Source organism: Corynebacterium sp. MSK074 (genome assembly GCF_030229735.1).
Taxonomy (GTDB): Bacteria; Actinomycetota; Actinomycetes; order Mycobacteriales; family Mycobacteriaceae; genus Corynebacterium.
Window position 1 is genome coordinate 57,672 of record NZ_JASPIX010000005.1, and the last position, 105,832, is coordinate 163,503.

Annotated in this window: 97 protein-coding genes (1 of these 97 running past the window's edge); 47 read left to right on the forward strand and 50 right to left on the reverse strand. The window is 62.2% G+C overall.

Annotated elements, in window-relative coordinates:
• From thrE to otsB, 5 genes are all read left to right on the forward strand, one after another.
• On the forward strand, window positions 1-1,317 hold the 3' portion of the coding sequence (thrE, locus tag QP965_RS06380) for a threonine/serine exporter ThrE (protein WP_284844423.1). 420 nt of this gene lie to the left of the window's left edge; 1,317 of the gene's 1,737 nt are visible here — the last part of the coding sequence; the start codon falls outside the window, past its left edge; the stop codon is at window positions 1,315-1,317.
• Between the two features lie 86 nt (window positions 1,318-1,403).
• A complete protein-coding gene (locus QP965_RS06385) occupies window positions 1,404-1,775 on the forward strand; it encodes a hypothetical protein (RefSeq protein ID WP_005325749.1) in 372 nt (123 codons plus the stop codon).
• A gap of 14 nt (window positions 1,776-1,789) precedes the next feature.
• Window positions 1,790-3,232 (forward strand): alpha,alpha-trehalose-phosphate synthase (UDP-forming), encoded by a 1,443-nt coding sequence (locus tag QP965_RS06390; RefSeq protein ID WP_284844424.1) that lies wholly within the window; start codon window positions 1,790-1,792, stop codon window positions 3,230-3,232.
• Window positions 3,232-3,750, forward strand: coding sequence for an META domain-containing protein (locus tag QP965_RS06395; RefSeq protein WP_284844425.1), 519 nt, complete (start codon window positions 3,232-3,234; stop codon window positions 3,748-3,750). The genes QP965_RS06390 and QP965_RS06395 overlap by 1 nt, the downstream gene beginning before the upstream one ends.
• Window positions 3,751-3,768: 18 nt before the next feature.
• On the forward strand, window positions 3,769-4,551 hold the full coding sequence (otsB, locus tag QP965_RS06400) for a trehalose-phosphatase (protein WP_284844426.1): 783 nt from the start codon (window positions 3,769-3,771) through the stop codon (window positions 4,549-4,551).
• An 11-nt stretch (window positions 4,552-4,562) separates the two neighbouring features.
• Here otsB and QP965_RS06405 read toward each other — a convergent pair whose 3' ends face one another.
• Window positions 4,563-5,660 (reverse strand): LacI family DNA-binding transcriptional regulator, encoded by a 1,098-nt coding sequence (locus QP965_RS06405; protein ID WP_284844427.1) that lies wholly within the window; start codon window positions 5,658-5,660, stop codon window positions 4,563-4,565.
• 50 nt (window positions 5,661-5,710) lie between these two features.
• Here QP965_RS06405 and QP965_RS06410 point away from each other — a divergent pair, with 50 nt between their 5' ends.
• The 5 genes from QP965_RS06410 to QP965_RS06430 all read left to right on the forward strand — a co-directional run bounded on the left by QP965_RS06410 (window position 5,711) and on the right by QP965_RS06430 (window position 10,221).
• Entirely contained in the window at window positions 5,711-6,706 is a 996-nt protein-coding gene (locus QP965_RS06410) for a metal ABC transporter solute-binding protein, Zn/Mn family (protein WP_502869249.1), read from the forward strand.
• Window positions 6,706-7,407 (forward strand): metal ABC transporter ATP-binding protein, encoded by a 702-nt coding sequence (locus QP965_RS06415; protein WP_284844429.1) that lies wholly within the window; start codon window positions 6,706-6,708, stop codon window positions 7,405-7,407. Before QP965_RS06410 ends, QP965_RS06415 begins: the two co-directional genes overlap by 1 nt.
• Window positions 7,385-8,299, forward strand: a complete 915-nt coding sequence (locus tag QP965_RS06420) for a metal ABC transporter permease (RefSeq protein WP_284844430.1) — start codon at window positions 7,385-7,387, stop codon at window positions 8,297-8,299. The genes QP965_RS06415 and QP965_RS06420 overlap by 23 nt, the downstream gene beginning before the upstream one ends.
• Before the next feature lie 11 nt (window positions 8,300-8,310).
• Entirely contained in the window at window positions 8,311-9,147 is an 837-nt protein-coding gene (locus QP965_RS06425) for a CE1 family esterase (RefSeq protein WP_284844431.1), read from the forward strand.
• A gap of 63 nt (window positions 9,148-9,210) precedes the next feature.
• Window positions 9,211-10,221 carry an HNH endonuclease signature motif containing protein gene (locus QP965_RS06430; RefSeq protein WP_284844432.1) on the forward strand — a complete coding sequence of 337 codons (1,011 nt, stop codon included), beginning with the start codon at window positions 9,211-9,213 and terminating at the stop codon, window positions 10,219-10,221.
• A 15-nt stretch (window positions 10,222-10,236) separates the two neighbouring features.
• Here QP965_RS06430 and rlmB read toward each other — a convergent pair whose 3' ends face one another.
• The 7 genes from rlmB to QP965_RS06465 are packed head-to-tail and all read right to left on the reverse strand — an operon-like array spanning window position 10,237 to window position 15,359.
• On the reverse strand, window positions 10,237-11,184 hold the full coding sequence (gene rlmB / locus QP965_RS06435) for a 23S rRNA (guanosine(2251)-2'-O)-methyltransferase RlmB (RefSeq protein WP_049377351.1): 948 nt from the start codon (window positions 11,182-11,184) through the stop codon (window positions 10,237-10,239).
• A 22-nt stretch (window positions 11,185-11,206) separates the two neighbouring features.
• Window positions 11,207-12,595: a cysteine--tRNA ligase gene (cysS, locus tag QP965_RS06440; RefSeq protein ID WP_284766998.1), complete on the reverse strand. Its 1,389-nt coding sequence runs from the start codon at window positions 12,593-12,595 to the stop codon at window positions 11,207-11,209.
• A 45-nt stretch (window positions 12,596-12,640) separates the two neighbouring features.
• Window positions 12,641-13,327, reverse strand: a complete 687-nt coding sequence (locus QP965_RS06445; RefSeq protein WP_284844433.1) for a hypothetical protein — start codon at window positions 13,325-13,327, stop codon at window positions 12,641-12,643.
• A 15-nt stretch (window positions 13,328-13,342) separates the two neighbouring features.
• The gene (locus QP965_RS06450) at window positions 13,343-13,543 is read right to left on the reverse strand and encodes a hypothetical protein (protein ID WP_284844434.1); all 201 of its coding nucleotides are present in this window, start codon (window positions 13,541-13,543) and stop codon (window positions 13,343-13,345) included.
• A 35-nt stretch (window positions 13,544-13,578) separates the two neighbouring features.
• On the reverse strand, window positions 13,579-14,061 hold the full coding sequence (gene ispF / locus QP965_RS06455; RefSeq protein ID WP_284844435.1) for a 2-C-methyl-D-erythritol 2,4-cyclodiphosphate synthase: 483 nt from the start codon (window positions 14,059-14,061) through the stop codon (window positions 13,579-13,581).
• Window positions 14,054-14,803, reverse strand: a complete 750-nt coding sequence (gene ispD / locus QP965_RS06460) for a 2-C-methyl-D-erythritol 4-phosphate cytidylyltransferase (RefSeq protein ID WP_284844436.1) — start codon at window positions 14,801-14,803, stop codon at window positions 14,054-14,056. Before ispD ends, ispF begins: the two co-directional genes overlap by 8 nt.
• A complete protein-coding gene (locus QP965_RS06465; protein ID WP_005325718.1) occupies window positions 14,775-15,359 on the reverse strand; it encodes a CarD family transcriptional regulator in 585 nt (194 codons plus the stop codon). Before QP965_RS06465 ends, ispD begins: the two co-directional genes overlap by 29 nt.
• Before the next feature lie 192 nt (window positions 15,360-15,551).
• Between QP965_RS06465 and QP965_RS06470 the strand changes: the two genes are divergently transcribed.
• Together QP965_RS06470 and radA are read left to right on the forward strand one after the other, a co-directional pair.
• Window positions 15,552-16,139 carry a hypothetical protein gene (locus tag QP965_RS06470; RefSeq protein ID WP_239278222.1) on the forward strand — a complete coding sequence of 196 codons (588 nt, stop codon included), beginning with the start codon at window positions 15,552-15,554 and terminating at the stop codon, window positions 16,137-16,139.
• Window positions 16,140-16,212: 73 nt separating this feature from the next.
• Window positions 16,213-17,583: a DNA repair protein RadA gene (gene radA / locus QP965_RS06475; protein ID WP_284787331.1), complete on the forward strand. Its 1,371-nt coding sequence runs from the start codon at window positions 16,213-16,215 to the stop codon at window positions 17,581-17,583.
• A 3-nt stretch (window positions 17,584-17,586) separates the two neighbouring features.
• Here the strand turns inward: radA and QP965_RS06480 are convergent, their stop codons facing one another.
• Together QP965_RS06480 and QP965_RS06485 are read right to left on the reverse strand one after the other, a co-directional pair.
• Window positions 17,587-18,291 (reverse strand): flagellar basal body-associated FliL family protein, encoded by a 705-nt coding sequence (locus QP965_RS06480; RefSeq protein WP_284844437.1) that lies wholly within the window; start codon window positions 18,289-18,291, stop codon window positions 17,587-17,589.
• Window positions 18,292-18,355: 64 nt separating this feature from the next.
• The gene (locus QP965_RS06485; RefSeq protein ID WP_284768851.1) at window positions 18,356-18,970 is read right to left on the reverse strand and encodes a carbonic anhydrase; all 615 of its coding nucleotides are present in this window, start codon (window positions 18,968-18,970) and stop codon (window positions 18,356-18,358) included.
• Window positions 18,971-19,005: 35 nt separating this feature from the next.
• On the opposite strand from QP965_RS06485, the gene QP965_RS06490 reads away from it, so the two are divergent.
• Window positions 19,006-19,866, forward strand: coding sequence for an iron-sulfur binding domain-containing protein (locus QP965_RS06490; protein ID WP_005325704.1), 861 nt, complete (start codon window positions 19,006-19,008; stop codon window positions 19,864-19,866).
• 56 nt (window positions 19,867-19,922) lie between these two features.
• Here the strand turns inward: QP965_RS06490 and QP965_RS06495 are convergent, their stop codons facing one another.
• Window positions 19,923-20,093, reverse strand: a complete 171-nt coding sequence (locus QP965_RS06495) for a DUF4236 domain-containing protein (protein ID WP_080970400.1) — start codon at window positions 20,091-20,093, stop codon at window positions 19,923-19,925.
• 73 nt (window positions 20,094-20,166) lie between these two features.
• On the opposite strand from QP965_RS06495, the gene QP965_RS06500 reads away from it, so the two are divergent.
• Entirely contained in the window at window positions 20,167-21,363 is a 1,197-nt protein-coding gene (locus QP965_RS06500) for a lipase family protein (RefSeq protein ID WP_284844438.1), read from the forward strand.
• Between the two features lie 89 nt (window positions 21,364-21,452).
• Here QP965_RS06500 and QP965_RS06505 read toward each other — a convergent pair whose 3' ends face one another.
• A complete protein-coding gene (locus tag QP965_RS06505; RefSeq protein WP_284844439.1) occupies window positions 21,453-24,221 on the reverse strand; it encodes an ATP-dependent Clp protease ATP-binding subunit in 2,769 nt (922 codons plus the stop codon).
• Window positions 24,222-24,438: 217 nt separating this feature from the next.
• Between QP965_RS06505 and QP965_RS06510 the strand changes: the two genes are divergently transcribed.
• On the forward strand, window positions 24,439-25,638 hold the full coding sequence (locus QP965_RS06510) for a serine/threonine protein kinase (RefSeq protein ID WP_284844440.1): 1,200 nt from the start codon (window positions 24,439-24,441) through the stop codon (window positions 25,636-25,638).
• A gap of 13 nt (window positions 25,639-25,651) precedes the next feature.
• On the opposite strand, the gene QP965_RS06515 is transcribed toward QP965_RS06510, so the two are convergent.
• The gene (locus tag QP965_RS06515; protein WP_284844441.1) at window positions 25,652-27,073 is read right to left on the reverse strand and encodes an MDR family MFS transporter; all 1,422 of its coding nucleotides are present in this window, start codon (window positions 27,071-27,073) and stop codon (window positions 25,652-25,654) included.
• Window positions 27,074-27,185: 112 nt separating this feature from the next.
• Here QP965_RS06515 and QP965_RS06520 point away from each other — a divergent pair, with 112 nt between their 5' ends.
• The 3 genes from QP965_RS06520 (at window position 27,186) to crtI (ending at window position 31,784) form a co-directional block, all read left to right on the forward strand.
• Window positions 27,186-28,622, forward strand: a complete 1,437-nt coding sequence (locus QP965_RS06520) for a GuaB1 family IMP dehydrogenase-related protein (protein WP_284844442.1) — start codon at window positions 27,186-27,188, stop codon at window positions 28,620-28,622.
• Between the two features lie 746 nt (window positions 28,623-29,368).
• A complete protein-coding gene (locus tag QP965_RS06525) occupies window positions 29,369-30,244 on the forward strand; it encodes a phytoene/squalene synthase family protein (protein WP_284844443.1) in 876 nt (291 codons plus the stop codon).
• A gap of 10 nt (window positions 30,245-30,254) precedes the next feature.
• Entirely contained in the window at window positions 30,255-31,784 is a 1,530-nt protein-coding gene (gene crtI, locus QP965_RS06530) for a phytoene desaturase family protein (protein ID WP_284844444.1), read from the forward strand.
• A 62-nt stretch (window positions 31,785-31,846) separates the two neighbouring features.
• On the opposite strand, the gene lysS is transcribed toward crtI, so the two are convergent.
• Window positions 31,847-33,424, reverse strand: a complete 1,578-nt coding sequence (lysS, locus tag QP965_RS06535; protein ID WP_284844445.1) for a lysine--tRNA ligase — start codon at window positions 33,422-33,424, stop codon at window positions 31,847-31,849.
• A 190-nt stretch (window positions 33,425-33,614) separates the two neighbouring features.
• Here lysS and QP965_RS06540 point away from each other — a divergent pair, with 190 nt between their 5' ends.
• From QP965_RS06540 to QP965_RS06565, 6 genes are all read left to right on the forward strand, one after another.
• Window positions 33,615-35,717, forward strand: a complete 2,103-nt coding sequence (locus QP965_RS06540) for a PhoX family protein (protein WP_284844446.1) — start codon at window positions 33,615-33,617, stop codon at window positions 35,715-35,717.
• A 226-nt stretch (window positions 35,718-35,943) separates the two neighbouring features.
• On the forward strand, window positions 35,944-37,656 hold the full coding sequence (locus QP965_RS06545) for a carbon starvation CstA family protein (protein WP_284844447.1): 1,713 nt from the start codon (window positions 35,944-35,946) through the stop codon (window positions 37,654-37,656).
• Complete coding sequence (locus QP965_RS06550) at window positions 37,640-37,897, forward strand: cory-CC-star protein (protein ID WP_198492073.1); 258 nt, start codon at window positions 37,640-37,642, stop codon at window positions 37,895-37,897. The genes QP965_RS06545 and QP965_RS06550 overlap by 17 nt, the downstream gene beginning before the upstream one ends.
• Complete coding sequence (locus tag QP965_RS06555; protein WP_225746409.1) at window positions 37,888-38,829, forward strand: ArsA family ATPase; 942 nt, start codon at window positions 37,888-37,890, stop codon at window positions 38,827-38,829. Before QP965_RS06550 ends, QP965_RS06555 begins: the two co-directional genes overlap by 10 nt.
• 49 nt (window positions 38,830-38,878) lie before the next feature.
• The gene (locus QP965_RS06560; RefSeq protein WP_284844448.1) at window positions 38,879-40,177 is read left to right on the forward strand and encodes a C1 family peptidase; all 1,299 of its coding nucleotides are present in this window, start codon (window positions 38,879-38,881) and stop codon (window positions 40,175-40,177) included.
• Window positions 40,178-40,190: 13 nt separating this feature from the next.
• The gene (locus QP965_RS06565; protein ID WP_284844449.1) at window positions 40,191-41,492 is read left to right on the forward strand and encodes a C1 family peptidase; all 1,302 of its coding nucleotides are present in this window, start codon (window positions 40,191-40,193) and stop codon (window positions 41,490-41,492) included.
• Here the strand turns inward: QP965_RS06565 and QP965_RS06570 are convergent.
• From QP965_RS06570 to dacB, 13 genes are read right to left on the reverse strand one after another with little or no spacing between them, the layout of a single operon-like run.
• Window positions 41,489-42,109: a GNAT family N-acetyltransferase gene (locus tag QP965_RS06570; protein WP_284844450.1), complete on the reverse strand. Its 621-nt coding sequence runs from the start codon at window positions 42,107-42,109 to the stop codon at window positions 41,489-41,491. The genes QP965_RS06565 and QP965_RS06570 overlap by 4 nt on opposite strands.
• Window positions 42,109-42,999 carry a pantoate--beta-alanine ligase gene (locus QP965_RS06575; RefSeq protein WP_284844451.1) on the reverse strand — a complete coding sequence of 297 codons (891 nt, stop codon included), beginning with the start codon at window positions 42,997-42,999 and terminating at the stop codon, window positions 42,109-42,111. Before QP965_RS06575 ends, QP965_RS06570 begins: the two co-directional genes overlap by 1 nt.
• The gene (locus QP965_RS06580) at window positions 42,996-43,670 is read right to left on the reverse strand and encodes a 6PGD fold domain-containing protein (RefSeq protein ID WP_284844452.1); all 675 of its coding nucleotides are present in this window, start codon (window positions 43,668-43,670) and stop codon (window positions 42,996-42,998) included. The genes QP965_RS06575 and QP965_RS06580 overlap by 4 nt, the downstream gene beginning before the upstream one ends.
• Window positions 43,671-44,711 (reverse strand): DUF6779 domain-containing protein, encoded by a 1,041-nt coding sequence (locus QP965_RS06585; protein WP_284844453.1) that lies wholly within the window; start codon window positions 44,709-44,711, stop codon window positions 43,671-43,673.
• A gap of 5 nt (window positions 44,712-44,716) precedes the next feature.
• On the reverse strand, window positions 44,717-45,190 hold the full coding sequence (locus QP965_RS06590) for a DUF3180 domain-containing protein (RefSeq protein ID WP_284844454.1): 474 nt from the start codon (window positions 45,188-45,190) through the stop codon (window positions 44,717-44,719).
• Window positions 45,187-45,672 carry a 2-amino-4-hydroxy-6-hydroxymethyldihydropteridine diphosphokinase gene (gene folK / locus QP965_RS06595; RefSeq protein ID WP_284844455.1) on the reverse strand — a complete coding sequence of 162 codons (486 nt, stop codon included), beginning with the start codon at window positions 45,670-45,672 and terminating at the stop codon, window positions 45,187-45,189. The genes QP965_RS06590 and folK overlap by 4 nt, the downstream gene beginning before the upstream one ends.
• Window positions 45,672-46,052 carry a dihydroneopterin aldolase gene (gene folB / locus QP965_RS06600; RefSeq protein ID WP_284844456.1) on the reverse strand — a complete coding sequence of 127 codons (381 nt, stop codon included), beginning with the start codon at window positions 46,050-46,052 and terminating at the stop codon, window positions 45,672-45,674. Before folB ends, folK begins: the two co-directional genes overlap by 1 nt.
• A gap of 3 nt (window positions 46,053-46,055) precedes the next feature.
• Window positions 46,056-47,018, reverse strand: a complete 963-nt coding sequence (folP, locus tag QP965_RS06605) for a dihydropteroate synthase (RefSeq protein WP_284844457.1) — start codon at window positions 47,016-47,018, stop codon at window positions 46,056-46,058.
• 37 nt (window positions 47,019-47,055) lie between these two features.
• On the reverse strand, window positions 47,056-47,649 hold the full coding sequence (gene folE / locus QP965_RS06610) for a GTP cyclohydrolase I FolE (protein WP_284844458.1): 594 nt from the start codon (window positions 47,647-47,649) through the stop codon (window positions 47,056-47,058).
• Window positions 47,649-50,006, reverse strand: coding sequence for an ATP-dependent zinc metalloprotease FtsH (ftsH, locus tag QP965_RS06615; protein WP_284844459.1), 2,358 nt, complete (start codon window positions 50,004-50,006; stop codon window positions 47,649-47,651). The genes folE and ftsH overlap by 1 nt, the downstream gene beginning before the upstream one ends.
• Window positions 50,007-50,018: 12 nt before the next feature.
• Window positions 50,019-50,606, reverse strand: coding sequence for a hypoxanthine phosphoribosyltransferase (gene hpt / locus QP965_RS06620; protein ID WP_284768827.1), 588 nt, complete (start codon window positions 50,604-50,606; stop codon window positions 50,019-50,021).
• A gap of 12 nt (window positions 50,607-50,618) precedes the next feature.
• Window positions 50,619-51,569, reverse strand: a complete 951-nt coding sequence (tilS, locus tag QP965_RS06625) for a tRNA lysidine(34) synthetase TilS (protein WP_284844460.1) — start codon at window positions 51,567-51,569, stop codon at window positions 50,619-50,621.
• Complete coding sequence (gene dacB, locus QP965_RS06630; protein ID WP_284844461.1) at window positions 51,559-52,845, reverse strand: D-alanyl-D-alanine carboxypeptidase/D-alanyl-D-alanine endopeptidase; 1,287 nt, start codon at window positions 52,843-52,845, stop codon at window positions 51,559-51,561. The genes tilS and dacB overlap by 11 nt, the downstream gene beginning before the upstream one ends.
• Window positions 52,846-52,912: 67 nt before the next feature.
• Here dacB and QP965_RS06635 point away from each other — a divergent pair, with 67 nt between their 5' ends.
• Window positions 52,913-53,401, forward strand: a complete 489-nt coding sequence (locus tag QP965_RS06635) for an inorganic diphosphatase (RefSeq protein ID WP_234447349.1) — start codon at window positions 52,913-52,915, stop codon at window positions 53,399-53,401.
• A gap of 209 nt (window positions 53,402-53,610) precedes the next feature.
• Here the strand turns inward: QP965_RS06635 and QP965_RS06640 are convergent, their stop codons facing one another.
• From QP965_RS06640 to QP965_RS06650, 3 genes are read right to left on the reverse strand one after another with little or no spacing between them, the layout of a single operon-like run.
• Complete coding sequence (locus QP965_RS06640) at window positions 53,611-54,186, reverse strand: hypothetical protein (RefSeq protein ID WP_284767027.1); 576 nt, start codon at window positions 54,184-54,186, stop codon at window positions 53,611-53,613.
• Window positions 54,128-55,528 (reverse strand): FtsX-like permease family protein, encoded by a 1,401-nt coding sequence (locus QP965_RS06645; RefSeq protein ID WP_005325648.1) that lies wholly within the window; start codon window positions 55,526-55,528, stop codon window positions 54,128-54,130. The genes QP965_RS06640 and QP965_RS06645 overlap by 59 nt, the downstream gene beginning before the upstream one ends.
• Window positions 55,525-56,211 carry an ABC transporter ATP-binding protein gene (locus tag QP965_RS06650; protein ID WP_284844462.1) on the reverse strand — a complete coding sequence of 229 codons (687 nt, stop codon included), beginning with the start codon at window positions 56,209-56,211 and terminating at the stop codon, window positions 55,525-55,527. The genes QP965_RS06645 and QP965_RS06650 overlap by 4 nt, the downstream gene beginning before the upstream one ends.
• A gap of 110 nt (window positions 56,212-56,321) precedes the next feature.
• On the opposite strand from QP965_RS06650, the gene QP965_RS06655 reads away from it, so the two are divergent.
• Both QP965_RS06655 and QP965_RS06660 read left to right on the forward strand, forming a co-directional pair.
• Entirely contained in the window at window positions 56,322-57,014 is a 693-nt protein-coding gene (locus QP965_RS06655) for a sensor histidine kinase (RefSeq protein WP_005325646.1), read from the forward strand.
• Window positions 57,015-57,017: 3 nt separating this feature from the next.
• Complete coding sequence (locus QP965_RS06660; protein WP_284844463.1) at window positions 57,018-57,674, forward strand: LuxR C-terminal-related transcriptional regulator; 657 nt, start codon at window positions 57,018-57,020, stop codon at window positions 57,672-57,674.
• Window positions 57,675-57,960: 286 nt separating this feature from the next.
• Here QP965_RS06660 and QP965_RS06665 read toward each other — a convergent pair whose 3' ends face one another.
• Window positions 57,961-58,788 (reverse strand): hypothetical protein, encoded by an 828-nt coding sequence (locus tag QP965_RS06665; RefSeq protein WP_284844464.1) that lies wholly within the window; start codon window positions 58,786-58,788, stop codon window positions 57,961-57,963.
• A gap of 429 nt (window positions 58,789-59,217) precedes the next feature.
• Here QP965_RS06665 and QP965_RS06670 point away from each other — a divergent pair, with 429 nt between their 5' ends.
• Genes QP965_RS06670 through QP965_RS06680 form a run of 3 tightly spaced genes read left to right on the forward strand, consistent with a single transcriptional unit; the run spans window position 59,218 to window position 63,934 of the window.
• On the forward strand, window positions 59,218-59,514 hold the full coding sequence (locus QP965_RS06670) for a rhodanese-like domain-containing protein (protein WP_005325643.1): 297 nt from the start codon (window positions 59,218-59,220) through the stop codon (window positions 59,512-59,514).
• A gap of 37 nt (window positions 59,515-59,551) precedes the next feature.
• Window positions 59,552-60,010, forward strand: coding sequence for a MarR family winged helix-turn-helix transcriptional regulator (locus QP965_RS06675; RefSeq protein WP_284767032.1), 459 nt, complete (start codon window positions 59,552-59,554; stop codon window positions 60,008-60,010).
• Entirely contained in the window at window positions 60,011-63,934 is a 3,924-nt protein-coding gene (locus tag QP965_RS06680; protein WP_284844465.1) for a Pls/PosA family non-ribosomal peptide synthetase, read from the forward strand.
• A gap of 22 nt (window positions 63,935-63,956) precedes the next feature.
• Here the strand turns inward: QP965_RS06680 and QP965_RS06685 are convergent, their stop codons facing one another.
• From QP965_RS06685 to QP965_RS06715, 7 genes are all read right to left on the reverse strand, one after another.
• Window positions 63,957-65,603 (reverse strand): metallophosphoesterase family protein, encoded by a 1,647-nt coding sequence (locus tag QP965_RS06685; RefSeq protein ID WP_284844466.1) that lies wholly within the window; start codon window positions 65,601-65,603, stop codon window positions 63,957-63,959.
• Window positions 65,604-65,708: 105 nt separating this feature from the next.
• Window positions 65,709-66,857 carry an alpha/beta hydrolase gene (locus QP965_RS06690; RefSeq protein WP_284844467.1) on the reverse strand — a complete coding sequence of 383 codons (1,149 nt, stop codon included), beginning with the start codon at window positions 66,855-66,857 and terminating at the stop codon, window positions 65,709-65,711.
• A gap of 276 nt (window positions 66,858-67,133) precedes the next feature.
• Window positions 67,134-68,033: a polyphosphate kinase 2 gene (gene ppk2 / locus QP965_RS06695; protein ID WP_023019951.1), complete on the reverse strand. Its 900-nt coding sequence runs from the start codon at window positions 68,031-68,033 to the stop codon at window positions 67,134-67,136.
• A 154-nt stretch (window positions 68,034-68,187) separates the two neighbouring features.
• Window positions 68,188-68,322: a hypothetical protein gene (locus QP965_RS06700; protein WP_284844468.1), complete on the reverse strand. Its 135-nt coding sequence runs from the start codon at window positions 68,320-68,322 to the stop codon at window positions 68,188-68,190.
• 34 nt (window positions 68,323-68,356) lie between these two features.
• Complete coding sequence (locus QP965_RS06705; protein WP_239278257.1) at window positions 68,357-68,530, reverse strand: hypothetical protein; 174 nt, start codon at window positions 68,528-68,530, stop codon at window positions 68,357-68,359.
• Window positions 68,531-69,215: 685 nt separating this feature from the next.
• Window positions 69,216-70,862, reverse strand: a complete 1,647-nt coding sequence (gene groL, locus QP965_RS06710; protein WP_023019954.1) for a chaperonin GroEL — start codon at window positions 70,860-70,862, stop codon at window positions 69,216-69,218.
• A 231-nt stretch (window positions 70,863-71,093) separates the two neighbouring features.
• Entirely contained in the window at window positions 71,094-73,064 is a 1,971-nt protein-coding gene (locus QP965_RS06715) for an OPT family oligopeptide transporter (protein WP_284844469.1), read from the reverse strand.
• 228 nt (window positions 73,065-73,292) lie between these two features.
• Between QP965_RS06715 and QP965_RS06720 the strand changes: the two genes are divergently transcribed.
• From QP965_RS06720 to QP965_RS06755, 8 genes are all read left to right on the forward strand, one after another.
• On the forward strand, window positions 73,293-74,660 hold the full coding sequence (locus QP965_RS06720) for a M20/M25/M40 family metallo-hydrolase (protein ID WP_284844470.1): 1,368 nt from the start codon (window positions 73,293-73,295) through the stop codon (window positions 74,658-74,660).
• A gap of 331 nt (window positions 74,661-74,991) precedes the next feature.
• On the forward strand, window positions 74,992-77,973 hold the full coding sequence (locus tag QP965_RS06725; RefSeq protein WP_284844471.1) for a Na+/H+ antiporter subunit A: 2,982 nt from the start codon (window positions 74,992-74,994) through the stop codon (window positions 77,971-77,973).
• Entirely contained in the window at window positions 77,974-78,474 is a 501-nt protein-coding gene (locus QP965_RS06730) for a Na(+)/H(+) antiporter subunit C (RefSeq protein ID WP_284767042.1), read from the forward strand.
• Window positions 78,467-80,293, forward strand: a complete 1,827-nt coding sequence (locus tag QP965_RS06735) for a Na+/H+ antiporter subunit D (RefSeq protein ID WP_284844472.1) — start codon at window positions 78,467-78,469, stop codon at window positions 80,291-80,293. Before QP965_RS06730 ends, QP965_RS06735 begins: the two co-directional genes overlap by 8 nt.
• Complete coding sequence (locus QP965_RS06740) at window positions 80,286-80,813, forward strand: Na+/H+ antiporter subunit E (protein WP_284844473.1); 528 nt, start codon at window positions 80,286-80,288, stop codon at window positions 80,811-80,813. The genes QP965_RS06735 and QP965_RS06740 overlap by 8 nt, the downstream gene beginning before the upstream one ends.
• Window positions 80,813-81,088 (forward strand): monovalent cation/H+ antiporter complex subunit F, encoded by a 276-nt coding sequence (locus tag QP965_RS06745; RefSeq protein WP_005325614.1) that lies wholly within the window; start codon window positions 80,813-80,815, stop codon window positions 81,086-81,088. The genes QP965_RS06740 and QP965_RS06745 overlap by 1 nt, the downstream gene beginning before the upstream one ends.
• A complete protein-coding gene (locus tag QP965_RS06750) occupies window positions 81,085-81,465 on the forward strand; it encodes a monovalent cation/H(+) antiporter subunit G (RefSeq protein WP_284844474.1) in 381 nt (126 codons plus the stop codon). The genes QP965_RS06745 and QP965_RS06750 overlap by 4 nt, the downstream gene beginning before the upstream one ends.
• A gap of 15 nt (window positions 81,466-81,480) precedes the next feature.
• The gene (locus QP965_RS06755) at window positions 81,481-82,965 is read left to right on the forward strand and encodes a glycosyltransferase 87 family protein (protein ID WP_284844475.1); all 1,485 of its coding nucleotides are present in this window, start codon (window positions 81,481-81,483) and stop codon (window positions 82,963-82,965) included.
• Between the two features lie 24 nt (window positions 82,966-82,989).
• On the opposite strand, the gene QP965_RS06760 is transcribed toward QP965_RS06755, so the two are convergent.
• The 3 genes from QP965_RS06760 to QP965_RS06770 all read right to left on the reverse strand — a co-directional run bounded on the left by QP965_RS06760 (window position 82,990) and on the right by QP965_RS06770 (window position 85,393).
• Complete coding sequence (locus tag QP965_RS06760) at window positions 82,990-84,126, reverse strand: glutamate--cysteine ligase (protein ID WP_284844476.1); 1,137 nt, start codon at window positions 84,124-84,126, stop codon at window positions 82,990-82,992.
• Window positions 84,127-84,305: 179 nt separating this feature from the next.
• Window positions 84,306-85,094 (reverse strand): LytR C-terminal domain-containing protein, encoded by a 789-nt coding sequence (locus QP965_RS06765; RefSeq protein WP_284844477.1) that lies wholly within the window; start codon window positions 85,092-85,094, stop codon window positions 84,306-84,308.
• A 23-nt stretch (window positions 85,095-85,117) separates the two neighbouring features.
• Window positions 85,118-85,393, reverse strand: coding sequence for a DUF3263 domain-containing protein (locus tag QP965_RS06770; protein ID WP_284844478.1), 276 nt, complete (start codon window positions 85,391-85,393; stop codon window positions 85,118-85,120).
• On the opposite strand from QP965_RS06770, the gene QP965_RS06775 reads away from it, so the two are divergent.
• From QP965_RS06775 to cls, 4 genes are all read left to right on the forward strand, one after another.
• Window positions 85,392-86,015 (forward strand): peptide deformylase, encoded by a 624-nt coding sequence (locus tag QP965_RS06775; protein ID WP_284844479.1) that lies wholly within the window; start codon window positions 85,392-85,394, stop codon window positions 86,013-86,015. The genes QP965_RS06770 and QP965_RS06775 overlap by 2 nt on opposite strands.
• Window positions 86,015-87,004 carry an N-acetylglutamate synthase, CG3035 family gene (locus QP965_RS06780; protein WP_284844480.1) on the forward strand — a complete coding sequence of 330 codons (990 nt, stop codon included), beginning with the start codon at window positions 86,015-86,017 and terminating at the stop codon, window positions 87,002-87,004. Before QP965_RS06775 ends, QP965_RS06780 begins: the two co-directional genes overlap by 1 nt.
• Window positions 87,005-87,093: 89 nt before the next feature.
• The gene (locus QP965_RS06785) at window positions 87,094-87,903 is read left to right on the forward strand and encodes an exodeoxyribonuclease III (protein WP_284844481.1); all 810 of its coding nucleotides are present in this window, start codon (window positions 87,094-87,096) and stop codon (window positions 87,901-87,903) included.
• Window positions 87,904-89,367 (forward strand): cardiolipin synthase, encoded by a 1,464-nt coding sequence (cls, locus tag QP965_RS06790; RefSeq protein ID WP_284768806.1) that lies wholly within the window; start codon window positions 87,904-87,906, stop codon window positions 89,365-89,367.
• A gap of 111 nt (window positions 89,368-89,478) precedes the next feature.
• Here the strand turns inward: cls and QP965_RS06795 are convergent, their stop codons facing one another.
• The 3 genes from QP965_RS06795 to QP965_RS06805 are packed head-to-tail and all read right to left on the reverse strand — an operon-like array spanning window position 89,479 to window position 91,775.
• Window positions 89,479-90,258: an ABC-2 transporter permease family protein gene (locus QP965_RS06795; protein ID WP_284844482.1), complete on the reverse strand. Its 780-nt coding sequence runs from the start codon at window positions 90,256-90,258 to the stop codon at window positions 89,479-89,481.
• 6 nt (window positions 90,259-90,264) lie between these two features.
• Window positions 90,265-91,251 carry an ABC transporter ATP-binding protein gene (locus QP965_RS06800; protein ID WP_284844483.1) on the reverse strand — a complete coding sequence of 329 codons (987 nt, stop codon included), beginning with the start codon at window positions 91,249-91,251 and terminating at the stop codon, window positions 90,265-90,267.
• Window positions 91,252-91,280: 29 nt separating this feature from the next.
• The gene (locus tag QP965_RS06805) at window positions 91,281-91,775 is read right to left on the reverse strand and encodes an NUDIX domain-containing protein (RefSeq protein WP_005329848.1); all 495 of its coding nucleotides are present in this window, start codon (window positions 91,773-91,775) and stop codon (window positions 91,281-91,283) included.
• A gap of 70 nt (window positions 91,776-91,845) precedes the next feature.
• Between QP965_RS06805 and QP965_RS06810 the strand changes: the two genes are divergently transcribed.
• From QP965_RS06810 to QP965_RS06820, 3 genes are read left to right on the forward strand one after another with little or no spacing between them, the layout of a single operon-like run.
• Complete coding sequence (locus QP965_RS06810) at window positions 91,846-93,291, forward strand: GlnX family signal transduction membrane protein (RefSeq protein WP_284844484.1); 1,446 nt, start codon at window positions 91,846-91,848, stop codon at window positions 93,289-93,291.
• A complete protein-coding gene (locus tag QP965_RS06815; protein WP_284768802.1) occupies window positions 93,291-94,304 on the forward strand; it encodes a glutamate ABC transporter substrate-binding protein in 1,014 nt (337 codons plus the stop codon). The genes QP965_RS06810 and QP965_RS06815 overlap by 1 nt, the downstream gene beginning before the upstream one ends.
• Window positions 94,301-96,856: a serine/threonine protein kinase gene (locus tag QP965_RS06820; RefSeq protein WP_284844485.1), complete on the forward strand. Its 2,556-nt coding sequence runs from the start codon at window positions 94,301-94,303 to the stop codon at window positions 96,854-96,856. Before QP965_RS06815 ends, QP965_RS06820 begins: the two co-directional genes overlap by 4 nt.
• A 29-nt stretch (window positions 96,857-96,885) precedes the next feature.
• Here the strand turns inward: QP965_RS06820 and QP965_RS06825 are convergent, their stop codons facing one another.
• The 3 genes from QP965_RS06825 to pta all read right to left on the reverse strand — a co-directional run bounded on the left by QP965_RS06825 (window position 96,886) and on the right by pta (window position 100,055).
• Window positions 96,886-97,332 (reverse strand): helix-turn-helix domain-containing protein, encoded by a 447-nt coding sequence (locus tag QP965_RS06825; protein ID WP_284844486.1) that lies wholly within the window; start codon window positions 97,330-97,332, stop codon window positions 96,886-96,888.
• Window positions 97,333-97,469: 137 nt separating this feature from the next.
• Complete coding sequence (locus QP965_RS06830) at window positions 97,470-98,693, reverse strand: acetate kinase (protein WP_238801400.1); 1,224 nt, start codon at window positions 98,691-98,693, stop codon at window positions 97,470-97,472.
• Window positions 98,694-100,055 carry a phosphate acetyltransferase gene (gene pta, locus QP965_RS06835; RefSeq protein ID WP_284844487.1) on the reverse strand — a complete coding sequence of 454 codons (1,362 nt, stop codon included), beginning with the start codon at window positions 100,053-100,055 and terminating at the stop codon, window positions 98,694-98,696.
• A 228-nt stretch (window positions 100,056-100,283) separates the two neighbouring features.
• Here pta and QP965_RS06840 point away from each other — a divergent pair, with 228 nt between their 5' ends.
• Complete coding sequence (locus QP965_RS06840; protein ID WP_284844488.1) at window positions 100,284-101,645, forward strand: FAD-dependent oxidoreductase; 1,362 nt, start codon at window positions 100,284-100,286, stop codon at window positions 101,643-101,645.
• A gap of 3 nt (window positions 101,646-101,648) precedes the next feature.
• On the forward strand, window positions 101,649-102,131 hold the full coding sequence (locus QP965_RS06845; RefSeq protein WP_284844489.1) for a GNAT family N-acetyltransferase: 483 nt from the start codon (window positions 101,649-101,651) through the stop codon (window positions 102,129-102,131).
• Here QP965_RS06845 and purT read toward each other — a convergent pair.
• The 3 genes from purT to QP965_RS06860 all read right to left on the reverse strand — a co-directional run.
• Window positions 102,128-103,480, reverse strand: coding sequence for a formate-dependent phosphoribosylglycinamide formyltransferase (gene purT, locus QP965_RS06850; RefSeq protein WP_284844490.1), 1,353 nt, complete (start codon window positions 103,478-103,480; stop codon window positions 102,128-102,130). The genes QP965_RS06845 and purT overlap by 4 nt on opposite strands.
• Window positions 103,481-103,631: 151 nt before the next feature.
• On the reverse strand, window positions 103,632-104,489 hold the full coding sequence (locus QP965_RS06855; protein WP_284844491.1) for a class F sortase: 858 nt from the start codon (window positions 104,487-104,489) through the stop codon (window positions 103,632-103,634).
• Between the two features lie 155 nt (window positions 104,490-104,644).
• Window positions 104,645-105,832 (reverse strand): VaFE repeat-containing surface-anchored protein (locus tag QP965_RS06860; RefSeq protein WP_284852685.1); only part of this gene is annotated, 1,188 nt, incomplete at its 5' end.

Genomic DNA, 105,832 nt, shown 5'->3' on the forward strand with positions numbered 1-105,832 from the left:
CCGGCCATGGCGGAGCAACGCCTCGACGAGATTGACCGCATGCCCGCGCCCTATAGACCGTCCACGGTCATGCTCGGCTGGGGCGCGATGGGTGGCCTGATTTCCATGATGCTTGGCGGTGACCTGCTCGTCGGCGTAGTGGCTTTTGTGGTCTCCGCGTTCATCATGGGCTTGAACGCCTGGTTGGCCAATTACCGCCTGCCGCCCTTTTATCAGAATGTGGTCGGCGGCTTTTTCGCCGTCTTCCCGGCCGCCATTTTGTACAATGTCGCGGCCTCCTTCGGCATTAATTTCTCGCCCGCGCAGATCATTGCCTCCGGCATCATCGTGCTGGTGGCGGGGCTGACGTTGGTGCAATCGCTTGTCGACGGCATCACGCGCGCCCCCGTCACCTCCTCCGCCAGATTCTTCGAGGCCCTGCTGTCCACCGGCGCCATCATCGCTGGCGTGGGCGTGGGCATCCAGCTGGCCGATTCGCTGGGCTTTAACCTGCCGCCGCTGGCCACGCTGGCCCCGCCGGTTTACCACGAAATTCCGCTGCTAGTACTACTTGGCGGTACCGGTTCTGCCGCCTTTGCGCTGGCCTGCGGCGCGGCCTGGATTGAGGTCACCATGTCTGGTCTTACGGCCGCGGCCGGCATGATTTTCTATTACTTCGTGGTGGTGCCCTTCGGCGTCGGCCCGGTGATTGCCTCTGGTCTTTCCGCAGTGGTCGTCGGCCTGGCCGGCGGTTTGATGTCGCGCCGCTGGGGAATCCCGCCGCTTATCACCATGATCGTGGGCTATACGCCGATGCTGCCCGGCCTCATGCTCTACCGCGGCATGTACGCCTCGCTCAATGAGCAGATGATTACCGGCTTTACCAATATGGCAACGGCGCTGGCTATTTCCGGCGCGCTGGCCGCCGGCGTGGTGCTGGGCGAGCGCGTGGCCCGCCGCCTGCGTCGCCCGCAGTATTTCCGCCCTTACTCCGCCTTTAAGCGCATCGGCCGCTTCTCCTTCCATAAGGCCACGCACTTGGCCCGCAAGGCCCCGCGCATCCCGCGCGTGCCGATGTCCCCGTTTGCCCCGCGCGTCAATCGCCCGGAGCTACCACCGAAGCTCGGGCCGAAACCACCGCAGCAGCACCCGCGCCACGAGGCCCAAAGCCATGCGCCACACGCCCGCTCGGCCGCGGACCTGTGGCCGGAGGATTCCCAGTGGCCGGCGCAGCCGCAGCAGCGCGAGAAGACCACCTATACCGTGCCCGGAACCGAAACGTTTCAATCCCAGAAACCGGAGCAGCCAGGCACCGAATCCGGACCCGAGAGGCCCTAAACACCGCCGGTAGCGTACAATATTTGCTCTGATAGCTTTTCTTGCAAGCGCTTAAGTAGTTTCCACAACGTTCAGGAGGACACGTCGTGCCACCCAAGGTCCAAGACACCCACCCACAGGCTGACCAGAATCACGCCCTTGAGGAGGAGACCTCCCGCGCAGCCCGCCGCATCGTGGCCACCTATGCGCAGGACTTTCTCGACGGCGTGACCCTGATGTCCATGCTGGGCGTGGAGCCAAAGGGCCTGGTGCACAAGAAGGTGCTGGCGGAGCAGGCCGATGCCGCTCCAAAGAAGTCGACCAAGAAATCCAGCAAGAAGTCCACGAAGAAGTCGACTAAGAAGTCCACCAAGAAATCGACGAAGAAGTCGACCAAGAAGGCTACAAAGAAGGCCACCAAAAAGGCGACGAAGAAGGCCTCCAAGAAGGCAACGAAGAAGTCCACGAAGAAGTCTTAAGTTATTCTTGCACCATGAGTGAGCATGGCAATGACTTCGTGGTGGTGGCCAACCGCCTGCCGGTAGATCTGGAAACCCAGCCTGATGGCAGCCATGCCTGGACACCCTCGCCGGGCGGTCTGGTCACCGCTTTGTCTCCAGTCCTCGAATCGCACCAAGGATGCTGGGTGGGCTGGCCCGGTGTGGCCGATGCCGCACCAGAGCCCTTCCGCACCGATACCGGCGTGCTGCTGCACCCAGTCAAGCTCACCGAGTCCGATTTCGAGGGCTTTTACGAAGGTTTTTCTAATGCCACCCTGTGGCCGCTCTACCACGATCTCATCGTCACCCCTACCTATGACCGCGATTGGTGGCACGCCTATCGCGAGGTCAACCTGCGTTTTGCAGACGAGGTAGACGAGGTCGCCGCCGAGGGCGCCACCGTATGGGTACAGGACTACCAGCTGCAGCTTTTGCCTGGCATCCTGCGCCAGAAGCGCCCGGATCTCACCATCGGATTCTTCCTGCACATCCCTTTCCCTTCTGCCGATCTCTTCCGCCAGCTGCCCTGGCGCGAGGAGCTCGTGCGCGGGCTACTTGGCGCGGATCTCATCGGCTTCCACTTGGAGGCCAATGCCCGCAACTTCTTGGAGCTTGCCCGCCGCCAGGGCCTCGACGTACAAGGCGAGGCCAGCACCCGCGAGGTCACCGCACATATTCGCCTGCCACAGGGGCGCACCATTGGCGTGGGCGCCTTCCCCATTTCCATCGCCGCGAAGGACTTTGCCGCATTCACTGGGGAGGAGAAGGGGGACGTCGCCAAGCTGCGCGAAGAGCTGGGCTCACCCCAGCGCATTATTTTGGGCGTGGACCGGCTCGATTACACCAAAGGCATCCTGCAACGGCTGACCGCCTTCGAGGAGCTGCTGGACACCGGCGTACTCGATCCGGAAGAGGTAACGCTGGTGCAGCTAGCCACGCCGTCGCGCGAGCGTCTTGACCATTACAAGGCCACCCGCTCCAAGGTAGAAGAAGCCGTCGGCCGCATTAACGGCCGCTTTGCCCGTGTGGGCCACCCGGTGGTGCACTACCAGCACCGGGGCGTGGCCAAGAGCCTCCTGCGCTGCTACTACCGCATGGCCGATGTCATGCTGGTGACCCCCTTCAAGGACGGCATGAACCTGGTGGCCAAGGAATACGTGGCCTGCCACGACGATGGCTCGGGCGCGCTGGTGCTTTCCGAGTTCGCCGGCGCGGCCGATGAGCTCAGCCAGGCCTACCTGTGCAATCCTTTCGATATCGAGTCTGTCAAGGCCGCCTTGCTCAATGCGCTCAAGGCGCTTGACGACGCCCCCTCGGCAATGACCCAGCGCATGCTCACCATGCACCAGCAGGTCACCGAGCATGACGTGCAGCTATGGTCCCAGTCCTTCCTGGGCTGCCTGCGCCAGGTCGAAGAACAGGAGGCGGACGCATAATGTCTCGCTTTACCCGCCTGGCCGCAGCGCCCATTGCCGCGACCTGTGCCGCCGCATTACTGGCCGGCTGTGGTTCCGGCGACGAGGAGCCCCAAGCCCCCGGCGATGAGCAGATCCTGGATAAGCAGTGGCAGGTAGTCTCCATCAACACCACCCCGGACGCCGCCTCCACCATCCCGGAATCCATCCCGCAAGCGCCCACGTTGAGCTTTGGCCAGTCCACAATGGTGGGCACCACCGGGTGCGCCCAAATGGTGGGCAAGGTGACCTATTCCGCCGATGATGAGCGCCAAAACATCCGCGAAGGCAACCGTCTCCACTTTGATGAGGTGGATTATGACGAGACCGCCGAGGATTGCCACGGCGCATCCGTGTGGGCCGATAACCTGCTGCGCAACCTGATTTCCGCGGACCACGATTTCCACTACACCGTCAATTCCAATAACCAACTGGTCTTGGAAATGGTCACCGATGAGGTGGACTCGCCCTCTATCAAGTTGGTTTCCCTCGGCGGTTAGTTGCGTAGGCTATAAGCTATGACGCTTTCAACTGCCATCAAAGCCCTTGCCGCCGCCGAGCACCTCGCGGTGGTGTCGGATTTCGACGGCACGCTCTCCCCCTTCGCCACGGCTATCTATGAGGTCGAGATGAACCAGGAATCACTGCGTGCCCTGGATAAACTGGCCCACCTGCCGCACACCACCGCGGCCGTGCTCTCCGGCCGCCACCTGGAAGGCCTGCAGCGCGTGTGCCCGCTGCGAGAGCCCGTCCTCTTCGGCGGCTCCCACGGCGCCGAATCCTCGTGGGAGGACACGGAACTGACCCCCGCGATGCGCGAGCACCTCGCCACCAAGGAAGCCGAGATCCGCGCGATCATGGAGCGCTTCCCCGGCGCGGACATCGAGGTCAAGCCCTTCCAGCGCGTGTTGCACCTGCGCGCGCTCGAGGATTCCGATCCAGAAGCTGCCGCCCAAGCCTACGAAGCCGCCCTCGCACTCGATCCGGGCGACTTTCCGCGCACGGCCGGCAAGTCCGTGGTGGAGTTCTCCGCCACCCAGGCCACGAAGGGCACGTGGATTGAAAACCTGCGCGAGCGCACCGGAGCCACCGCCGTGGTCTTCTTGGGCGATGACGTCACCGATGAGGACGGTTTCCGCGCCCTGCACCAGCCGCCAGACGTTGGCGTCAAGGTCGGCGAGGGTGAGACCGCGGCCGTAGTGCAGCTTGCCGACGTCGACGCCGTCGCCCACTTCCTCACCGAACTCGCCGCCGCCCGCGCGGACCATGTCGGCCGCCCCGACAACGGCGGCGCTGCCTAACACGCCCCTGCCTAGCGCGGCGGCGCCACCGTCCGCCCGGCCGCGAAGCTGGTCTGCAGCACGCGCCGTAGCACCGCAGGTTCGCCCGCGCCCGAATCCTCTGTGCCCGCGATGAGTTTGGCAAGCATGTGGCCGGCGGCCGCGCCCTTGGCCTTATTGGGTTGGACGATCGTCGTCAAGCCAAGGCGCTGCGCCGCATCAATGCCGTCGAAGCCGGTAACGGATAACTCACCGGGGACGTCGATGCCCCGCTCGCGCGCATAGGTCATCACGCCCAGCGCCATGGAGTCGGTGGTGCACAGGACGGCGGTGAGGTCAGGGTGGGCGTCGAGAAGCAACTGCGCAGCCGCTCGCGTGGTGTGCGCATCGTTGATGTGTTGAGTAACCACGGGCACGGTCTCGGGCGCGATGCCCGCCTGCGCAAAGACGTCCATGGCACCCATGACCCGGGCGCGCTGCACGTGCATATCGGCGCCCTGCAGCTCACCCCACGAAATGGGGCCATCGTGGCGCTCGCGTTTGAGACGAATCGCCAGCACTCCAATCTTGCGGTGGCCGGCCTCCACCAGCGCGCGGGCGGCCGGGGCAATCGCCGCGCGATCATCGATGCCCACGAACGGCAGGCCCGAATCCGTCGGCTGATCGCAGACCACCACCGGCAGCCCGCGGCCGCGCGCCGCCTCGAGGTAGGCATCCCCGGCCGCCACGGAGTAGACCACAAAGCCATCCACCGCGGCCGCGCCCACCAAGCTGGCGGCCTCCGCCTCGCCCTCCGGGCCGGCCGGGATGAGGGTGAGCGTAGTCTGCGCGCCGGCCGAGGCTTCTGCCATGCCGGCCAGAAAATCCACCGAGGCCATGTCCTCGAAGGCATAGGACAGGTGCTCGGTCAGCAGCACGCCCACCGAGCCCGCGCGGCGAGTGCGCAGGCTGCGGGCCGTAGGGTCCGGCCCGGGATACCCCCGCGCCTTCGCCGCCGCCAGGATGCGCTCGCGCGTTGCGGCCGAAAGCTGGTCCGGCCGACTATAAGCATTGGATACCGTCGTGCGCGAAACACCCAGTTCGGCGGCCAGCGAGGCTAGCGTCTTGCGGGTGGGGCTGCGTTTCACCATGGCCGCAAGCATACCCCGCGGCCGTGTTTTCAATACATATTCAATTGACAATGGTTCCCATCAAACGCACACTGGAAGCTATGCATACCTCACTTCGCGCATCCGCAGCCCTCCTCGCGGCCGGTGGCCTCCTGCTGACCGCCACCGCCTGCTCCTCCGACACCGAGGACTCGGCCGCCGAGCCGGGCGCCCAGAAGCAGATTTCCATCGTCGCGTCCACCTCCATCTGGGCCGACGTCGCCCAAGCCGTGGCCGATACCGCCTCCGGCGTGGACATCGAGGTCAAGCCCATCGTCGAGGGCAACGGCGTTGACCCGCACCACTTCGAGCCTTCCGCGGCCGATATCGCCAAGGCCGAGGACGCGGACCTGCTCGTGGTCAACGGCGGCGGCTACGATTCCTGGATTTACCAGGCCGTCTCCGACCAGGACAACATCATCTCCGCCCTGCCGCTCACCGATCACGGCAAGCTGGCCGATGACCCCAATGTCATGACCATCGACGCCGCTAAGGCCACCGCCAAGAAGGACCCGAAGAAGGTCACCAATATCGAGGGCAACGAGCACATCTGGTACGACCCGGCCGCGCTTGACGAGGTCGCAGGAAATATCGCTGACCAGATCAACGAGCTCAATACCGATGCCAACGCCAGCACCGAACGCGTGGATTCCCACGTTGACCGCTTGCGCGACAAGCTCAAGGAACTGCCGGGCGACCTCTCCTACGCACAGACCGAGCCGATTGCGGACTACATCATGAAGTACACCTCCGGCAAGGATGTCACCCCAGAGGGCTACCGCAAGGCCACTATTTCTGAGGGCGAGCCCACCGCGGCCGACCTCGCCGCCTTCACCAAGGCGATTAAAGAGGACAAGGTAGACCTGCTCATCTTCAACCCACAGACCGAAACCGATACCGCCGGCCGCATCAAGTCCGCCGCGGAGGATGCGGACGTCTCTATCGTCGAAATCGGCGAGACCCCACCGGATGGCAAAGAATTCTGGACCTACTATGACGAGGTCACCGATTCCCTGGGGAAGCTCTAGTGCTCATCCAGTTTCATGACGCAGCGGTTGCCCCGCTGTGGTCCAGCCTTAACCTCGCCGTTGACCGCGGCGAGTTTATCGCCGTTTTGGGCCCCAATGGCGTGGGCAAATCCACCCTGCTCGGCACCATCTTGGGAACCCGCAAGCTCACGGCCGGCAGCGTCGACGTTAACTGCCGCGTCGGCTTTATCCCGCAGCAACGCATGTTCCCGGCCGATCTGCCCCTGCGCGCCCGCGACTTAGTCTCGCTCTCCCTGGCACACGGCGCTTTCCGACGCCGCCGCCCACCCCGCCATCGCGTCGACGAGCTGCTCGCCGAGGTCGGTGCCACCGGCCTGCGCGACCGCCGCGTCGGCCAGCTTTCCGGCGGCCAGCAGCAGCTCATCCGCCAAGCCCAAGCGCTGGCCAACGACCCCGAGCTCATCCTCGCCGACGAGCCACTGCTCTCACTCGACCCGGCGCGCCAGCAGGCCACCGTGGACAAGCTGGATGCGCTGCGCCGCGAGCGCGGCACCTCCATCATGTTTGTCACCCACGGAATCAACCCGGTGCTCAGCGTAACCGATAAGGTGCTCTACCTCGCCCCCGGCGGCCATACCTTCGGCACCGTGGATGAGGTCATGCGCTCCGATGTCCTTTCCGAGCTCTACGGTTCCAAGGTCAACGTCTTAAACGTCGATGGGAGGCTTATCGTTGTCTAGCTTTGTAGAAGACACCCAGTACCTGCTCAGCGTGGACTTTGTGCAGTCCTCGCTCATCGCCTCCGCGCTGCTGGGCATCCTGTCCGGCGTGATGACCTCGCTCATCGTGCTGCGCCAGATGTCCTTTTCCGTCCACGCCACCTCCGAGCTCGCGCTCATGGGCGCCTCGGCCGCGCTGCTCTTCGGCCTCAACCTCGGCTTCGGCGCGGTGGCCGGCGCCATCGTGGCCGCCATCATCCTCGCCGTACTGGGCTTTAAGGGCCAGCAAGACAGCGCCATCGGCGTGGTCATGAGCTTTGGCTTGGGCCTCTCGGTGCTGTTTTTGCACCTCTACCCCGGCAACGCGAATACCGCGATGACGCTGCTGACCGGCCAGATCGTCGGCGTCTCTTCGGCCTCGGTATGGCTTTTGGCCGCGACCACCGTGATCATCCTCGCCGCCGTGGCCATCCTATGGCGGCCCATGCTCTTCGCCTCGGCCGACCCGGTCATGGCCCAGGCGGCCGGCGTACCCACCCGCTTCATTTCCGTCGCCTTCGCCGTACTCGTAGGCTTGGCGGCCGCGCAGTCGGTGCAAATCGTCGGCTCGCTGCTCGTCATGGCGCTGCTCATCACCCCCGGCGCGGCGGCCGTGCAGATTACCTCCTCGCCTCTGCGCGCGGTCATGTGGGCCACCATTTTCGCCGAGGTCTCGGCCGTGGGCGGCTTTGTCTTGTCGCTCGCGCCCGGCCTTCCGGTCTCGGTTTTTGTTACCACCATTTCTTTTGTCATTTACTTGGTGTGCCGCCTCATTGGCTGGCAGCGCAATAAAAAGGCGGTGCGTGACGAGGTCGCCGCGCAGCGCTTCCACGCCGACTGCCACAGCACCGCCGAAGAGCACCACGCCGACTAGACTGGGCGGCTATGCACGTACACCGCCGCACCGCGGATGTGGATGGCCGCACCCGCCGTTTCCTCGTCATCGCGCCGGATAACCCCGGCCCGCGCCCGGACCTCTTGCTCTTCTTCCACGGCTCGCTGCAGTCCGGCAGCGTGATGCGCCGCTTTACCAACGGCACCTTCGACGAGCTTGCCGACGCCACCAATACCGTCCTCGTCTACCCCGACGGCGTCGACCGCCATTTCAACGATTGCCGCAGCATCCTGCCCGTCACCGCCCGCGCGGAGAACGTGGACGACGTCGCCTTCGCCGCCTTCCTTGTCGAAGAGATGCGGCGCGAATTCGGCACCGACCGCACCTTTGCCTGCGGCTATTCCAATGGCGGGCAGATGGTGCTCCGCCTGCTTTTCGACGCCCCCTTTAGCCTCACCCGCGCCTGCATCTTCGCCTCCACCCTGGGCGAGGGCGACAACCACGCGCCCAGTAATCCGGACGGCTACCGGCCCACGCCACTGCTATTTTTCCACGGCACCGCCGATCCATACGCACCGTATGAGGGCGGGGTCGCCGGGCTGGATGCCGAGCGCACCCGCGGCCGTGTGCTTTCCGCCCCGGCCACCGCCGAGCACTTCGCGCTGGCCAATGGCTGCCAGCCACCCCGCGACTACCACCCCACCGCGGATGTCACCGCCACCGCATACGACGGCGATTTCCCCGTCGAGCTGTGGACCATGGAGGGCCTCGGCCACGTGATTCCCTCTAGCATGAAAACCGACCCACGCATAGGCCCAAATACGGATTCCTTCCGCGCTGTGGATAAGGCCCGCGAGTTCTTCGGCCTCGACGACGCCCAGGCCTAGTTATCCACACCCGCACCCAACGCACCTCGCGCCGGCGTGCACCCGCACTTAACGTGTGGAGCCGTGAACGCGCTACAAACATTCTTGACAGGCTTGGCCGCCGGCATGGACATTATCGCCGACTGCCACGGCCTTACTAAGCGCGCGCTTATCGACGCCGGCTGTCCCGACACCACCGCCGCCCGCCTTCTCACCCTCGCCGATACCTACTTCGGCCCCACCGCCTTTCGCCGGCTCCAGCGCGAATCCATCGCAGCGGCCCGCACCAACGAGCACAGCCTCACCGCGCTGTTGGCCATCGAGCGCCACGCCACCAAGCTGAAGAATAAGCGCCAGGCTTGGGCGCTGCGGCGGGAGCTATGTGGGATGAAGGGGGACGTGTCGGACGTCGATAAGCAGGGGCGCAAACGCGTGCGCGAGATTAAAGGCCCGCCGCAGCGCAAGCCTGGAGTCAAGCTCTACCGCCGCGCCGAAGGGCCGTGGACCATGACGATTACCGGCAAGTCTGCGGACATCGCGGATATGCACGCCGCGCTTGATAAGGACGCCCCGCTCGATTCGGTGCGCAAGATTTTCCAAGGCACCGCCGCGACTTCCCCCACGTCCGTGACCACCAATGTGGTGCTGCGCCTGGACGAACTCGACCGCGTCGTCGACACCGCGGGCGATGACATCACCCTGCAACTGACCAATGGCGCCCGGATGACCGGCGCGGATCTAGTGCGCCGCGCCTTTACCGCGCACGGCTATGTCACCCTTATCCACCCCGTTAAAGGCCCGGTTAACCTGTACCGCACCGAGCGGCTCGCCTCCCCCAAGCAGCGGACCATGGCCGCTGCGGAAAACCCCACCTGCCCGTGGCCCCAGTGCAATTACCCCGCCGATGAATGCCAAGTCCACCACCTCACCGCGTGGCGCCACGGCGGCGAAACTAACCCCGAAAATCTCACCATCGCCTGCCCGTATCACAACGGCGTCAACGACGATGACCCCAACGCCCCGCCGCTGCGCGGCCGCCTGGCCAGGGTGAATGGAACCATTAAGTGGCTGCCACCCTGGGCGGAAAGCGGCTAGAAACCTCGTTGGAGGTTACTGGGCCGCGCGGCGCTGGCGTGCGAATTCGGAGAGCACGGAACCGGCCGCGACGGAAGCGTTGAGGGACTCGACCCAGTCCGTCATCGGGATGGACATGATGACGTCGCAGTTTTCGCGCACCAAGCGGGAAATACCCTTGCCCTCGGAGCCGATGACGATGACCACGGGATCCGTCGCCCCGTTATAGGTATCCAGCGTGTGCTCGCCGCCGGCGTCCAGGCCGACGACCTGGTAACCGCTCTTTTGGAATTGCTGCACGGTGCGGGTGATATTCGTCGCGCGGGCAACCGGCAGGCGCGCCGCCGTGCCGGCCGAGGTACGCCACGCCACGGCGGTTACGGACGCAGAACGGCGCTCAGGGATGATGACGCCGTCGCCGCCGAAGGCCGCCACGGAGCGGATGACCGCGCCGAGGTTGCGCGGGTCGGTGATGTTATCCAAGATGACGAACATGCCTGGGCGTGCGTTCTCGGCCGCACGGGCGATGAGCTCGTCGACGTCGGCGTACTTATATGGCGGGATCTGCAGCCCGATGCCTTGGTGCATGCCGTTACCGGTCATGCGGTCCATCTCGTGGCGTTGCACCTCGATGATGGGGATATTGCGGGTATTGCACATGGCCACGGCCTCGGACAGTCGCTTGTCGTTGCGGGTACCGGCCACGATGTAGAGCGTGGTGGCCGGCACCTTGGCGTGCAGGCACTCGATGACCGGGTTGCGGCCCACGACCATCTCGGCGGTCTCCTTCTGGTGGCGGCCAGAGTTGCGGCGCTCGCGTTCCAGCTTGGCCTTGTGCTTGGCGTGGTAGATGCGGTCCTCTGCCTTGGGCGTCGGGCCCTTGCCGGCTAGGCCCTTGCGGCGCTGGCCGCCGGAGCCTTTGGTTGCGCCCTTCTTATTGGTCTTGCGGATTCCCGCGCCACCTCGGCCGTGGGTACGTGCCATAATTTATGTCCTTTCGGAGTGCTTAACGCTGCGCCAGCGACCAGGTCGGGCCGTCTGGGGTATCGGTGATGGTGATGCCGGCGGCCGCAAGGCGGTCACGGACGGCGTCGGCAGTAGCGAAGTCCTTGTCCGCACGCGCCTGGGTGCGCCGCTCCAGCTCAGCTTGTACCAGCGCATCCAGCGCGGCATCCGCCCCGCTAGCTTGCGCTCCATCTTCCCACTCCAGTGGGTCAAAACCAAGTACGTGCGCCATCGCACGGACCTGGCTGGCCAGCGTGCGCGCCTCGGCCTCATCGCCGGCCGCGAGCGCCTTATTGCCAGCGCGGACGGTGGTGTGGATTTCCGCCAAAGCCTTGGGCACCGCGATGTCATCATTCATCGCGTCTTCAAAGCCCTGCGTCCACTCGCCAAGCTCCAGATCGTCGAAGTGGCCGAGGAAGTCCTCGATGCGGCGGTAGCCGGCGGCGGCCTCGGTCAGCGCGGCTTCAGAATACTCCAGCACGGAGCGGTAGTGTGCCGAGCCCAGGTAGTAGCGCAGCTCCACCGGGCGCACCAGCTCCAGCATATTCGGAATGGACAGCACGTTACCCAGGGACTTCGACATCTTCTCGCCCGACATCGTCACCCAGTGGTTGTGCATCCAGTAGTTGGCGAACTTATCGCCGGCCGCGTGGGACTGCGCGATTTCGTTCTCGTGGTGCGGGAACTGCAGGTCTAGACCGCCGCAGTGGATATCGAAATTAGAGCCCAGGTAATAGGTGGACATGGCCGAGCACTCCAGGTGCCAGCCAGGGCGGCCGTCGCCCCACGGGGTTGGCCAGCTGGGCTCGCCCGGCTTCGCGGCCTTCCACAGCGCAAAGTCCTGGGCGCCACGCTTGGCGGAATCCTCGCCTTCGCCCTGCTCCATTTCCTCTACCTTGTTGCCGGACAGCGAACCGTAATCGGAGCCTTCGGCCTTGGTCCAGGCGGCGACGTCGAAGTAGACTGAGCCGTCGGCGGGGTAGGCAAAGCCGGCGTCGATAAGCCGCTGCATATAGTCGACCATCTGGGTGACAAAGCCGGTCGCGCGCGGCTCTACCGAAGGCGGGATGACGCCCAAGGTGTTATAGGCCTTAGTGAACTCGCGCTCATAGGTGGACACCCACTCCCACCAGGGGCGATTATTCTCGGCCGCCTTGGTGAGGATCTTGTCATCAATATCGGTGACGTTGCGCACCAGGGCTACGTCATAGCCCTGGGCGAGCAGCCAGCGGCGCAGGATGTCGAAGGCGACGCCGGAGCGCAAGTGCCCAATGTGCGGCTGCGCCTGCGGAGTGGCGCCGCACAGATAAATCGAGGCGTGGCCGGGGCGAATCGGCTCGAAATCGCGTTGGCTGCGGGTGGCTGTGTCATAAATGCGCAAAGTACTCACGCCACCCAGTCTAATTGACGCGTGCACTGGAGTTGCTGACTAGCCCTAGCTGGGATCAGCAACCACAAAACCTAGGCGTCGCAGAGTCGCAGCCGCTACGTAGGGGTTATCAGCAATTGCGGCAGCAAGCTGTATCTCCAGCCACTCCTGACGACTTGCGCGTAGCGCTCCCTCCCAACCAGGACGAGCATGAAATCCGCACTCTTTAAAAAGGAATGAAAAATATTCCTCTACCGAGACTCTAAACCGGCTGCCGCCGACAGGAAAATGGATGTCTTCGATCCGACCTTTCTTTCGGGAATTTTTCATACCAAAGAAATTCTTCATCAGTGCGGGACTCAATAGCCCTGCGACGCCAGAATGATGAATGTGAGCTGTAGGCGCACCCATATTGTCGCGCTCGTATTCAAACCTCACTCCAGGCGCGGTGCCTACACGAAGTTCGAATTTGCTGGACTTGATACTCAAATCCCGTCCGTTTCGTGACGGTGTCGTGTGAAATCGGACGACAGATTCAAACAGGTCACTAAATTCCACCGGGCGTGAAAGCTCCATGGCCCCAGCGCCATAGACTAATGGGACGTGCAGCTCTAATATTCCGGTGTTGTTATCAGCATTGAGATCCAACTCAACGTCAATGTCAGATTCACTGTTGAGGGGAAATGCGTGCAGGTGCAATTTGTAGACGTGGTCAAAGAATTTCTCAGTTTCCCGTTGAACCTGACTCGTCATGGGAAGCTGCCCTCTCTAGTTATCAAGAAGCAGTTCGACGCGACGCAGTTCGTCATAGAGACCGCGCTCTTCTGGGGAAAGACGACCAGCGGCAGCTAGATCGCTAAGTTCCTCTGTGGTCAACGGGCCACCGGCGGCATCACAAAAAACATGTAATAGTTCTTCGCGCCGCCTCCGCAAAGACCGCGAATCAGTAACACGCATTTTCAAAGTCATGCCATCCTCCTGCCACGACCTTACTTCAGCTGAGGCTAGGCGCGCCAGACGACGGCCGTGGCAACCGCCGCGCGGCCCTCCTTACGGCCGGTAAACCCCATATGATCCGTCGTCGTGGCAGAGACGGACACGGGGGCACCAAGGATTTCGCTCAGTACCGCTTCGGCCTCTTCGCGGCGCGGGCCCATCTTGGGGGTCTGGCCGATGAGCTGGGCCGCGGCGTTGCCGATGATAAAGCCTTCGGATTCGAGCAGTTCGCGGCATTCGCGCAGCAGTTTCGCTCCAGATACGCCGTCGTACTCGGGCCTGCCGACGCCCACGAAGGAGCCGAGGTCGCCGAGGTGGGAGGCGGATAAGAGGGCGTCGACAAGCGCGTGCGCTACCACGTCCCCGTCGGAGTGGCCCTCGCAGCCATCCACGTTCTCGAAGAGCAGGCCGGCGATCCAGCAGTCCTTGCCGGCCTCGATCTGGTGGGCGTCGGTGGCGATGCCAACGCGCGGGATAATCGGGTTAGTCATGGGTCTCCTCGGTCAGGGCGTGGGCCAGGGTGAGATCGATGGGCGTGGTGATTTTGAACGCCAGGGTATCGCCTGGCACGGTTGCCACGCGCTCGCCGTGCCATTCCATGAGGCTGGCGTCATCCGTGGCGGTAAACTCCGGCCGCTGGGCCCAATAATCCAGGTTGGCTTGGCGCAGCGCAGAAAGGCGAAATGCCTGCGGGGTTTGCACGGCGCGCAGGCGGGAGCGGTCGGGCGTGCTCACCACGGCGTCGGCCGCGACTTCCTTGATGGTATCGGCCACGGGAACAACCGGCACGGCCGCGGGGGCGCCTTCGAGCACACGCTTGGCGACGCCCCGCACCATCGCCGGCGGAGTCAGCGCCCGGGCCGCATCGTGGATGAGCACCACGGCGTCGTCGTCGGGAATTGCTTGCAGGCCGGCCCACACGGAATCGGCACGCTCGCTGCCGCCATGCACGAGGCGGATGGGCGCGGCGTTGGTGGTGTCTTGAGCGCCTGCGGGGTCGATGCGGCCGATAATGCGGGCGGCCTCAGGCTCCATGTCTGGGCTGACCAGCACAATAACCTCATCGACCACGCCGGAGGCCAGCAGCGCGCGCACGGAGCGCTCCAGGAGGGTGCGTCCGCGCAGCTCGACATACGCCTTCGGCACCTCAGCCCCGAGGCGGGTGCCCTGGCCGGCGGCCGCGATGAGCGCGATGACGCGCGGTTTAGTCTTCGTCGTCGAAGGAGAGGTCATCGAGATCGATGTCGTTGTCGATATCGGTGGTGATGGACTTATCGTCTACCAATCCGGCCGCGCGGTGGCGCTCGATGGTGGCATCGATCTCTTCCATCATGGTGTCGGCCTTCTTCTCATCAACCGGCTTGGCCAGCGCGAGCTCGCCCACCAGGATGGTGCGGGCCTTGCCCAGCATGCGCTTCTCGCCGGCCGAAAGGCCACGGTCCTGGTCGCGACGCCACAGGTCGCGAACGACCTCGGCGACCTTATTGATATCGCCGGAGGCCAAGCGCTCCTGGTTAGCCTTATAACGGCGGGACCAGTTGCCGGCCTCTTCAACGTCCTCGTCACGCAGCACGGAAAAGACCTTTTCCAGGCCTTCCTTGCCCACAACGTCGCGCACGCCGACGTTATCGGCATTCTTGATGGGCACGCGGACAACTAGGTCGGACTGGTTGATGTGCAGCACCAGGTATTCCAGCGTCTCGCCGCCCATCTCGCGGGTCTCGATATCCTCGATGACGGCCGCACCGTGGTGCGGGTAGACGACGACCTCGCCGACCTTATACTCCATTGCCACTCCTTGTGTTCCCGATTTATCCCGGTTGACTAAGGCCGTCATTTTATCACGCACGGCCGCCCCGCCTGCGGATACCCCCGTATACCCCCACGGTCTACCCGCCCGGTTTGGGACAAACTGTGTACTTTAATGCGAAAGGGACTAGGCTAAAGCGTTGATAAGCCCTGTGATCGCAATTGATGGAGGATGCTCAACGTGCAGTCCCTGAAGTCCGCCGCCCGCCGCGGTGCCATTATTTCCGTTACCGCCGTCTCCGCTCTGGCGCTGGCTTCTTGCTCGGCGGGCCAGGTCACCCAGACCGCCGACAAGGTGGCTGCGGTCGATGGCGCTTCTGCAAGCACGGAAGACAACAAGGTTGCGGTTCGCGATGTCACCATCTTGGTAGAACCGGACGGCACCGCTGCTCTGAAGTTCACTGCCGTAAACCAGGGCTACGATACCGATGTCATCTCCCTGGAGTCCGTCAAGGTCGATGGCCAGCGCGTAGAGATGGATAAGGCTCAGCCGCTGCACCGCGACCAGTCCATCATCGCGGATTCCCAGAAGAACCTGGACGCCACCACCCAGCAGGATTCCGAGACCGTCCAGTACATCGCCACTACGCTGAAGAACGATGACTTCGGCTACGCCGGCAGCCGCCCAGTCACCTTCGAGTTCTCCAACGGTTCCATCGACGTGGATGCCACTATCGCCGCCACCCAGATGCAGTCCGGCGAGTTCGACCGCGACGTCGAGTCGTCCGAGGGCTACTCCTCCGAGGCTCCAAAGAACTAAGCCCCACCGCCCAAAAGTCTCGCCTCCAGCCCGTTTCGGGCCGGGGGCGTTTATGTGTTTTAGGCTAGAAGCCATGGCCAAGAAATCTCGCCCTATCCACACATGTTCCGAATGCGGCTACGTCTCGCCGAAGTGGCTCGGGCGCTGCCCCGACTGCGGGTCCTGGGGCACATTGGAGGAACGGGCGCCGGTGGTGGCCGGGCCGGGGGCTGCGGGGGCGTCGGCAAGCAAGGGCGTAGCGCCGTCCAGCCCGGCGCAGCCGATTACCAAGATTGGGGCGCAGGCGACAAAGACGGTGCGCACCGGCATCGGTGAGCTCGACCGCGTGCTTGGAACCGGCATCGTGCCGGGTTCGGTGGTGCTTATGGCCGGCGAGCCCGGCGTGGGCAAATCCACGCTGCTGCTGGAAGTAGCCTCGCGGTGGGCCCAGCTCGGCCGCACCGTGCTCTACGCGACGGCCGAGGAATCCGCCGGCCAGGTCCGCTCCCGCGCCGAACGCACCGGGGCGCTGCAGGAATCGCTGTACTTGGCGGCCGAGTCCAACCTGGATGCGGTCTTTGGGCACGTGGATAAGCTTAAGCCGAGCCTCATTATCGTCGATTCGGTGCAGACCATGCACGCTGTGGGCGTGGAGGGCGTATCGGGCGGCGTGGCGCAATCGCGCGCGGTGACGGCCGCGCTGACCTCACTGGCGAAGTCCACCGGCATTCCGGTGCTCCTGGTGGGCCATGTGACCAAGGACGGCAACGTGGCGGGCCCGCGCGTGCTGGAGCATCTTGTCGATGTCGTCTTGAACTTCGAGGGCGACCGCCAATCCAGCCTGCGTATGCTGCGCGGCATCAAGAATCGCTTTGGCGCCACCGACGAAGTGGGCTGCTTCGAGCAGACGGCCGGCGGCATTCGGGAAGTCGCGGACCCCTCAGGGCTCTTTCTCTCGCACCGCGGCACGACGCCGGATGGCTCGGCCGTGACGGTCGCGATGGACGGCGTGCGGCCGATACTCGCGGAGGTGCAGGCGCTGACGGTGGACCCGGTAGCAAAGAACCCGCGGCGCGTGGTGACCGGACTGGACTCCAACCGCGTACCGATGGTGCTCGCGGTACTACAGGCGCGCGCCGGCCAACGCACCAACGATAAGGATGCTTATGTCGCCACGGTGGGTGGCATGCGGATTACGGAAACCGCCACGGATCTGGCGGTGGCGCTGGCAACGTGGTCCTCGCTGCACGAGCAGCCGCTGCCGGCCAAGACGGTGGTCATCGGCGAGGTGGGCCTGGCCGGCGAGTTGCGGCCGGTGCCCAATGTGGAGCGGCGCTTGATGGAGGCCGCGCGGCTGGGCTACAAGCACGCGATTGTCCCACGCGGGGATATCGAGCCGGTAGAGGGCATGCGCGTGCACCAGGCTGGGACGCTGGGGCAGGCCATCGCCGCAGTGTCGGGATAGCGCCTAGCGCAGCGTGAAGTCCTGCGGCGGGGAGGAGTTATCGCCGATGACGGTGTGGGCGAAGTAGGCCCCAGGTTCGGCCGCGGGACGATCGGTACACTCGCCCGGCTTGGAGGCCTGGCGGGACCATTCGGCCTCGAATTTCACGTCCTTGCCGGCCGGGAAGGTTTGCGAGCCGGTCTGCACGGAGGCGTAGCAATCCGTATCGGACCACACGCGCTGGTTATCGGCCATCTTGTAGACCTCGAAGCGCAGCAGGTTCTTGTCCAGGTCAATCTTGCAGTCCGCGGCCGTGGGATTGGTGACCGTCATGAAGAACTTCGGCAGCTCGCCTTCCGGAACGGAGTAGTTCAGCATGGAGGTGCGCACGTCGAGGTCCGCGAGGTCGCAGGTCTTCTTTGCTGCTTCGGAGCTTGCAGGCGCAGCGCTCGACGGTTCGCTTTCGGCCGCCTTGCTTTCCGACGCCCCCTCGGCCGACGCCTCCGCAGCCGTCTCCGAGGTAGCCTCAGAGGTCTCCGGGGCGGCAGAAGACGAGGCCTGCTCCGGCGTGGGCGCAGGGGCGGCGGTATCGGCCGGCTCATCGCTGCTACCCCCGAAGGCGGCCACGGCCGCCCAGATCAGCACCACGGCCAGAACGAGCACGATGATGAGCGCCGCCACGCGGCGGCGCTTGTAGATCTCTTCAGGTAGGGGCTTTTTCTGCGTCACGCTGTCAATTTTAAGCGGTGGGTGCGGGCCGGTGCGCTAAGCCCGCGCCGCGTGTCAGGCTGGGTTATTCCACCCCGAAGGTCTGCAGGGTTTCCACGCTAGAGTCTTCCAGCAGGTAGCGCGCGCCAATAACGCCCAGGACGCGCTCGTCTAATAGGCGGCGCACGTTGGGCACGCTGGCCACCAGCTGGGCGACGGTCTGGCGGGTGTGTTCCCGCTCGACGTCGTCAGTCGTGGCATTCGGGCCCGCCACCAGCGCGGAGGCGGCGACCTTCTCGATAATGGGTCGCTGCAGGCCGGTGGGCAGTTCGCCGCCGGCCACGAAACCGGTAGCCGCGCCGACCGCGCCACAAGATTGATGGCCGAGGACCACCAAAAGGTTGGGCTTGAGGGCGGCGAGGGCGTAGTCGAGGGAGGCCAGGACGGCGTCGTCAAGAATGTGGCCCGCGGTGCGGATGACAAAGGCATCGCCGAAGCCGATGTTGAAAACGTGCTCGATAGGGGCGCGGGAATCGGAACAGGAAATGACCACCACGCGGGGATCCTGGCCGTGAGTTAGGCCCTCGCGGTTATAAATCTCGCGCACGTCGACGGTCTCGCCGTCCAGCACGCGCTGATTTCCCGCCTGGAGGGCCTCCCATACGGCCTGCGGTTCGTGGGCAACATTACGTAAAGGCATAGGCCACATTCTAATGCCCTAGACTATCTCCCACGATGGATTCGCAAGCTCTTCTTTCCTGGTTCGATGCCAATGAACGCGACCTGCCGTGGCGCCGGCCTGGCACGAGCGCGTGGGGTGTGCTGCTCAGCGAGGTCATGAGCCAGCAGACGCCGGTCGCGCGCGTGGCTCCGGTGTGGGAGGAATGGATGCGGCGCTGGCCCACCCCGGCGGACTTTGCCCAGGCCACCCGGGCAGAAGTACTGCGCGCCTGGGGCAAGCTGGGCTATCCGCGGCGCGCGCTGCGCCTGTGGGAGTGCGCGGCGGCCATTGGCGAGGGCGAGGTACCGGCGGACGTCGATAAGCTGCTGCGCCTGCCGGGCATCGGTGACTACACCGCGCGCGCCGTGGCCTGCTTCCACTATGGGGTCAACGTACCGGTGGTCGATACCAATGTGCGCCGAGTGTATGCGCGCGCGGAGGACGGTAGGTTCTTGGCACCGCAACCGTCGAAGCGGGAGTTGGCGGCCGTAGCGGAGCTGTTGCCGGCCGAGAACGGGCCGCGTTTTTCGGCCGCGCTCATGGAATTGGGAGCGCTGGTGTGCACGGCGAAGAATCCTTCCTGCGAGCAGTGTCCGCTGCGCGCGAGCTGTGCGTGGCAGCTCGCTGGTCGGCCGCAGCCCAGTGCAGAGGAGCAGGCACGGGCGAAAAAGCGCGTGCAGAAGTTCGTGGGCACGGACCGGCAGGTGCGCGGCAAGATTCTGGACGTTCTGCGCGCGGCGGAGCGACCGGTGCCGCAGTCCGAGATTGACGTGGTCTGGCCCGATGCGGCACAGCGCTCCCGGGCGTTGGCTTCGCTGCTTGCCGACGGCCTCGCCGAGCAAAACGACGCCGGCCTGTTCCACCTCCCTATTTAGGAGGTTAATAATGGCCGGCTATAATCGCAGGTCGCGATCCGGAGGGTGTAATCTGGTTAACGCCAGCGGCCGCGGAAATTGAATCCGCCCGGCAGGTTCACCCACATGCCGCCGCGGGAATTGAAGGTGACCGGTCCTACCTTGGTAGACATCGACGCGCCGGATCCGGAGACGTTGATCCAGCTATTCTTGCCGGTCTTTTTTCTTGAACGATACTGAAGTCCCATGAGCATTTATTTTAGCAATTCCACTTCCACCGTTCCTACTGCGCAGTAGGTTTTGGGCATGGAAAAGATTTGTATGAGACTCCTCACAGTTTGTTCACTAATCCTCGGCTCCCTCCTGCTGCCGCCGGCCGCAAATGCGGCGGTAACCTCGACTCGGCCTTCGCCGCACGTACTCGATGGCATCGGCCGCGGCCAGGCGTTCACCTACGACACCACCACGGATGGCGGCAAGCCAGTCCAGGCCTCAGCCACCTTGTACGAGCCAAATGCGCCGTGGCGCGGCAAGGGGGAGCGGCCCACCATCATCTTTGCGCCCGGCACTCGCGGCGCAGGAGACCAGTGTGCACCATCGCGCGCCGGCATGGGCCTGGGCTCAGTGGGACTAAGCAAGGTCGGCTCCCCTACTATCAATGCGAACTACGAATACGGCTTCTATATGGGCGCACTCCAGCATGGCGCTCGCGTCATCGTCGCGGACCTTATCGGACTCGGTATGCCTGGGCACCACACCTACGTTAATCACATTGAAGAAGCACACGCCATGCTTGATGCCGCCCGCTCCGGCCTGGAACTGGCGCACGCTCCGCAGGACTCCCCTATTGGGTTTGCGGGCTACTCGCAGGGCGGCGGCGCTTCACTGGCCGCTGCGGAATTCGCCGACTCTTATGCCCCCGAATTGAACGTGGCCGGAACCTACTCCGGTGCCCCGCCGGCTGACCTGCCCAAGGTCATGAAGGCCATCGACGGCTCTTCCATCGTCCACGTGCTGGGCTACGCCATCAATGGCTTTGCTGAGCGTGACCCCAAATTCCGCGATGCGGTCCTTGAAGAATTAAACCCCCGCGGCATCGACTTTCTGCGCTCCGCGGCTACCACCTGTACCGGCGATTCCATCCTCACGTGGGGCTTTACCAACACTCGCCAACTCACCCGCACCGGGGAATCGCTATCCGAACTCGTAGAGCGCAAGCCCGTCATCAAGGAAACCTTGCTGCGGCAGAATCAGGGCAAGCACCCGCTCAAGGGCCCGGCGATGATCGCCAGCTCGCCGCACGATGACCTCATCCCGCACGAGCAGGTCCGCGCCGTCGCAGGAGCCTACTGCCAGATGGGCGGAACCGTAGACTTCATGGCCGCACCAGGCACCGCGACCATCCCGGGCGCTGGCGCCGACCACGCGCTGCCGCTTTACGTCAATATCCCGGTGGGCTTGAAGTACCTCTTTGACCGCTTCAACGGAAAACCGGCGCCATCTAATTGTGCTGGCTAAATGGGGTCCGAGCCCGCGGAACTGCACACAAAAAGCCACCCAGCCTCGCAGGAAGCGAAGTGCTGGGTGGCTTTAATCGTTGCCCAGAGTTACATCGGCTGGCCGGCGCCTGCTGGCGGCGGGTTGTGGCCGTCGTCATCGGAGTCGGAACCAGAGCCGGACTCTAGGTCGGTTCCGGCGGCGGTGGAGCCGCCATCGCCCGGAACGTCCGGAGTGATGGTGTCGGGCTCGCCGGCATCGGTGGAATCGGCGTCATTCTCGCGCACCTCGGCGTCGTCAAGCTGCGGCTCCTCGGTATCCTCCGGCAGAGGCTTCGGGCGCGGGCTGAAGGTGAACTTCGCACCCGTGTTGTCCTTGGACTCGCCGTCCCAACCTTCGACGTCGACGGTGATGATCTCGCCGGCGCCGATTTCGCCGAAGAGGATCTTCTCAGAGAGCTGATCCTCGATCTCGCGCTGGATGGTGCGGCGCAGCGGACGAGCACCCAATACCGGGTCGAAGCCGCGCTTAGCCAGCAGGTCCTTGGCCTTCTGCGTGAGCTCGATGCCCATATCGCGCTCATCCAGCTGCTTAGCCACGCGGCCGATGAGCAGCTCGACCATCTCCACAATCTGCTCCTGGGTGAGCTGGTGGAAGACGACGATGTCATCGATACGGTTCAAGAACTCTGGGCGGAAGTGCTTCTTCAGCTCGTCGTTGACCTTCTGCTTCATCCGATCGTACTGGGCATCCGCATCGTTTTCGGAGGAACCAGTAAAGCCCAAGCCCACTGGCTTCGAGATGTCCTGGGTGCCCAGGTTCGAGGTGAAGATGAGAACAGTGTTCTTGAAGTCGACGACGCGACCCTGGCCGTCAGTAAGTCGGCCATCTTCCAGCACCTGCAGGAGGGTGTTGTAAATCTCCTTGTGGGCCTTCTCGATCTCATCGAAAAGCACAACAGAGAACGGCTTACGGCGAACTTTCTCGGTCAGCTGGCCACCCTCTTCGTAGCCGACATATCCCGGAGGCGCACCGAAGAGGCGGGAGGCGGTGAAGCGATCGTGGAACTCACCCATATCGATCTGGATGAGGTCATCATCCGAACCGAAGAGGAAGTTAGCCAGGGACTTCGACAGCTCAGTCTTACCCACACCGGACGGGCCGGCGAAGATGAAGGAACCGGACGGACGGCGCGGATCCTTGAGGCCTGCACGGGTGCGGCGGATGGCGCGGGAGACGGACTTGACCGCCTCGTCCTGGCCAATAATGCGCTTGTGCAGCTCCTCTTCCATGTTGAGCAGGCGGTTGGATTCCTTCTCCGTCAGCTTCAGTACAGGGATGCCGGTCCAGTGCGCCAGAACCTCGGCGATCTGGTCCTCGCCTACCTCGGCGATTTCCTCAAGGTCGCCAGAGCGCCACTGCTTTTCCTTCTCCGCGCGCTCCTCGCCCAGCTTGCGCTCCTTATCGCGCAGGCCGGCTGCCTTCTCAAAGTCCTGGGCGTCAATGGCCGCTTCCTTTTCCTTGCGGACCTCAGCGATGCGGTCATCGACCTCGCGCAGGCCCTTCGGCGCGGTCATGCGCTTGATACGCATGCGGGCGCCAGCCTCATCGAGGAGGTCAACGGCCTTATCCGGCAAGAAACGGTCATTGATATAGCGATCCGAGAGGGAAGCTGCAGCATGCAGCGCCTCATCGGTGTAAGACACGCGGTGGTGCGCCTCGTACTTATCGCGCAGGCCCTTCAGGATCAAGAAGGTGTCATCCAGGGAAGGCTCCTCCACCTTGACCGGCTGGAAGCGGCGCTCCAGCGCGGCATCCTTTTCGATGTGCTTGCGGTATTCCTCAAGGGTCGTAGCACCAATGGTCTGCAGCTCGCCACGAGCCAGCTTCGGCTTGAGCAGCGAGGCTGCATCGATGGCGCCTTCAGCAGCACCAGCACCAACCAGGGTGTGGATCTCATCGATGAACAAGATGATGTCGCCGCGCTGGTTAATCTCCTTGAGCACCTTCTTCAGGCGTTCCTCAAAGTCACCGCGGTAACGGGAGCCGGCAACCAGGGAGCCCAAGTCCAGCGAGTAAAGCTGCTTATCCTTGAGGGTCTCCGGAACCTTGCCGTTGACGATGTCGAGCGCCAAGCCCTCGACGACGGCGGTCTTACCAACGCCCGGCTCACCGATGAGCACCGGGTTATTCTTCGTACGGCGAGACAGCACCTGCATGATGCGCTCTACCTCGGACTCACGGCCAACGACCGGATCGAGCTTGCCGTCCTTCGCGGCCTGGGTGAGGTTGCGGCCGAACTGGTCGAGCACCAGGGAATTGGAACGCTCGCCGGAGCCGCCGGAGCCACCACGGCCGCCCGCGCCGGCACCTGCACCAGCACCCGCGCCGATCGGACCGGAGCCCTGGCCGTTGGAGGAACCGCCCTCCTGCTGGCCGCCCTCATAACCGGACAGCAGCTGGATAACCTGCTGGCGCACGCGCGGCAGGTCGGCGCCGAGCTTGGTCAGCACCTGGGCGGCGACGCCGTCGCCCTCGCGGATGAGACCCAATAGCAAGAACTCAGTACCGATGTACTTGTGTCCCATCTGCAGACCTTCGCGCAGGGAAAGCTCCAAGACCTTCTTGGCGCGTGGGGTAAAGGGGATGTGGCCGGTGTGCGGCTGGCTGCCCTGGCCGATGATTTCCTCGACCTCGCGGCGGACATCCTCCAGGGAGATACCCATGGATTCCAGCGCCTTGGCGGCTACGCCTTCGCCCTCATGGATAAGGCCGAGCAGGATGTGCTCGGTGCCGATGTAATTGTGGTTAAGCATGCGTGCTTCTTCCTGCGCCAAAACGATGACGCGGCGAGCACGATCGGTAAACCTCTCGAACATGATTCCCCTATACTTTCGCTTCTAATGTGATACCCACTCTAACGCGGCAGTCCGCCGATAATTTCCGGTTTTGTTCCCAGATGCCCACAATACCGCCAGAATCCGACATATTCGCAGCTCACACGGGTGTACGCCGGTAGCGAACAGGGGCATGGGCATGTAATCTAGAATCGTTTTTGTTCCCTGCCCCTCCCCACTATTTAAGGACGTCGCGACCGTGCCCCAGCTTCCTGAGTTCTTTGCCACCCAGCACAACCTGCACGAATTGGCCGTGTTGGATGAGGCGCCATCGTCTACCCTCTTTGTGGTCGAAGATGGAAGCACGCACCAGCAGCTGAGCGTGGAAATCTTCGCGCCGGAAATTTCCGGAGTGGTGGACAAGTCCACGGCACTGCATGGGTTGCACCACCCAGCCATCGCGCCGCTGGTGGGCACGGGCACCACCGCGGACGGGCAGGAATTCATCGTGCGCGAAGGGACTTCCGGAACCCAACTTTCTGAGCTGCCCAATAATCTCAGCCACGAGGAGGCCGCCGACGTCTTTGGTCCACTGGCGGGTGCAGTGGACTTCCTAATTTCCCGCGGCCGGGCAGACTTTGCGGTGCATGGGCTAAGGGAGGCCCGGGTGGGCGTCGATAAGCAACGCCAGGTTTCGGTGCTGGCTGCGGCCGGTCCGTCCGGCGAAGAGCACGGCGATGCGGTGGCGGCGTTTGAAGAGCTCGTCGCCCAGAAGTGCCCGGAGTATAAGCCCACTGGCACGGCAGAGAGCGCCAAGGATGTGGTGGAGCACCTGCGCCCGCAGCGCGAGTTTGATACCGCGCAGATTCCCCGTGTGCAGGAGCCGGAGCCACGCCCTCAGCAGCAGTTTGCTCCGCCGCAACAGCCGCCACCGATGGCCCAGCCCATGGCGCAGCCGCAGCAACCGCTGGCACCCGCGCCGAAGAAGAAGGGCAAGGGCGGGCTCATTGCGCTCATCACGGTGCTGGCGGTGGCCGCGATTGCTGCTGCGGCCGCGCTGTGGTTCTTCCTGTACTACCCCAGCTGGAATGATAAGGAGCAAAACCTCGCGGATGCGTATCCGGACTTGGTGGGCTCCCGCAGCGGCCAGGACGGCTTCGATGGGGCTAAGTGCTCCTCGCGCGAGCCGGAGCCTGGCCAGGAGGCCAAGATTTCCTGCGTGGGCGATGGGTTCAACTACATCGTGACCTACTACCCCAGCGTGGAGGAGCGCGATGCCATGCTTCCCGACGCCGAACCGGTCGAGCTTTCCAATGACCAATGCACCATCCAAAGCTTTGAGACCACCGCGGATGTTCCGACCTACGTGATGGCCGTGGAAGGCACCCAGTCCGCATTCCTGGTGTGGGGCGATAAGGCTGAAGAGGAGCGGCTGAACCTGCCGCTGTGCGCCTCTTAATTTGTCCTCGTGCTTATTCCGCGGAGGGTACGCGCTTGAGGAACGGGGCCAGCACAACGACCACCAGCGAAAGCACGCCGGCAAAAAGGAAGGCCCAGTGCGCGCCGTGAGCCGTCGCGGCTGCCTCGTTCATGCCTTGGGCCGCACCGGACTTGGTGCCACGGGTCAGGAAGGTCATCAGGAAGGCAGTGCCTGCCGCACCCGCCAGCTGCTGCAGGGTATTGAGGATGGCGGAGCCGTGCGAGTAGAGCTCGTCTGGCAGGGAGGCCAGGGACGTCGTCATCAGCGGCGTCATCATGAGCGCAATGCCCAGGGCAAAAAGGATATGCATGCCAATGACCATCCATACCGCACTGTCCTCGTTGAGCAGGGTCATCAGCCACGTGCCCGCGGCTAGGAGCAGGGCGCCGGGGATCATGAGTGGGCGGGGCCCGTGGATGTCATAGAGGCGGCCGACCATCGGCGAGATGCCGCCTTGGAGCAAGCCGCCAGGCATGACAACGAGCCCGGTGAACAGCGAGCTTACCGCCAGAGAGGTCTGCAGGTAGATGGGCAGGATATTGACCACGCCGAGCAATAGCCCAAACATGAGCAGCATGCCTAGTACCGCCACGGTGAAGTTGGGAACCGTAAACGGGCGCATGTCCAAAAGAGCGCGATTGTCCTTGGCCAGGCGCAGCTGACGGCGGGTGAAAAGCGCCAAGGCCACGAGGCCGACGATGAGAACGACGATGTCTACGAGGCCATCGCCCTCCAGCATGTTTTCCAGGGACGATACGGCGTAGACCAATCCGCCAAAGGCGATGACGGACAGGACGACGGACGGGAAGTCCAGCGGGGTATCGCGCTTATCTCCCACGTTGACCAGGCGGAAATAGCCGGCGGCGCAGATGAGGCCAAGCAGCGGCACCATGGTCCAGAAAATGACGTGCCAGCTAGACATGCTCAACACGAAGCCACCTACGGTGGGGCCGAGCGCCGGGGCGACGGAAATGACCACGGAGATAATGCCCATGACGCTGCCGCGGCGCTGCGGCGGGACGAGGGTCATCGCCACCGTCATCAGGGTGGGGATCATCAAGGCGGTGCCGGCCGCCTGGAATACGCGGCCCACCAGCAGCACGCCGAAGGCCGGGGCGAGCGCCGCCAACACCGTACCGGCAAGAAAAACGCCCGACGAGGCCAAGAAGATCTGCCGGGTGGTGAACTTATCCATAAGAAAGCCGGTGGTTGGGATAACCACGCCCATGGTGAGGAGGAAACCGGTAAGCAGCCACTGGGCGGAGGTCGCGGGGATGCCGAAGTCCGCCATGATGGTGGGCAGCGCCACCGACAGGGCGGTCTCGTTCAGGATCATCACCATCGCGCCGAGGACGAGGATGGTGAGGTTGATTTTTACCTCTGCGGAAATGTGGGGATCTGGTTTCTGAGACACCCAGACAGGATACTGAGGCCGCGGGTGCGGGGAAAGTCGAGGAGTATAGTTTTAATGTCTTCATCTGCGCGGTGAGACCGCGTCACCCGAACCTAAAGCGAGGTACACCCCAGTGCGTTTTCTCAACGATTCCCATCCGCCGTACGAATTGACCTACTCGGACGTATTTATGGTCCCGAGCCACTCCGAGGTAGGCTCGCGCCAATCGGTAGACCTCACCACTGAGGACGGCACCGGAAATACCATCCCGCTCATCGTGGCCAATATGACCGCCGTGGCCGGACGCCGCATGGCCGAGACCATCGCCCGGCGCGGCGGCCTGACCATCCTGCCACAGGACCTCTCTTTAGAAGCGGCCGCAGAAACCATCGCCTCTGTGAAGGCGGCGGACTTGGTCTATGACACCCCAATTACCGTCAAGCCGCACCACACCGTGGGCTATACCAGCAACCTTTTGCACAAGCGCGCCCATGGTGCCGCCATCGTGGTCGAGGGGGACATGCCCATCGGCATCATCACGCCGAAGGACCTGCGCGGGCAGGATAACTTCACCGCCGTTGGCCAGCTGATGACCACCGACTTGGTAACGTTGCCGGTGGGCATTGACCCACAGGAGGCCTTTACCAAGCTGCGCAAGACCTCCCGCAAGCTAGCCCCGGTGGTCAACCCGGATGGCACCTTGGCTGGAATCCTCACGAGGAAGGGTGCGGTAAGGGCAAAGATGTATAGGCCGGGCGTCGACAAGCAAGGCCGCTTACACATCGGTGCTGCGGTGGGCATCAACGGTGACGTGGAAGGTCGCGCCCGTGCTCTAGCGGAGGCCGGTGCTGACGTCCTCGTCATCGATACTGCACACGGACATCAGGAAAGCATGCTCACCGCGCTGCGCAAGGTTAAGGCGCTGGATCTGGGACTTCCCATTGCCGCCGGCAATATTGTCACGGCCGAGGGTGTGCGCGAGCTGGCCGCGGCCGGCGCGGACATTATCAAGGTCGGTGTGGGCCCGGGCGCGATGTGCACCACCCGCATGCAGACTGGCGTGGGCCGCCCGCAGTTCTCGGCCGTCCTAGAGTGTGCTGCAGCCGCCCGCGAGGTTGGCGCCCATGTTTGGGCCGACGGCGGCGTGCGCGACCCGCGCGATGTCGCCCTCGCACTTGCCGCGGGTGCCTCCAATGTCATGATCGGCTCCTGGTTCGCCGGCACCTTTGAATCCCCAGGTGACCTGCACAAGGATGCCGACGGCGCCTTTTATAAAGAGTCCTTCGGTATGGCTTCACGCCGGGCGGTGCGCGGCCGCAATTCCGATACCGAGGCCTTTGAACGCGCCCGCCGCGAGATGTTCGAAGAGGGCATTTCTACCTCTCGCATCTACCTCGACCCCGAGCACGGCGGTGTGGAGCACCTGGTGGACCGGATTGTCTCTGGCGTGCGTTCCTCGTGCACCTACGCCGGCGCCGATTCCTTGGTCGCCTTCCGCGAGCACGCCACCGTAGGCGTGCAGTCCGCCGCCGGCTTTGCCGAGGGGCAGCCACGCGCCACGAACCGCTAAAACAATAACCCCAGTGATGTGCAGATGGCCTGCAGGGATCGCTCTGGGGCTTTCAAATGCAACACTACCATGGGAGCCATGACGCCTCAATCAGCTACCCAACGCCAGCTAATTGAATGGTTTTCAGCTCCCAGAATGAAAAGGTTTCTCGATCATCCTGACCCGGCGGCTCTTTATCTATGGAACACTCGCGTCTCGAAAGCATTCCTAGAAGATATTCAGCACGCTGAGGTACTTCTGAGGAACCACATAGACACAGCACTCTCGGCCAAGTACGGCCCCGAGTGGTTTGACTCCCCAAAAATTCCTTTCACTTCCCAATCCAAGAAAGCAATAACAAAAGCCCAGAGACGCACCAATTTCAATAAGAATCGGAACACAGGAAAGGTAATCGCAGAATTGAATTTTGATTTCTGGCGATACCTGTTGACCACGACTTATCAGACGACGATATGGCCATGCCTTCACTCCACCTTTTCCTCACGGGTTTCCCGAAAGGATTTCGAGGCTCAAGTACAAACCATTTACACCTTTCGAAACAGAGCAGCCCACCATGAACCCATCATTAGGGACTGCCGCGACATGGAAGAGAAGGAATTGGACAACATATCAGCAGCACTTCACAAAGTTTGTTCCTGGATCTCCCCGGAAGCGGCCTCCTGGATACTCGAACAGTCAAGAGTTCGAGTGCTAAGAAGCCAGCGTCCCTAGAAGCCCTCCGCTCAGCACGTGCTACGTTGACAGATATGTTGACTCGCTATGACCAAGCGGCCTCCCGCGCGGCCGCGCAGGTTATGGGGCAGTACTCCACCAGTTTCTCCCTGGCCACGCGGCTTTTGCGCGGGCGGGTGCGCGCCGATATCCGCCACCTGTACGCGGTGGTGCGCATTGCAGATGAGCTTGTCGACGGCGCCGCAGCCCAAGCCCACACCGAACCCGCCGCCGCGCTGGATGCCTACGAGCAGACCATCTTGGCCGCGCCGCAGCAGCGACTGCACACCGACCCGGTTGTGCACGCTTATGCCATTACCGCTCGCCGCTGCGGCTTCCACGAGGAACATCTTGCGGCCTTCTTTAGCTCCATGCGCACGGACCTGACCCAGCGCGAATATTCCCCGTCGGAGCTACAGGACTATATCTACGGCTCAGCGGAAGTCATTGGGCTATTGTGCCTGCAAATTTTCTTGGCCGAGGAGGACGTCTCCCCCACCGACCGCGCCGCCATGGAGCGCGGCGCCCGCGCGCTAGGGTCAGCCTTTCAGAAGATTAATTTCCTTCGTGACCTGCGCGAGGATAGTTCCACTTTGGGCCGCACCTATTTTCAGCAGGCCCCATCGGGACGAATTGATGAGGCCACCAAGTCCGCGCTCATCGCAGAGATCCGCCGAGAGCTCGCCGCCGCCGCGCTCACCATCGACTTGCTGCCGGCCTCTGCACGGGTGGGGGTGAGCGCGGCGGCGGATATCTTTGCTGAGCTCACCAATCGCCTTGCCGCCACTCCAGCTACGGCGCTTGCCACTACGCGGGTATCCGTTCCGAACCACACCAAGGCTTGGCTCGCGGCCCGCGCGGTGCACCGTCGCGGCCACAGCAGCCAGACATCGCCCACGGCCGAAAACTAAGGAGAACGTCATGCACGCCGTCGTCATTGGAGCCGGCATCGCCGGACTCGCCACCGCCGCTTTGCTCGGCCGCGAGGGCTACGAGGTCACCGTTGTGGACTCGCTGGATGAGGTAGGCGGGCGCGCCGGCAGCTTTGCGGAGGCTGGCTTCCGCTGGGATACCGGCCCGTCGTGGTACCTCATGCCCGAGGCATTCGATCACTTCTTTGCGCTGTGCGGCACCTCCACCGAGGCGGAGCTGGACTTGGTCGACCTCTCCCCCGCCTACCGCGTCTTTCATGGCGATACGCCGGTGGATGTACGCTCCGGCATCGAGGAAGTCACCGCGCTTTTCGAGTCACTCGAGCCCGGCGCGGGGGAGAAAGTTCGCGAGTACTTAGCGCAGGCCAGCGATACCTACGAGATGGCGCTTAAGCACTTCCTTTACACCACCTTCTCCGCGCCGCTGAACCTGGTGCACCGCGATATCCGCAGCCGGCTTTCCCAGTTGGTGGCGTTGCTTACGGCGAACCTAAAGCAACATGTGGGCCGGACGTTTTCTGATGCCCGCCTGCGCCAAATCTTGAGTTACCCGGCGGTCTTTTTGTCCTCCGAGCCGGCCGCTGCACCGGCACTGTATTCTTTGATGAGCCACACCGACCTGGTGGAGGGCGTTCGCTACCCGCAGGGTGGGTTCGCGGCCGTGGTCCAGGCCATCTACCGGCAGGCACAGAAATTCGGCGCCACCTTCCGCTTGGGCGAGGAGGTTACTTCCATCAAGGTCGCCAATCGTCAGGTCACGGGCGTGCGCACGAATAAGGGCGCTATCCACGCCGATATTGTGGTGTCGGCGGCGGACGTGCACCACACCGAGACCCAATTATTGCCACCACAGTTGCGCACCTACCCGGAGCGCTACTGGGGCCGGCGCAATCCAGGTCTGGGCACCGTGCTCGTTTTGGCCGGGGTAAAGGGCGAGCTGCCAGAACTAGCGCACCATACGCTGCTTTTTAGCCAGGATTGGGATCCGGATTTCCGCGCCGTCTATTCCGGTCCGGAGCCTTCCCGGCCGTTGGGTGCCTCGCAGTCCATCTACGTGTCCAAGACCTCGGCCACCGACCCGAACGTAGCGCCCGCGGGCTACGAAAACCTCTTCATTCTGGTGCCAGTGCCGGCCGCGGAGGCGCCCGGGTTCGGCAATGCCTACCACGCAGAGGAATCCGAGCGCGTTGCCGCGATTGCCGACGCCGCCCTCGACCACATCGCAGCCACGGCCGGGGTGCCGGATTTGGTAGACAGGGTCGTCGTCAAGCGCACGCTCGGCCCGGCCGATTTTGCCGAGCGCTACCATGCTTGGTCGGCCGGTTCTATCGGGCCCGCGCACACGCTGCGACAATCGGCGTTCTTGCGCGGGCGCAACGCCTCGCGCAAGGTCGGCGGCCTCTACTACGCGGGTGCCACCACCGTGCCGGGCGTGGGCGTGCCGATGTGTCTGATTTCGGCCGAGAACATTATTAAGCGCCTGCGTGGTGATAAATCCGCCGGGCCGCTTTCGCACTAGCCCAGGCACGGCAAAAGCCGCCAGCCTCAGGGGCTGACGGCTAGCGATTGGCCGCTGAGTGGCTACTTCTGCTCTGGTTTAACCAGTGGGAAGAGCACGGTTTCACGGATGCCCAGGCCGGTCAGGGCCATCAGCAGGCGGTCCATGCCCATGCCGGTGCCGGCCGTAGGCGGCATGCCCTGCTCCATTGCAGCAAGGAAGTCCTCGTCCAGCACCATTGCCTCGTCATCGCCACCGGCGGCCAGGCGGGCCTGATCCTCAAAGCGCTCGCGCTGGATAACCGGGTCCACCAGCTCGGAGTAGCCGGTTGCCAGCTCAAAGCCGCGGACGTAGAGATCCCACTTCTCGGTCACGCCCGGCTTGGAACGGTGCTGACGGGTCAGTGGGGAGGTCTCAACCGGGAAGTTCTTGACAAAGATGGGGCCTTCCAGCTGGTCCTCGCACAGGATCTCCCAGATTTCCTCCACTAGCTTGCCGTGGCCCCAGCCGCCATCCTTGGGGACGTCAAGGCCGATGACGTCTGCAATGCCCTTGAGCGTCTCGACGTCGGTATCGATGGTGACCTCCGGCTGGCCCGGGAACTTGCGCTGCAGGGCCTCATTGAGGGAAGGGTACATCTCGATTTCGGGCCACTCTTCGCCGCCGAAGTCGAACTCGGTGCCATCCGCCAGCGTGACGGTGGTAGAGCCAAAGACGTCGCGGGCTACGGCCTGGATGGACTCGCGCGTCATGCGGGCGCAATCGTCGTAGTCTCCCCATGCAGCGTAGGTCTCGAGCATGGCGAACTCCGGCGAGTGAGAACGGTCCACGCCCTCGTTGCGGAAGTTTCGGTTGATTTCGAAGACGCGGTCAATGCCGCCGACGACGGCACGCTTCAAGTACAGCTCCGGCGCAATGCGCAGATAGAGGTCAATATCCAGCGCATTGGAGTGGGTGATAAACGGGCGAGCGGCCGCGCCACCGTGCAGGGTCTGCAGCATCGGGGTCTCGATTTCAACGAAGTCCTGGCTTTCCAGGTAGTTGCGCAGCGCGCGCATGACCTTCACGCGGATCATGGCGTTCTTGCGGGCCTCTTCGCGGATAATGAGGTCGTTATAGCGCTGGCGCACACGGGTATCTTCTGCCATATCGGCGAAGGACACCGGCAGCGGGCGCAGGGACTTAGCGGCCATGGTCCACTCGGAGACCATGATGGACAGCTCGCCGCGGCGGGAGGAAATTACGCGGCCGCGCACGGAGATGAAATCGCCCAAGTCAACATCGGACTTCCAAGCGTCGAGGCGCTCCTTGCCTACCTCAGCCAAAGAAAGCATGGCCTGCACCTGGGTGCCGTCGCCATCTTGCAGGGTGGCAAAGCACAACTTGCCGGTATTGCGCATAAAGATAAGGCGGCCGGCAATGGCGTGGGTTACCTCGGTTTCCTCGCCTGGGGCCAGGTAGGTCACGCCTTCTTCGGCGCCCGGCTCTTCGCCCTCGGCCACTACACGAAAATCGTGGCGCAAATCCTTCAAAGAGATGGTGCGCTCAACGGTGACCGGGTAGGCCTCTACGCCGGATTCCAGCAGGCGATCGCGCTTCTCGCGGCGGATGCGCAGCTGCTCAGGGACATCGTTTACTTCATTATTCTTCTGCTCGCTCACGTTAGCCTAGGGTAGTCGATCCCCACCGCAGCACGCGATTTAGCCCACGCCACCTTCACCCCAGAAAAGATTTACGCAGAATTCACTTCACCGTCACCTCAGCGCCAACGCACAGTTACTGAGATCCCCTTATATAAATGGCTGTCCCCGTGTCTAAACAATATTTTCAACCCTTTTTGGAGCAGTAATAATGGCGCTTAAAGGCCGCAACCTTCTCTCTAGCCTCTTTGCATCCTCTCGTTCCAGCCTGACCTGCACCTACAAGTGCGGTAATGCCTGCTTTGGCGAGTGCGAGAACAAGTCCAATAACCCGTACTTTGCTGACCAGTTCTCCCGCCGTACCGCGCTGCGTGCGGGCAGCCTGTCTGTCGTAACCGTTGGCGGCGGCGCTGCTCTGGCGGCCTGCTCCAACCCGGATGATGCGTCCAACGAGGCTTCTTCCTCCGAAGGAAAGGGTGGCAAGACCTCTGAGGCGAACGTTGAGCTCACCTCCGCAGAGGGCATGAAGTTCGACCCAGTACAGCCGAACGAGAAGGACGAAGTGGTCATCCCGGATGGCTACGAGCAGTCCGTCCTCATTGCCTGGGGCGATCCACTGTTTGAGGACGCGCCGGAATTCGATGACAAGAACCAGACCGCCGAGGCAGCCGAGAAGCAATTCGGCTTCAACAATGACTTCGCTGGCCTTATCGAGCACCCGGACGATGACAACCGCCTTATCTACGTCTGCTCCCACGAGTACACCACCGAGCCGCAGATGTTCCCCAACTACGATGCGGATAACCCCACCGAGGAGCAGGCCAAGATCGGCTGGGCTGGCCACGGCCACTCCATCGTGGAGGTGTCCAAGGTAGGCGATACCGGTGAACTCAAGCGCGAGTTCGGCCCGCTCAACCGCCGCATTACCGCCACGACCGAGTTCACCCTGGTTGGCCCAGCGGCCGGCTCCGATTACGTCAAGACCTCCGCAGATAAGACCGGCAAGAAGGTCAAGGGCACCCTGAATAACTGCTCCGGCGGCATCACCCCGTGGAACACCATGCTCTCCGGCGAGGAGAATTTTGACCAGTACTTCGCTCACGCCAACCTGGATGACAAGAAGGCGCAGGAATCCCTCGAGCGCTTCGGCATGGAAGATGGCGAATCCCAGCGCAAGTGGGAGCGCTTTGATAAGCGCTTCGACGTCTCCAAGGAGCCGAATGAGCCCAACCGCTTCGGCTGGATCGTAGAAATCAACCCACTGGACCCGAAGTCCACCCCGATCAAGCACACCGCGCTGGGACGCTTCAAGCATGAGGCAGGCAACATCCACATCGCATCCGATGGCACCGTCGTGTGCTACTCCGGCGATGACTCCCGCTTCGAGTACATCTACAAGTTCATCTCTACCAAGAAGCACAAAGAAGGCGACATCGAGCACAACCTCACCATCTTGGACCACGGCACCCTGTACGTGGCCAAGGTAGAGGGCAACTCCCCAGAGGACGAGATTGACGGCTCCGGCGTGCTGCCAGAGGATGGCGCCTTTGACGGCAAGGGCGAATGGATCAAGCTGCTGACCTCCGATACGGAGAACAACAAGTTCGAGTCCCACGTTGATGGCATGTCTGCCGAAGAGGTTGCCGTCTACACCCGTGAGGCCGCCGATAAGGTGGGCGCCACCAAGATGGACCGCCCGGAGGACATGCAGGTTCACCCAGACTCCGAGAAGGTCTACGTGGCCCTGACCAATAACTCCTACCGCGGCGCTACCGGCGAGAATGCCAAGAAGAACAAGGAAGAGCCGATGGAGTGGGCTCCTATCAAGGAGAACAAGAACGGCCTGGTCATGGAGATTGAAGATGACCACGCTGGCGAGAAGTTCACCTGGAACCTCTTCCTGGTCTGTGGTGATCCGAAGGAAGCAAATACCTACTTTGGTGGCTTTGACAAGGAGAAGGTCTCCCCGATTTCCTGCCCGGATAACCTGGCCTTCGACAGCCACGGCAACCTGTGGATCTCCACCGACGGCAACGCCCTTGAGTCCAACGATGGCCTCTACGCCGTGACCACTGAGGGCGATACCCGCGGTGAGCTCAAGTGCTTCCTGACGGTCCCGGCAGGCGCCGAGACCTGTGGCCCCATCGTCACCGATGAGCGCGTGATGGTCAACGTTCAGCACCCAGGCGAGACCGATGACGCCACCTTTGAAAAGCAGACCTCCCACTGGCCAGAGGGTGGCAAGTCTACTCCTCGCCCGGCAGTGGTTGTGGTGTGGAAGAAGGACGGCAACATCGGCGTCGATAAGAAGTAACCACCACCTGGTTTAAGCACCCACCGCGCGGCCCACGTTCCTCCACTGGAACTGGGGCCGCGCTGTTGTTTTCCCTGCCGGCCACATGGAGCACTGCGCCCCAAACGCCTTCAAAATATAAATCCACCCACCGGTCTCCCCCACGGGCTACTACCTATGTGAGTTGTGGCATACTAACCGCACGTGTGAGACACGCCACCTGACCGCCCATGAGGAGACGCACACCATGAACTCTCTTGTCCTCGCCATCATCGGCATCGCGATGATGGGCGCCGGCTATCTGCTCTATTCCAAGCTCCTAGGAAAGAGTATTTTCCGGCTATCCCCGAACTACTCCACCCCGGCCCACACCATGGAAGACGGCGTGGACTACGTGCCCACCAATAAATACGTTCTGTGGGGCCACCACTTCACTTCCGTGGCGGGCGCCGCGCCCATCATTGGTCCGGCCGTAGCCGTCATCTGGGGCTGGGTCCCGGCGTTTCTCTGGGTCACCCTCGGCACCATCTTCTTTGCCGGCATGCACGATTTAGGTGCGCTGTGGGCGTCGCAGCGCCACAAGGGGCAGTCCATCGGCACTTTGTCTGGGCGCTACATTGGCAAGCGCGGGCGCAATCTCTTCCTCATCGTCATCTTCCTGCTGCTGTTGATGGTGAATGCGGCCTTCGCCGTGGTCATTTCGAACCTGCTGGTCTCCACCCCTACGGCCGTAATCCCCACGTGGGGCGCCATCGTCGTCGCGCTGCTTATCGGCCAGGCCATCTACCGCCTGAATTGGAACCTGCCGCTGGTCTCCATCGTGGGCGTTGTCGCGCTCTACGCGTTGATGATCATCGGTGACCGCGTGCCTGTGGTCCTGCCAGATACGGTCCTGGGCATCCCCGCCAACGGCGTGTGGATCATCTTGTTATTTATCTACGCCTTCATCGCTTCGATGCTGCCGGTATGGGTGTTGCTGCAGCCGCGCGACTACATCAACGGCCTCCAGCTCTTTGTGGGCCTGGCCATCTTGTACGGCTCCTTCCTCATAACCCGCCCTTCGCTGGCCGCACCGGCGCTGCGCGACAACGTGCCAGACGGCACCCCGGGCATCTTCCCGCTACTCTTTGTCACCATCGCCTGCGGCGCTATTTCCGGCTTCCACGGCGTGGTGGCCTCCGGCACCTCGTCCAAGCAGATGGATAAGGAAACTGACGTGCGCTTTGTGGGGTACTTCGGCGCCGTAGGCGAGGGCTTGCTCGCGCTGGGCACCATCATCGCCACCACCGCAGGCTTTAAGTCCGTGCAGCAGTGGGAAGAAATCTACTCCGAGTGGAATGCCGGCGGCGTGGAGGCCTTCGTGCAAGGCGGCGGCGCACTCATGAATGAGGGCATGGGGATTCCCACGTCCCTCTCCGGCACCATCTTGGCCACCATGGCCGTCCTCTTCGCCGCCACCACCATGGACTCGGGCGTGCGCCTGCAGCGCCTAGTGGTGCAAGAAATTGGCGAGATCATGGGTGTGCGCATCAAGGCATTGGCCGCCACCGTGATCGCGGTGGGCTTGGCCTTCGGCCTGACCTTCTCCGCCGGCGCAGATGGATCCGGCGGCATGACCATCTGGCCGCTATTCGGCACCACCAACCAGCTCATGGCGGGCCTTTCCTTGGCCATCGTGGTGGTCATCCTGACCCACCTGCGCCGGCCGACGTGGCCGGTGGTCATACCGCTCATCTTCGTTACCGCCATGTCACTGTGGGCCGCACTGCTCCAGCTGAAGTCCCTCTTTACCAGCCAGAACTGGCTGCTATTCTGCATGGACGTCATCATCGTGGTCGCCGCCATCTGGGTCATTGTGGAAGCCGTCGGCGCCATCTCCCGCGCCCGCAAGGAGACCCCGCTGGAGTGGACCGATGATGACCTTGACGCCCCACTGCCCGAGCATGCTCGACAAGCTTAAGGCACTTGCGGCCGGGCTCAATGAGTACTACCAGGCCCCGTATCGTGCCAGCTTTGCCAAGGCCCAGCAGCAAGAAGATGATCTCTTCCTGATGCTGGTCGCCTCGGAGGCGCTCGGCATCCCCAACCCCGCCAGCTACTACACCCTGGAGCTTTTGCCGTTGGTCTATGAGGATTTCCACGCCTGGCATACCCGCATGGGAATGGATAAATCCCCGCTGGAGAATATTCAATGTTGTTAGAGACCGCACCCATCATGTTCTTTGGAGGCAAGGGCGGGGTGGGTAAAACCACCCTGGCCACCGCCACCGCGCTGCGCCTGTCCCGCAATCACCGCGTCTGCCTGGTGTCCACGGACCCGGCGCATAACCTGGGGCATATTTTTGGCGCCTCGCTTGGCGACGCCCCCGTAGACCTCACCCCTACCCTGTCTGCCATCGAGATCGACCCTGCGCGCGCGACCGAGCAACACCTAGCGCAAGTAGGGAACTCGATGCGCCGCTTTATGCCCGAACACCTCCATGGCGAGGTGAAAAAGCACCTCGACCTAGCCCGGCAATCGCCCGGCACACAGGAGGCGGCGCTATTGGAGCGCATAGCGGCGCTGGTCGTGGAGGAGTCGGACTTCGACTACCTCATCTTCGATACCGCACCCTCAGGGCATACCTCGCGGCTGATGGCCTTGCCGGAGATCATGGCCGCCTATACCGATGGATTGCTCTCCCGGCGCGAGAAATCCGATAAATTCGGCTCGCTGGTGCGCGGGATGTCTAACGTCAGCGGCGCGGATAATGACCCGGTGGACCGGCGCAATCAGGAGATTCGCGCCACGCTTTTCCAGCGCCGCGAGCGCTTTGCCCAGCTGCGCACCGCTCTTACCTCCCCACGCACCGTGTTCCACATCGTGCTCACCGCCGAGCGCCTGCCCGTGCTGGAATCTGCCGAGTTTCATGCGGACCTCACGAGCAACGGTGTGCGGGTGGGATCCATGCTGGTTAACCGGCGCACCCCGGCCGACCAAGGCGAGTTCTTAGCCGCCCGGCGCGCCGCCGAGGATGAGGCACTCGCACTCCTACGCGCCCAGCTGCCCGATACCCCGGTGCGCGAGGTTCCGTGGTTGCCGGAGGAAGTGGGGACTCCGGGGGCCGTCGGCAAGCTGGCGGCCCATCTCTAGCTCCACCCGCCCGCGCCGCTGTGGGCTCGGGTCTGCTAAAACCGAAACTATGACTTTGCTCACCAACGAATATCTATCCCACTTGCGCGAGGAGGCCGCGGCCGATTCCCGGCTGCGCATCGCGCGCAACGCCATTACCAACGTCGGGGCAGCCAAGGCGGCCCTAGACCGCGACCGTATTACGGCGCTCTACCCCACCACCGAGGTCAAGCTGGATAGCTTGGGCGTATCGGACCAAAAGCGCTCGGGCCGCTGCTGGATGTTCGCGGCGTTGAACGTCTTCCGTCACCGCGCAGCCAAGGAACTCAACGTAGATAACTTCGAGTTTTCCTTCACCTACCTGCAGTATTTTGACAAGCTGGAGCGCGCCAATCTGGTTCTCAACCAGCTGCTGGACAAGAAGGACGCCGGCTGGGACGAGCGCACCGTCGCCGCGGTGCTGGACCACGCGGGGGCCGATGGCGGCTGGTGGTGCTTCTTTAGCAACCTGGTAGCCAAGTACGGCGCCGTTCCTGCCGAGGCCATGCCGGAGGTGCGCTCGTCTGGAAATACCGCCGAAATGAACCGCGACCTGGCCACCGTGGTGCGCCGCGCCGCCGCACAGGACGGCCCGCGCGAAGACATCCTCGCCCAGGCGCGCAAGGATATCCACCGCATCCTGGCCATCCACCTGGGCACCCCGCCGCAGGAATTTACCTGGGCGTATCGCACCAAGGACGAGCAATTCGTGCGCCTGCACTCCACCCCGCGCGAGTTTGCGGATAAGTACCTGCCGCACCTGGACGAGTACGTGGTGCTGGCCGATGACCCCCGCTCCACCAACCCCAAGCATCGCGTGTTCAGCAGCGCCGAGGAGACCAATGTGTTGGGCGGCGCACCGCAGGAGTACCTCAACGTCAGCGCGGACGAGCTGAAGGAAACTGCCAAGCGCAGCCTGGCTGCCGGCGAGCCGGTGTGGTTTAGCTGCGATGTCAACCGCCAGTTCTCCTTCCTCAACGGCGTATGGGACGAGGGATTGGTGAATACCGATGGCCTCTACGGCATCGATTCCTCCATGAGCAAGGAGGAGCGTTTTACCTCCGGCGAGACCGCGCCCACTCACGCGATGGTGCTCACCGGCGTCGATGGTGACCGCGCCTGGCGCGTGGAGAACTCCTGGGGCTCTAAGCCGCCGCGCAAGGATGATGGCGAGGATGTGCCCGGTAAGGGCTTTGCCACAATGGCCGATGCCTGGTTTGACCAAAACGTCTTCCACATCGCCGTCCGCAAGGAGCACCTGAGCGACGAACTGGCCCAGGCTCTTGCCACCGAACCAATTGAGCTTCCCCTCTGGGACCGGATGAACTAAGGAGAATCGAAAAATGACAGAGATTAACCCGAACGAGGTTCATGCCGCCAATACCGAGCTCACCAGCGATGCCACGCTGCGCCTGGTACGCAATGGGGTGTCCCAGGAGGGCGTCGACAAGCTCAGCCTCGACCACGAGCAATTACGCAGCCTCACACCGGTAACCAGCCATAAGCTAGATTCCTGGGGCGTGGCCGACCAGAAGGCCTCTGGCCGCTGTTGGATTTTTGCCGGCCTCAATTCCCTGCGCGGCGGCCTGATGGACAAGGCCAACCTCAAAGATTTTGAGCTCTCCCAGACCTATATTTATTTCTTTGACAAGCTGGAAAAGGCCAATTGGTTCCTTACCGCCATGGCTGAGCTCAAGGACCGCGAGATTACGGACCGCACCGTTGCCAAGCTCATGGATGATCCCATCGATGACGGCGGCCAATGGTCCATGTTCGTCGCCCTAGTGGAAAAGTACGGCGTGGTGCCGCAATACGCCATGCCGGAGACCGCCTCCTCGGAAGCCACGGCAATGCTTAACCGCAATCTGCAAACCGTGCTGCGCCGCGCCGCCCACCGCATCCGCAGCGGCGAAGAGGGCGCGCATGAACAGGCGCTTGCCGACGTCTACCGTATCCTCACCGCCAACCTTGGCCTGCCACCCGAGGACTTTGTGTGGCAGTACCGCGATAAGGACAATGAGTTCCACCGCGCTGGCACCTATACCCCACAGGAGTTTGCCCGGGAATACCTGCCGGCGGACCTAGGCGAGTACGTGTGCGTGGTCAACGACCCGCGCAATGCCTACGGCGAGCTCTACACCGTGGAGTACCTGGGCAACGTGGCCGGAAAGCGCGTGACCTATTTGAACGCGCCTGTGGACGTGCTGCGCGATGCCGCGCGTGCCTCCATCGAGGACGGTCAGCCCGTCTGGTTCGGCTGCGATACCGACCAGCAATCCGATGATGAGCACGGCGTGTGGGCCAAGCACCTGCACGATTATGAGGCCTTTTACGGCGTGGAGATGGATCTGGACAAGGCGCAGCGTTTGCGCCTGCACGAGTCCCTCATGACCCACGCGATGGTCTTTACCGGCGCCGATATCGCAGACGACGGCACCGTCAATCGCTGGCGCGTGGAGAATTCCTGGGGCCCGAAGAAGGCCGATAAGGGCTTTTGGACCATGGCCGATGACTGGTTCGACGAGTTCGTCTTCGAAATCGCCGTGCACCCCTCCCGCCTGCCGGAACAATACCAAGCGGCGTTGCAGTCCGAGTCCGTGACTACCCTGCCGGCCTGGGATCCGATGGGAGCGTTGGCGCGTTAAGCCTGCGGCGTGCCAAGGCGGCGCACATAGAGCATGCACTCCAAGTCGCGGTCTTCATTGACCGCGATAGTGCGCTCGCCCACCTGAGTAAAACCGCGGCTGTCATAGAACTGATAAGTACAGCCATCATCGGTAAACAAGTAGACATTCTTTCCCTCGTGACGGGCTTCGAAGGCCTCGAGCAGCGCCGTACCCACGCCGCTCACGCCGGAATTGGGGTCTGCGACGAGGAAGCCGATTTCGCCATCAATAGGGTGCTTACCCAAGTACTTGAGCAGCATGTCCTGATTGGCGGCATCGTAATCATCGCGGTGCCCGCCCGGGCGCAGGTTATTAAAGATTTCCACCGCGCGGACATAGGCCTTGCGCCACCACGGATACGGCAACGCGGGCTTACCTTTCATGGAAGCTAAAAGCACGCCGAGGAAGCGATCGCCATCGTAGGCGGCCAGGATATCGGTGGCCTTGGCGCGCTCTAAATCCCAAAAGTAGCGGCCATAGGCGCGCTCAAAGCGCGGGTTCTTCACAAACCAGTGCAGGTGCATGCCCTCGATGGCAAAAGAAATAGCCTTGGGCTCATCGCGCGGGTCGAGGTCGCGGATCTGAATATCGGTCATTAGTCCTCCGAAGGATGCTGGGAAGCGGTACCCTGTGCGCGTTGTTGCTCGCGCTCGAGCTCGGCCTTGGCTTCGTGCTCTTCAATATTATTAAAACCGATTCCCAGCGGCAGGCCCACATTATCGATGAGGCGGACGCCGCCGATTGTCGCGGCGACGAGCAAGCGGGCATCACCCTCCTCGGGAGGCGTGCCGAGGTCGCGGCCGCGCACCTCGAGGTAATCGGGTTCAACGCCTGCTGCGCGTAGGACTTCCGCGGCAACCTCGCGGACCTTCTCCGCACCGGCTTCGGCGGCATGCGCGCCGGCGGTCAGCGCGGCGGAAAGGGCCGCAGCTTGGTCACGGGATCCGGCCGGGACATTAGTATTGCGCAGGCTCATCACCACACCATCGGGCATGCGTACGGCGGGCACGCCCTGCACGCGGACACCCAGGTGGAAGTCCTGAACCGCGTGGTGGATGGCGAGGAGGAGCTCGTAGTCCTTTTCGCCGAGGAGGACGTCGGTAGGCGAAAGCGTCAGAATGAGCGCAAGGTACAGCGAGAGATCCTCGCTGAGGTCCGGCTCGAGGGCGGTCGCGGCGTCGGCCGGAGCCACGGCGATACGGCGGCCGTGCGGCCACAAAGTTTCTGGCGAGTAATCCCAGACGATGTCCACGCCCTCGGCGCGCAGGAGCTCAAGATCCTCCTCGTGCGGGGACTGCAGGGCCACGACGGTAACCGCGCCGCGAATGTGCTTGGCCGCGCGGACCAACGCGATATGGCCGGCGTGCACGCCGTTGGTCAGCGGTACGAAGGCCACCGGACGGCCAGTCTTATGAAAGGCGCTGCCAACCATGCGGATGCGCTCAATCTCACTGATGACGGTGGCGTTTCCCAGCTCTAGGCTCATCGGCTCTCCTCTTGTAGGGCCCACATTTCCAGTTCCTCGCGGCCGTATACCTCACCTAGGCGACGGGCAACCTCCACATAGCTGCGGCGCAGGCCGGGGTCGGTAACACCGCGATAAGCGGCGATGATTTCTTCGGTGTCCATGTCCTCACCTACCATGGGCTTTTCCTCTGCAGAGGGGAAGAAACGAGCATCGACCGCCGCAGAGATGTGCAAGCGACGCAGCATCTCGGCGTAGTAGGCGCGGGCGGCAAAGGGAAGACGTTCGGCATCGGAAAGCGCGACGGCTTCGCCGCGGAACTCGGTGATATTGAGCTCCACTACGGTCTCGCCCAACTCGTCCAGGGTGGTCACGGCCCAGCGCATGAGTGCAAATGGGGCGAGTGCCGCAACGACACACCCGCGCGTTTCTAGCGGATCTAGCACTTGGACACCGCGCGAGAGGCAGGTGTGGAACACGATAAGCCCGTGGTGGACGTGGGGTTCAAGAAGTTCCACGGTAGCTTCTAAGCGGGCATCGCCCACGGCGATGATGAGGGCCTCAAAAGAGGCAAGTTCGGCCGGGTCCGAGAGCATCTGCACCTCATGGCCGGCGCGTTCCATGGCATTGGCCAAGGTAAAACCGGCCAGGCTCCGGCCAAAAAGGGCTACCCGCATGCGTGGCGGGCGCATTTATTTATCCTTCTTCTTCGCCTGGGCCAGCAGCTCGGCCACGGATACCGCGCCTTCGCGCCTATCGTCGCTGCGACGGCGTCCGCGTGTCTGCTCCTCTGGCTGAGGTTCAGCCGCACGGTGATGCGGGCGGGCTGCCTTCTGGCGTACTGGTTCGGCCGATTCCGGAGCCACATGTTGACCCGAGCCTGGATACTCCGCGCGCTCGTCGCGCTGCGGAGCCGCCTGCTGCGGAATGTCCTGGGTCTCATCATTGGCCTTGGTGGCGGCCTCTGGCTTGCGGTGGCTGCCGTGGTGCTCGCTGGCCGCGGACGTGCGGGCATTCTTCAGGGAATCATCGCCGCCGGTATCCCAGCGCACGGCTTGGAAGCCACCAGTATTGAAGGTGGAGGCACCAGAAGTCTTACCGGAGGTGCGCTGCGCACGGGTCTTTTCGCTGATGATGTCATTGAGCGGGTTGGCCTCGGTGTGCGCCGCGGACGGCTGATTGCCCAATCGGCCGGCGATGGCATCGGCGGACGGGGCGCCGGAAGAGGACTGGGTGAAGTCCACATTGCCTTCCTCAGAGCCAGGGCGAGCAGCAGCCGCGGTCTGGGCCTCGAGCTGCATGATGCGGCGCGCCTCGGCGTGCAGGGCGGCCGGTTCATAGGTAAAGTCCTGGCCGGAAAGATCCTCAATCTGCTTGCGGATGGCAGCCAGCTCGGTGCGGATCTCATCCAGCAGCTCCTGGTCTGGCAGCGGCTGGCCATCGGCTGCGCGGACCTGCTTAAGCTCGGCGCGGTGAGCGCGCTCCTGCAGCTCCAGCTTGGTCACGGACTCCTCGGCCTGGCGGCGGTAGCGCATGACCAGGAAGAAGCCAAGCACGGCAGCCCACAGTGCTGCAATGAGGGCGATCTTGAGCGCGGCGGCAGAGCCGGAAATCAGCATGACGATGCTGGCCACCACGGCCAGCACCACGAGGACGATAAGGCCGATCTGGCCCAAGTCCGGCTTGGTCGTCTTGGCGGAAGTATTGCTAGAAGAAGAGCGCGGCTCAGTCATGCTCACTAATGTACCGTTTGAACCCCATCTGGTGGGGGCGGGGTCTCGCAGTGTCGTTCTAGCCGCAGGCCAGCGGCGGCCATCGCGAGGCCACCAAGCGCGGAGGCAATGACACCCACGAGGTCATCGGACGCTGCCGCGAGCGTACCGGCGTTGGGGATGACGTAGACGGCAATGCCGGCATAAATGCCACCCACGATGGAACCCGTCCATGCCGAGGCCTTTCCTACCAGCATGAATTGCGTGATGGTCATGGGGTTAAGCTGCGAATTATCTAGGCCAATGCCATGCTCGTCCTCGGTGGCTTGGTCCACCTTCCAGGTCAGCGCCACACAGACAACGGCCATAAGCCACAGCGTGGCCGAGACCGTTACCGGGATTTGCAGCATGGAGCCATAAAAGCGCGTGGTGAGGATGGCCGCCGCGGCGGCGAAAAAGACCCCGGTGCCGATGAGGGCACCCAGCGAGGTCCGTGTCATAGCTCCTCCATCATGCCCAGCCGGCGAATCTCGGCGCGCTCTTTCGGGTCGAGTGATGCTACCCGCTTGGCGACGCCCTCCCCACTCAACCTAGCACCAGCATCGGCCGCCAACCACGGAATCAGCACGAAGGCACGCTCGTGGGCATAAGGATGCGGGACAATAAGCTCTGGGTCATCGGAGGTATAGCCCTCGATATCAATGATGTCTACATCCAGCGTGCGCGGTCCCCAGTGACGCACGCGGACGCGCTCGGCGGCCTCTTCAAGCTTCTGCCCGCGGCGCAGGAGTTCCTTCGGAGTCTCGTCGACGTCCACGATGAGCACCGCGTTGAGGAATTCGTCTTGGTCCGTCACGCCCCACGGAGGGGTGGCATAGACGGGCGAGGCGGCGACGATCTCGCCGGCGAACTCGTCGAATACCGTGCGCAAAAGCTCCACGCGGTCATCCATATTGGAGCCGATAGACAGCACCGCACGCATTAGAGGGTCCTCGCGTGCTTGCGGGAGCGGCGGGCGACCACGGCGACGTCGGCAAAAGTGCGCGGAATCGGCGCCTGCGGTTTGTGCAGGGTGACCTCCACGGCATGCAGGCCTTCGAAGTTCTCCATGATGGTATCGGCCACCTCGCTGGCGACGGTCTCGATGAGGTCGCGGGCGGGGCCTTCGATGATTTTGGCGGCGACGTCGGCAAGCTCGGCGTAATTGATGGTCTTGGTCAGATCATCGGTGGCGGCGGCCTCGGCAAACTCGGACCAGCAGGTGATATCCACGATGAAGGGCTGGCCGGTGCGCTTTTCTTCCTCAAAGACACCGTGGTAGCCAAAGCATTCTAGGCCGGTGAGCTCGATGCGGTCTGCCATGTTTTACTCCTTAGGGTTGCGCGGAAGAGCGGTAGACTTCATGGTGCCGTTGCTATCAGCGCCATTGCTATAGCTGCCGGTTGCCCTAGCGCCGCCCGCGTAGCCGGTACCGGCATTCCACGCAGCCGCAACATCGACGGCATCGCGGGAGACGGCGACCTCGTGCACGCGCACACCCCACGCGCCCATCTGGGCGGAAATGGCGGTCACGGCCGCAGTCGCGGGATCGGCCAGCAGCGGGCTGGACTCCACGCCGCGGTCCTCCCGGATGGCGGCGAGGAAGCGCTTGCGGGAGGCTCCCACCAGCACCGGGAATTCGGCGTCGAGGAACTCCGGCAGAGCCTTGAGCAGCGCCCAATTATCCTGCGGGGTTTTGGCGAAGCCTAAGCCCGGATCGAGCACGATATTATCGCGGCGCACGCCGGCCTCCAGCGCGTTATTCGCCAGGCGCTCGAGGGTCTCATGCACATCGCGCACCACATCGCCGCCGTGGTCGGCACTACCAGCCGCGGATCCAAAGGCACCTTCCTGCAGCGTGCGCCAGTGCATCAGACACACGGGCACGCCGGCCTCGGCCATCGCGCGATACATCTCCGGATCAGCCAGGCCACCGGAGACGTCATTAATCATGTCCACACCGGCCGCTGCCGCCGCGCGGGCCACCGAGGCGCGCATCGTATCCACGGAAGTGCGGATGCCCAGCTCGCTCAGCGCCTTAATGACGGGAACCACGCGGCGCTTTTCGACGTCCGCTTCTACCCGCACCGCACCCGGCCGGGTGGATTCACCACCGACGTCAATCATGTCCGCGCCCTGCGCCACGAGTTCGCGGGCGTGGTTAATGGCGGCATCGACGTCCAACCACTTACCGCCATCGGAGAAGGAATCCTCCGTGGCGTTGACAATGCCCATCACCAGCGTGCGTTGGGCAATGGTCAGATCCGATACCGAGGTTGCCTGCTGCATGGCGTGCTCCTTCTCGCTTTCGTGGTAACCGGGGGACTTAGCTGCGAATCAGGCTGAGCACCTCGGCGCGGGAGGCGGCATTATTTTTGAAGCCGCCGCGCACCGCGGAGGTGGTCGTCGTCGCCCCCGGCTTGCGGATGCCGCGCATGGCCATGCACAAGTGCTCGCACTCAATGACCACGATGACGGACTGCGCACCGAGGACCTCCACCAAGGCGTCCGCTACCTGCTGGGTGAGGCGCTCTTGGACCTGGGGGCGCTTAGCGTACATATCTGTCAGGCGGGCGAGCTTGCTCAAACCGGTGACGTGGCCGTCTTTGCCCGGGATGTAGCCAATATGCGCCACGCCGTAAAACGGCACCAAGTGGTGCTCGCAGGTGGAATAAATGGGGATATCGCGCACCAGAACCAGTTCTTGGTGGTCCTCGGCGAAGGTCTTGTGCAGGACCTCGGTCGGGTCCTCGTGCAGTCCGGCGAAGACCTCGCGGTAGGCACGGGCCACGCGGGCAGGGGTTTCGCGCAAGCCCTCGCGGTCAGGGTCCTCCCCTACCGCGAGGAGCAGCTCACGCACCGCTGCCTCCGCCCGGTCTTGGTCAAAGGCGGCGCGAGCGGGAATGTGATTATCAGGCATTAGTTATCTTCTTGCTTGTCGTCCTCGCGCGCATAGGGGTTCTTGCGGCGATCCTTTTCGTCCCAACCGGGGGTAAACCACTGGCTGGTCTCGGCATCGGCATTCGCGCCGGCATCCGGCTTGTGGTGCTTTCCACCACCGGTAGCGGGGCGTGCGGCCGGACGGGCCGCAGGCTCGGAAGACTCAGCAGACTGGCCGTCGCGGGACTGCTGGGTCGGCTGGACCGACTGGGCCGGCGTAGAGTCCGCGGATTCCTTAGCGGGTCCGCTGCCCAACTCGCGGGCGGTGTCCGGGTCGACGTAATCGCCGGCGTGCTGACCAAAGTTGAAGCCCACCTCACCCTTCGGCTCTTCGCCGGCGAGGCGGCGCTCACGGGCGGCCCGGGAGGCGTCGAGAAGCGTCATGCGCTTAGGCAGCTCCTCGCCGCGCTCCTTCGCCAGCTCGACCGGGGTCTTCACTGGGGCGTAGCCAATCTGGCGCGGGAAGCGGTCGTCTTCACCTGGGAAGACGTCGAAGGCCTCGCGCGGCTCGATACCGTCGAAGATGCGCTCCAGGTCAGGGCGGCGCAGGGTTTCCTTCTCCAGCAGGGCCTCGGCCAGCTTGTCCAGGTAGTAGCGGTTATTGCGCAGAATGTCATAGGCCTGCTCATGCGCGCGCTCGAGCAGGTAGCGCATCTGCTCATCAATCTTGGAGGCAACCTCATCGGAGTAATCGATGGAGCCGCCGCCACCCATCTGGCTGAAGGGATCGCCCTGCTCCTTGCCGTACTTTACGGTGCCCAGTTCCGGCGAGAAGCCGTACTCGGTGAGCATGGAACGAGCAATCTTGGTGGCGTTTTCAATATCGGAAGACGCACCGGTGGTCGGTGCACCGAAGACCAGCTCCTCGGCTGCGCGGCCACCCATGGCAAAGACCAAACGGGAGAAGAGCTCGTCGCGGGTGTACATGCCCTTGTCGTCTTCCTGGGAGGTCATGGCGTGGCCACCGGTACGGCCGCGAGCCAGGATGGTGACCTTGTACACGCGCTCAATATCCTTGAGTGCCCACGCAGAAAGCGTGTGTCCGCCCTCGTGGTAAGCGGTGACCTTCTTCTCGTGCTCGGAGATGATCTTGCCCTGGCGGCGCGGGCCGCCCACGACGCGGTCGGTAGCCTCTTCCAAGGCGTCATAAGTAATGACGTTGCCGCCAATGCGGGCGGTAAGCAATGCGGCCTCGTTGAGCACGTTGGCCAGATCCGCACCGGACATGCCGGCGGTGCGCTTAGCCAGCTGCGCTACGTCAACCTCTTCTGCCAGCGGCTTATTCTTCGCATGCACGCGCAGGATCTGCTCGCGGCCGGCAAGATCCGGGTTGGTGACCGGAATCTGGCGGTCGAAGCGGCCCGGGCGCAGCAGCGCCGGATCCAGGATGTCCGGGCGGTTGGTGGCGGCGATGAGGATTACGCCTTCGCGGTCACCAAAGCCGTCCATTTCTACTAGGAGCTGGTTCAGGGTCTGCTCACGCTCATCGTGGCCGCCGCCGGTGCCGGAGCCGCGCTGGCGGCCCACGGCGTCGATCTCGTCCACGAAGATAATGCAGGGGCTATTTTCCTTCGCCTGCTTGAACAGGTCGCGCACGCGGGAGGCACCCACGCCGACGAACATCTCCACAAAGTCAGAACCGGAGATGGAATAGAACGGCACGCCGGCCTCGCCAGCCACGGCGCGGGCAAGCAAGGTCTTACCGGTACCCGGAGGTCCGTAGAGCAGCACGCCGCGCGGGATCTTGGCACCCAGGTCGTGGTAGCGGGTGGGGTCTTCCAGGAAGTCTTTGATCTCCTGTAGCTCGTCCACGGCCTCATCCGCGCCGGCTACGTCCTCGAAGGTATTGGTCGGCATATCCTTGGTCAGTTCCTTGGCCTTGGAACCACCGATGCCAAACATGCCACCAGCGCCCTGCTGCATGCGGGACATGAGCCAGAAGAGCACGCCGAAGAGGATGATCATCGGCAGCAGCATGCTGAGCATGGAGCCCAAGAAGGATTCCTGCGTGACATTGGTCTGGTACTTCTCGGCACCGGAATCCTTGACGGCGTTAAAGACCTGCTCTGAGGCGCGGGCCGGGTACTTGGCCACGATCTCCTGCACGCCGTCGCGCTCGTCTACCGTGATTTCGTCCTTGAGCTTGATGCGCAGGCGCTGCTCGCGGTCATCGATTTCCACCTCATCGACGTTTTTGTCTTTGAGCTGGGTCAGCGCAACGGAGGTATCCGCTTGCACGTAGCCGCGGGCATCGTTGCTAAAGAAGGTAAAGGCGTACAGCGCGATAAGGATAAGCGCCGCTATCCCGCCGTAGCGAAGAATCTTGTTGTTTTTCATTACTGCGCGATTTTAGTTGGTGGTATAGACATCGGGGTGGAGGGTGCCCACGTAGGGGAGATCGCGGTAGCGTTCCGCATAGTCCAAGCCGTAGCCGATGACGAACTCATTCGGGATATCAAATCCCACGTCCAGCAGGTCAATATCGGCCTTGACTACCTCCGGCTTGCGCAGCAGGGTGACCACATTCAGCGAGGCAGGGTTGCGGCCTTCCAGGTTGCGGATGAGCCACGACAGGGTGAGGCCGGAATCGATGATGTCTTCCACGATGAGCACGTTGCGCCCGGCAATATCGCGGTCCAAATCCTTCAAAATGCGCACCACGCCGGAAGAGGAGGTGGAGGCGCCGTAGGAGGATACGGCCATAAACTCCAGCTCGGAGGGGATGGATAGCTTGCGCGCAAAGTCCGTGAGGAAGAATGCGGCGCCCTTGAGCACGCAGACCAACAGCAGGTCTTGCTCAGAGTCGGCATACTTTTGCGAGACCATATCCGCGAGTTCTTGGACGCGGCTTTGCAGTTCCTCTTCTCCAATGAGGATTGCTTCTACATCGTCACCGTAGCGGTTTGCGGGAACGGCGAAGTCTTTCTTGTCGTGCACGTGTGCGCTCCTTTAATGACCAGACAATAGTGCCAGTTTGCCACCTATACGGGCTACTTCCAACCTCTGCCCCACCTGCCGCGCCGATCGCACGGCCACCGGGCCTTGCCCGTGCCAGTGGGTGCACAGCTTGCCGACGTCCCCCACTCCCCTCCTTGTTACCTCTACCCCTTCGCTGACCAGCCACGCCGCGATTGCCCGCCGGCGCCGCGGTTCCGCCATCGCCGCCAGATCGGCGCAGTCCGTAGTGGGTGGGGTGCGCAGGGTGGCGTCGTCAAGCGCCGCATCGCCCGCTGCTTGCGCCAGCGCCGGCACTGCATCCCCACCGATGATGCGGCTCAACTGCGGAATGACCTCGCGGCGCAGCGCCACGCGGCGGAAATTCGTGTCCGCATTCTGCGGGTCCTGCCACGCAGAAAGACCCAACTCCGCGCAGGCGCCCTCGGTATCGGCGCGGCGCACGTTCAGCAGCGGCCGCACCACTCGGGCGCCTTCCACCTCGCTGCGCTCGCCCATGCCGGTCACCCGCCCACGCAGCGCGCCGAGCAGCAGTGTTTCCGCCTGGTCATCGGCCGTATGCGCCACGGCTACCTCTATGTCTTCGCCCGCGCACGCGGCGGCCAGTGCCCGATACCGCGCCGCCCGCGCGGCCGCTTCCATCGACTCCGCCCCCGCCGCAGCGCCCGCCTCAACGCAAAGCACCTGCGCCCGCGCGCCTAGCGTTCGCGCCTGTTCGGCCGCGCGCTCGGCCTGCGCCTTCGAGCCATCTTGCAACCCGTGGTCCACGCACAGCGCGAGCACCTCGTGCCCTTCCGCCACGAGCGCCGCCATGAGAGCCAGCGAATCCGCGCCCCCGGACAGCCCCACCGCCACTGCATGGTCAAGGCCAGCGGCGCGCACGCCGCGCCGACACGCTAGAAAGTGCGGCGAAACCCGCGGCCAGAAGGGCTTTTTAGAACTCATGCAGTGCAGAAGCCAATGCGTCTTGAGCCTTGCGGGCGGACAAAATATCGCCGTCATTAACAATGAACGCAAAGGCATACACGCGCCCGGAATTGCCCTGCGCGGTGCCGGCTAGGGCCGAGACCCCAGTCAGCGTGCCCGTCTTGGCGCGCACGTAGCCCTTGGCCGCGGAATCGCCGTAGCGCTCGTACAGCGTGCCATCGCCGCCGGCCACCGGCAGGTAGGACACCAGCGGGCGCAGGCGCGGATCCTTGACCGCGCCATTAATGAGCTGCGTCAACAGCTCGGCGGTGAGCCGATTGTCCACCGAGAGCCCGGAATTGTCCTTAATATCCACGCCCTCGACGTCGAATCCCTGCTCCCGCAGTACCTCGAGCGTGGCCTGCGTATCGCCTTCAAAGCTGGCTTCCTTACCACGGGACATCGCCAGCTCACGCGCAATGGCCTCGGCCATGACATTATCGGAATGGCGCACCATTTCTCGGGCGCGGTCCGCTAGCGGCGGCGAATCCACGCTCGCAACCTCCTGCGCATTCTCTGCCACAGAGCCCATGCCTACCTTGCCCGCGCCGAGGCGATCGCCTAGCTGCTTAGCGACGTCCAAAGCTGGCTCATGACTCCTCGGCACATCCCCCGTCGTCGCGCCCAAGCGACCGCCGTAGAGCATGGCCGGTTCCATTGGCGCGACGAAGCCGCCGTCCACGTTCTCCGGATCCCACCCCGGGGCCTGCGCCTCGCCGGACCACACGGAGGTATCGATGTAGACGCCATCGACCTGCTCGACGTTCTTCGAAATCTGCTCGGCCAATTCATCGAGCTGTTCGTGCGTCATCCACACATCGCCCGCGGCTTTAATGACCACGTTCTTTTCGTTCGACCCACGGTAGACCTTGGTGGTGATTTTCTCATTCTCATCCAGCGCCAACGTCGCCGCCGCGGTGGTGAGGACCTTCGTGGACGAGGCCGGGGTAAGCCGCTTATCCGCGTCGCGCTGCCACACCACGTCACCGGTTTCGGTATCGATCACCTCGCCGCCGAAAGTGGCAAGGTCCTTATTCTTCGCGAGCTCATCCAGCTTCGCGCTCAGCGCATCCAGGTCTGCCTCGCCCGGCTGTGCTGCGCTCAACGGCTCCTCAGGAGCCTCGACCGCCTGTGCCTCCCCGTGGGAGAGATCGCCATATTCGCGCTGGAGGGTAACGCCCAGCGCAGCCGTACCTCCGACCGCTGCTGCTACCACGAGCGCGGTCGCTGACCACCAAACATGCTTTGCTTTCATTGCCTTTAACCCTAGCGCGAATCCGCAACGCGCTAGACTATGGGCAGTAATTGATACCCAATCCCCCATGGAGGACATCGCTGTGAGCGTTGAAGTAACCATTGAAATCCCGAAGGGCTCCCGCAACAAGTACGAGGTTGACCACGAGTCCGGCAAGGTCTACCTCGACCGTTACCTGTTCACCCCGATGGCTTACCCGGCTGACTACGGCTTCATCGACCACACCCTGGGCGAGGACGGCGACCCGCTCGACGCCCTGGTCATCCTGCCGGAGCCGGTCTTCCCGGGCGTAGTCGTTGAGGCCCGCATCGTCGGCGTCTTCAAGATGACCGACGAGGCCGGCGGCGACGACAAGCTGCTCGCCGTCATCGATGACCCGCGCTGGGAGCGCTACCAGGACATCAACGATGTGGAGCAGCACATCAAGGACGAAATCGAGCACTTCTTCGTCCACTACAAGGACCTGGAGCCGAACAAGGAAGTCACCGGCTCCGGCTGGGGCGACAAGGCCGAGGCAGAGAAGATCCTCGAAGAGGCTAAGGCTCGCTTCAAGTAAGCGCTTCTGCCGCACGCTAACGGCGGCACTGTGAAGGTACGTTTCCGCAGACGGTAGGGACCGAAGAGGTTTCCCACCGCGCGCCGAAGCGTACCTTTCGCGTTTTCCGACTAATCACTGTCGTGAACGGTAAATAGTGGCGAAAATAGCGTGTTTCGGGGCGTTATTTGCCGTGAACGCCAAAGGCACCCGTGGACGAAAACCGCGCCTTAGGAGCCACAATGGGAGGCAAGCGAGCCGTCGAGCTCAGACTCCGGGGCATCAGGAGCGATGGGGTCCTCGGCGAACTCCTCGCCCGTGCGCGCCTTGTCCTTGGCAGTAGTGAGCATGAGCGAGCGGCTGTCCGGGTAATCCAGCACCACGTTGGCGGAGGCGTAGCCGGCGATCGGCTCGCCGAAGGTGCGCACGTTGTCCAGGCCGCGGAAGGTCAGGAGGATGGCTTCGGCGGAGGAGGCGGCGTCGATGGCGGCAACGAGGAGCTCCGCGTTGGTCGGGTCCTCTTTAAAAGCCTCGCGGGCGCGCTGAAATTCTTCGCTCTCGCCATAGATTCCGGTATACGCTGCGGCATCCACCACCGCGGTGTTTATACGTTTTTCGCTGGTGTTGAAAGGAATATAGGGCTTGCCCAGCAGCGCCCCGCCATAGGAGGGGCCGAGGAAGTACACGGCGGCGAGCACCGCGATAAAGGCAACGCCGAAAAGTCCGCCAAAATTTTCAGCACAGTTTTCATTCTTTTCGACCTCCTGTGCGCAGCACGTAGCCGCGCAACGGTTCAACAAGGACAATGGCAAGAAGCGTGACCACCCAGCCCACCGCCAGGAAGCCGAAGGCCATAAGCAGGCGAGCGCTCACGTCGACGTCGCTTGAATCGAGGCCGGAGAAGAACATCAGCGAGGCGATGCCACCGCCGAAGAGGAAGCCGAAGGAGCTCAAGGCCACGACCGGCCCCATGACGGTCAGCGCCCCGGAGCGGAACTGGAAGCCGCGCGGCACGCCCATGAGATCCAGGGAGCGGATGAGCTCCTTGTCTTCGAAGATGCCGGAGACCTGGCCCAGGATGATGGACATGGTGGTCAGCGTGAAGCCGAAGATGAGGGTTAACAAGACACCGGTGGAGATGTCCTTGAACACCACGTTCGTCCCCGGGTCTTCCTTCAGAGATAGGGCCAAAGCGTCTGCGCCCAGGGGCGCGGCAACGAGGAATCCCGCCAAGTAACCGAAGAAGCCGATGGCAGCACTCCGCCGCCAGGCGGGGCGCGCATTGCCCGCCACGCGCTGGCAGGCCACGAAGTGCGCGGTGCCTGGGAAGAGGGACAAGATGTGCGCGCCGAGCTGCAGGATGAAGGGAGCGATGAGGTTGATGCTCATCAGCATGCCGAACATGACCACGATGACCATGGCGGTCGGCGGGCCCGCCTTGCCGAAGAGGAAAACCCCACCGGCCGCCACGATGATGAGGAAGACGATGGCGCGCCACCAGCGGTAAGCCGCGGGCATCTGACGCTTGGCCACGCCCAGCGGGCTCACGCGCACGCGCTGCATGCCGACGAATGCGGCGCCGATGGCCAGCAGGAAAAGCACACCCGCCACGGCGAGGTAGCCCCACCACGGGAGGAGAAGCTCGGACAGAGCGATGGGGCGCATCTGGAAATCCAGCTGGGTGAAGACCGGCGCGACGAGCAGGCTGATCAGCCCACCGAGCACGATGCCGATCACCGCCTGGAGGCCGGTCTCCACAATGGCCATGCGCTCCACCTGCCGGGAGCTCAGCCCCAACAGGCGCAGGGTGGCCAGGCGCTGCTCCCTGCCGGACGCACCGAGGACGGCTGCTTGGGCTGTGAGGTTAAACAGCGCCGGAAGAATGAACGCGCAGGCAAAAAGGGCTAGGGCGAACCAGATATAAAAACAGGCCGTAATATCGTTGCCGAAGGCCTCCTTGAGTGCCGGGGCGGCATCCTCGACGTGCTGGGCGCGCTGCCAGAACATCCAGGTACCACCCGCAACGAGGAAGGCGATGGCGGAGCCAATGGTCAAGCTCACAATCGCCAGCATCGAGACGATTCCCGTGCCTGAGCGCGCGCGAATAGATTCGCGCTGCAGGTCCATAACTAGGGTCGCGGTGTTCATCGAATCACCCCAAGGCGGCGGTCGTCGTGAATGATGCCATCGCGAATCTCCACGCGGCGCTGCATCCAATCGGCCACCTTCGGGTCATGCGTGACCATGACCAGGCTGGCACCCGACTGGCGCACGATGGTCGTGAGCATCTGCATCACCTCGTGGCCGGTGGACTGGTCCAGCGCACCGGTGGGCTCGTCGGCGAAGACGATGCCCGGATTTGCCACCAGTGCACGCGCGATGGTCACGCGCTGCGCCTGGCCACCGGAGACCTGCGCCGGGCGACGATCCGCCAAACCGCCAAGGCCAAGCTGATCAAGAAGCTCCATCGCGCGCTTGCGGGCAGCCCCACGCGATACTCCGTTGAGCATGGCGGGCAGCGCCACGTTGTCCACGTTGCTCAGCTCCGGCAGCAGCTGGCCGTCTTGGAAGACGAAGCCGAAGTTGCGCAGGCGGGTGCGGGAGCGGGGGCCGTCGCCAAGCGCGGAGAGCTCCTCGTCGCCGTAGCGCACGCTGCCGTGCGTAGGCGTCAGCACGCCGGACATGCAGTGCAGCAGCGTGGATTTGCCGGAGCCGGACGGCCCCATGACGGCCACGAGCTCGCCCGGTTCAATGTCGAGGGAAATTCCGGCGAGCACCGGGCCGCCGCCGAAGTCCTTGGTGATGTCTGTCAGGGAAAGTGTCTGTGCCATGTCTCTCATTCCACCGTGCCGGGCCCGCGGAAAGAACAGCCCTAGCGTTGCTCTTTAAGGTAGTGCCAGCACTACCCCTGTAGTTCGGGGCGCCCGATATGCTGTGAACCGTGTTCCGTAAAAAGCCCCAACCCACCACGCACGAGCAGCAGCAGGCGCAGCAGATTGCGCAGCTCACGGCCTCGCGGCGCGCCATCGCGGACGCCTACGAGGTGGAGCGCGCCCGCATCGAGCGCGACCTGCACGACGGCGCGCAGCAATACCTCGTGGCCGCGAGCATGAAGTTGGGCGAGGCTCTTCTCGACGCCCCCGCTGACCTCACCGAGCTCCTCACCGCTGCAAAGCAGGACGTGGACCGCGGCCTGAATTCCCTGCGCGCCACGGTGCACGGTATTCACCCACAGGTGCTGCAGGATCACGGCCTGGTCGCCGCGCTTGCCGACGCCGCCTCCTCCCACGGCCCCCACGTCAGCGTCTTCGCCCCGCATCCTCTGCCTGAGCTCTCCGCCTCCGTGCTGGCCTGCGGCTATTTCTTCGGCACGGAAGCTTTGACGAATGCGGCCAAGCATGCGCCGGGCGCGCCGGTTTCGGTGCTGGTGACCTCGGACGATTCGCTGCGCATCACCGTGGTGGATGAGGGCCACGGCGGCGCACAGGTCGTCCCCGGGCACGGCCTGGCGGGGATGGCCGAGCGTCTTGCTGCCTTCGGTGGAGAAATGTCTTTGTCCTCACCGCCTGGCGGCCCGACCCGGGTGGCCGGGTCCATTCCCCTTCTTCTCGATCGCGGACAGCCAGGAGTGTAAAAGATGAGCTTAAGGATTGTGGTAGCGGATGACTCCGCCATTCTGCGCGAGGGCCTGGCCGGCCTGTTGGAGCGCCGCGGGCACTCTGTAGTGGGCCAGGCTTCCTCTGCTGCTTCGCTCGAGGCTGTGGTGGATAAACTGCGCGACGACCTGCCGGACATCGTCATCACGGACGTGCGCATGCCGCCGGGCATGGGCGACGATGGTTTGAAAGCCGCCGTGAATTTGAGAAACGCCTACCCGGGCCTGCCCGTCATGGTGCTCTCCCAGTACGTAGCCCCTGCATATGCGGTGGAGCTCTTCGACTCCCCCGAGGCCGGCACCGGCTACCTTTTGAAGGACCGTGTCTCCGAGGTGCGCGACTTCCTGGCCAGCCTGGACGTGGTGGCCCAGGGCGGCACCGTCATCGACCCCACCGTGGCTCAAGCTCTCATGAGCTCCGGACGCAGCGGCTTGGGCGAGCTCAGCCCGCGCGAGCGCGAGGTTCTCGAATTAATGTCCCGCGGCAAGTCCAACAAGGACATCGCCGCCGAGCTCGTTTTATCCGCCGCCGCGGTGGCCAAGCATGTCTCCAACATCTTCACCAAGCTTCGCTTAGACCCCAGCGAGGACAACCGCCGCGTCAAGGCGATTCTGGAGTACCTCTCCGCGCACCGTTAAAACGCGCACGCAGGCCTGCGCGGGGCCAGCGCCGTGTACGTCACTTTGACCCCATGCGCCACCGAGTATCGTCGCGGTCCGCCCGCACGACGCTCACGGTAAATAGCGCGCGACCCCCATTTTCCGGCGCTATTTACCGTGAACGACATCGACTCCTCACACGAACCGACGATTTAAGTGCCACAGCCAGATCCGCGGCTTGCACCTGCGTGCTCTCTGCCAAAATTCGTTCTTCAACACGACGAATCACGCGGTCCCTCGCATCCAAATTCTGAGCAGTCGTGGCCTAACTTTCTGGCCGGATTGTGTTCTGATTCAGCAGGGTGCGAGTGCGTACTTTCACAAGGTTGAGATTCCATAGTCGGGCCTCATCGACCATAGCGAATTCGGTGGTGTCCTCATCCGAGATGTCGACTTCGATGGTGACGGCATTGTCTGCGGAAGAAATGATGGTGTAGTTAAGCCCGTCAAGCCTGTCAATTAAGGTAGTGACCGCTTCGCTTGTCGGGGAGATCGTGCCCGAAAGCGCAGTAGCAAAATCAACGAGCTTCTTTTCATCGGGCGCTTCATCGCCACTGTCGATGAAGCAATATTGTTGAATTGGAGATCCATCCTCTGCAGGGGCAAAGGAATGATTTTCCGCTGAACCAACTTTCGCAACCGTAAGCGTCCCCGTGACGTCCTCAAACGCTAGCTGCTCCCGTGGACTGCGGTTATTGCAGGCAAAGTGAATGGTGTCGCCTTCCCTCTTGGTGATAACAATCCCTGAATCGCCAGTCATGCATTCATAGCCAGGTTCGACACCTTCCCAATAACTATGCAGGTACTCGTTGAAAACACTGAGCCAGTCTGACTGTTGTCCGGTTCGCAGACGAAAGCTTGCGCTATTACTAACGCCATCGGTAAGTCGAATGCTGTTTTCTGTCTCATTATCAATGAGTAGGAACTCAGCGCTATAGGTTCTAAGCCTCATTGCAGTGGGAGCCGTTCCTGGACGAACTGCAAATTCAAGGTTCAGGTTATATTCGGTGTGAGGCTCGAGGTCCACGCCGATACGGCTTTCTATGGTAATGCCTTCGATTTCAAGCTCGCCTTGTCGAAGCTCTGTCCGCATCCCTGTAAGACTTTGCAAAAATTTCCCTTTCAATTCAGATGAATGCTGAAAACGTGGTGGAAAAGAGCCACTCTCGCCATAAACAGAAAGCCGTACCGTAGGCTGTACGCCACTCTAATCACGACCAAGACAGGTTCGCCTGAATTCATCTCAGTTGCCGCTGGAAATTGATGCCCTGCGCACATCCGCCGCGGATGCCAAGGACTTGATCCAAGGCATACTTTAAGCCTCGCTTACAAGGGGTTAAGCGCTGAAGCAGATAACCATTTGGACTACAAGTCTGGCGGGACAAGAGCTAAAGCTGCTGGAACAGGCAATTGACTCAACGGGCCGGGCACACAGTTTTCGCCGCGCCTGGTTGCTCACGGCTCTTCTCGGACGCGGCACGCGGAGCAGCATAAGGACCTATGCGTGACTAGGGTATGAGGCATGAAAAACGTTCAACCAACTGAAGTACCCGAAGGCGCTCAGCTCATTGATGTCCGCGAGAATGATGAGTGGGCGGTAGAGCGCGCGAAGGGCGCGACCCATATCCCGATGAGTGAGATTACGGGTCGCATCCAGGAAATCGACCCGGACAAGGACATTTACGTCATCTGCCACGCGGGCGGCCGCAGCATGCAGGTCTGCCAGTATCTGGAGCATGCGCTGGGCTGGGACACCATCAACGTCGATGGCGGCACGGATAAGTGGAAGGCTGCCGGACTTCCCATCGAAACGGATTAATTGGCCTTAACCAATCTTTTGGGATTATTATGATGGTATGGCTTCCACGAATAATTCTGTAATCCCAACTGCCCTACTCGAATCCCCGTCATTCCAGCTGGAGCGCCTCCGCCGCCGCACCCGCGATGGCGTCGAGGCCGCCCTGCAGACCAAGCAGACGACGCTGCGCGAGTACTGGGTCCTTACCTGCCTGGTAGACGCGGATGCCGCGTCGCAGTCCTACCTCTCCGAGACCCTGGCCATTGACGCTTCTGACATGGTGCGTCTTATCGACGCCCTCGAGGACCGCGGCTGGGCCAAGCGCGAGCGCGATCCGAAGGATCGTCGCCGCCAGATCGTCGCGTCCACCAAGAAGGGCGCGAAGGCCCACAAGGACTTGGCGGAGCTTGTTTCCGCCGCCGAGGACGAGGCTTTGGATGAGTCCACCAATAAGCAGCTCAAGCACCTGCGTAAGTTGGCCAAGTCCATCATCGCCGCGGACGAAGAAGAGGCGTAAATGGCAGGACCCGAATCACGTGTCCCGCAGCAGTACCTTCTAGGTAGCGCGGCACCGCGGCCGCGCACGCTGTGGGACATCATCACCACCACCGCGGAGATGCACCCAGACGCCGCCGCGCTGGACGACGGCGAAATCATCACCTACTCCGAGCTCATCCACGAAGTCGAGCTGTGGGCCACCGAGCTGCACGCCAATGGCGTGCGCCGGGGCGATCGCATCGGCATTCGGATGACCTCCGGCAAGCGCGAGCTCTACCTCGCCATTTTGGCGACCCTGGCGGCAGGCGCGGCCTACGTGCCTGTCGACGCCGATGACCCAGACGAGCGCGCCGAGATGGTCTTCGGCGAGGCCGATATCGATGGCGTCTTTACTGATGAAGGCTTCCGCTTCCTGCGCGATTCTGCGCGCCCGGACGCCCCCGACAGGTCCGCCGAGGAGCCGGCTGAGAACCCCAATACCCCGCGCCCAGAAGACACCGCGTGGATCATCTTCACCTCCGGTTCTACCGGCAAGCCGAAGGGCGTGGCTGTAAGCCACCGTTCCGCGGCCGCCTTCGTGGACGCCGAGGCCAGCCTCTTTTTGGTCAATCACCCGCACGGGCCACTCGGCCCGGAGGATCGTGTGCTCGCCGGGCTATCCGTCGCCTTCGATGCCTCCTGCGAGGAAATGTGGCTGGCCTGGGGCCACGGCGGCTGCTTAGTCCCGGCGCCGCGATCCCTGGTGCGCTCCGGCATGGACTTGGGCCCGTGGCTCATCCGCCGCGATATCACCGTCGTGTCCACCGTGCCTACCTTGGCGGGCCTGTGGCCGGCCGAGGCGCTGGATAATATCCGCCTGCTCATTGTCGGCGGCGAAGCCTGCTCGCAGGAGTTGGTGGACCGCCTGGCCACCGAGGACCGCGAGATGTGGAATACCTACGGCCCTACCGAGGCCACCGTCGTCGCCTGTGCGCAGCAAATGCTGCCCGGACGGCCGGTGTCCATTGGCTTGCCGTTGAATGGGTGGGACCTGGTGGTCGTCGACAAGCAGGGCATGCCTGTGGAAATGGGCGGCGTCGGCGAGCTGGTGATCGGCGGCGTGGGACTGGCGTCCTACCTGGATCCGGCCAAGGACGCGGAGAAGTACGCTCCGCTGGAGTCAATGGGCTGGCAGCGTGCGTATCGCACCGGTGACCACGTGCGCCTGGAAGAAGACGGGCTGTACTTCGTCGGCCGCGTGGATGACCAGGTGAAAATTGGCGGGCGCCGCATCGAGCTCGGCGAGGTCGAAGCCAATGTCGCGGCCCTGGATAATGTCTATAACTCGGCCGTGGCCGTGCAAAAGACCCCGGGCGGCGAGTCCGTCCTGGTGGGCTATGTTTCCCTCGAGGATGAGGCCAAGGGCTTCGATCACGAGGCGGCGCACGCCCGCCTGGCCGAAACCATGCCGGCCGCACTCGTCCCGCGCATCTGCGTAATGGAAGAACTGCCGGTGCGCACCTCCGGCAAGGTGGATAAGAAGGCCCTGCCGTGGCCGCTGCCTGGAGTGGGCGTGGAATCGACCACGCTGACCGAGACCGAGAAGTGGCTCGCGGAGCTGTGGGTCGAAACCCTCGGCGTGTCCGTGGAAGACGAGAACGCCGACTTTTTCTCGCTCGGCGGCACCTCGTTGGCGGCCGCGACCCTCGTGGGCCATATCAGGGAGCGCTACCCCACCGTGGCCGTGCGCGACCTCTACGACCACCCGCGCTTGGGCTCACTGGCCGAGCTCATTGCCGGCGCCGAACCGCGCCCCGCGGCTGCTGACGTCCCCATGCGCGAGGTCACCAAGGTCGGCTTCGGCACCCGCCTCGCCCAAACCCTGATTCAGATCCCCATCATGACGCTGGCAGCATCCAGCTGGCTGGCCTGGCTCATGCTGGGTTCCACCGTGGCGGCATCGCTGGGCTTCGAGTGGGCCGCGGCCTATCCGTGGTGGCTGGTCATCGCCATGCTCATCGTCTTTGTGACCCCAGTCGGCCGCATCCCCATTGGCGGCTACGGTGCGCGTCTTATTACGGCCGGCATTAAGCCGGGCGATTACCCGCGCGGCGGTTCGACGCACCTGCGCATCTGGGCGGCCGAGCGCTGGGCTAATGCCTCCGGCGCGAGCTCCCTGGCCGGCGCCACGCGCGTGAATAACTACGCCCGTGCTCTTGGCGTCAAGGTCAAGCGCGGCGTGGACCTGCACTCTCTGCCGCCGGTGACCGGCCTGCTCACCTTGGGTAAGCACGCCGCCATCGAGCCCGAAGTGGACCTCTCCGGTTATTGGCTGGACGGCGATATCCTGCATGTGGGCGCCATCGACGTCAAGGAAGGCGCTCGCGTGGGCGCGCGCTCCACGCTGCTATCTGGCACCGTGGTGGGCAAGTATGCCCACGTGGAGGCCGGTTCCACCGTCACCGGCCGCAAGAAAATCAAGGACGGACAGCGTTGGTCCGGCTCACCTGCCAAGAAGGTGGGCCGCTCCAAGCACCGCTTCCCGTCCCATCCCCCGAAGCGCCGGCCGTGGTGGGTGGCCATTTATGACGCCACCTCCGTCCTGCTGGCCATCCAGCCGGTTGTTGCGCTGGCGGTAGGCGCGGCCGTCGTCTTAGCCCTCGTGCATTCCACGGGTGGCGATAGCTTCGTCGGCGCGGTCTTCTTCGCTCCCGTCGGCGCGCTGGCGGCCTTTGCCACCTATATGCTGCAGACCTGGCTGGGCGTGCGCATCCTCTCGCTGGGCATTAGCCCAGGCGTAGCACCCGTACGCTCGGCCAAGGGCTGGCGTCTGTGGGCCATCGAGCGCCTCATGGACGAGGCCCGCACCAAGCTCTTCCCGCTCTATGCCTCCCAGTTGACCCCAGCGTGGCTGCGCTCGCTCGGCGCGGAGATTAGCGCCAACGTGGAAATCTCCACCGCGGTCATGATCCCCAAGCTCACCGAGGTCAAAGAAGGTGCCTTCCTGGCCGATGACACCATGATCGGCGGCTACGAGCTCGGCGGCGGCTGGATGCGCACCGGCGAGACCAAGGTGGGCAAGCGCTCCTTCGTGGGCAACTCCGGCATCACCGCTCCCGGCCGCAAGCTATCCAAGAACTCGCTGGTTGCCGTGCTTTCTTCTACCCCGAAGAAGACAAAGGCCGGTGCCAACTGGTGGGGTGCACCGCCAGAGCGCATGCGCCGCGTGACCGTAGAGGTGGACTCCCCCGCCAACTCGGGTGAGGCGCTGACCTATAACCCGGGCTTTGCCGTTAAGGCCGCCCGCGGTGTGGTGGAAACCATGCGCCTTTTGGCACCGATGTTTTCTGCCATGCTGCTCGCGGCAACCCTCAGTGTCTATGACTCGCTTCTCGACGCCCTCGGCTTCCCCCTCACCTGGCTCCTCTCCGGCCTCGTGCTCATGGGCATGGGTGCGGTGGCCATGGCCGTCACCGTCGCGGTGAAGTGGATCTGCGTGGGCAAGCACCGCGCGGCCGACCACCCGCTGTGGTCCGCTTTTGTCTGGCTCAATGAGCTGCAGGATACCTTCGTGGAGGTCGTCGCCGCGCCGTGGTTCTTCCAGCACACCTACGGCTCCGGCGAGATCAACCTGGGGCTGCGCGCCCTCGGCGTGGAAATCGGCCGTGGTGCGTGGATCGATTCCTACTGGTTCCCGGAAACGGACCTCATCCGCATCGGTGAGGCCGCCACCGTGGGCCCTGGCACTGTGGTGCAAACCCACCTTTTCCAGGACCGCGTGATGAGCCTAGATACCGTCACCATCCAGGACGGCTCCACGCTGGCCGCCCACTCGGTGGCACTGCCGGCCTCACTCATCGGCACGGCTTCTACCGTAGGCCCCGGTTCGCTGGTCATGCGCGGTGACCGCGTGCCCACCAACGCTGTATGGCAAGGCAACCCCATCGAGCCGTGGAAGCGCTAGGCCGACGGCAGTAACCTGCGACCTACCTCGCGAAGTCCTGGTATTTAATCATTTCGCCGGACTTGAAGTCCCAGGCCTCCACCCGGACGCGGTCAGCAAAGACCTTGACCCGCAGTCCGGTGGAGGCCTCTTCCTTTTCCTTGACGATTGTCTCGTCATTATCGCCATCCGGCAGGTACTCATTGAGGATGGCACCGGTATTGACTACCGGGAAGCCGGTGCGGCCGGCCTCGCCGGTGCCGTCGTAGCGGCGAGTTCCCCACCAGTTATTTTGGTGCAGCGAGGAGTGGCTGTGGCTGCTAAACCACACGATGTTGTTGTACTTATTGACCACATCGGAAAGCGCCTCGAGGTCCTCAAAGTCATTCTGGTACCACGCCGAATGAGACATCGATACCGTCTGCGGCAGCAGCGGATGGCTAAAGACCAGCGCCGGAGTGCCCTTAGCATCCCAATAAGCCAGGCGCTCATCTAGCCAATCGAGCTGCTCCTTGCTGATGCGCTGGAAGGGCTCCTTGCCGTGGCGCAGGATATCGGAATAGAACTCGGTATTCACAGAAATCAGTGGCACCCCATCAACTACCTCTTCCTTCCACGGCTTATCCTGGCCGGAGTATTTGAGGAAGCGCTCCAGGTAGGTCTCAGATCCTTCCTTGCCATACATTTCGTGGTTGCCAATGGTCCACAATTCCTTGCCCGAATCGTGCGGCACCTCGCTATGCGCGGCCAGGAAATCGTCCCACTGCTGCTGCGAGCCATCGTCCACCAGGTCGCCGTTGAGCACCAGCGCCCCGGCCTTATCCTCCATGCCGTTCAACTGGCGGACCGCGTCTTTGTAGTCTTGGGGGTCGCCTTGGACGTCGGAAAGCACGTCCACGGTAGCCTGCGGCGAGCCTTGAAGCTCACCGAGCGGCTTGACGACGCCCACGTTGTCCACCGCCCACCACCAGTCATCATTGCCGTTGTTGTAGCTGAAGCTAACCTGCATATTCTTCGCGCCGGCCGGCACGTCCACGCCAATGGACTCGTGCTTAGAGAATACGTCTTTGTCGAAGGCGGCGATTTCCTGGGTTTCCCCACCATCGAAGGAGACCGTTACCGTGGCATTCTGCCCATCCTTACCCTGGCGGTAATGGTGGTCGAATTCCACATTCACCCGCTCCTGCCCCGCCACCGGGATGGCCGGGCTCTTTAGGCCTGCGGTCATGGAATCACCCTCGGCCAAGCGCTGCTGCTTGTTGTCAATGATGGCGAAAGTGTCATGCGCCTGCGTGAAATAGTGGCGCATGTCGGTACCGGCCGCCCAGGTCCAGTGGCGCATATCGCCAAAGGTCCAGCCCTTCCAGCGAGCCTCGCCTGAGTCCACACCCTGCACGTCGGTCTTCCACCCCTCCGGCGCGCGGTGGGTAAACCACGCCGGGGTATCCACCTCATCGAAGCTTTCCTGCCACAGCACCCGCGATTCAGTGCCTTCCCCCGGCTGCACATCGTCTCCCGCCGAGGACCCCTCGGACGAGCCCTGGGAGGACCCCCAGGAAGAGCCTAACGATGACCCCAAAGAAGAACCAAAGGAGGAACCCGGAAGCGAGGACTGGGCCGCCGCGACGGGCGCGCCCACCATTCCGGTGAGCGCCAGGACAGAAGAGAAAGCACAGAGTTTATTTTTCATAATTCAATTTCTATCCGGCCTGGGCAACGAGGCGGTTACATATACGTAAACTCTTGGCAAGCACTGTATGCCTGCCAAGAGTTCGCGCTTTGAGCTCCACGTATTTTAGGCGTGGCGGTCGAGCCAGTCCACGACGGTATCGAGAGCTTGATCGGCAGCCGGCTCATTGAAGACCTCATGCTTCTGGCCTTCCCAAGTCACATACTCCACGTCTTCAGAAGAGACGGAGTTGTACCAATCCTGGGAGAAGTACGGCGGCACGATGCCGTCCTTGGTGCCGTGCATGATGAGCGTCGGTGCGGTGAAGAGATCCGCATTGACGGCGTCATAGTTCGCGATTGCTGCCAACTGCAGGGCGGTACCGGCGCTGGTCTTCTGCGCGATAAGCGGGCTCGAAGCATACTCGTCCTTGACCGCCTGGCTGGTGGAGACCCCATCCGTGAATGGGTTAGACAGCTTGATGTTCTTGCTCCACTCCGGCGATTGTGCGCCGATTTCGGTGCGGTGCGGAATGAGGTTCTGCGCATAGTGCGCATTAAAGCTGGTGAGTTGGGCCAGCGGCAAGCGCTCAAAGATGGTGGGATCCAGCTTCTTCTGGGTCTCCGAAATATCATCCGGAGTGATATTCTTTCCCGCCACATTCTTGCCCGACAGGTTAAGCGGCGCGCCACCACCGTTGGTGATGATGCCATCGACCTTGCCCGGCTCGCGGATGCCATAGGCCTCCACAGTCAGCGAGCCCATCGAATGGCCCAGCAGGAAGGTCTTTACTCCCTGGTTTTCCTCCTTGGCCATGTCCACCACATGGTCAAAGTCATCCAGGATGTACTGGAAGTTATCGATGTGCCCCAGTGGCACGCTGCCGCCAGCGGACTTGCCGTGCCCGCGGTGGTCTACACGGTAGACGTTGTAGCCCGCATCCAGCAGGCGCTTGGCGACGTAATCGTATCGCCCCGAGTGTTCAGAGACCCCGTGCGCAAGAACCACCGCACCGCGTGGGTTGGCCACCTTCTGCTTGCGGTAGTAGATCTTGACGCCCTCGCCGTGAGCGCTGTAGAAGTAGCCGTCCTCATCGGATACCTGCTTTTCCGAGACAGTTGGGCGCCCCAATACGTCTGGTTTCTGGTCTGCCACGGGCGCAGGCGCCGGGGCTTCCTGGGCGATTGCCCCTGCCGTGAGCGTGCCAGATACCGCAACTGGTGCCGCCAGTACTGCTGCCGCCGTCAGGCAGGCGGTTACGTGCTTCTTCATCATCACTGTCTCCTCATGGTGCTGTAGGTCATATCCTTGCGTTAGATGAGATTGAGATAACAGTGATGCTAAATATTCTAAGACGGAGACCACAAATAGTTTTCGACAATGTTACCTACGGTTCCGTAACATAACCGCCCGGAAATAACCCTTTAAAATCCACAATTTCCCGCGAAACTATTCCTCCCCATTTACCCCCTTTTGGTACCCCGAAAACAAAAAGCGGGAAACCCGGAATTACCGAGTTTCCCGCCCATTGTGCGGCTAATTTAGCTCAACCTAGTCACCAATCTGGTCGCGACCACGCTTGACGATGTTCTCATCGACCTCGCCCACCAGCTCATGGTCCTTGTTCGTGTACTCGAACTTGGACAGCACATAGCGCATGGCGTTAATACGGGCGCGCTTTTTGTCGTTGGACTTAATGGTGATCCACGGCGACTCTTCCGTATCCGTGTAGCGGAACTGCTCTTCCTTCGCGCGGGTGTAGTCATCCCACTTATCCAACGAAGCCAGGTCCATCGGGGATAGCTTCCACTGGCGCACTGGGTCAATCTGGCGGATAGCGAAGCGGGTGCGCTGTTCCTTACGGGTAACAGAGAACCACAGCTTGGTTAGGGAGATACCCGAGCCAAGAATCATGTTCTCCAGCATCGGGACCTCACGGAGGAACTCCGCGTGCTGGCTTTCGGTACAAAAGCCCATCACACGCTCCACACCGGAGCGGTTGTACCAAGAGCGGTCAAAGAAGACGATCTCGCCACCGGCTGGGAAGTGTTCAATATAGCGCTGGAAATACCACGAGGTGGACTCACGCGGCGACGGCTTCTCCAGAGCCACAGTGCGAGCACCGCGCGGGTTCAGGTGCTCGTTAAAACGCTTAATGGTGCCACCCTTGCCGGCCGCATCGCGACCCTCAAAGATAATGATGTGGCGCTGGCCAGTTTCCTTGGTCCAGTTCTGCCACTTCAGCAGCTCAATCTGGAGAGCGCGCTTAACGGACTCGTACTCATCGCGAGTCATACGTTCATCGTAGGGGTAATTTTCCCGCCAAGTCTGAACTGGGGAACCATCCGGCATAATCAGCGAAGGATCATCCTCGTCGGTTCCATCGACGACGTAGCCGTCAGTTTTTGCCAGGTCGATCTCGGGAAGGTCGTCGTCTTTAATATCAGCCATGCATTTAGTGTAACCCGAATGTAGGCATCAAGCGCGCTAAATTTTCGCAGTTACCCCTGCCGCCCGAATGAACAACAAAACAAAAAGAAGGCCTACCGAAACGGTAGGCCTTCTTGCTTCAGCGAGCGTTAAAGCTCAGAACTGAGGGATGTTCTTATACGAACATGCCGATCAGGTCGGATGCGCCGTCAGCAATGTTGACCAGTGGCTTAACGATGCCATAAAGGGCGTTGAACAGGCCACCAAAGATGTCGAATGCGAAGTTCAGGGTGGAAGAAAGGTTCTCCATTTTAATATCTCCTCAGATAGTTAGCGTGTTTTTATTACTTGGAGCTCAGAGCCGGCAGAACTTCACCGGTGAACTCGAATGCGCCCTTAGCAGCCTCAAAAGCGTTAGAGAAGCCGGTCCATGCGGTGATGCCATCAACGATGGTCTTCCAGCCGGTCCAAGTGGTTACGAAGTTGTCCAGGTGAGTCTGGATGAGGGAGAGATCCATGTTTGAACTCCTAAAATAGATCCGAAGCTATCTTGCCCCGGAGGGGTTTGCAGTTTGCAGACACCCTCAGTGGGCGTCACAAGAGATATTCTGGCACAAGTTTGAACGAAATCAAGTCAAATTTGCATAGATGCCCCAACACGCCGGCAACTTGATAAGGATAAGTTTATGCCTCATAGCAGTCATTGAAAACTTTTTACCTTAATTGAAAGCCCCCTGAACTGGCCCTTTACATCACGCTTGAAATAATTGGGCAAAATAGAACTTAACACTGTAACGCTTTCCGGTGTAACGGCCGATAGATAGACGCAAAACCCGCCCTCTGTGAGCGAAAAACTTTTTTAAATTCCACCCCTCCAGTTACCCCTATACGGGGTAAATGGGGCGCATGATTCGCGTGTTAAAAGCTGTGGTGACGATTGGCGCACCATTTTCCGCAGTGGATTGCCTGAGTTTTCTTTGCATTAAGGCCCAAATCGAAACCTTCTATGACGAGCGATTTCGGAAAACCTTTCCGTGAAGACTCAGTGCTGCTATATCGCATTGGTTAAGCAAAATGGTGCAGACACGCCGAAGCGCCCCGACTCATGCGCTCTAAAGCACAGAAGCGGGGCGCTCAAAAGGGGCTAGAAGGCCGCTAGGAGCCTTGTCCGAGCCCGTCTCCTAGACCTATCGGGGATTGGACTTAGAAGCCCATGCCGCCCATAGCGTCAGCGTCCGGCATGCCATTGTTGGCGCCGGCCGGCTCAGGCTTGTCGGCGACGACAGCCTCGGTGGTCAGGAACAGAGCTGCAATGGAAGCAGCGTTCTGCAGTGCGGAGCGGGTGACCTTAACCGGGTCATTGATGCCAGCCTCCATGAGGTTGACGTACTCGCCGGTAGCAGCGTTCAGACCCTCGCCTGCCGGCAGGGAGGAAACCTTGTCAGCAACAACGCCCGGCTCGAGGCCCGCGTTGTGTGCAATCTGCTTCAGCGGTGCAGACAGTGCCTCGCGCACGATCTTGACGCCAGTAGCTTCGTCGCCCTTGAGGTCATCCAGGGAATCCAGGACGGAAGCAGCCTGCAGCAGCGCTACGCCGCCGCCGGCAACGATTCCTTCTTCCACGGCCGCCTTTGCATTGCGGACTGCATCCTCGATGCGGTGCTTGCGCTCCTTGAGCTCAACCTCGGTAGCGGCACCGACCTTGAGGACGGCAACGCCGCCGGAGAGCTTAGCCAAGCGCTCCTGCAGCTTCTCGCGGTCGTAATCGGAGTCAGAGCTTTCGATCTCGGCACGGATCTGCTTGATGCGGCCGTCGATCTGCTCCTGGGAACCAGCACCCTGAACGATGGTGGTCTCGTCCTTGGTGACGACAACCTTGCGTGCCTGGCCCAGGTACTCGAGCTCGGCGGTCTCGAGGGAGAGGCCGACCTCCTCGGAGATGACCTGGCCGCCGGTGAGGATGGCCATGTCCTGCAGGGTGGCCTTGCGGCGGTCGCCGAAGCCCGGGGCCTTAACCGCAACGGACTTGAAGGTGCCGCGGATCTTGTTCACAACGAGGGTGGACAGGGCCTCGCCCTCAACGTCCTCAGCGATGATGAGCAGCGGCTTGCCGGACTGCATAACCTTCTCCAGCAGCGGAACCAGGTCCTTGATGTTGGAGATCTTGGAGGAAACCAGCAGGATGTACGGATCCTCCAGGACTGCCTCCTGACGCTCCATATCGGTAGCGAAGTAGCCGGAGATATAGCCCTTATCAAAGCGCATACCCTCAGTTACCTCGAGGTCAACACCGAAGGTATTGGACTCTTCCACGGTGATAACGGAGTCCTTGTTTACGGAGCCGTTGCCCACGGTGTACATAGCCTCAGCGATCTTCTCGCCGATGGCCGGGTCAGCAGCGGAGATGCCAGCGGTGGTAGCGATCTGCTCCTGGGTTTCTACTTCCTTGGCGGAAGACAGCAGGGAGTCCACAACCTTCTTGGTTGCGGTCTCGATGCCGCGCTTGATGCCCATTGGGTTGGAACCTGCGGCTACGTTGCGCAGACCCTCGCGTACCAGAGCCTGTGCCAGCACGGTTGCGGTGGTGGTGCCGTCGCCTGCGACGTCGTCAGTCTTCTTGGCGACTTCCTTGACCAGCTCGGCGCCGATCTTCTCGTAAGCATCCTCGAGCTCGATTTCGCGAGCGATGGAAACACCGTCATTGGTAATGGTCGGGGCGCCCCAGGACTTTTCCAGGACGACGTTGCGGCCCTTGGGGCCGAGGGTGACCTTGACGGCGTCGGCAAGCGTGTTTAGGCCGCGCTCAAGGCCGCGGCGGGCCTCTTCATCAAAAGCGATAATCTTTGCCATTGTGTTTGTGCTCCTTGGTTTATTGAGGACGACACTCACGTCTTTCTCGCTGCGGACGCCCGCGACGGCATGGCTGGTGAGTGTGAACCAACCTCAACCACAACGATGTAGATTTATCTAGCACTCATACTGTGCGAGTGCTAACGACCATTCTGGCACTCTCCCACCGCGACTGCAAGAAAAAATGGCGCCCCGCGAAGGGACGCCATTATATAAGGAATGGTTCAGAGACTAGGAGCTCTTCACCGTGCGCTTGGTCCAGCGGTAGATGAACGTTAGCGCGATAATAAAGAGGATCACGCCCACCACGGTGGCGGAGGCGCCACCCTCAAAGATTTCCAGTGGGCTCTCGCCGCCCGCGGCGGCGATAATACCGGCGTTGACCACGCCGAACAGGGACTCACCCACGATGAGGCCGGTGGCCAGGAGGGTACCCATACGCTTGGCAAACTCCGGGTGGGATTGCTTCGCGGCCCACTTGTCATAGAAGGTGCCCAAGATGGCACCGATGGGGATGACGATGGTCAGGGCGGCCGGTAGGTACATGCCCATGCCGGCAGCTAGCGGGGACAGCGAGTACTTATCGGTGAACTTGCGCAGGAGCTCGTCAATAATAATGAGGACAGCGCCAATGGCCATACCGATGAAGATGAGGTTCCAATCCAACGAGCTATCGAAGATGCCGGAGGCAACGGAGGACATCAGGGCGGCCTGCGGGGCGGCCAAGGCGTCTTCGCCGGCGCCTTCCATACCTTGGAAGCCGAAGCCATTGAGCATGACCTGCAGAATCGGCGGAATAACGAGAGAGCCGAAGACCACGCCGATAATGAGCGCTACCTGCTGCTTCCACGGAGTAGCACCGATGAGCTGACCGGTCTTGAGGTCCTGCAGATTGTCATTGGAAATGGTGGCAATGCCAAAAACGATGGCCGCGGTGAAGAGCGTGTAGGCCACCAAAGACAAAGGATCCGCAGTGGTGCCGCGGGTGACGGCCGCGATGAGCAGCGAGGCAGCGAGCACGGCGATGATGCCAATGGAGGAAATTGGCGAGTTAGACGCACCAATCAGGCCGGCCATGTAGCCACACACGGAGGCGATAATCAGGCCCACCAGCAGAGTAAAGAGGACGGAGACGGTAATGAGCACGGCCATGTGGTCGTGAATATCAGTACCGCGCACAAAGTCCCACAACAGCAACGCGATAGGCACCATGAACGCCACGATGGTGGTGGCGACATAAGGGAAAGGAATATCGCGCTCGGTGACATCGACGACGGAGCCGGACTTGCGGGCGCGCGAGGAGGCCAGCGACTGGCGGATGCCCACTGCAATGGGAGCGGCAATCTTCAGCAGGGTCCACATGGCGGCAATGGCCATGGTGCCTACGCCGATGAAGCGGATGTCATCGGAGAAGGTGGTATCGACGACGTCGGCAAGCGCGGTGGCGCCCGTAATATCGCCGGTGGTGAAAATGGGCAGCAAAATGAAGTAGGAAATCACCACGCCAACCAGCATGGCAATGCCTACCGGCAGGCCCACCAAGTGGCCCACGCCGATAAGCGCGGTAGACAGGCTAGTGCCCAGGGTGGTCGCGCCGGCGCCGAGCTTGAAATAAGCGGTGACCTCGGAGGCGGCGGCCTTCATTGCGGTCAGCAGCGCCATGACGGCCGAGGTGATACCGCCGGCGACGATGACGCGCAAACCCTTGGCATTTTCTTCGTGGCTGGTGCCGGAAGCACTTTCATCGCCCACCTTGAGGACCTCGGCCGCGGCCACGCCCTCCGGGTAGGGCAGATCGGAGCCGGTGACCAAAGCGCGGCGCAGCGGGATGGAATACATCACGCCCAGCACGCCGCCGATGATGCACACGCCGGCAGTCTGCAGGAAGCCAAAGCCCTGCCAGTACCCCACCATCACCAGGCCCGGGAGGACGAAGATGATGGCAGACAGGGTGCCCGCAGCAGAGGCAATGGTCTGCACAATGTTGTTTTCTTTAATGTTGTGGCCCTTGAACCGGCGCAGCACCGCCATAGAAATCACGGCGGCCGGGATGGAGGTAGCAAAGGTCAAGCCCACCTTCAGGCCTAAGTACACATTGGCAGCGGTGAAGATGAGGGTAATCAGGCCACCGATGATAATGCCGCGCAGAGTCAGCTCGGGCAGGGAGGCCTTGGAACCTGCGGCGGATGATGCGTTCGCCATGCCAGGTCCTTTCTATTCTCGGCTATGAAAGTTTCTTGTCTCACCCCGCGTAGCAGGCTACAGCCAGCAACGCCCGTTTTCGCCCGTTTCACTCCGGTTTTAACCCCGGTTTGTATCCGAACGGACAGAATCCGCACAGGGTGGAATGAATAAATTTTAGTTCATCACCCCAGCGTTTTCCTATTCCGGTTGCTCTATAGCTTGGGGCGGGCGGGTACCGTAGAGACCATGACTGCACTTAATGAAAGCATTCGCAACGATCGCGAGACCATTTTCCGCCAGCTCAGCGAGCTCGTGGCCTTTAACTCCGTCCACGACGAGGAAGGTTTGGAGGACCAGACCAAGGGCGCAAGCCAGTGGGTTAAATCCGCACTGGAAGAGGCTGGAGTGAGCGTGGAAACCATCACCACAGCCGATGGCTCCACCGCCATCTTGGGTGAGCGCAAGGGCGATGAAGGCGCCAAGACGGTGCTGCTGTACTCCCACTATGACGTGGTGCCGGCCGGCAACCGCGAGGCTTGGGAATCCGATCCGTTCACCCTTACCGAGCGCGAGGCCGCCGATGGCTCCACCCGCTGGTACGGCCGCGGCGCCGCCGACTGTAAGGGCAATGTGGCCATGCACTTGGCCGCCCTGCGCGCGGTGGACAATAACGGTGGTACCAAGGTGAACCTGAAGTACCTCATCGAGGGCTCCGAGGAGCGCGGCGGCGAGGGCCTATCCCAGCTCATCAAGGATCGCCCGGAGCTTTTTGCTGCCGACGCCATCCTCATCGCCGATGCGGGCAACGCCGCTGTGGGCCAGCCGACCTTGACTACGTCCCTGCGCGGCGGCGCGCAGATTGGCGTGCAGGTCGACACCTTGGCCTCCGCCGTGCACTCCGGCCAGTTTGGCGGCGCGGCACCGGATGCCGCCAAGGCGCTGATGCGCGCCATTGACTCCCTGTCCGATGAGTACGGCCGCACCGTTATCGACGGCGTGGATACCACCGCCGAGTGGTCCGGCCAGGAGTACCCGGCCGAGGCCTTCCGCGCCGATGCGCAGCTGCTGGAAGGCGCCAAGATCATGGGCGAAGACGACCCGGCCGGCGCCACCCCGGTGGCCAACATGGTTTGGTCCCGCCCGGCTATTACCGTGACTGGCTTTACCTCCACCCCGGTGGCAGAAGCCGTCAACGCCGTGCCCGCCACCGCTTCCGCGCAGCTCAACCTGCGCGTTCCGGCCGGTGCCGATGCCGCCGCGATTGCCGACGCCGTCTGTGATCACCTCCGCGCCCACACCCCATGGGGCGCCCACGTTAAGGCCGAAGTACTTGAGGCCAATGCCGGTTTTGCCACCGATCCAGAAAAGCCCGCCGCTGCGCTACTGGGCGAGTGCCTTTCCGAGTCCTACGGCACGGACACCGCCGCACAGGGCATGGGCGGTTCCATCCCGCTGACCACCGAGCTGCAAGAGGCTCACCCCAAGGCGGAGATCGCTCTCTACGGCGTGGAGGAGCCAAAGTGCACCATCCACTCGGCCAATGAGTCCGTCGATCCCACCGAGATCGAAAACATCGCTGCCGCAGAAGCGCTCTTCTTGCAGCGCTACGCCTAAGACTGAAACCCCAGGTCCAGCCTGGGACCTGCCTGCCGCCGCGGTTAGCGCGGCTTACCCCGCACCTTGGGTGCGGGGTTTCTTTCTGCCGCGAAATGGCACCATATAATACAGCCCATAAAAATAATCCTTTCGAAGCCGTAGAAAAACCGGTAAAGTGGCAAAAAGTTGGCCCCGCGCCCGGCCATGTTGCTTGCATCGTGCCGCCGCAGCGTACTCAGCGGCGCGCGGCATGTGAATGTTCTCGCCTCTCAGCAGTTGTGGCGTTTGTGGTATTCGCGGCAGCGGGGCAAGAGAACTTGACACAACCATAAGGAGCGCAGAAACCAACGTGCTATTACTTCTGGGTGCTCTCATCGCCGCAACCGTGGCCGCACCGCTACTCATCATGCGGATAGGGCGCCCGGCTTTTGGCATTCTGGCGCTGGTTCCCGCCGCTGGGTTCGTATGGACACTCGCGCATTTTCTGCGCGGAACGTTCAAGGACGGCGGTGGTGTGGACTACACCGTGGCTTGGATGCCGTCCGCGAACCTAAGTTTTGACCTGCATCTGGACGGTTTGGGCGCCCTTTTTAGCCTGATCATCTTGGGCATGGGCGCACTGGTACTGGTGTATTGCTGGGGCTATTTCGATGGCACGCGGCGGCGCTTAGCGATGTTCGCCGCGCAAATGGTGGGCTTTGCCACCGCCATGTTTGGGCTGGTGGCCGCGGATAGCTTCCTGCTGATGTATGTGTTTTGGGAAATCACCTCCGTGCTGTCCTATCTCTTGGTCAGCTACTACGCGGAGCGTGCCTCATCCCGCCGAGCCGCACAGCAAGCGCTCATGGTCACCGCGCTAGGCGGGCTATCCATGCTCATGGGCATCATCTTGCTCGGACGGCAGACTGGGGCGTGGACTTTTAGCGAAATCGCGGACTACGAAGACTTTGCGCAGACGCCCTACGTGACGGTAGCTATCGTGCTCATCTTGGTCGGCGCGCTCACCAAGTCCGCTATCGTACCGGCACACTTCTGGCTGCCCGGAGCCATGGCGGCACCGACGCCGGTCTCGGCCTACCTGCACTCAGCAGCGATGGTAAAGGCCGGAATCTACTTGGTCGCGCGCTTGGCCCCCTCAATGTATGAGGTCGCCACTTGGCATGTGGTGGTCATTTCCCTTGGCGTATTTACCATGCTTCTGGGCGGATGGATGGCGCTCAAGCAGCGCGACCTCAAACTGGTATTGGCCTATGGCACCGTCTCCCAACTGGGTTTTATCACCTCCATCGCGGCCGTGGGCTCGCGCGAGGCCATGCAGGCTGGTCTCGCGCTGACCTTTGCGCACTCGCTATTTAAGGCGGCACTCTTTATGGTCGTCGGCACTATCGACCACTGCTCGGGCACGAGGGACATCACCAAGCTTTCCGGCTTGGGCCGCAAGGAGCCGTTCCTCTTCGGCATTGCGATCATCTCTGGTTTTTCCATGGCCGGCGTGCCGCCCCTTTTTGGCTTCGTGGCCAAGGAGGCAGTGCTGGAGGCCACCATGCATGAGGAGCTTCTAACAGGCATGCCGCGCAATATGATGCTGGTTGCCTACGTCATCGGTTCCATCCTCACCATGGCCTATACACTGCGCTTTCTGTGGGGCGCCTTCGCCACAAAGAAGGAGATTAATGGCGCGGAGCCAGCAGAGGCCGTCGCCAAGATGCATCCCGTCAGCATCGGGCTTTGGCTCTCCCCCGCCGTGCTCACCGCCTTGACCGTGGCGCTCGGCGTATTCCCCAAGCCACTCTCGGCAGCCTTTGACCAACACCTCAATTCCACCTTCGACCCCAAGCCACATAGCGAACTGGCATTGTGGCATGGCTTTAACGTGGCACTGGGCCTCTCGGCGCTCATCATCGTTGCCGGTATCATCCTGCACTGGCAACGGCAGGTGCTAGAAAAATGGCAATTCTCCTACCCCGCTCTGGGCAATGCGGATGATGCCTATGATTCGGTCATCGCTCATCTGCGCAAGCTCTCGCTGCGCACGACGGCAACCACGCAACGCGGTTCCCTGCAGCTGAACTTGACGGTCATCTTTGCCACGTTGATGCTGCTACCGCTAACCATGCTCATTAAAGGTGACCTCACCGATATCCGCATGATCGTGGCGGAAAATCCTTGGCAGGTAGTGGCCGCCTTCATCATCATGGTGGCCGCTGTGGCCGCTACGGTAACCGATAATCGCTTGTCCGCCGTCATTATCGTTGGCGTAACCGGCTATACGCTTTCCTTCATCTTTGCGCTGCATGGCGCTCCGGATCTGGCGCTTACCCAGCTGCTGACAGAGACCATCGTGATGGTACTTTTCATGCTGGTGCTGCGCCGCATGCCGGCCTCCACCGAGTGGAAGCAGGATCCCAAAATGGGGCGCCTACGCGCGTGGCTTTCGGTGGGCACGGGCCTGACGGTAACCGTGGTGGCGATGTTTGCCATCAACGCGCGCCAGTCCAAGCCCATCTCTGAGTTCATGCCGGATCTGGCCAAGGAGATTGGCCACGGCGCCAATACCGTCAATGTCTTGCTGGTGGACCTGCGCGCATGGGATACCTTTGGCGAGATCACCGTCATTATCATCGCTGCGCTGGGCGTGGCCTCTCTGATTTATCGCACCCAGTCCTTCGCCCGCGCGAGCCGCCGCCCCACCCTGCAAGTTACTGGGCGGCGCTGGCTGGCGGCCGGCGTGGAATCAGAGCAAGCGCTCAACCGCTCGCTGATGATCGATGTCTCTACCCGCGTGCTCTTCCCGTCTATGGTCGCGATTTCCTTCTATTTCTTCTTCGCGGGCCATAATGCGCCGGGCGGCGGCTTCGCCGGTGGCCTCGTCGCCGCGCTGGCTCTTATCCTGCGCTACCTGGCTGGCGGGCGTGCAGAGCTGGATGAAACCCTGCCTATCGACGCCGGCCGCACCATGGGTACCGGACTCTTCCTATCCGCGGTGGCCGTGGTGGCCCCAATGTTCTTTGGCCACCCGCCGCTAACCAGCGGGTATACCTCACCAGAGATCCCGCTCATCGGCGCGGTATCGCTGCCTTCAGCGTTGGTCTTTGATGCGGGCGTCTACCTCATTGTCATCGGCCTTACGCTCTACATACTCAGTTCCTTGGGCGCGAAGCTAGATGAGGAAGAGGATATGCGTAAGCAGCGCGCCCGCGACCGCGCCCGCTCGCTGGCCCGACAGCAACGCCAACGCACCGCCAAGCAAAAGGCGCAACGGGCGCAACGCAAGGAAAAGAAACAAGCCACCACGGCAAGCACAGCCGCTACGACAGGAAAGGAGAAGTAAATGGAAGCCAACCTCTTCCTCCTGCTCGCCGCCGGCGTGCTTGTAGCCGCGGGCATCTACCTGCTGCTAGACCGCGCCATGACCAAGATGCTGCTGGGCCTATTGCTTTTGGGCAATGGCGCCAACCTTTTCTTGCTCCAGGCAGGCGGCTCGGCCGGTTCCCCGCCCATCGATGGCCGCGAATCGGAACCGTATGGTGCCGAGATTGCAGACCCCCTCGCCCAGGCAATGATCCTTACCGCCATCGTCATTTCCATGGCTCTAACAGCCTTCATACTGACCTTGGCCTACCGCCAGTACCGCTACCGCACGGACGATGTCATTGAGGATGACGCGGAGGATACCGCCATTGCCGCCAAGGCTGCACGCCCCGGCAATGCGGCCGCAAGTCCGGATCACGATGCCTCCAACGATCCCACTACGGGCAGGGCAACCAAGGAAGGCGATAACTTCGGTCCAGAGTCCTTTGAGGAGCCTGTAAAGGGGGCCCGCGATGAGTGAGACCATGCAACCGCTTGTCGATGCCCTCTTTCCCTACATCGGCTACCTCATCCCCCTGCCCATTATCATCCCGGCGGTAGCCGCAGCGCTCGCCTTGATCTTTTCCCGCGTGCCCAATGCGCAGCGTCAAATCGTATTTTTCTCGCTGCTTATAACGGCGATAGTCAACGCCATGTTGATCCTCATTGCGGATTTTGAGGGCATCCAAACACTGCAGGTGGGTGGCTGGGACGCCCCAGTGGGCATCACGCTTGTGGCGGATCGCCTCTCTGCGGTGATGCTTTTTACCTCTTCCGTGGTGCTCTTTTCTGTCATTTGGTACGCCATCTCCCAGGGCGTACGCGATGGCACCAAGGACGAGCCGGTGGCAGTCTTCTTGCCCACCTACATGCTGCTGACCATGGGCGTAAACATTTCCTTCTTGGCCGGCGATCTCTTCAACCTTTACGTGGGCTTCGAGGTCTTCCTCGTGGCATCCTATGTGCTTTTAACCTTGGGTGCCTCGGCTGGCCGCGTGCGCGCTGGTGTGGGCTACGTGATGGTGTCCATGGCCTCGTCGATGATTTTCTTGCTCGCGCTGGGCTTTGTGTATTCGTCTGTGGGCACCGTGAATATGGCGCAGGTTGGCCAGAGGATGCAGGACATTCCGGAAGGCACCCGCACCGCGATCTTTGCCACGCTGCTCGTCGCCTTTGGCATTAAGGCAGCAGTGGTCCCACTAGACGCCTGGCTGCCGGACTCGTATCCCACGGCGCCATCGCTTGTCACGGCCGTCTTCGCCGGCCTGTTGACCAAGGTGGGTGTCTACGCCATCATCCGCGCCCGCTCCTCCGTCTTTACTGCCGGTGGGCTCGATACCGTGCTCATGTGGGTTGCCCTAGCCACAATGTTGGTAGGCATCCTAGGCGCGATTGCGCAGTCCGATATTAAACGCCTTTTGTCCTTTACCCTGGTCAGCCACATTGGCTACATGATCTTCGGCGTCTCGCTCGGTACCGCCCAGGGGCTTTCCGGCGCCATCTTCTACGCCGTACACCACATTCTGGTCCAGACTGCGCTATTCCTCGTGGTCGGACTCGTTGAGCGCCAGGCCGGCACCTCGTCGCTGCGCCGCTTGGGTTCGCTGATGTACTCGGCCCCGCTTATCGGAATTTTGTACTTCATTCCAGCCATTAATCTGGGCGGCATCCCGCCGTTCTCCGGTTTCTTGGGCAAGATCATTTTGCTGCAAGCCGGTGCGAATGAGGGTTCCTGGATGGCGTGGGTACTCATCGTCGGTGCCGTGGTCACCTCGCTGCTGACTCTCTACGTCATGATGCTGGTATGGGCTAAAGGCTTCCAACGCGACCGCGCCGATGCTCCGGAAGGTAACGTGGCGCTCGCCCGCCCGGCCCCGCTTTCCGATATCACCGATGAGGTCGAGTTTTCCTCCCGCCAGGATGTGGGCAGGGTGCCTTTTGGCATGATCGCCTCTACTACTCTGCTGGTGGCCGCGTCTACCTCCATTACCTTTCTGGCCGGCCCAATGTCCGGCGTGACCTCACGCGCTGCCGAATCCGCGCAGGACACGTCCATCTATCAATACGCGGTCTTGGGCGACCGCGCGGATGACCCCACCCGCCACCTCAACCAGAAAGAGCGCTACACCGGCGGAGCGGATTCCTATGAAAATCGCCGGCATCCCTCCCAGGATGCGGAGCCGCCCGCCCAGCCAGGACTAGATGCCCGCACCGACCCAGAAGCCGGCGGCCGCGATTCCCACTCCGGCACTGTAAAGACACCAGACGCCGCTAAGAGGAAGGATATTAGCGATGACTAACGCACGCTTTTCCGGCCTGCGCCACCGCTTCCGCCCGTGGTTCATCGTCTGGCTGACCATCATGTGGTGCATGCTCATGGGCGAGGTCACCGTGGGCAACGTGGTGGCCGGGCTTATCATCGGCGTCGTCATTGTCTTCGCCCTGCCGCTGCCGGCCATGCCTATCGCCGGCATCGACGTCTCTTGGGGAAAGCTCATTGCGTTCATGATCCGCTGGTTCTGGGAATTGTTCTACGCCTCGCTCAAGGTGGGCTGGCTGGCCGTGCGCCCGCAGCCGGTGCCCAAGACTGCCATCTTGGAGCTGCCCATGCGCTTGGATAATGAGTTCGTGCTTTCCTTAGCCGTAACGCTGTATAACCTGCAGCCAGGCGGCACGGTGACCGATATCGATATTGCCAACCGCATGATCACCGTCCATATCTTGGATGCCCGCGATGAGGCCCAGATTCAGCGCGAAATCGGTGCCGTGGCCCACCTTGAAGCCTCATTCATCGACATTTTTGAAAGGAGCCACCCCTAATGGATCCGCAGATCTATAACGCGATTTTGCTGGTGGCCGCCGCGCTGCTGGTGGTCTCCTTCCTCATCACCGTCTGGCGCATTGTCACCGGCCCCAATTCGTTGGACCGCTTGGTGGGCATGGACGGCTTTACCGCGATGTTCCAGTGCGCGTTGGCTACCTATATGTGCTGGTCGCTCAATACCACGGTGGTCTCGGCCATGCTGGTCATTGCGCTGCTGGGATTCATCTCCACCGTGTCCGTCACCAGGTTTAGGAAGAGGGATAGCCAATGAGCTGGTCTTTCATCGCAGATGTGCTCTCGCTCATCCTTATCATTGGCGGCAGCCTTCTCACCTTGGCCGCAGCCATCGGCATCGCTCGGTTCAAGGACACGATGTCTCGTGTACACGCGGTAAGCAAGCCGCAAACCACAGGGCTTATCCTCACCATCCTCGGCGCCATCATTCGCATCACCGGCGCGGAATCCTTCAGCGTTGCCGAGCGCGGGGATTTAGGAATACTCGTTTTGCTGGTACTGTTTGCCATGTTCACTAGCCCGGTAACCGCGCAGCGCACCTCGCGTATTGCACGCCGTGAGGGTCTGTACGGCACCGAGGAATCCATGTCCCGCAACGACCGACCCGCCGCGAAGTCGCTGCGCCGCAAGTAGGAGACGCTTTTCACCGTGAAAAAGCTTTATGGGCTTCCCACTATGGTGACTTTGCTCGCCGCTCTCATCGGCGTCATCGTCTACCGCTTCAGCATCTTCGACGGCAATAGCGCCTTTGTGTGGCGCGTTCCCTTGGATCTGAAGATTTATTGGCTCGCCGGCGGCGAGGTGGCCCAAGGCGCGGACCTCTACGATAACGCCTATATCGGCAACCTGCCTTTTACCTATCCGCCCTTTTCCGGCACCCTTTTCACGTGGCTTTCCTCGCTTGCCGACGCCCCCTTGATCCTCCTCTGGCAAGGCGGCACCGCCCTTGCCCTGTTTACGGTCATAATGCTGGTCCTGCGCGAGCGCGGGCTCAAGCTTTCCCCGGCAATCTGGCTGCTGGGCATCCTGCTGGTGTGCTGCACCCCGGCGAATGAGCCGGTGCACGGCACCTTGTTCTTTGGCCAGATCAACATCTTTTTGATGCTGCTGGTGGCCTTAGACATCCTCCCGCGCAAGCGCGCTTTGCCGGGCATCGGAATTGGTTTGGCCGCGGGTATGAAGCTCACCCCAGCCTATATGGGGCTAGTCCTGCTCTTCCAGAAGCGCTGGTGGCAAGCGATCATCGCCATCCTTACCTTCGCAGTGACTGTTGCCATTGGTTTCGTAACCATTCCCGATGCCGCCGATTTCTGGACCGACGCTATCTTTAAGTCCTCCCGCGTGGGCGAGCACACCAACCCAGGTGCGCAGTCGATCCGCTCCGTGATGGTCCGCGCGTGGGGCATTGATGGCGGCTGGATCTGGCTTGCCGCGGTGGCCGTGGTTTTCGTGCTGACTTGCCTGGCGCTGCGCACCGCGATGAAGCACCGCAATCATTCCGCCGCACTCGCGCTTGCCGGCATCAGTTCCTGCTTGGTCTCCCCCTTTTCTTGGTACCACCACTGGGTGTGGACGGTGCCGCTGGCCGTCGTCGTGCTGGTTGCCGTCAACCAGGGTCTGGGCAAGCGCCTGCACGGTTTCCTCGGCGCGCAGTTCGCTGGACTCGTGTCGGTGCTCGCTATGTGCGCGGTGACCATGCCGTTCATCTCCGCACCCGTGTGGCTGTCTGCGGCTAGCCGCTCGCTCAACCACTGGGATCTGCAGCCGTGGGGAATGTTGGCTTTCACCGGCGCCGGTGTCCTCTTTATCGCCTTCTACGCGGTGTGGGGTTTTATCCCTGGCACCCAGCCGGAAGAGGAAGCGCCCGCCCCGGGCCGCCACCATCTGCCTGCGCAGCACGCTGGCGCGCAGCCCGCTGGCGCGGAGGCCGGGGCACGCCCGGCGCGCTCGTTTAATACCGCAGCTACGAGCCGTGGGGGCCAGGGGCATTCACGGGCAGCGCAACCCGTCAGCGATGAAACGGCAGAAATGCCCGCGGTAGGGCCGGAAACGCGCGCGTTCCCGGCGGCCCAGGACATCACCGATATCCCCGATACCCCGGCCTACGGTCGCCACTCACGCCCAGAGGACTAGCCCCGAGCCAGCCTGCTCGCTACTTTAGAGCGGGCGGAAGGTGTGCAGCTCGCGGCAGGTCTCCTCGACCACCTCGCGCCAGCTGCCGGATTCTTTGAAGAGGCGGCGCTGCCGCTCATAGCCGGCACCGCCATTGATAATTTCGTGGATGAGTTTGAGCTCGTTGACGCATCCAAGCTCGCGCGCGATGGGGGTAAGCTCGTCCACCATCTCTGCTAGCTCGTCTTTGACCCATGCCTCATCGGTCTCGCGGGAGGTAATCACTAGCGCGTCCATGCCGTAGCGGGCACCGCGCCATTTATTTTCTGCTACGTGCCAGGGCTGCAGGATGGGGAGGGGCTCCGCGGCGTCGATAAGCTGGTCGTAATAGACCACCAAGCAGTGAGTGAGCGCCACGATGGCGGAGAGCTCGCGCAGGTTGGACGTCGCATCAGAGACGCGCACCTCCACCGTGCCCCACTTGGCCGCCGGCCGAATATCAAAGTGCATGGAACCGGTGTGATTGATAACGCCGGAAATGGCTTGGTCGCGCATATAGGACTGCCACTCGGCCCAGTCGCGGAATTGGTACGGCATGCCTGCGGTGGGCAGCTGTTGATACAGCATGGTGCGGTTGGAGGCATAGCCAGTATCTAGGCCCTCCCACCCAGGCGAGCACGCAGAAATGGCTAGCAGGTGGGGGTACTTGGTCATTAGCGCATTGATGATGGGCCATACGCGGTCCTCGTGGCTAACGCCTACGTGCACGTGCGTGCCCCATAGCAGCATCTGCTTGCCCCAGTACTGGGTGCGCGCGATGATTTCTTGATAGCTGGGCTTATCCGAAAGCGGGTTCTCGCGGAAGTCCGTAAACGGGTGGCCGCCAGAGGCCCAGACGTCTATGCCCAGCTTGTCGGCTGCTTCTTCCACTGCTTTCAGGGAAGTGTTCAGATCAGCGATGGCTTCCGGCACGGTATGGCAGATGCCGGTGACCAGCTCCACCGTGTTCTGGAGAAATTCCTTTTCCAGATGAATCTCGGGGTGGGCTGCAGTGGCGAGGTCAATGAGTTCCGCGCCGCGCGGGACAAGGTCGCGCGTATCGCGGTCCACGAGCGCCACCTCCCATTCCACGCCGAGCGTTGGTTCGGGAGAGCGGGCGAATTGTTCTGCCGGGATCTTCACCCATTCAGCTTAACGGGTGACAGGTATTAAGGCGGGAATTTTATTTAACCTGTTCGCACCGGCGGACCTGCGGGCGCGGAAAAGTTCAGATCACAAAAGTCCAAGGCATTCGGCCGAAGAACAATGGTGTTTCTCTTCGGTCGAAGGGCCTTGGACTTTAAGTTAGTTGCGCGGCTTGCTTAGGCCTGCGGAACCGCCAGGGCGACGACGACAGCGCCGTCATCGGTTGCTTCCTTAGGCAGGTCGCGATTCATCGGGGCGATATCGGCCTGGTAGCGAGCGGCTACCTCCTTGGCCAGTGCCTCAGCAGAGGCGTCACCCTCGGGGAAGAAGACGGTGGTCTTTGGGACGGTGAGGACATCGCCAGGCAGGTTGCCCACGTAGCCAACCTTGAAGCCGCCACCCTTGAGAGAATCGGCTTCCTTCTTGGCCTTATCTACCTCGCCAGAGTTATTGAGGACGCTGACCTTAATATCGTTGCGGTCGCGCGCGGCGGAATGGGCGTTTTCCTCGCCTGCGGCGGCACCTCTCTCGGCCGCGGCTCGCTCATCGGCAGCGCCGGAAGCGGCCGAGTCGCCTTCACCTGGTGCGGGCGCCGGTGCGGGGGCAGGGGCGCTAGCATCTTCGGAAGCGCCAGGAGCACGGGAGCCTGCGGCGTCGGGGCCGGCAGATCCTTCGGGCGCGGCACCGATGGTGGAACCGGTGGAGTTTTCCTGCTTGCTCTCGGAGGCAACGGTGGAGTCATCGTCTCCCGAGGTCATGGAGTACAAAGCCCAGAGTCCGAGCATGACGGCCACGGCGATGAGGACCATCGCCAGGCCGCGCAGCGGGAGGCCGCCCTTTTTAGCGTGCGCGCCACCACCAGCGGGGCGCTTAGCTGCACGGGAAGCGGACGCACCGGCAGCAGAGCCGGCGCGGGTTTCGTCGGATACCTTGTCGGTCGAATTTTCCGGATTCACATTAGTCACATACGCAACACTAGTACTCAGGATTAACTATCTGGGGTATTTCCCCGCGCGGCGCGCCGCGTGTTTTCCCGTTCTTCGCGCAGCCGGCGCAGCCGTGCAACCAGGAGGGGGTGTGATTGGGCGGCCGCGGGGGCGTCGAGAAGCAGGTTAAGGCGCTGGTGGTAGCGCACCGGGGAGATGTCCAGCTGCGCGCGGATGGCCTCTTCCTTGCGGCCGATGCTGCGCGGCGCGGTTTCCTCGAAGTCCAAAATGGCGGCGTCTAGGTCAGACAAGGGGTTCATGCCTAAACTGTAAGGCATGACTATTCGCCCCATCGTTATCCACGGCGAGACCGTGCTTCATGAACCCACCCAGCCGGTGGAAGAATCCGAGATTTCCACCCCGGAAATGCAGCAGCTCATTGCAGACATGTATGAAACCATGGACGCCGCCCATGGCGTAGGTTTGGCCGCTAACCAGGTAGGAATTGGCAAGCGCCTCTTTGTCTACCACTGCCCCGATACGGACGGCCCCAATGGCACCGAGCTGCCGTCCGAGGAGGCGGGCATGCGCAAGGGCTGCGTTATTAACCCCGTGCTGGAGACCTCCGAGATTCCGGAGACCATGCCTGCCGACGACGGCTCCGATGACGAGGGCTGCCTCTCCGTGCCGGGCGAGGGCTTTCCCACCGGCCGCGCCGACTGGGCGCGCGTGACCGGCAAGGACGAGAACGGTAATGACATTTCCATCGAGGGCTATGGCTTTTTCGCCCGCTGCCTGCAGCACGAGACTGGCCACCTCGATGGCTTCCTCTACACCGATACCCTCATCGGCCGCTATAAGCGCCAGGCCAAAAAAGCCATCAAGCGCAATGGTTGGACTGAGCCAGGCTATTCCTGGGTACCGGGTGAGGACGCCGATCCCTTCGGCCACGACGACTAATGTCACGCATTTTCCGCTCCGATGCCGTCCAGGTAGGCGAGCGCGTGGTGGCCCGGCGCGACTTCGGCGGCGTGCATAGCGATGTCATTGGTCATGTGCTCAGCCTCAATCCGCTGGTCATTCGCCCGCAGGAGGTCGGCGGCTACCCTTCCGACTTAGATGCGGTGGAGATCCCGCCAGAGCAGCTGAAGATCATCAAGCGGCTCTCTCCGCGTATGGTCCGCAATTCCGATATCCGCGCCGTCGAGGTTGCCGCGGCCGCGGCTTTCCCCGGCACAGACCACGCCTGGACCAGCGACGGTTCCTGGCTGTTGCGCGCGAGCGACGGGGTTTCCGGCCACTCCAACTCGGCCGTGCCCGTGGGGCCTTCGGCCGGTTTTACGCCAGTTCCACTGGAGGAGATTAAGGCCTTCTACGCCCGCCACGACCTTCCGGTGCGCCTGCTAGTCCCGGAGCGCATTGGCAAGCCGGCCGAGCGCCTGCTTGCCGACCCCGCCTGGGAGGCCGAGCCAGAGATCCTCGCCATGGTCCTGCGGGATCTGCCCTCGCTTGCCGACGCCCCCTCTTCCTCCCCCACCTTCCACCTCACCGCCCAGCCCGACGACGAGTGGCTGGCGATGTATCAATCCCACACCGAGGCCCTTCCTGCCGAGGCGTTGCAGAGTCTTGACGCCCACGTCGAGGGAACGCTCGGCTTTGGCCGCCTAGTCCTTGATGGCGAGACCATCGCCATTGCCCGCGGCACCCTGAGCGAATCCGGCGATGGCACCACGTGGCTGGGTCTTTCTTCCGTCGAAGTGGCCGAGGACTTCCGCCGCCGCGGATGCGGCACGCTCGCACTCCAGCACCTGCTGCACTGGGGCCGCGACAACGGCGCCGAGCACGCCTACCTCACCGTGCCGGCCTCGAATATCGCCGGCGTGCGACTGGCGGAGAAGCTCGGTTTCATCGAACAACACCGCCGCATCTACGCCTGCCTGCGGGACTGAGCCCCGCGCTGCGCTCTATCGGGACTGCCCGCCAATTCCTTGTGGGCTGGGTAGTGAGCTTGACTCACTACCCAGGTAACCTATGTGGCATGCGCATCGCCACGTGGAATATTAACTCCGTTCGTACCCGCACACAGCGGGCACTGGACCTTATCTCCAAGCACGACATCGATGTTTTGTGCCTGCAGGAAACTAAGGTGAAAGACGATAAGTTTCCACGCGAGGCCTTCGAGGACGCGGGCCTACATGTCACCTGCCACGGGCTCAACCAGTGGAACGGCGTGGCCATTGTGTCCAAGGAAGAGCCCGAGGAGGTCTTGGTCGGCTTTCCGGGCCAGCCGGGCTTTGCCAAGGATCCGGAAAAGCCGCAGGACCGTGAGGCCCGAGCACTCGGGGCTCACGTCCGTGGCGTAGAAATCTGGTCTCTTTACGTGCCGAACGGCCGCGAGATCACGAATCGCCATTATGACTACAAGCTGGACTTTCTCTATCACTTGGCGCGCTATGCGGAAAATCATGCGCAGTCCAAACTGCTTATGACCGGTGATTTCAATATTGCCCCGCGCGATGAAGACGTGTGGGATATTGAGGCATTCCGCGGCAAGACGCATGTCACCGAGCCAGAGCGCGCCGCATTCCAGATGCTGGAAGAAGCAGGCCTCGAGGAGGTTACCCGCCGGTTCACGGAGGACCAGCGCTATACCTACTTCGATTACAAGGGCATGCGCTTCCAAAGGAACGAGGGCATGCGCATCGACTTCCAGTTGGCTTCAGCCCCGCTTGCCCAGCACGTGACCGGCGCGCAAGTAGACATGGTCGAGCGCGCCGGCGATAAAACCTCCGATCACTGTCCGCTTCTCGCAGATTACAATCTGCCCGATTTCAATTCCGTGCGTTAAATGTCTTGGTCTCTTGATCTCAGCTTCTGGCAGCTCGTATTCCTGATCCTTGATTACGGCATCAAGATCATTGCCGTTGGTTTCGTGCCCGAGGGCCGTCGGCCTTCCAGTTCCACCGCGTGGCTATTGGCTATTCTGGTGCTGCCGTTTATCGGCCTGCCGCTGTTTTTGCTCATGGGCTCGCCGTATATCAACCGGCGTCGCCACCGCATCCAGCAAGAAGCCAATGAGAAGATTGAAAACGTCACAGCCCGCACCCCGGATCATCCGCAGGGCCTCCTTTCGGCGGAAGTAGAGTCGGTTATTCGGCTTAACCGCGAGCTCACTGGGTTCCCAGCGTTAGTGGGGCACAATCTTGGCCTGCACGCGGATTATGACGAGTCCATTCGCGCCATTGCCGCCGCTATTGACCGCGCCGAGAAGTACGTATCCATCGAGATCTACATCCAGTCTTGGGATGAGACCACGGACGTCTTCTTTGAATCGCTGCGCAGGGCTACCGCCCGCGGCGTGAAGGTGCGCTTGCTCTTGGATCAGATCGGCAGCTTCAAGTACAAGGGCTACTTCAAGTTGGGCAAGCGGCTTACGGAGATAGGCGTCGACTGGCATCTCATGCTGCCCATCCAGCTGCACAAGGGCCGATTCCGCCGCCCGGACCTGCGCAATCACCGCAAGCTGGTCATCATCGATGGCAAGGTCGGCTTTATTGGTTCGCTGAATATGATTAAGCGCCAGTACAAGACCAAGGACCGCTACTGGATTGACTACATGGTGGAGCTTTCCGGCCCGATTGTGACCTCCATGTCCGCGGTCTTCGCCGTGGATTGGTACCTCGAGGCGGACGAGAACCTGCCGCTGGATGAGCTGCCATATGACGACGCCCAGACGGCCGACGCCAACCACCTGCAGATAATCCCTTCCGGCCCTGGTTACACCACTGAGCCAAACCTGCGCATGTTCAACTCCTTGGTACACCACGCCAAGGACCGTCTGGTGCTGTGCTCGCCCTACTTCGTCCCGGATGAATCCCTACTGGAGGCTGTGACCACCGCCTGCTACCGCGGCGTGGACGTGGAGCTTTATGTATCGGCAAAGGCGGACCAGTTTATGGTCAACCACGCCCAATCCTCCTACTACCAGGCCCTACTAGAGGCGGGCGTGCACATCTACCAATTCCCCTACCCCTTTGTGCTGCACTCCAAGTTCATCATCACCGACCCAGATGATCCGGGCCGCGATCCGCTGTGCATGTTCGGCTCCTCCAATATGGATCCTCGCTCGTTCGGCCTAAATTATGAATCCACCATGCTGGTGGCCAAGGGCGACCTTATTGACCAGTTCAACCAACTGGTGTCCAACTACCGGGCTGTATGCCACGAGCTGACCCTAGAAGAGTGGAATGAGCGCGGATTTATTCGCCGCTACGTGGATAATGTCATGCGTCTAACCTCCGCGCTGCAATAAAGCGGGCACCGGCTGCAGCAGCTGCAGCGGAAATAACTGCAGAGACAAAGAACCGCCCCGGTGGGCAGCCCATGAGCTGCCGTCCGAGGCGGTGCTGTGCGTTACAGGCGCTTAGGCGTCGCGCTTTTGCAGCACGATGGCACCGAGAACCCACAGGATAAGGGCCCAGGCAATAAATACCAGGCAGAATCCCCAGTTTTCCTTCCACGGAGCATCAACCGGTTCCATTTCCAGCAGCCACGACTGGAAAGACTTAAACGGCATGAAATTAACCAGCTTGCTGCCGACCTTGGGGATGGTGGCTACGAGATTGTCCACGCCGAGGAAGAGGATGAGGCCGATAGCCACGGAACCAGCAGTCGAGCGCAGCAGCAGTCCCAAGCCTTGCGAGAAGAGGACGAGCAGCGCGGCGGCCAGCGGGTACTTCCACAGCTGCTTTTGGCCCATCTCGTCATCCCAAGGGTGGAATTCCGCGGCTACCTCATCGTGGGCAAAAAGCTCGGTAAGCAGGTAAGCACCCGCCACGGCGATAAAGGTCAGCGCGGCTGCGATAACGGCGTACATAAGCAGCTTGACTAAGGCCACCGACCAACGGCGCGGAGTAGCCATAAACGTGATGGTCTGCGTGCCATAGCGGTACGCGGTGGTGACGATCATGATGGCTTGGATCATGAGCACGGGCAGGCCGAGGAACAATAGGAAGGACACCGCGCCATCTGAGGTGATAATCCCCATCCCCATCGCTGCCTCTTCAGGGGTTTCTGCCGGCTTAGTCAAACGAGCATTGAGGATGGCCCAACCCCAGGCAAAGAAGAGGAAGATGAAGGTGGTCCACCAGAAGGAGCGGGTGGTGTGCAGCTTAGTCCATTCGGACTTCAAGGTATTCAGCATGGCGAATTAAACCTCCTGCTGGGTGGGTCGAGCGAACGGAGTGGCGGCGCCAGTGCCAGCCGCTGGCGCGGGGGCACCGGTGGAGCCGTGGTACTGGACGGCGTCGCCAGTAAGCTCCATAAAAGCGTCCTCCAAGGAGGCGCGCTTGAGGCTGAGCTCATTAAGCGGCACCCCGGTGGAGTAGGCCAGCTGGCCCACGAAGTCCGTGGTCTGGTTGGAAATCACCAGGCGGGGGCGGCCCTCTTCGTCGGTGGATTCGGTAAAGGCGATGCCCTCGGCACGCAGCGCGGAGCTAAAGGCATCGAGATGGTCGGAGCGCACCAGCACAGAGGACTGCGAGTGGTCCTTCACAAAGTCATAGGTGGGCTGGTCAGCCACCAAGCGGCCCTTACCAATGACCACGAGGTGATCCGCGGTCTGAGACATCTCCGAGAGGAGGTGGGAGGAAATCAAAATGGTGCGGCCTTCATCGGCTAGGGCGCGCACGAGCTGGCGGACCCAGCGGATGCCCTCTGGGTCGAGGCCGTTGACCGGCTCGTCCAGGATGAGGATGCCGGGGTCACCGAGCAGCGCGCCGGCTAAGCCCAGGCGCTGGCCCATGCCGAGGGAGAAGCCGCCGACCTTCTTACCGGCGACGTCGGAAAGCCCTACCAGCCCCAAGACCTCGTCAACGCGGGAAGTAGAAATGCCGTTGGACTGCGCAATCCATTTCAGATGGTTGGCGGCGCTGCGGTTGCGGTGCACCGCTTTGGCATCGAGCAAGGCGCCTACCTCACGCAGGGGCTCCTTCAGCTCGTGGTAGTGCTTGCCGTTGATGCGCGCCCTGCCGGCCGTGGGAGTATCCAAGCCCAGGATCATGCGCATGGTGGTGGATTTGCCCGCGCCATTGGGACCCAGGAACCCGGTGACCATGCCGGGTTTTACCTGAAAGGTGAGATCATCAACGGCGCGGACAGACTTATATTGTTTAGTCAGTCCTTCTACTTCGATCATGGCACTAGCGTGCCATAAATCCGGCAACTTTACCTGTTCAATGCCTCCACGCTCTCCCGCAGGGTGGGAAAGGCGTGGCGGAAGGCGGCCAGAAGGGGGAGGCTTTCTACCTCCTCAAAAGGTACCCAGCGCAGCTCATAGGACTCTTCATTAGCTGTAGTAGGAAGCGGTGCGCCGGTGCGCGTGCGTGCTAGGACGGTGGTATAGGTCCACTCCCCCGGCAGATCCCCCGCCGCGGGATAGGGCCCGGCCGTTACCCGCGCGTCGAGCACCTCTACGTCCTGGGGTGCAATCGCGCATTCTTCATGAGTTTCACGCAGAGCGGCCTGGGTGGGCGTCTCCGTAAAATCGCGGGCGCCACCCGGAATCCCCCAGGTATCGCCGTGATTGGTCCACGCGGCGCGGTGCTGGAGGAGCACCTTGCGCCCGGCGACGAGGAACAGGCCGGCGGCACCAAATTTTCCCCAGACGCGAATGCCGCCGGGGCCTGCCGCCCAGCCGTCTCCACTGTGAGGGTTATGCATGCTGCCTATCCTAGCCACACACGCGGGTATATGGTGGCGCCCAGCACACTGCGGGCGCTATTCTAAGTGAATGACCGAGCAGGCAGTCCGGGCAGAAAGCGTGCACGATGAGCACGCTCACCCGAGCGATCACTGGCTCGATGAGGTTACCGCGCCCACCGGCCCGGCCTTCAGCGGGCTCAGTAGCCGCGCCATGGAATGGTTCGCGGGCCCGGCGCGCCTGCTGCGCCGCTTCTACTACTTCGCCTCCACCACCCCAGGCAAGCTTTTTACGGTCACGCTCATTCTCACCGTAGCCCTGGGCGCCGCCGGCTTATCGATGTCCCAGTCTTCCGCCGCCCGCCACTCCGACTTGGACGAGCTGCTGACCACCACCGAGCCGATGTCGAATGCGGCGCACCACCTTTATAGTTCGCTCTCGGTGGCCGATACCGTGGCCACCACCGGCTTCGTGCAGGCGGGCGTGGAATCGGAGCACAACCGCGATAGCTATAACGAGGCCATCGATGCCGCTTCCGTAGCGGCCACCGAATCCGTACTGGGTACCACCCAAGAAGATGGCCGCGTGCGCGAGCTGGTGACCTTTATCCAACGCGAGCTGCCCGTCTATACCGCAATGGTGGAAAAGGCCCGCGCCAATCACCGGGCGGGCAATGCGGTGGCCAATTCCTATATGTCCAATGCCTCGGCGCTCATGCGCGAGCGTATCCTGCCGGCTGCCTCCGAGCTATTCCAGCTGACCACCGCCAAGGTGAATCAGCAACAACAAAAGCTCACCTCGCCGCAGTGGGTGCCGCTCTCCGGCCTCTTGGCAGCGCTCTTCTTCCTCGCCGTGGCCCAATGGTGGCTGTGGCGCCAGACCCGCCGGCGTTTTAACCGCGGCTTCTTAACTGCCAGCGTGCTGCTTTTCTTAGCCATCTCCTGGGTGGCGCTATCCAACCTCGCCACCTGGTCCACCGGCCACCAGGGCTTTGAGACGGCCTCGCGCCCGTGGGATTCGCTCACGGCCTCGCGGATTGAGGCGCAGCAGGCGCGCACCTCCGAGACCCTGGCGCTGGTGCTGCGCTCCTCCGAGGAGGATACGATGGTGCGCTTTTCCAGCTCCATCAACTCCATCGAAGCGGCCCTGGAAGATTATGAGGAAGCGCTCAATGATGAGGACGTGGAGGTCACCGACCCAGAACTCATCCACAGCGCCCGGGCGGCCGCCGAGCAGTGGCGAGGCACTCACGACAAGCTCATGGGTGCGCTCAAGGACGGCGACTATGACGAGGCCATCTACCAGGCCACGGCCACCGAGCCCAAGGATGGCGAGATGACCGCGGCGCGTTCCTATGACGAGCTCGACGCGGAGCTTTCGGATCTCATCGGCCAGGCGCGCATCGCCATGCGCAGCTACTTGGAGCGCGGCCTGACCGCCATGACTGCGGTGTCCTCGGCCGTGTTCCTATTGACCTTGTGCGCCATTATTGCCGTGTGGCTGGGCATCCGTCCCCGACTGCAGGAGTACCTCTAATGCGCCGCACACGCCTTACCCTCGCCACGCTTGCCTGCGTCTGCGCCGCGCTTCCACTGACCTCCTGCGACGTTCGCACCGCCCCTCCGCTGGAGGCGCCCGCCGAGCACGCCCTCGATTCCCGGCCAGGCCCGCCGCTGCCGGAAGGAGCGGAAATTGAAAAGGCCGGATCTACCGCAGCTCACCGCGCCTCTGATGAGGAAATCAAGGGCAGCTACCGCCCGGATGATAAGAAGGCAAAGGAGCGGGTGCCGGACATCGTCAAGCGCGGACGCCTCATCGTGGGCGTGGATCGTTCCAATAACTTGATGAGCTACCGCGATGCCGCCTCCGGCGACGTGCGCGGCTTCGAGGTGGATATCGCCCGCGAGATTGCCCGCGATATCTTTGGTGATCCCAATAAGGTGGACTTCCGCTTCGTGGAATCCTCCGACCGCGTCGATGCCCTCAACACCGGCGCGGTGGACATGATTGTGCGCACCATGACCATTAGCCCTGAACGCGAGCGCGACGTGGCCTTTTCCATTCCCTATATGAGAACCCAAACCCGCATGCTGGTGCTCACCAATTCCGGCATTAGGTCCGTGAAAGACGCCGCCGGTAAGACCCTATGCGGCGTAGGCGCGTCCACCGCACTGGATACCATCCGCGAGCACGCCCCCAAATCCGATATCTTGGTTACCCGTTCCTGGGGCGATTGCCTGATGGCCCTGCAGCTTAACCAGGCCGACGGCATCGTCGTCGATGATGCCCTGCTCTCCGGCATGGCCGCCCAAGACTCCTATACGTCCATCGTGGGCGAGCCGCTAGAGACCGAAAACTACGGCGTGGCCGTGCGCCGCCCCAGCAAGCAACATGACACCCGCCCGCTGCTGCGCCAAGTAAATTCCACGCTCGAGCGCATCCGCCGCGACGGCACGTGGTCCGCAATCTTTGAGGAGTGGCTCGGCGCCTACTTGGAAGAGCCCACCCTGCCGGCCGGCAAGTACATCGAGGAGGACGCTAAGCCATGAGCCATAACCCGAATTTTAGCGACGACGAGCTCGAGTACATCGAACCGGAGAACCTCGATACCCAACGCGCCTTCCGCCAGCCCACCAATGCCGCCAATTCCGCGCAGGAGCCGGATGCGCTGGACGATGGCCCCGCCACCGCCGCCGTTCCTTTCAACCCCTTTGCGGACGAAGAGGAAGAGGGCACTGCGGCCGTGGCCTTTGACCCCTTCGCCGATGAGAAGTCCGGGGAGGAAACCGGCACCGCTGCTGTGGCTTTCGATCCGTTCGCGGACGACGATGAAGATGGCGATGGTTCCATCGACCCAGACCACATCTCCAGCCTTCTGGCGGATCTGGATAATATCCGCGCCCAACGCGAACAGCAGCGCGCCCAGAAGGCCCAAGAGGATTCCTCGCAACGCTCGCGCCGCCGCGCGCTCGATACCTTCCGTGAGCGCCGCGGCACCCACCGCACCGAGCGCCGCGTGGCCGATGGCATGGTGCGGCTGCCCTTTATCACCCCGTCCGAACCTACCGATGCCCTGATCGATCCGACCGAGAAAACCTCCGGCAAAAAGATCCCGCCGCCGCAGCTGCAGCCCGGCGACGTGGTGGCCGGCCAGTACGAAATCCTGGGCGTTATCGCCCACGGCGGCATGGGATGGATTTACCTGGCCAATGACCACTTTGTCTCGGGAAGAGTGGTGGTTCTCAAAGGTATGCAGGCCCAAAAATCGGCTGACGAAACCGCCGCTGCGGTGGCCGAACGCGAGTTTCTCGCGGATATTACCCACCCCGGTATCGTCAAGATTTTCAACTTTATCGATGACGAGCGAGTACCCGGTGGCTTTATTGTCATGGAGTACGTTGGCGGGCCGTCGCTAAGAAGCAGGCGCAAAAAGCAACCGGATAAGCTCCTGCCGGTCGATATCGCCATCGCCTATATCCTAGAAATCCTGCCGGCCCTGGAGTACCTGCATTCGCGCGGAGTGGTCTACAACGACCTTAAGCCCGATAACATCATCGTCACCGAGGACCAGGTCAAGCTCATTGATTTGGGAGCGGTTTCCGGAATCGGCGCCTTTGGCTATATTTACGGCACCAAGGGTTACCAGGCCCCAGAGGTAGCCACCGAAGGGCCCTCCATCGCCAGCGATATCTACACCATCGGCCGTACCCTGGCTGCGCTCTGTCTCAAGCTGCCCACCGAGGACGGCGTCTATCTGCCGGGCATTCCTACCCCCACCGAGGAGCCGGAGCTGCGCCGCTTCCTCTCGCTGTACCGCCTGTTGCAGCGCGCCACCGACCCGGACCCAAAGCGCCGTTTTACCTCCATCAAAGAGCTGCGCACCCAGCTCTACGGCGTTCTGCGCGAGGTCATTGCCATCCGCGACGGCCTCCAATATCCGTCCCAGCACTCGCTCTTTTCGCCGCAACGTACCACTTTTGGCACCAAACACCTGGTCTTTCGCACCGACCAGCTTATCGACGGCATCGATCGCACCGTCCAAATCACCGCCCCCGAGGTCGTCTCCGCGCTGCCCACCCCGCTGCTGGACCGCGACGATGTGGGCGCCGGCCTCCTCCAGGGTGCTTCCTATGCCGAGCCACAGGAAGCCCTGGAGACCCTCCGCCAGGCCATGCAGACCCCCGAGTATGAACACTCCGCCGAAATCCCGCTGGGCGTGGTCCGCTCCATGATTGACCTGGGCTATACCGGCCAGGCCCGCCAGTGGCTAAGCTCCATCGAAGACCGCCTTGGCCAAGACTGGCGCTTCCAGTGGTACGCCGGAATTACCGAGCTGCTTCACGACGACTACCGCGACGCCCAGAAATACTTCTCCACCGTCCTCGATCTTCTGCCGGGCGAGGCGGCGCCCAAGCTCGCCATCGCCGCCATCAACGAGCTCATCCTGCAACAGCTCGATTACAGCGATACCTCTCTCATTGACCCCACCGTGGCCCGTGCTTGCTCCAATATGCACTCCACCCTGGCTGCTCTCCCCAACTCCGCCTTTGAGGGCCAGCCGGAAATCTGGAACCACGTCACCCAGGATCCGGCCGCGCTGCGCTTTAACTCCATGCGCCTCTACGGCATTGTGTGGTCCACCAACCCCACCACCGTCTCCTCCGCCTTTGGCCTCGCCCGCCAGCTGCGCTCCGAGGGCCAGGTGGAGGTAGCCGTCGTGGTCCTCGACAAGGTTCCCAATGCGTCGCGCCACTACCGCATGGCCCGCTTGACGACGATCCTCCAGCTCATCGTCCAGGACCTTTCCGAATCCCGCATTCGCCGCGCTGCCCGACGCCTCGAAGAGGTGCCCACCAACGAGCCGCGCTTCCTGCAGATCAAGATCGCCGTCATTTCCGCTGGCCTGAATTTCCTGCGCAATGCCGATCTATCGCGCGCTGCCTCCCCCAACGACCTCTTCGAATACGCCTTTACCCAGCGTGGTCTGCGCACAGGTCTCTCCGAGACACTCCGCGCCCTCGCGCGCCAAGCCCCGTTTAGCCGCCACCGCTACGCGCTCGTTGACCTAGCCAACCAGGTCCGCCCCGTCACTACCTTCTAATCGCTACACAGGCTCGTACAGCCGCCCCACTAATAGAGCTCCAGGTCCTCCGATAAGGCTGTCAATTCAGCTACGGCACGGCGCTGACGGGCATCTCTTTCATTCTTGTATTTCTGCAGATCCGCAAGACTCACACGCCGATGGGAACCTACTTTGTAGCCGGGAAGGCTCCCTTCATCAATGAGCTTTACAACGTGTGGCCGCGAAACATTGAGAAAGTCTGCTGCCTGTTGCGTGGTGAACTCGGATTCTTCTGGCACTACGCGGACCGATTTCCCTGCCGCTTCGATGGCGAGAACTTTCTGCAGGGTTTCAGCGATCTCTCGCGGAATTGCGATTATTTGCTCGGTTCCTTGCACGAATATATCCACTGGTGCCGGTGAATCTTTTGCCTCCAACACAGAATTGAGCCTTAATAAAGCCTCTTCCGCTTGGCTGGTATCCCGAGTTGCCCCGCCATTTCGCAAGTCCTTCATACCCCCACCTTACAAAACAAACGCAATAAACGAAACGGTTACTGTACTAGGTTCAGAGATAAAAACGAGACGCGCGGTCCCTTATGGATCGCACGCCTCTCGTTCACATTCCAGCTTCTAACTGGCCGTGAGAGTCTTTACTTGTAGAGCCCAGCCTCACGCGCCATTGCGGCGATTTCGGCGGACTTCTGAGCGATAGCCAGCTCCTCGTTGGTCGGAACGACAAAGACCTTGACCGGGGAATCCTCAGTGGAGATCATGCGTGGCTGGTCGGAACGGACCAGGTTGCGCTCCTTATCAAAGTGGATGCCGTACATATCCAGGTTGTACAGGGAGTCCTGGCGAACCTCGGTATCGTTTTCGCCTACACCGGCGGTGAAGGTGATGGCGTCAACGCGGCCGAGGGAAATCATATAAGAACCGATGAAGCGACGTAGCTGGTGGATGTAGATGTTATAGGCCAGCCAGGCGTCCTGGTCCTCGTTGTCGATGCGCTCGCGCAGCGTACGGAAGTCGTTAACGCCAGAGATGCCCTTGACACCGGACTGCTTGTTGAGCAGGTTGTCAATCTCATCCACGCTCATGCCCGCCTGGCGGACGAGGTGGAAGATGATGCCCGGGTCAATGTCACCGGAACGGGTACCCATAGCCAGACCGGCCAACGGGGTCAGGCCCATCGAGGTATCGATGGCGCGGCCATTACGGATGGCTGCAGCAGAAGCACCGTTGCCCAGGTGAAGAGTGATCTGGTGGGTGTGCATCGGATCGCGGCCCAGGAGGGCCGGCACCTGCTGGGAGACGAACTCGTGAGAGGTGCCGTGGAAGCCGTAGCGGCGGATATCGTACTTAGATGCCACCTCATTGTTGATGGCATACAGCGCAGCTGCCGGCGGCAGGGTATTAAAGAAAGCGGTATCGAAGACGGCAACGTGCGGGATATCCGGCAGCATCTTGCGAGCCACGCGGATGCCGTCCAGGTTGGCCGGGTTGTGCAGCGGAGCCAGCGGGATGAGGTCTTCAATCATGGACTCAATCTGGTCCACGATGAGCTGTGGCTCGGAGAAGAGGCGGCCGCCGTGAACAACACGGTGACCAACGGCGATAACATCCACGTCGGTCGGGCCAACGTTGTGCTCGCTCATGATGGCAAAAGCGCGCTCAAGGCCGAAGGAGTGAGTAGGGATTTCCAGCTCTTCCTTGTACTTCTCGCCACCGGTCTTGACGGTGACGGCGCCGAGGGGCTCGCCAACCTGCTCGACCAAGCCAGAGACCAGCGGGGTATCCGTGGCGCTGGACTCGGGATCGACCAGCTGGAATTTAACGGAGGAAGAACCTGAGTTAAGGACCAGAACGTATGACATTTATTTCTCTCCAGCCTGAATAGCGGTGATTGCAACGGTGTTGATGATGTCCGGAACGGTCGCGCCACGCGACAAGTCATTAACCGGCTTGTTCAGGCCCTGCAAGATAGGGCCTACAGCGAGCGCGCCGCCGGTGCGCTGTGCCGTCTTGTAGCCAATATTGCCGGCCTCAAGATCCGGGAAGACAAAGACGTTTGCCTGACCGGCAACCTCAGAATTCGGCATCTTCTTAGCCGCAACGCCTGGATCGCAGGCGGCGTCGAACTGCAGCGGACCATCCACCTTGACGGAGGAATCCAGCTTCTTGGCGGCCTCCACGGCGGCCACTGCACGGTCAACGTCCGGGCCGGAGCCGGAGGTGCCGGAGGAGTAGGACAGCATGGCCACACGCGGGTCGATGCCGAACTGGGAGGCGGTCTGTGCGGAGACGATGGCGATCTCGCCCAGTTGCTCGGCGGTGGGGTTCGGGTTGACGGCGCAGTCACCGAAGGCCCACAGGCGGCCGCGCATGACCATCAGGAAGATGGAGGAGACCACGGAAGCGTTCGGCTTGGTCTTGATGATCTGGAAGGAAGGCTTAATGGTGTGCGCGGTGGTGTGAGCAGCGCCGGAGACCATGCCATCGGCCAAGCCCTTGTGCACCATCATGGTGGCGAAGTAGGAGATGTCCTGCATCGTCTCGCGAGCCTGCTCGAGGGTAACGCCCTTCTTCTTGCGCAGCTCAGCAAAATCAGCGGCGAATTCCTCTGCCAGCGGGGACTCGAGGTGGTTGATGATCTCGGCACCAGCCAGGTCGAGCTTGAGCTCTGCGGCGCGGGCCTTGATATCGGCCTCGTTGCCCAGGATAGTCAGCTTGGCAACCTTATCGCGCAGCACCACGTGGGCAGCCTCGAGGATGCGGTCATCGTCGCCCTCTGGCAGGACGATGTGGGAACCGGCGGCGCGGGCCTGGTCGATGAGCTGCTTCTGGAAGAGGTCTGCGGACATGACCGGGGAGACGTCGCCAAGCGCGGCAAGTGCGCCCGGGACCGCTTCCAGGTCGGTGAAGATGCCGGCTACGGTGGCACCCAGAGATTCCGCATTGTGTTGCGCAAGCTCGCCGGTGCGCTGCGGTGCACCGGAAATGATGGCCAGCGGCAGGCCGAGGGCAGCAGCTGTCTCGGCATCGAAGGCGATATCGCCGGTACCCTGCGCCACGATGTTCTCGGCGGCAGGCGCGTTAGCGAGGACGGCGCTGACGGTAGCATCGAAGTCTTCGAGGCGGATGAACTCCGCGCCCAGTTCTTGTGCCAGGGCCGGCACGTCGAGGCCATCGAAACCCCGGCCGATAGCGCTAATAACTGCGGAATGGGATGCAGACATGCAATTTACCTTTCATTCACGGTCACTTGAACACAATTAACGCGCGTCATAACTTCATGTCATACGTCACAGTTATTAACACGCGGTGACTATTCCACTGTACGCGATTTACCCCCTCCTATGCCCTATCGTGACCTCCCTAAACTGGGGTTAGTAATGCTGTGGTTTTTATCGCATAGTGACCGCGTAGAATATGCAGCAAAACGAAAGAAAGGACACCCTAAGCACATGACTACCCCAGTGCGCGTCGCCGTGGTCGGCTCCGGCCCGGCAGGCATTTACGCCTCTGACCTTCTAGTGAAATCCGACCTCGATGTGCAGATCGATCTTTTTGAAAAGATGCCGACGCCGTTCGGTTTGATCCGCTACGGCGTGGCGCCGGATCACCCGCGTATTAAGGGCATCGTGCAGTCCCTGCACAACGTTATGGAAAAGGAAGAGATCCGCTTCCTGGGCAATATCGAGGTGGGCAAGGACATCACCGTTGAGGAGATGCGCGAGTATTATGACGCCATCATCTTCGCCACCGGCGCTACCGCAGATAAGCGCATGGGCATCCCGGGCGAGGATCTCAAGGGCAACCATGGCGCCGGCGAATTCGTGGGCTTTTATGACGGCAACCCCAACTTCGAACGCGATTGGGATCTCTCCGCAGAGTCCGTCGCCGTGGTTGGTGTGGGCAATGTCTCCCTCGATGTCTCCCGCATCCTGGCTAAGACCGCGGACGAGCTGCTCGTGACGGAGATCCCCGATAACGTTTACGCGGCGCTGAAGAAGAACCGCGCCAAGGAGGTCCACGTCTTCGGCCGCCGCGGCCCGGCGCAGGCTAAGTACACGCCGAAGGAGCTCAAGGAGCTGGACGAGTCCCCGACCATCGAGGTCATCGTCAACCCCGAGGACATCGAGTATGACGAGGCTTCTGTAGAGGCCCGCCGCGCCGCCAAGTCCACTGATTTGGTGTGCCAGACGCTGGAGTCCTACGCCATGCGCGAGCCGGGCGATGCCCCGCACAAGCTTTATATCCACTTCTTCGAGTCCCCGGTAGAGGTACTGGGCGAGGACGGCCACGTCACCGCCATTAAGACCGAGCGCACCGAGCTCAACGGCGATGGCACTGTAACCGGTACCGGCAAGTTCACCGAGTGGCCGGTGCAGGCGGTCTACCGCGCAGTGGGCTACCACCCGCAGTCCGTCGACGGCGTACCCTTCGACGAGACCCAGGCCACCATGCCCAACGACGGCGGCCACGTGCTGGCCAATGTCGACGGCGAAAAGCTCCCCGGCCTCTACACCACCGGCTGGATTAAGCGCGGCCCGGTGGGCCTGATTGGCAATACCAAGTCCGATGCCAAGGACACCACCACCATGCTCATCGCCGATTACAAGGCCGGCGACTTGGAGCCGGCCACCAAGCGCGATCCGCAGGATATCCTGGACTTTCTGGCTTCCCGCGATATCGCCGTGACCACCTGGGAAGGCTGGCACCGCCTGGATGCCGCCGAGCGTGCCGCCGGCGAGGCCCACGGCCGCGAGCGCATCAAGATCGTCGAGTGGGACGAGATGGTCAAGCACGCCGGCCCACAGGCCTAGCCCGTGCCGCACATCATTACCGCCGGGCCCTTGGAGCAACTGGCGGCCTTAGACGTCCACCAGCTCTACAAACTGCGGGTGGACGTCTTTGTGCACGAGCAGCGCTGCCCGTACGCCGAGATTGACGCCACCGACGCCGACCCCCAGACCGTGCACCTGCTGGCCTGGGATGCGGATTCCCATGACCTGCTTGGCACGGCCCGCGTCCTTCCGGCCGCGCCCACTGACGCCGCGCTTGCCGACGCCGCCGGCGCCCAAATCGGCCGCTTCGCGCTCGCGCCCGCCGCGCGCGGCACGGGCCTCGGCCGCGAACTCTTCCAGGCGGCCGTCGACCTTGGCGAGCGCATGCACCCAGGCCAGCCGCTCTACCTGGAAGCGCAGGCCGGCCTCGTGGACTACTACGCCGGCTTTGGATTTACTCCGGTAGGCGAGCTTTTCGACGACGAGGGAGTCCCCCACCAGCCGATGCTGCGCCCCGCTCCCTAGTCGGCGTCGTCCACACCGGAAGCGAGCTTTGGGTCGAGCTCCACGCCGCCCTCGTACTCCACGACCTCGATATCGGGGACGTTATCCGCCTCCGGCTCGATGCCGCGCGCACCGCCCTGGGCCAACAGGCCCGGCGTGGAGGTCACCTCGATCTTGTGCGCCGCTAGTGCTGCGCGGTCGCGTGCCTCCTCCGCGCTTTCCGCGGTGGCAGACACCAAGCCCATGCGACGGCCCTTGTAGGCCCCCGGCTTGCCAAAGAGTTTGACGTCCGTCTCGGCGTAGTTGAGGGCCGCGGCGACGCCGGTATATGCCACCTCATTCAGCTCCTCGTCCGCGTGGATGACCACGCTTGCACCCGGGGTGACCAAGGTGGCGTCAATGGGGTAGCCCAAAATCGCCCGCGCATGCAGGTCAAAGGCGGAAAAACGCTGCGTGTAGGCGGTAAGCATCGCCGTATCCGCGGGGCGGGGGGACACGGAGGAAAAGTACACGTCATCACCCGCGACGAAAAGCTCCACGCAGTACACGCCGCGCCCGCCCAGCTCATTAGAGATGCGCGCGGCCACCGAGCGTGCGTTTTCCAGCGCGATCTCGCTCATGCCGGTAGGCTGCCACTCCTCCACGAGGTCGCCGCGCTCATGGCGGTGGCCGATGGGCTCGCTAAACCATGTGGCCAACTTGCCCGTGGCCGGATCGATGGAACGAATAGCCAGCAGGGTGACCTCGAGGTCAAAGTCCACGAAGCGCTCGGCCACCACGCGCTGCGAATCCGAGGAGACGCGCCGCACGGTCTCCCACGCGGTACGCACATCGTCCTCTTCGCGCGCGATCATGTGGCCCTTACCGGAGGTGGACACATCCGGCTTAATGATGCACGGAAAGCCCAACTCCCCCACTGCTTCTTCCAACTCCTCCACGGAGCTAGCAAAGCGATACGCGGAAACCGGCAGCCCAATATTCTCCGCCACCTCGCGCACGCACTGGCGGTCCTGCGTCATGGCGCAGGCGCGGGCGGAAGGGACCACGACGGCGTCGCTATGCGCTTCCATCTCCTCCAGCGCTTCTACCGCAACGGTTTCTACCTCCGGAACCACAAAATGCGGATGAATCTCTTGGGCCAACTGCAGGATGCGCCCGGTGTCCTTGATATCGGCGACGTAGCTATACTGCGCCACCTGGTGCGCCGGCGCGCCCGCATACGAGTCCACCGCGTGGACCTCCAAGCCCAAGTTTTGGAAGGACATGGCCAGCTGCTTGCCCAGCTCGCCCGAGCCCAGCAGCAATACCTTGGTGGCATTGCTGGTCAGCGGCGTGCCAATATGACCGGCGATCTCGCCTGGATTATCCATGAAAATGCTCCTTCTAAGCCGCAGGCAGCGGCGTTTACTGCCTTAAATTATTTCATATTTAGGTCCCAACCCCACCACCTACATGCCAGGTGAGCCGGATAGGCGAAGGCGCCCTGTGGGCAATTCCACAGGGCGCCATAGAAGCTTCAGCCTAGGCTGCAGGTGCCTCAGCCGGTGCCTCGGCTGGGGCTTCGGCCGGAGCCTCCCCTGCCGGCTGCTCGGCGGGCTGCTCTGGCTCGCCTACCGGCTCCGCCACGGTAATGATGTTGTCCTCATAACCCAGCGCGCCACCAACGAACTGGCCGCCACAGGTAATGAGAACCAGGCGGTTCTCGCCTTCCTTATCGTTGACCACGTCCGGGAAACCGGAACCCTTGGGCAGACGGTACGGCGCCTCGGTCACGCGGAAGGTACGCTCTTGGCCGTCGATGACCACGGTAAATTCCTGGCCCTTCTTCAGCTTCGTGAACTTCTCCGCATAACCGGTTCCCTGGCCCTGGTAGTTAATGTGGCCGGTAATCACACTCGAGCCCACATTGCCCGGCTCACCCGGCACAGCGGAGGCGGAGTACCAGCCCACGCGGGTGACGTCGTGTGGCGGAAGCAGCACGCCCTGGTCCGTGACCTGTACGGGGTCTACGGCCGCATATTCGCCATCGATACCCACGGACATGCCCTCAAAGCCCTTGAACTCACCAGGCGCGGCCTCATACTCGTGCTCCTGCTGGCCCGAATCATCCACGAAGGCATCGGACTTCGGCCCGGATTCCTCCGAGGCGCTCTCGCTGGCTACCGTCTCCGGCGCCGAACCAGCCTCATCCTCATCATCGCGCGCCAGGTACAGCACTACCTGCAACAAGACCAATGCCACCACAACGATGGCCGCGATAGTAGCGATCAGCTTGCCACGGCCCATGCCCTGCTTGCCGACGCCCCCTTCTTCCCTACTCGCCGGATGCTGCGACATTCCATTGTCTTCCGGCTGCTGTGGTTGCGCGTGCTTTCCCATAGCTAGCTTCCTCTACTTCCTCGATTTGTCTACCTTGTGCAGGTTATATGCAAATCCCCTCCAGCGTGTGCAGTCACACCCTGGAGGGGATTTTTGGTGTTTAAGTCTCAACCCCGGTGGGGCGACCCGCGGGCCGCCTCACCGATGCTTATGGACTACTTGATGTAATCCTGCATACCCGGCTCAAGCTCGGTTGCGCCGGACGGTACGGACTTAATCTCAACGCGGTCGGCGTTGGATGGCAGTGCGTTGCCAGTCTCTTCAGGTTCCTGACCCTGGACCTCGACGCCACGGCCGTGTCCATTGTCAGAGTTGCCGCCCTTAGGAGCATCCTGACCCTTGTCCTCGTGACCATTGCCGCCATTGTGGCCGTCGGTGTGCTTACCGTTGCCACCATCGTGGTTACCGGTGTTGTCACCGTGGCCACCGTTGTGGTTGTCGTGGTCATTGTGGTCGTGATGATCCTTGATGATCTTGCCCAGGCCGATACCCGGAATCAGGATGAGCCACCACGGAGTCTTGCCCTTGGAAGAACCATGGGAAGAACCGTTAGAGGAACCATCCGAAGAACCACCTGGGGTGTCCTTCGGGACAGTCTGGTTCTTGTCGTTGATGTCCTTGTGCTCAGCAATGTGGTTCGGCTTCTCCGGAGTGGTATCCGGAGTGTCCTCACCCTTGTCATTGACCTCAGTAGAGGTGAGCTCCTCGAAAGCAACCGCAGCCTCAACCGGCTCGGTCACATCATCGTTAACGGTGATGGTCACTGGCTCCATGCCCTTGGACTTCTCCGGAGTGAAGGTAGCTTCACCGGTACCCAAAACAGACTTGCCGTCCTCTTTGGAAATCAGCTCAGCCTTCAAGGTGTATTCCTTACCCGGAACTAGGCCGCCATACGTCACCTTATCGATGACCTTGGCACCAGCAACAACCTCATGGGAACCCTTAGCAAAGTCAGCATTCGTGGTAACCCACGGCTCACCTGGCTTGTGTTCCTCAGTCGTTGGCTCGCCCGGCTCGGAAGGCTCAGTGGTTTCCTTGCCCGGCTTGCAAGGCTCGGAAGGCTCAGTGGTCTCCTTGCCCGGCTCGGAAGGCTCAGTAGTCTCCTTGCCCGGCTCGGAAGGCTCAGTAGTCTCGTCGCCCGGCTTGCAAGGCTCGGAAGGCTCAGTGGTCTCCTTGCCCGGCTCGGAAGGCTCAGTAGTCTCCTTGCCCGACTCACCCGGCTTGGTCGGCTCAGTAGTCTCCTTGCCCGGCTCGGAAGGCTCAGTGGTCTCCTTGCCCGGCTCACCCGGCTTGGTCGGCTCAGTAGTCTCCTTGCCCGGCTCACCCGGCTTGGTCGGCTCAGT

Coding starts and splice junctions, on each gene's coding strand:
- QP965_RS06390 (WP_284844424.1), top strand. CDS start 1,790: ATGAGTGAGCATGGCAATGACTTCGTGGTGGTGGCCAACCGCCTGCCG.
- QP965_RS06395 (WP_284844425.1), top strand. CDS start 3,232: ATGTCTCGCTTTACCCGCCTGGCCGCAGCGCCCATTGCCGCGACCTGT.
- otsB (WP_284844426.1), top strand. CDS start 3,769: ATGACGCTTTCAACTGCCATCAAAGCCCTTGCCGCCGCCGAGCACCTC.
- QP965_RS06405 (WP_284844427.1), bottom strand. CDS start 5,660: ATGGTGAAACGCAGCCCCACCCGCAAGACGCTAGCCTCGCTGGCCGCC.
- QP965_RS06410 (WP_502869249.1), top strand. CDS start 5,711: ATGGTTCCCATCAAACGCACACTGGAAGCTATGCATACCTCACTTCGC.
- QP965_RS06420 (WP_284844430.1), top strand. CDS start 7,385: ATGGGAGGCTTATCGTTGTCTAGCTTTGTAGAAGACACCCAGTACCTG.
- QP965_RS06425 (WP_284844431.1), top strand. CDS start 8,311: ATGCACGTACACCGCCGCACCGCGGATGTGGATGGCCGCACCCGCCGT.
- rlmB (WP_049377351.1), bottom strand. CDS start 11,184: ATGGCACGTACCCACGGCCGAGGTGGCGCGGGAATCCGCAAGACCAAT.
- QP965_RS06445 (WP_284844433.1), bottom strand. CDS start 13,327: ATGACGAGTCAGGTTCAACGGGAAACTGAGAAATTCTTTGACCACGTC.
- QP965_RS06450 (WP_284844434.1), bottom strand. CDS start 13,543: ATGACTTTGAAAATGCGTGTTACTGATTCGCGGTCTTTGCGGAGGCGG.
- ispF (WP_284844435.1), bottom strand. CDS start 14,061: ATGACTAACCCGATTATCCCGCGCGTTGGCATCGCCACCGACGCCCAC.
- ispD (WP_284844436.1), bottom strand. CDS start 14,803: ATGACCTCTCCTTCGACGACGAAGACTAAACCGCGCGTCATCGCGCTC.
- QP965_RS06465 (WP_005325718.1), bottom strand. CDS start 15,359: ATGGAGTATAAGGTCGGCGAGGTCGTCGTCTACCCGCACCACGGTGCG.
- QP965_RS06470 (WP_239278222.1), top strand. CDS start 15,552: ATGCTCAACGTGCAGTCCCTGAAGTCCGCCGCCCGCCGCGGTGCCATT.
- radA (WP_284787331.1), top strand. CDS start 16,213: ATGGCCAAGAAATCTCGCCCTATCCACACATGTTCCGAATGCGGCTAC.
- QP965_RS06485 (WP_284768851.1), bottom strand. CDS start 18,970: ATGCCTTTACGTAATGTTGCCCACGAACCGCAGGCCGTATGGGAGGCC.
- QP965_RS06490 (WP_005325704.1), top strand. CDS start 19,006: ATGGATTCGCAAGCTCTTCTTTCCTGGTTCGATGCCAATGAACGCGAC.
- QP965_RS06495 (WP_080970400.1), bottom strand. CDS start 20,093: ATGGGACTTCAGTATCGTTCAAGAAAAAAGACCGGCAAGAATAGCTGG.
- QP965_RS06500 (WP_284844438.1), top strand. CDS start 20,167: ATGAGACTCCTCACAGTTTGTTCACTAATCCTCGGCTCCCTCCTGCTG.
- QP965_RS06505 (WP_284844439.1), bottom strand. CDS start 24,221: ATGTTCGAGAGGTTTACCGATCGTGCTCGCCGCGTCATCGTTTTGGCG.
- QP965_RS06525 (WP_284844443.1), top strand. CDS start 29,369: ATGTTGACTCGCTATGACCAAGCGGCCTCCCGCGCGGCCGCGCAGGTT.
- crtI (WP_284844444.1), top strand. CDS start 30,255: ATGCACGCCGTCGTCATTGGAGCCGGCATCGCCGGACTCGCCACCGCC.
- QP965_RS06540 (WP_284844446.1), top strand. CDS start 33,615: ATGGCGCTTAAAGGCCGCAACCTTCTCTCTAGCCTCTTTGCATCCTCT.
- QP965_RS06545 (WP_284844447.1), top strand. CDS start 35,944: ATGAACTCTCTTGTCCTCGCCATCATCGGCATCGCGATGATGGGCGCC.
- QP965_RS06550 (WP_198492073.1), top strand. CDS start 37,640: ATGCTCGACAAGCTTAAGGCACTTGCGGCCGGGCTCAATGAGTACTAC.
- QP965_RS06555 (WP_225746409.1), top strand. CDS start 37,888: ATGTTGTTAGAGACCGCACCCATCATGTTCTTTGGAGGCAAGGGCGGG.
- QP965_RS06560 (WP_284844448.1), top strand. CDS start 38,879: ATGACTTTGCTCACCAACGAATATCTATCCCACTTGCGCGAGGAGGCC.
- QP965_RS06565 (WP_284844449.1), top strand. CDS start 40,191: ATGACAGAGATTAACCCGAACGAGGTTCATGCCGCCAATACCGAGCTC.
- QP965_RS06570 (WP_284844450.1), bottom strand. CDS start 42,109: ATGACCGATATTCAGATCCGCGACCTCGACCCGCGCGATGAGCCCAAG.
- QP965_RS06575 (WP_284844451.1), bottom strand. CDS start 42,999: ATGAGCCTAGAGCTGGGAAACGCCACCGTCATCAGTGAGATTGAGCGC.
- QP965_RS06580 (WP_284844452.1), bottom strand. CDS start 43,670: ATGCGCCCGCCACGCATGCGGGTAGCCCTTTTTGGCCGGAGCCTGGCC.
- QP965_RS06585 (WP_284844453.1), bottom strand. CDS start 44,711: ATGACTGAGCCGCGCTCTTCTTCTAGCAATACTTCCGCCAAGACGACC.
- QP965_RS06590 (WP_284844454.1), bottom strand. CDS start 45,190: ATGACACGGACCTCGCTGGGTGCCCTCATCGGCACCGGGGTCTTTTTC.
- folK (WP_284844455.1), bottom strand. CDS start 45,672: ATGCGTGCGGTGCTGTCTATCGGCTCCAATATGGATGACCGCGTGGAG.
- folB (WP_284844456.1), bottom strand. CDS start 46,052: ATGGCAGACCGCATCGAGCTCACCGGCCTAGAATGCTTTGGCTACCAC.
- folP (WP_284844457.1), bottom strand. CDS start 47,018: ATGCAGCAGGCAACCTCGGTATCGGATCTGACCATTGCCCAACGCACG.
- folE (WP_284844458.1), bottom strand. CDS start 47,649: ATGCCTGATAATCACATTCCCGCTCGCGCCGCCTTTGACCAAGACCGG.
- ftsH (WP_284844459.1), bottom strand. CDS start 50,006: ATGAAAAACAACAAGATTCTTCGCTACGGCGGGATAGCGGCGCTTATC.
- tilS (WP_284844460.1), bottom strand. CDS start 51,569: ATGAGTTCTAAAAAGCCCTTCTGGCCGCGGGTTTCGCCGCACTTTCTA.
- dacB (WP_284844461.1), bottom strand. CDS start 52,845: ATGAAAGCAAAGCATGTTTGGTGGTCAGCGACCGCGCTCGTGGTAGCA.
- QP965_RS06635 (WP_234447349.1), top strand. CDS start 52,913: ATGGAGGACATCGCTGTGAGCGTTGAAGTAACCATTGAAATCCCGAAG.
- QP965_RS06645 (WP_005325648.1), bottom strand. CDS start 55,528: ATGAACACCGCGACCCTAGTTATGGACCTGCAGCGCGAATCTATTCGC.
- QP965_RS06650 (WP_284844462.1), bottom strand. CDS start 56,211: ATGGCACAGACACTTTCCCTGACAGACATCACCAAGGACTTCGGCGGC.
- QP965_RS06660 (WP_284844463.1), top strand. CDS start 57,018: ATGAGCTTAAGGATTGTGGTAGCGGATGACTCCGCCATTCTGCGCGAG.
- QP965_RS06665 (WP_284844464.1), bottom strand. CDS start 58,788: ATGCGGACAGAGCTTCGACAAGGCGAGCTTGAAATCGAAGGCATTACC.
- QP965_RS06670 (WP_005325643.1), top strand. CDS start 59,218: ATGAAAAACGTTCAACCAACTGAAGTACCCGAAGGCGCTCAGCTCATT.
- QP965_RS06675 (WP_284767032.1), top strand. CDS start 59,552: ATGGCTTCCACGAATAATTCTGTAATCCCAACTGCCCTACTCGAATCC.
- QP965_RS06680 (WP_284844465.1), top strand. CDS start 60,011: ATGGCAGGACCCGAATCACGTGTCCCGCAGCAGTACCTTCTAGGTAGC.
- QP965_RS06685 (WP_284844466.1), bottom strand. CDS start 65,603: ATGAAAAATAAACTCTGTGCTTTCTCTTCTGTCCTGGCGCTCACCGGA.
- QP965_RS06690 (WP_284844467.1), bottom strand. CDS start 66,857: ATGATGAAGAAGCACGTAACCGCCTGCCTGACGGCGGCAGCAGTACTG.
- ppk2 (WP_023019951.1), bottom strand. CDS start 68,033: ATGGCTGATATTAAAGACGACGACCTTCCCGAGATCGACCTGGCAAAA.
- QP965_RS06700 (WP_284844468.1), bottom strand. CDS start 68,322: ATGGAGAACCTTTCTTCCACCCTGAACTTCGCATTCGACATCTTTGGT.
- QP965_RS06705 (WP_239278257.1), bottom strand. CDS start 68,530: ATGGATCTCTCCCTCATCCAGACTCACCTGGACAACTTCGTAACCACT.
- groL (WP_023019954.1), bottom strand. CDS start 70,862: ATGGCAAAGATTATCGCTTTTGATGAAGAGGCCCGCCGCGGCCTTGAG.
- QP965_RS06715 (WP_284844469.1), bottom strand. CDS start 73,064: ATGGCGAACGCATCATCCGCCGCAGGTTCCAAGGCCTCCCTGCCCGAG.
- QP965_RS06720 (WP_284844470.1), top strand. CDS start 73,293: ATGACTGCACTTAATGAAAGCATTCGCAACGATCGCGAGACCATTTTC.
- QP965_RS06730 (WP_284767042.1), top strand. CDS start 77,974: ATGGAAGCCAACCTCTTCCTCCTGCTCGCCGCCGGCGTGCTTGTAGCC.
- QP965_RS06735 (WP_284844472.1), top strand. CDS start 78,467: ATGAGTGAGACCATGCAACCGCTTGTCGATGCCCTCTTTCCCTACATC.
- QP965_RS06740 (WP_284844473.1), top strand. CDS start 80,286: ATGACTAACGCACGCTTTTCCGGCCTGCGCCACCGCTTCCGCCCGTGG.
- QP965_RS06745 (WP_005325614.1), top strand. CDS start 80,813: ATGGATCCGCAGATCTATAACGCGATTTTGCTGGTGGCCGCCGCGCTG.
- QP965_RS06750 (WP_284844474.1), top strand. CDS start 81,085: ATGAGCTGGTCTTTCATCGCAGATGTGCTCTCGCTCATCCTTATCATT.
- QP965_RS06775 (WP_284844479.1), top strand. CDS start 85,392: ATGACTATTCGCCCCATCGTTATCCACGGCGAGACCGTGCTTCATGAA.
- QP965_RS06770 (WP_284844478.1), bottom strand. CDS start 85,393: ATGCCTTACAGTTTAGGCATGAACCCCTTGTCTGACCTAGACGCCGCC.
- QP965_RS06780 (WP_284844480.1), top strand. CDS start 86,015: ATGTCACGCATTTTCCGCTCCGATGCCGTCCAGGTAGGCGAGCGCGTG.
- QP965_RS06785 (WP_284844481.1), top strand. CDS start 87,094: ATGCGCATCGCCACGTGGAATATTAACTCCGTTCGTACCCGCACACAG.
- cls (WP_284768806.1), top strand. CDS start 87,904: ATGTCTTGGTCTCTTGATCTCAGCTTCTGGCAGCTCGTATTCCTGATC.
- QP965_RS06795 (WP_284844482.1), bottom strand. CDS start 90,258: ATGCTGAATACCTTGAAGTCCGAATGGACTAAGCTGCACACCACCCGC.
- QP965_RS06800 (WP_284844483.1), bottom strand. CDS start 91,251: ATGATCGAAGTAGAAGGACTGACTAAACAATATAAGTCTGTCCGCGCC.
- QP965_RS06805 (WP_005329848.1), bottom strand. CDS start 91,775: ATGCATAACCCTCACAGTGGAGACGGCTGGGCGGCAGGCCCCGGCGGC.
- QP965_RS06810 (WP_284844484.1), top strand. CDS start 91,846: ATGACCGAGCAGGCAGTCCGGGCAGAAAGCGTGCACGATGAGCACGCT.
- QP965_RS06815 (WP_284768802.1), top strand. CDS start 93,291: ATGCGCCGCACACGCCTTACCCTCGCCACGCTTGCCTGCGTCTGCGCC.
- QP965_RS06820 (WP_284844485.1), top strand. CDS start 94,301: ATGAGCCATAACCCGAATTTTAGCGACGACGAGCTCGAGTACATCGAA.
- QP965_RS06825 (WP_284844486.1), bottom strand. CDS start 97,332: ATGAAGGACTTGCGAAATGGCGGGGCAACTCGGGATACCAGCCAAGCG.
- QP965_RS06830 (WP_238801400.1), bottom strand. CDS start 98,693: ATGTCATACGTTCTGGTCCTTAACTCAGGTTCTTCCTCCGTTAAATTC.
- pta (WP_284844487.1), bottom strand. CDS start 100,055: ATGTCTGCATCCCATTCCGCAGTTATTAGCGCTATCGGCCGGGGTTTC.
- QP965_RS06840 (WP_284844488.1), top strand. CDS start 100,284: ATGACTACCCCAGTGCGCGTCGCCGTGGTCGGCTCCGGCCCGGCAGGC.
- purT (WP_284844490.1), bottom strand. CDS start 103,480: ATGGATAATCCAGGCGAGATCGCCGGTCATATTGGCACGCCGCTGACC.
- QP965_RS06855 (WP_284844491.1), bottom strand. CDS start 104,489: ATGGGAAAGCACGCGCAACCACAGCAGCCGGAAGACAATGGAATGTCG.